Origin of the sequence: Micromonospora terminaliae, assembly GCF_009671205.1 — a bacterium.
In the GTDB taxonomy this organism is placed as follows: Bacteria; Actinomycetota; Actinomycetes; order Mycobacteriales; family Micromonosporaceae; genus Micromonospora; species Micromonospora terminaliae.
Genome location: NZ_CP045309.1, coordinates 4,479,679 through 4,590,977 on the forward strand (window position 1 = coordinate 4,479,679; position 111,299 = coordinate 4,590,977).

The following is a 111,299-nucleotide window of genomic DNA, read 5'->3' on the forward strand; positions in this document are numbered from 1 at the left end:
AGCAGCGCCGGCAGCACGTCGGCGGCGTAGCGGGCGTCCACCGGGAGGCGGGCCAGCAGCAGGAACCCGGCGACGGCGAGGGCCAGGCCGCCGACCAGGACGGTCCGGGCGCCGAACCGGGCCATCAGCCGCCCGGCCAGGCCCAGCGACACGGCCGCGATCGCCAGCGGGGTGGGCAGGAAGGCGAAGCCGGTGGTGGCCGGGTCGAGCCCGAGGACGAGTTGCAGGTGCAGGGCGAGCAGGAACTGGAAGCCGAAGTAGGCGGCCACCATGAGGAACTGGGTGGCGTTCGCGGCGACCAGGCCGGGCGCGCGCAGCACCCGTGCCGGCAGCAGCGGGGTGGCGGCGCGCCGCTGGCGGGCGGCGAAGCCGGCGAGCAGCGCCGCCGCGAGCGCGCCCGCGCCGAGGGTGCGCGGCGCGGCCCAGCCGTGCTCGCCGGCGCCCACGATGGCCAGCACGGCGGCCATCAGGCCGGCCGTGGCCAGCACCGCGCCGAGCAGGTCCAGGCCGGTCCGGAGCCCGGCGCCCCGGTCCGGGGCGATCAGGCGTACGGCGCCGGCCAGGATCGCCACGCCGATGGGCAGGTTGATCAGGAAGATCGACCGCCAGCCGGCCTGGTCGGTGAGGACTCCACCGACCAGCAGGCCCAGCGAGGCGCCGGCCGCGCCGGTGAAGCTGAACACGGCGATGGCGCGGGCCCGCTCGGCCGGCTCGGGGAAGATCCGGACGATCATGCCGAGGCTGACCGCGGTGGTGAGCGCGCCCCCGACGCCCTGCGCGAACCGGGCGGCGACCAGGGTGCCCGGCCCGGCGGCGACCGCGCAGAGCAGCGAGGCGAGGGTGAACAGGGCGACCCCGACCAGGAAGACCTGGCGCCGGCCGAGCAGGTCGCCGAGCCGCCCGGCCAGGAGCAGCAGCCCGCCGAAGGCCACCAGGTACGCGTTCACCACCCAGGCCAGTCCGGCGGCCGGGAAGCCGAGGTCGGCCTGGACGGCCGGCAGGGCCACGGCGACGATGCTGCCGTCCAGGATGATCATCAGGCTGCCGGCGCAGAGCACGAGCAGCGCGGGCCAGCGGTTGGTCCCCGTCATGTGGAACGCCTCCTTGGTGCACGGTTTGTTACTGAGGCCATCGTCTGTGACCATGAGGCGGAGCGGAAGGAGGCACTTTCATGTCCCAGGGGAACAGGTGTGTGTCCATCCAGGCCGAGCAGGCGCGGGCCTGCACCGTGCGGGAGGCGCTGGACCGGGTCGGCGGCAAGTGGAGCATCGGCATCCTCATCGCCGCCTCCCAGGGCCCGATCCGCTTCACCGAGCTGGAGCGCCAGGTCGAGGGGATCAGCCGCCGGATGCTCACGCTGACCCTGCGCAACCTGGAGCGGGACGGCCTGCTGCACCGGCACGTCCACCCGACCGTGCCGCCCCGGGTCGAGTACACGGCCACCCCGATGGCCCGGGAGCTCTACGAGTCGCTGGTGGCGCTCACCCGCTGGGCGGAACGGCACCGTGCGGGGATCAGCGCGGCGCGGGCGGCGTACGACCGGGAGCACGGGGCGCCGGTCGGCTGAGCGCCGCTGTGGCGAAGGCCACCCAATCCGTCTGACCGATCGGTCAGGCCCTGACCGATCGGTCAGGCATGCTGGAGGGCATGGCACGAGCGGTACCGGAGACCCACGGCGACATCCTCGCGGCGGCGGCGCGGCGCTTCGCCGTCACCGGCTACAAGGGCACCTCGCTCCAGGACATCGCCCGTGCGGTGGGCTGCTCGAAGGCGACCGTGCTCTACCACTTCGCCAACAAGGAAGCCCTGCTCAGTGAGCTGATGGCACCCGCCATCGCGGTGCTGGAGGCGCTCGACGCGCGCCTCGCCGGCACGACCGGCGCGGCCGCCCAGGAGATCGCCGGCGAGGGCTTCGTCGACCTGGCGGTGCGTTTCCGCCGGGAGATCGCGCTGCTCCGGGGCGAGTTCCCCGACCTGCTCCAGCAGCCCGCGTTCGCGCACATCCAGGAGATCTCCGAACGGCTCATCGCGGCGTTCGCCGGCCATTCCGACCGGCCCTCCGCGCGGATCGCCGCGCTCGTGGTGCTCGCCGGCATCGCCGAGACGTGCGGCGAGTTCATCGACATCCCCGACGACGAACTGCGGCCCGCCCTGCTGGCCGTGGTCCGGCGGGCCCTCGAACCCGTCACCTGATCCCCGTTCCGACCCCGAGGACAAGGAATCCCATGGCGACCCTGCTGTACCGGCTCGGCCGGGCATCGTTGCGCCGGCGGCGGCTCGTGGCCGTCGTGTGGCTCGTCGTACTCGTCGGCCTCGGCCTCGCCGCGGCCACCCTGAAGGGCCCGACGGCGAGCAACTTCACGATGCCGGGCACCGAGTCCCAGAAGGCCATCGACCTGCTCGCCGACCGGTTCCCGGCGGCGAGCGGCGCGACCGGCACCATCGCGGTCAAGGCGCCCCGGGCCGGCCAGCTCACCACGCCGGAGGGGCAAGCGATCGTCAAGCAGGTCACGCAGGAGGCGGCCACGCTGCCCGGGGTGGTCGGCGCGGTCGACCCGTACCAGGCGCAGGCGCTCACCCCGGACGGCCGCTACGCGCTGATCCAGGTGCAGTTCCAGGGCCGGGCCGACGACGTGACCGACGCCCAGCGCGACGCGTACGAGAAGGTCGGCGCGCGGGCCGAGGCCCAGGGCTGGCAGATCGCCCCCGGCGGTGAGGTGCTGAACGCCGAGCCGGAGGTCGGCTCCACCGAGGCGCTCGGCGTGCTGGTCGCGGCGATCGTCCTGATCGTCACCTTCGGCTCGCTGGTCGCGGCCGGCATGACCATGCTGAACGCGCTGATCGGCGTGGGCGTCGGCATGGCCGGCCTGTACGCGCTCAGCGGCGCGGTCGAGCTGACCAGCACGGCGCCGATCCTGGCCCTGATGCTCGGCCTCGCGGTCGGCATCGACTACTCGCTGTTCATCACCTCCCGGCACCGGCAGAACCTGCTCGACGGCCTCTCGCCCGAGGAGGCGGTCGGCCGCGCGGTCGGGACGGCCGGCTCCGCCGTGGTCTTCGCCGGCGCCACCGTGGTGGTCGCGCTCGCCGGCCTGGCCGTCGTGGGCATCCCGTTCCTCACCGTGATGGGCCTGGCCGCGGCCGGCACCGTCACGGTGGCCGTGCTGGTGGCCATCACGCTGGCCCCGGCCCTGCTCGGCTTCGCCGGGCGCAAGGTGCTCCCCCGCAAGCTGCGCGGACGGGACGCGGTGGCCTCCCCGGCCACCGGCTCCGAGGACCGGTCGGGCTTCGGGTTCCGGTGGGCGCACTGGGTGACCCGGCTGCGCATCCCGGTCATCCTGGTCGGCCTGCTCGGCCTCGGCCTGCTCGCCATCCCGGCGCAGGACATGCGGCTGGCCCTGCCGGACGCCGCCACCGCCGCCGAGGGCAGTCCGGCGCGGGTCAACAACGACCTGGTCCGGGAGGGCTTCGGTGAGGGCTTCACGGGTCGCCTCGCGGTCGTCGTCACCGCCGACTCGCCGCAGGCCACCCAGGCGGCGCTGCCGCAGGTCACCGCGCTCATCCAGAAGACCGACGGCGTGCTGGCGGTGGCCCCGCCGCAGGTCGACCAGACCGGCCGCACGGCGCTGCTCGGGGTGATCCCGAAGACCGGGCCGACCGACGCGGCCACCGAGACGCTGGTGCACGACATCCGCGCGCAGGTCGGCGGCATCCAGAACGCCGACGTGCTGCTGACCGGCGTCACCGCCATCGGCATCGACGTGTCCGAGAAGCTCTCCGACGCGCTCCCGGTCTACCTGCTGCTCGTGGTGGGACTGTCGGTGCTGCTGCTCATGCTGGTGTTCCGGTCGATCCTCGTGCCGGTCAAGGCGGCGCTGGGCTTCCTGCTCACCGTGGCGGCCACCTTCGGCATCACGGTCGCGGTCTTCCAGGAGGGCCACCTGGCCGACCTGGTCGGGCTGGACACCCCCGGCCCGCTGGTCAGCTTCCTGCCGATCCTGCTCATCGGCATCCTGTTCGGCCTGGCCATGGACTACGAGGTCTTCCTGGTCTCGCGGATGCGCGAGGACTTCGTGCACGGCGACACGGCCCGGCAGGCCACCATCAACGGCATGGGGCACGGCGCCCGGGTGGTCACCGCCGCCGCGCTGATCATGATCTCGGTGTTCGGTGGCTTCGTCTTCCTGGACGACCCGGTCATCAAGTCGATGGGCTTCGCGCTCGCGATCGGCGTCGCCATCGACGCGTTCGTGGTCCGGATGACCATCGTCCCGGCGGTGATGTCGCTGCTGAACAACGCCGCCTGGTGGCTCCCGCGCTGGCTTGGCAGGGTGCTGCCCAACGTGGACGTCGAGGGTGAGGGCCTGCGCGCCCACCTCGCCGAGCGCGAGCCCGCCCAGGTGTGACGCGGACCTGCCCGGCCGGTGTCAGACGCCGGCCGGGTAGGTCTCCATCTCGCCCGGAGCGGCCGGCGCCGGCAGCGGGTGCAGCGCGGTCGCCTCGTCGCACCAGATGAACGCGTCGTAGCGCTCGCCCAGCCGCGTCGGCACGTAGTTGCCCCAGGCCTCGAAGCTCGGGTCGTAGACCACCCCGATGGCCCGGTGGTCGGTCTCCCCGGTCACCCACTCCGGCTGGTCCCCGCCGCCGAAGACCAGCACCGCCCGCTCCGGCATCAGCTCGTGCAGCCGCCGCTCCACCGAGCCCTCCCGGGCCGGCGGCACGATCATCGCCTCGGACGGCGAGCCCCAGCGCGGCGCGGCCACCACCGTGCCCCGGTAGCTGCCGAAGCCGACCAGCGCCACCGCGTCCCGGCCGTGCCGTTCCCGGGCGAGCTGGCCGATGTTCACCAGCCCGTCCGCCGCCATGTCGGTGGCCCGGGCGTCGCCGACGTGGGTGTTGTGCGCCCAGACGATCCCGCGCGCCTGCGGGCCGTAGCGGTCGAGCAGCCGGTCCAGGGTGTCGGCCATGTGGATGTCGCGGATGTTCCAGGACTCCGGGCCGCCGCCCACCATGGCCCGGTAGTAGCGCTCCGCACCGGCCACGACCTCCGCGTTCTGCCAGGCCGCGAAGCGGTCCGCGCCGTCGGTGGCCGCCTGTTCCCGGGTACGCGCCAGCAGCCGGACCACCTCCTCCTCGCACCGGGCCGAGACGAACCGGCTGGCCGTGCCGTAGTCCTCGACCCGCTTGCCGTACGGCTCGAAGCACCGGTACGCCTCCTGCGCCGCCTCCAGCGAGGCGGGGTCCTCCTCGCCCAGGTAGTCGAAGATGGCCTGCATCGACTCCCAGAGGCTGTAGACGTCCAGCCCGTGGAAGCCGGCCCGCTCCCCCTCGGGGCGTTCCAGGTTCCACGCCCGCAGCCAGCGGCAGAACCGGGCGACCTCGGCGTTGGCCCACATCCAGGTCGGCCAGCGCTCGAAGCGTTCCAGCGCGGTCTGCGGATCGGCCAGCCCGCCCGGCGCGCCCGCCACCGAGCAGTTCACCCGGTCGCAGTCCGGCCAGTCCCCCTCCACCGCGACGAAGTCGAAGCCCTGTTCGGCGATGAGCCGCCGGGTCAGTTGCTCGCGCAGCCGGTAGTAGTCGTAGCTGCCGTGCGTCGCCTCGCCGATCATGACGATCCGCGCGTCCCGGACGCGTTCCAGCAGCGGGTCGAAGTCGCTCGGCGCGCCGAGCCGCTGTACCAGCATGCGAGCGGCTACCCGGGACCCGACCGGGCAAACGGTCAGGCCGGCGGGCATGGCACCCGCCGCAGCGGGTAGCCCGCCGGCATGACCGTCACCGGGGTGCAGTTGCAGGAGTTCCTGGCCGGGCTCGACTACCCGGTCTCCCGTGCGGACCTGATCCGCTGGGGCCAGGAGAACGGTGCCAGCACCGAGATGCTGCAGATGCTCAAGGCGCTGCCGGCGGAGGAGTTCGACACCCCCGCCGAGCTGGGCGAGGCCCTCAACACCCTGGTCTGAGCCCGGTCACCGCACGGCCCGCCCGGGATCCACGGCGTGCAGCAGCCGGAACAGCACGAGCCACTGCTCGGGCCAGACCAGCCCGACCGGGGTGTCCGGGGCCAGCCGGGCGGCCCGCAGCGCCCCGTCGACCCGCCGGCGCGGGTGGCCGGTGCGCAGCGAGGCGGCCAGCGAGCCGCCGACCCCGCCGAAACCGAGCTCCACCATCCGCCGGTACGCGGGCAGCGCCGCCGCCGGCAGCAGCGGTTCGGGGCGGCGGTCCAGCCGGAGGATCCCGCCGTCGACGGCCGGCACCGGCCGGAACGCGCCCCGGGGCACCCATCCGGCGAGCCGCCAGTGGTGCTCGGGCCAGGTGAGCACGGTGAGCCGGCTCCAGCGCCCGTGGTCGCCGGTGCGCTTGCGGGCGTAGTCGAGCTGGGTGAGCAGGGTGGCCGACCGCAGGCCGGGCGCCGCGAGGCACCAGCGGACCACGGCGGCGGTCAGCGACCAGGGGATGTTGCCGACCACCGCGAACGGCTCACGGGGCGGGACGGCGGTCAGGAAGTCGGCCGCCCGGACCGCGACGTGCGGCAGGTCCGCGCAGGCCGCGGTCAGCTCCGGCAGCACGGCGGGGTCCACCTCGTACGCGACCAGCCGGCCGCACCTGGCGGCGAGCGGCCGGGTCAGCTGGCCGCGTCCGGCGCCCACCTCCAGCAGCAGGTCGTCCGGGCCGGGGCGGGCCGCCCGGACGATCCGCGCGACGGCGGCCGGGTCGGCGAGGAAGTTCTGGGACAGTACGCGACGGAACCGGTCGCGCGCGGTGGGTCGGCGGGGCGCCACGAGATCGTCCTGTCTGTCGCCGGACGGCGACGGGAACGGACAGGCGCACGAGAAAGTCGGGGCCTGTCCGAGCGGATCGGGACTCGGACGGCCCTGGAGATTCGGCGGGGACGCGCCACACACCCCGGATCGGGGCGGGCGGCGGCGCACCGGGCAGCCGGCGGCGGCCGGCCCGGTCAGGGGCCGGCGGTGCGGACGGTCAGGTCAGGCGCGGTGGGCGTCCCGGCCGGCCAGGGCCGGGCGCCGGACCCGCGGGCGGGCGACCAGGAGGAGCCCCCACGCGGCCGGCGCGGCGGCCACGTCGATCAGGGCATGCGTGAACATGCCGGCCAGGCTAGCGGCGGGCCGGCCGGCGTGCGACGGAATTCCTCAGAGGTCGACGCTGCACCGCTGGCTGCGGGCGGTCTCGGCGGCCTCCAGCACAGCCACCACCTCGCGCCCGAACCGGACGTCGCAGCGGTGGTCCCGGGTGCCCGCCTCGACCTCCTCCAGCAGCTGGTCGATGGCCGTGCCGAACGCCTGGAGCACGCTGCCGTCGCCGGGCGGCACGGTCTCGATGCCGTTCTCGCCGAAGAAGACGAAGTCCCGGGTGACCGCCTCGGCCGGCGCGTCGAGGGTGAGCGAGAGCGAGCTGGTGGCGCCACCGTCGTGGGTGAGCAGCAGGTGCACGAGGCCGCTCGGGCCGTCCGTGGCGGTGACCCGGTTGACCCGGCCGAGCACCGGCAGGATCAGCGACAGCGCGTGCGGGCCGATGTCCCAGAGCGCGCCCCGGTCCCGCCGCCACTGCGAGTTCCCGTACGGGTTCCCCGGCTGGTAGATCGACGCGAACATGGTCCCCCGGGCGTGCTGCCAGCCGCCGGCCGCCGCCGTCGAGGCGAGGAAGCCGGTGACGTTCGGGTGGAACCGCTGGGTGAAGAAGACGATCGAGGCCACCCCGGACGCCTGCGCGGCGTCGACCACCCGGTCGGCGTCGGCGAGGCTCAGCGCGAGCGGCTTGTCCAGCAGGAGGTGCCGCCCGGCGGTGGCGGCCCGCACGGCGATCTCGGCCTGCACGTCCGGCGGCAGCGCCACGGCGATCGCGTCGCAGGCGTCGAGCAGCGCGTCCACGTCCTCGAAGACCGGTACGCCGTGCCGGGTGGCCAGCACGCCCGCCTTCACCGGGTCGCGCCCCCAGACTCCGGCCAGCTCGGCCCGCGGGTGCGCGTCGATGGCCGCGGCGTGCGTCTCCGCCGCCCAGTGACCCGTGCCGAACAAGCCGAACCGCACCCCGGACCCCCTGCTGTCGTCCCTGCGCCACGGCGTACGCCGGTGGCCGTGATCCACGCTAGTCGTCCGGCCGGGCCGACGCGCCGGGACCCCGCCGGTGAGCCGGGCGACGGTGGCTACTACGCGGGTTAGTAGGCTGTGCCGGTGACTTCGACTGCGCCGGGACGGCGTCGATGACCACCGCGGCGGCGGCCGGCTCACCGGTGGACGGGATCCTCGCGACGGCCTCGATCGTGCTGTCGCTCCTCGTCGCGGTCTGGGCCCTGGTGGCGGCCGTCCGCCACCGCGCGCCGGACCGGTACCAGTTCGTCGGCCTGGCCGTGCTGGAGGTGGCCCTGCTGGCGCTCACCGTGGTGGCGCTCGTGGCGCTCGGCGGCGGTGAGCGGCCGGGCGAGCCGGGGGCGTTCTTCGGCTACCTGGTGACGCTGGTCTGCCTGCCGCCGCTGGCCTGGGTGCTGGCCCGGATGGAGCCGACCCGGTGGGGCTCGGCGATCGTCTGCGCGGTCTGCCTGGTCACCCCGGTGGTGGTGGTCCGCCTACAGCAGACCTGGGAGGTCGTCGGTGGCTGAGCAGCGCGCGACGAACCGGGGGCCGGGCCGGCTGCTGATCGCGGTCTACATCCTCTTCGCGATCGCCGCGACCTCCCGGGCCGGGCTCCAGATCGCCACGAAGTTCGACGAGGCGCCGGTGGCGTACCTGCTCTCCGCGCTCGCCGCGCTCATCTACATCGTGGCGGCGGTCGGGCTGGCCCGGGCCGGGCACACCGGCCGCCGGGTCGCGCTGGCCTGCTGCTCGGTGGAGCTGGTCGGGGTCGTGGGCGTCGGCATCCTCAGCCTGGCCGACAAGGAGCTGTTCCCGGACGAGACGGTCTGGTCGGGCTTCGGCAGCGGCTACGGCTACATCCCGCTCGTGCTGCCGGTGCTCGGCCTGTTCTGGCTCTGGCGCACCCGGCGCGACCCCGCCTGAGGGGCCGCGCCGGGTGACGCGTGCCGGCCTCAGTCCTTGGGGCCGCCCGCGACGTAGATGACCTGGCCGGACACGAAGGACGCGCCCTCGCTGGCCAGGAACGAGATGGTGTGCGCGACGTCCTCCGGACGGCCGGTGCGGCGCACCGGGATCTCGGCGGCGGCGTGCTGCTGGAGCGCGGCGAAGTCGACCTTCATCCGGGCCGCGGTGGCGGCGGTCATGTCGGTGACGATGAAGCCCGGCGCGACGGCGTTGACGGTCACCCCGAACGGGCCCAGCTCGATGGCGAGGGTCTTGGTGAAGCCCTGGAGGCCCGCCTTGGCGGCCGAGTAGTTCGCCTGGCCCCGGTTGCCCAGCGCCGAGGTGCTGGAGAGGTTGACGATCCGGCCCCACTTCCGCTCGACCATGTGCTTCTGTGCGGCCTGGCTGAACAGGAACGCGCCGCGCAGGTGCACGCCCAGGACGGTGTCCCAGTCGGCGTCGCTCATCTTGAACAGCAGGTTGTCGCGCAGCACGCCGGCGTTGTTGACCAGCACGGTCGGCGCGCCCAGCTCGGCGGCGACGCGCTCCACGGCGGCCTCCACCTGGGCGCGCTCGGACACGTCGGCGCCCACGCCGAGGGCCCGCCCGCCGGCCGCGGCGATGGCGTCCACGGTCTCCTTGGTCGCCGACTCCTCGATGTCGACCACGGCGACGGCCATGCCGTCGGCGGCCAGCCGCCGGGCGGTGGCCGCGCCGATGCCGCGCGCGGCTCCGGTCACGATGGCGACACGGGGCTCCTCCGACATGATTACCTCCCGGTAACTTGGGCTCGATCGAAGGAGCTTAACGCCGGGGCCGCCGTCAGAGGCCGCTGCCCCGGCAGATGCGGATCCACCGGTAGCCGTAGCCGGCGAGCTTCAGCCGGTCCAGCTTGCCGACCTCCTCGTAGTTGCGGTCGGTGAGCACGTCGATCGGCTGGTCGGCCTCGGGGGCGAGGACGCTCAGGTCGACCTCGGCGTCCTCGGTGCCGAGGTTGTGCAGGAAGACCATCGTCCCGGTCGGCCCGTCGGCCCGGTGCGCCAGCACGCCGGGCGGCATCGGCACGTCGATGTGGCTGGTGCTCCCCGAGCCGATCTCCGGGGCCTCCCGGAGGGTACGGATCATGCGCTCGAACCAGCCCAGCAGCGACCTCGGGTCCTTGCGCTGGGCGGTCACGTTGACCTTCTGGTAGCCGTACTCGCCCTTGTCGATCACCGGGCGGACCAGCTTCTCCGGGTCGGCCGTGGAGAAGCCGCCGTTCTCCTTGTACGACCACTGCATCGGGGTGCGGATCGCCTCCCGGCCGGGCAGCGACAGGTCCTCGCCCATCCCGATCTCCTCGCCGTAGCGCAGCACCGGAGTGCCGCGCAGCGAGAACTGGAGCGCGTACGCCAGCTCGATCCGGCGGCGGTCGTTGCCGAGCATCGAGGCGAGCCGCCGGCGGATGCCCCGGCCGTAGAGGCGCATGTCGTCGTCCGGCCCGAACTGCTCGTACACCTGGTTGCGCTGTTCGGCGGTGAGCCGGGACAGGTCGATCTCGTCGTGGTTGCGCAGGAAGGTGGCCCACTGCCCGCCCTCGGGCAGGGCCGGGGTGTCGCGCAGCGCCTCGATCACCGGCTCCGGGTCCTGCCGCGCCAGGGCCAGCATCAGCCGCCCGTTCATCATGAAGTCGAAGAGCATGTGGATCCGGTTGGCGGAGCCGCCGCTGTCACCGAAGTAGACGGGCAACTGGTCGGGCTCGACGTTCGCCTCGGCCAGCAGGACCGCGTCGCCCCGCCGCCACTGCACGTGCTGGCGCAGCTCGGTGAGGAAGTCCAGGTCCTTGGGCGAGTTGGGGTTGCCCGCCTCGGTCAGCTCGATGATGAACGGCACCGCGTCCATCCGGAAACCGGATACGCCGAGCTGGAGCCAGAACGACATGATCTTCTTGATCTCGGCGCGGACCTCCGGGTTGGCGACGTTGAGGTCCGGCTGGAACTTGTAGAAGCGGTGGTAGTACCAGGCCTTCGCGGTGCGGTCGTAGCTCCAGGTCTCGTTCTGCTCGCCGGGGAAGACCATGCCCTGGTGCCGGTCCGGCGGCGCCTCATCGCTCCACACGTACCAGTTGCGGTAGGGCGAGTCGGGTGAGGACCGGGCGGACTGGAACCAGGGGTGCTCGTCCGAGGTGTGGTTGACCACCAGGTCGATGATCACCCGGATGCCCCGGTTCCGCGCCTGGTGCAGCAGCTCCGCGAAGTCGCCGAGGCTGCCCAGCTTCGGGCTCACGTTGTAGAAGTCGGTGGCGTCGTAGCCGTCGTCCCGGTTCGGCGAGGGATGGACGGGGTGCAGCCAGAGGCAGGTCACCCCGAGCCGGGCCAGGTAGTCGAGCCGGCCGATGAGGCCGCGGAAGTCACCCACCCCGTCGCCGTCGGAGTCGGCGAACGTGTCCACGTCGAGGCAGTAGACCACCGCCTCCTGATACCACCTGTCACCCATGCCCCGATTACTTCTCCGGTTGCCGACGGCGGCAAACCCCCGCCCGGCCCGGCCGGCCGGTACGGTGCCGGGATGAGCGCCGACACCGAAGCCCTCGACTGGTCCGCCGGCACCTGGCTCAACCCGCCGGAGCGGACCGAACCGGCCGGCGACGCGCTGCTGGTCGAGCCGCGTGGCGGCAGCGACTTCTGGCGGCGGACCAGCTACGGCTTCGTGCACGACGACGGGTCCGCGCTGCTCGCCCCGTTTCCGGTGGACAGTGCCGTGGAGGTCAGCTTCCGGCTCGACTACGCGGCCCAGTTCGACCAGGCCGGCGTGCTGGTCCGGGTGGACGAGCGGCGGTGGACCAAGGCCGGTGTGGAGGTCAGCGACGGGGAGCCGCAGGTCGGCGCGGTGGTCACCGACGAGCGGTCCGACTGGTCGGTGGCCCCGGTGCCGGAGTGGTCGGGGCGGGACGTGACGGTCCGGGTGAGCCGGGCCGGTGACGCGCTGACCGTCCGCGCGCGGGTGGACGCCGAGCCGTGGCGGCTCGTCCGGGTGGCCCCGCTGGACCCGGAGGCGGAGGCGGCGGCCGGGCCGTACTGCTGCTCGCCCAGCCGGGGCGGTCTGGTGGTCCGCTTCACCGGCTGGCGGCGCGGGCCGGCCGACGGCGCGCTGCACCCGGAGGGCTGACCCGGCGGGCCGTGGGGCCGATCACCGGCAGGTGTGACCGGCCCCGGTCGGGGTACCACTCCCGGATCCCCCGGCACCGTGCGGAAGGACGCCCATGGCACTCGCCCAGAACGTCGACCCGAACCAGTTCACCGGGCTGACCGGCTGGGTGGCGAGCGTGATCGACTCGTTCGGCGCGGTCGGGGTGGCCCTGCTGGTCGCCCTGGAGAGCATCATCCCGCCGATCCCGAGCGAGGTCGTGCTGGCCATGGCGGGCTACCTCGCCGCCGAGGGCCGGTTCAACCTGGTGCTGATCGTGCTGGCCGCGACGGCCGGCTCGCTGCTCGGCGCGCTGGTGCTCTACTGGCTCGGCGCCGCGCTCGGCGAGGAGCGGCTGAAGCGCTGGCTGGACCACATACCGCTGGTGGACCGGGAGGACCTGGAAAAGGCCGACCGCTGGTTCGAGCGGCACGGCCGGTGGGCCGTGCTCATCGGCCGGGTGGTGCCGGTGGTGCGCAGCCTGGTCTCCGTGCCGGCCGGCGCGAACCGCATGCCGCTGGGCGAGTTCATCCTGCTCACCACGCTGGGCAGCGGCGTGTGGAACGCGCTGATCGTCGGGGCCGGTTTCGCCCTCGGCTCGCGCTGGGAACGGGTCAACCAGTACAGCGACTGGTTCAACTACGCGATCTTCGCGGTCTTCGCCGTGATGATCGTCAGCTGGGTCGTCAAGAAGGTGCGCCGGCGGCGCGCCCGGCGGTCGGTGACCGCCGGGCGCTGACCGCGGTGCGGGCTCAGAATCCCGCGGTGATGCTGGTGAACTCCCAGGTGTTCTGGGCGATGCCGGAGCAGTTCGAGACCACCCCGCCGCCCGGGCAGGGCCGGTCCCGGTTGACCGACCAGAAGGTGAACCGGGCGAGGCCCCGGGCCTTGGCCCAGTCCCGGATCTGGGTCCAGGTGGCCGGCGAGGTCAGCTCCTGCTGGTCCGAGAGACCGTTCATGCCGGAGAGACCCATGTGGGCGTAGGCGGTGGCGTCGGACCAGCCGAAGGCCGTCTTCAGCGCGTTCTTGAGGCCCTCGGCGGCGTTGACGGTGCTCTGGTACATGTTGGCGCCGCCGCCGAAGTCGAACGGCATGATGGTGAAGACGTCGATGTTGGCGCCCCTCGCGGCGGCCTGGTTGATCAGCCGGGTGCCGTAGTAGTTCGGCCCGGTGGTCGAGGTGCCGAAGGTGACGATCGTCTTGATCCCCGGGTTGTTCTGCTTGACGATCTTCAAGGCGTCCAGGATCCGGTCCTGCACGACCTCGTTCTCGAACTCGTCGGTGTTCTCGATGTCGATGTCGATCGCCTTGAGGTTGTAGGCGTTGATGACCTGCTGGTAGGCGCCGGCCAGCGCGCTGGCCGAGGAGCAGTTCGGGCCGAGCTTGTTTCCCTGCCAGCCGCCGAACGACGGGATGACGTCGCCGCCGGCCGCCTTGATCGCGGCGATGGTGCTGGCGTGCGTGCCGCCGGTGAGCGGCCCGCTGCCGTCCCACGCCGGGGTGCAGCCGCCGCCGGAGAGCACGAACGCGATGGTGAACCACTTGATGCCGGTCGCGCCCATCACCGTGGACGGCGCCGGCGGGTCGCCCCAGCCCGGGTACAGGTAGGGCGCGGCGGCCATGACCCCGCCACCGCCGCCGGTGCAGCCGGTGGTGGTGGCCGACACCGCCGCCGACTTCGCCGACTCCCCGCTGGCGTTGTACGCGGCCACCGTGTAGCTGTGCCCGGTGCAGGCGCCCAGCCCGGAGACCGTGGCCGAGGTGCCGGTGACGGTGGCCTTCACGGTGGCGCCCTCGTAGACGCGGTAGCCGGTGACCGTGCCGGAGACGGCGTTCCAGGCCAGCGAGACCGAGGTGTTGGTGGTGCCGGTGACCCGGAGGCCGCCCGGGGTGGCCGGGGCGCCCGGGTTGCCACCGCCCCCGCCGGTGCACGAGCCGCCGTTGACCGTGCAGTTGGTCGGGTTGCCGGTGCCGTTCACGTTGAAGCCGAAGGTGGTGCTGGCGCCCGGGGCGAGGGTGCCGTTCCAGGACTGGTTCACCGCGGTCACGTGCTGGCCGGAGGTGGTCAGCCGGGCGTCCCAGAACGAGCCGAGGGTGCTGCCGGCGGGCAGGTCGAACTGGACGTTCCACGAGGAGATGCTGGCCGAGGTGTTGTTGGTGACGGTGAACTTGCCCTCGTACCCGGTGTCCCAGGTGGTGGTGCGGACGAAGGCGGCGGTGGCGGCGGAGGCCGGCGGCGCGGCCAGCACGGTGCCCGCGACCAGGGCGGCGGCGAGCGCGGTGGCGAACGTCGCCACGCGGGTGGAGCGGAGTCTCACGGCGTCCTCCAGGGACCGTTGTGGTGGAGGGTGGGCATTTACAACCGTCGACGTGCGCTCATTATTAAGACTGTTAACTGTTTCTGTCCAGAGGCAGACCGGGGGTCCCTCGCGGGGACCCCCGGCCCGGCCGCTCAGCGGCGGAAGGTGAACCAGTTGACGTTGACGAAGTCGGCCGGCTGGCCGCTGCTGAAGGTCAGGTAGACGGTGTGCCGGCCGGTGACCGCGGAGACGTTGCCCGGCACCGAGCGCCAGCTCTGCCAGCCGCCCGTGTTGGCCACCGCGAAGCTGCCGATCGGCGGGTTGGTCGGGCTGTCCACCCGGACCTCGACCAGCCCGCTCACCCCGCCCGGCGCGCCGGAGGCGACCCGGGCCACGAAGTCCCGCGGCGGCGTGGCGCCGAACTCCACGTTGTCGTAGCGGGCCCAGTCGCCGTTCGCCAGCCAGCCGATGTCCTGACCGCCCTCACTGCACGACTCCACCTGCACCCCGTTCTGGCCGTTGAACGCCTCGGCCTGGATGGTCGAGTAGGCGTCCACCACCCCGCCCGGCGGCGGCGTGGTCGGGGTCGGCGACGGGGTGCCGCCGCCACCACCCCGGGTGTACGCGGCCACGTAGTCGACCAGCATCGGCCGGCCGGAGACGGTCGACGCCGTGGGCGTGGCGGAGCCGGCCACCCCGTCCGGGAAGCCGCCACCCATGGCCACGTTCAGCAGCATGAAGTAGCCGCTGTGGCTGGTCATCTGACCCCAGTACGGCTCGCCGACCTGGTTCTGGCTCACGGTGTGGAAGAGCTGGCCGTCGACGTACCAGCGCAGCTGCTGCGGGCTGATCGAGGCGTCCCACTCGAAGCGGTAGGTGTGGAACGCCGACTGGCAGGTGCTGCCCGGGCAGGCGCGCGAGGCGCCGATGCCGTTGAACTCGTTGCACGGCCCGCCCGGCGCGACGCCGCAGTGCAGCACGCCCCAGACCGAGTTGATCCCGTTGACGTTCTCCATGATGTCGAACTCGCCGATGCCGGGCCAGTTCTGGTAGTTGCCCCGGTAGGGCGAGCCGAGCGCCCAGAAGGCCGGCCAGTAGCCGGCGGCCTGGGCGCCGGTCACGTTCGGCATCTGGATCCGCCCCTCCAGGGCGAGCACTCCCCCGGCGGGCGGCTTGAAGTTGGCGCGGACCGTTTCGATCCGGGCCGAGGTCCACCGCCCGGCGGCGTCCTTGAGCGGGGTGATCCGCAGGTTGCCGGCCCCGTCGTGGGCGAGGTTGGCGGTGCTGTTGGTGTAGGTCTGGATCTCGCCGGTGCCCCAGTTGCCCGGGCCGCCCGGGTAGCTGGTGCCGGTGTCGATGATCCAGTTGGCGGAGGAGGGCAGGGTGCCGGCCGCGCCGGTGAAGTCGTCGCTCCAGACCAGGCTCCAGCCGGAGGGCGGCGGGGGCACGGCGGCGTGGGCGGTCATCGTGACGGTGGCGAGGGCGGTGGTGGTGGCGAGCACGGCGGCCGCCAGGGAGAGCCGCCGGCGGGACCGGCGCACGGCGGAGGGGGCGGCCGTGGCCGCCGGGACAGGGTTCATCGGGGTGCCTCTCTGCGGGGACGGGCAGGAGAGAGCGCTCTCTTGAGTGCGATTTCTACGCGCCCGTCCCCGCACTTGTCAACGTGCGTCGATGCCTCCCGGCTGCGGCCGGCGCAGCACCGCCTGCTCGAGCGCGGTCCACGCCGTCGTGGTGACCAGGTAGAGCACCGCCGCGAGCGGCACCACGAGCGCCACCAGCACCGTGGTGAAGGGCAGCAGCGGCACCAGCCACCCCAGCACCGCGGCGCCCGGCCCCTCGGTGGGCGCGCCGGCGACCGTGCCGGTGGCCGCGGCCGCCCGGCGCGCCCGCCGGGCGGACCACCAGGCCAGCACGAGCAGCACCGCCAGCAGCACCCCGAAGACCGCCACCACCGGACCGGTGAGGCCGTCACCCAGATGCCACCCCAGGGGTACGCCGGCGAGCTTCTCGTCCAGCAGGTGCGAGTGCCCGTCGCCGGTGGCGAAGAGGCGGTACATGACCAGGAAGAACGGCGCCTGCAACAACGCCGGCAGGCAGCCCGCGACCGGGCTGGCCCCGGCCCGGCGGTAGAGCGCGAACAACTCGCTCTGCAGTCGGCCGGGATCGTCGGCGTACCGGCGCTGGAGGTCGCGGACCTCGGGGGCGAGCGCCGCGCGGCGCCGCTCCCCGCGGACCTGGGCCAGGGTGAGCGGCGAGATGAGCAGCCGGACCCCGACGGTGAACAGGACGATCGCGGCGGCCGTCGCGGCGCCGCCGGTCAGCGGGGCGAGCGTGTCGGCGAGCCAGGTGACGACGGTGGCGGCGGCGGAGGTCGCGGCGTGCAGTGGCGCGAAGGCGAGCATGGGGAAACCCCTCGGTCCGATTCCGGATGCCCCGACGGGACGACGCGTCCCGTGGGACGGATGACGACGGAACCGGCCGCGGCGGCGGCGCGCCGGAGAGGACCCGACGCGGGGCGGCTACGCGGCCGAGGGGCGCAGCCCGGGCGCACGGGGACGCGGCCGCCCCGGGGCGTCCGGGTCGACCTGCCGGGGCACCCGGCGGTGCCGGGCCCGGGCCCGCAGGGCCACGGCGCGCGGTCCGCCGCGCGGCGCGGGCAGCGCCCGCACCCGCAGCGCGAGCAGCGTGGCGAGCAGCAGCGCGGCGGCCACCGCCGCGCCCGCGAGCAGGCCGGCCGGGCGGTCCGCGAGCAGGGCGAGGGCGTACGCCCACGTCCCGGTCAACAGCATCCCTGCCACACGACCACCCTAGAACCCGTTGTCACGCCCAAGGACCCGATCGCGGCGAGTAGCGGGCGACACGCCGTCCGGAGCGTTTCCCCGCGTCGACACGGTGGGTAACAGGCCCTCGACCGGGCGGCACGGTGCCGCGGGCCGGTACGGAGCGGACGGTGGTCGCGATGAGCGGGTCAGTGGCGGAGCGGGAACGGGGCGCCGCACCGGGCGGCACGGACCTGCTGACGGTCGGCGTGGAGGAGGAGTTCCTGCTCGTCGACCCGCACACCGGTGCCGCCGTGCCCGCGGTCGACCTGGTCATGGAGCAGGTGCCGGCCGAGCTGCGCGGCCAGGTGGAACGGGAGTTCCAGACCAGCCAGATCGAGATCGGCAGCCCGCCCGGGCTGGAGCTCTCCTCGATCCGGCACTCACTGGGCATGCTCCGCGCCGAGTTGGCCGCCGCCGCCGAGCGGGCCGGCGTCCGGCTGCTGGCCATCGGCACCGGGCCGGTGGACGGGCCGGTGCCGCCGGTGGTGGACAAGCCCCGCTTCGACCGGATGATCGAGCGGTTCCGGCTGCTGGTGCCGGGGCCGGGCAACAACGGCATGCATGTGCACGTCGGCGTCCCGGACGCGGAGACCGGGGTGCAGGTGCTCAACCACGTCCGTCCCTGGCTGCCGATCCTGCACGCGGTCACCGCCAACTCCCCGTTCGCCAGGGGCGAGGACACCGGCTACGCGAGCTGGCGCTCGGTCGAGTGGGAGCGCTGGCCCTCGGTGGCGCCCACCCCCTGGCTGGAGTCGCACGAGCACTACGAGCGGCTGATCCGCCAGCTCATCGCCAGCGGCGTGATGCTCGACGAGGGGATGCTCTACTGGTACGCCCGGCTCTCCGCCAAGTACCCGACCGTGGAGATCCGGATCGGTGACGTGTGCCCGACCGTGGACGACGCGGTCCTGGTCGCCGCCCTGGTCCGGGCCCTCGTGGCCACCGCCAGGACCGAGCTCGCCGAGGGTCGGCCGGCCATCAACACCGACCACCACCTGCTCGTCGCCGCGCACTGGCGGGCGGCCCACGACGGGCTGGAGGGCGACGGCGTCGACCTGACCGACGGCGAGCTCCGGCCGGCCTGGGAACTGCTGGACCGGCTGGTCGAGCGGGTCCGCCCGGAACTGGAGCGGCACGGCGACCTCGACCGGGTGAACGACCTGCTGGGCGGGCTGCGCCGGCACGGCAGCGGCGCGGCGCGGCAGCGGGCGGTGTTCGGGCGTACCGGCAAGCTGGTCGACGTGGTCGCGGACGTGGCCCGGCAGACCCGGGGCTGAGCGCGCCCGCGGGCCGGGCACGCGTGACAGGATGGCGTCGTGGCGGAGCGCATGGTCGTCGTCGGCGGGGACGCCGCCGGGATGTCGGCGGCGTCCCAGGCCCGGCGCCTCCGCGGCCGCGACGACCTGGAGATCGTCGCCTTCGAGCGCGGCCACTTCACCTCCTACTCGGCCTGCGGCATCCCCTACTGGGTCAGCGGGCTGGTCCCGGGGCGGGACCAGCTCGTCGCCCGCGACCCGGCCACCTTCCGGGACCGGTTCGACATCGAGGTCCGGCTGCGGCACGAGGTCACCGGCATCGACCTCGACCGCCGGGAGGTGGTCGCCCGGGACCTGGAGGGCGGCGGCGAGGTCCGCGCCGGCTTCGACACCCTGGTGTACGCCACCGGCGCGACCCCGATCCAGCCCGGCTGGGCGCGCGGCGGGGTGGCCGGGGTGTTCGGCATGCAGACCCTCGACGACGGCACCGCCCTGCTGGACTGGCTGGACCGCGAGCCGAAGCCCCGCCGCGCCTTGGTGATCGGCGGCGGCTACATCGGGGTCGAGATGGCCGAGGCGCTGCTGCACCACGGGCTCTCGGTCGACCTGGTCGAGCAGGCCGACCAGCCGATGTCCACGGTGGACCCGGACATGGGCGAGCTGGTGGCCGAGGCGATGCGCGGCACCGGCATCGGCATCCGCACCGGCCGGACGGTCACCGGCCTCGACGAGCGGGACGGCCGGATCGCCGCGGTGGTCACCGACGAGGGGCCGATCCCCGCCGACGTCGTGGTGCTGGGTCTGGGCGTACGCCCGAACACGGCGCTCGGCGAAGCCGCCGGCCTGCCCGTCGGCCCGTCCGGGGCGATCCGCGTCGACCGGCGGATGCGGGTGCCCGGCACGCCCGGCGTCTACGCCGCCGGCGACTGCGTGGAGAGCCTGCACCGGGTCAGCGGCATGCCCATGCACATCCCGCTCGGCACCCACGCCAACAAGCAGGGCCGGGTCGCCGGGATCAACATCGGCGGCGGCTACGCGACCTTCCCCGGCGTGATCGGCACGGCGGTGACCAAGGTCTGCGAGCTGGAGGTCGGGCGGACGGGCCTGCGCGAGCGGGACGCCCACGCGGCCGGCTTCGAGTTCGTCACCGTGCTCGCCGAGTCGACCAACCGGGCCGGCTACTACCCGGGCGCCCGGCCCATGACGGTCAAGTTGATCGCCGAGCGGCCCAGTGGCCGCCTGCTGGGCGCGCAGATCGTCGGCTGGTCCGAGGCGGCCAAACGGATCGACGCGCTGGCCGTGGCGCTGTGGAACAACATGACGGTGGACGAGATGACCGCGCTCGACCTGGGCTACGCACCGCCGTACGCGCCGGTCTGGGACCCGGTGCTCATCGCCGCCCGCAAGGCCGTCGAAGCCCTCGCCCACTCCGGTCGGTAGTCGAGCGCCCGATCCTGTCGGGGGGCCGGTTTACCTTGTGCGGGCTGTTGCCGGGTCCGGCACTTCCCCTCGGAGGCTTTCATGTCGCAGGAGACGACCTACCTCGAACTGTCCGAAGTGGACGGAGGAGCGCACAAGTTCTACGAGGTCGTGGTCGACGGCACCACGATGAGCGTGCGCTACGGCCGGATCGGCGACCAGGGCCAGGTGAAGTGCAGCAGCTTCCCGGACAACGCCCGCGCCCGGGCCGCCGCCGCCAAGAAGATCGGCGAGAAGGTCCGCAAGGGATACGCGCCGGCCGTCCCCGGCGTACGCCAGAAGCGGGCGGTCTCCCGTCGGCAGATCGTCAGCACCCGCTCCACCGCCCGCACCGCCCCGGTCCTCTGGCGCTACGCCTCCGGCGCGCCCGCGTTCGGCATCTTCATCGACGGGCAGAGCTGCATGGTGGGCAACGAGCACGGGGTGATCACCACGCTCGACCACGACGCCCGGGTGCTCAACCAGGTCCGGCTCCCCGACGGGGTCAAGTGCATCGTCGCCGACGACGCGTGGATCTACGCGGGCTGCGACGACGGCAACGTCTACGACCTGTCCGGCAAGGTGCCCCGGGTGGCCTACGCGATCGCCCCCGACATCGACATCTACTGGCTGGACATCCACGACGGCGTGCTGGGCGTCTCCGACCGCGAGGGCGGCATCGCCGCGATCGACCACGAGGACGAGTTCCTCTGGCGCCGGCCGGGCCGGGGCCGCTCCGCGTGGATGGTGCGCTGCGACACCGACGCCCTCTACCACGGCCACTCGCAGGGCGTCACCGGCTACGACTGGCGCACGGGGCGGGAGCTGTGGCACACCCGCACCGGGGCGGTCCTCTTCGGCTGGCAGGAGCGCGACGCCGTGTTCGCGGGCACGGGCACCCGCGAGGTGGTGCGGCTGCGCAAGGACGGGCGGGCCGAGCGCACCTACCGGTGCGACTCCGCGGTCTTCTCCTGCGCCACGGCCGAGGGCGGCCGGTACGTCTTCGCCGGCGACAGCGCCTCCTCGATCTACTGCTTCGACGAGGCCGGCAACCGGCTGTGGAAGCTCGGCACCGGCTGCGGCTCGGCCTACTCCATGCAGTACCACGACGAGCGGCTCTACGTGGTGACCACCGGCGGCTACCTGGCCTGCATCGACGCCAGCGAGCCGGCGATCCGCGCGGCCGAGGCGGGCAGCGTGCCCGAGGTGGTCGACGTGAAGGCACCGGCCCGGCTGCCCGAGCCGGCCGCCTGGACCAGCGTCGAGGTGACCACCGACGACCGGGCCGGCGTGGTGGTGCAGTGCGTGGAGCAGGGCGGCCGGCTGCGCATCCGCGTGCTCTCGGACGGCTTCCGGCGCGACTGGCCGGTGCAGTTCCCGAAGGGCATCCGGGAGCCCGGGGCGCGTTACCTGGTCACCGAGGTCCGCGAGGCCGGCCGGGGCGGCTTCTACCGGGCGTACGGCGACATCCGCCGGCTGCGCTGAGCGGCTCCGGTCCGGGGGCGGTGCGGGACCGCCCCCGGACCGGTCACCGGCAGGTCCAGCGCACCGGCCGGACGTCCTGGTCGTCGCGCTCGAGCTTCCCGCCGAGCACCCGGGCGTCGTCGCTGAAACTGTTCACGCTCCCCTGCCGACCGCCGCGCCAGCCGTCCGGCACGGGCAGTTTCACCGACCTCGTATCGGTGATCACGCCGGGGACGTCATCGCCGACCCAGCCGGCCAGCCAGCCCTGACCGTTGCCGATCCCGGCCCAGAGGACGCCCTTGAGCACCTCCGCCTGCCCGGTCCGCAGGTCGATCCGCACCGGATAGCTGGGAATGCCGTTCCGGGGAACCACCTTGGTGTCCCGTTCGGCGGTGCCGGTCACCCAGCCGCCCGCCAACGACAGGGGCAGGAACCGGTCCGCCTTCCCGCCGGGCACCCGCGGCAACGGCAGCACCTCCGGCCGGACGGCGCCCGGACGCCACACCACCGCGCGCGGGGGCTTGTCCGGGTGCCCGTCGGACATCACGGCCAGGATGGTGCCGTCCTCGTCGATGTCGATGGCCGCGCCCTCCCACTGCGGGCCGGGCAGTGGCAGATCGACCGGCTGGCTCCGGTACGAGTCCCAGACCACCGGCCGTTGGTTCCAGGGTTTCCCGGGAACCAGATTGCGGTAGCCGACGATCCGGCCGGCGTCGTTGACGGCCGTCGCGCCACCGGACGTCACGACGGGCAGGCCGATGACCTCACCGTCGCGCACCGCCCACGCCCGCCGCTCGTTGGGGGACGCCGACGACGAACCCACCGCCAGGCCTGCCCGGTTCACATCCTTCAACTCCTGCATCGAGCCCGGCAGCTCGACCTCCCGGACCCCGTCCCCCTTCCAGATCAGCAGACCGAAATCCATGCGACCCTGCCCCTGCGGTGCCCGACGGCCGACCAGCCACCGGCCGTCCGGGTCACCGCCGGTGACCGCGGCCCGTGGATCGCCCGGCACGGGCAGCAGCCCGGCCTCGCACACCCCCTGCCACGGGCCGGTCGGTCGCGGTTCCGGCACCGACGGGCTGGGGCTCGAAGCCGGCGCGGGGGCCGCCCGTCCGTCCCCGCCCAGCGCCGCCGGCAGCGCGGCCACCGCCAGCACGCCCAGCGCGGCCAGTCCGGCCGCCGCCACCCGGCGGTTACGTCGGCGGCGGCGCGCCTCCCGCATCGCCCTCGGCAGGTCGATCCGGGGCGGGCCGGCCGGCTCGTCGTCCAGCCACCGCAGCCGGTCGGCGACCTGTTCGTCATCGGTCCTCATGCTCACCGCTCCTCTCCGGTCCGACCGGCCAGCTCGCGGTCCCCGAGCAGCCGCCGCATCGCCGCCAGGCCGTGCGAGGTCTGGCTCTTCACCGTGCCCGCCGAGCAGCCCAGCGTCCGGGCCACCTCCTCCACCGGCAGGTCGTGCAGGAAACGCAGCACCAGCACCGCGCGTTGCCGGGGCGGCACCTTCGCCAGGGCGTCGCGCAGCACGGTCCGCTCCTCCACGCCCCGGTCCACCGTGGACCGCACGTCGGGCGGCCCGCCGAACAGGTGCACCCGCCACCAGCCCCGCCGCCGGGTGTCCAGGAAGTGCCGCACCAGCACCGTGCGGACGTACGCGTCGAGCTGCTCGACCTCGCCGATCCGGGTCCAGCGCAGGTAGAGCCGGGTGACCGTCTCCTGCACCAGGTCGTCGGCCTCGTCGGCGTCACCGCACAGTCCGTACGCGAGCCGGCGCAGCGCCGGCAGGCGCGCGGTGACGTACTCGACGTATTCCTGGTCCGATGCGTCCGGCATCCGGCCACCTCCCTGGGGTTCCCTGTTCCAGACGGCAGCGCGCCGGAAACGGTTGTACGCGAGCGCCGGCGGAAACCAGGATGGTCGGATGCGTGTGGAGATCCCCGAGAGGCTGCGCTGGACCGAGCGGCTTCCGGCCGGCCAGGCCTGGCTCGCCACCCTGCCGGACCGGCTGGCCGAGTGCGTCGTCCGCTGGGACCTGCGGATCGGCCCACCCTTCGCGTACGCGTTCGCCTCGCTGGCCGTGCCGGCGGACCTGCCCGACGGCACCCGGGCGGTGCTGAAGCTCCAGTACCCGGACGACGACAGTGTCCACGAGGCCACCGCGCTGGCGCACTGGGCCGGCCGGGGCGCCATCCGGCTGCTGGCCCACGACGCCGAGCGCCGCGCGCTGCTGGTCGAGCGCTGCGTCCCCGGCACCCCGCTGCACGGGCTGCCCCCGGACGCGGCGCTCGACGTGGCGGTCGGTCTGCTGCCCCGGCTCGGGGTGCCGGCCGGCCCGCCGTTCACCCCGCTCGCCGAGGAGGCCGCCGGCTGGGCCGAGCGGATGCCGGCCAAGTGGGAGCGGCTGAACCGGCCGTTCGAGCGGCGGCTGCTGGACACGGCGCTCGGGCTGCTCGCCGATCTGGTGCCCAGCCAGGGCGAGCAGGTGCTGGTCAACCAGGATCTGCACGCCGGCAACGTGCTGGCGGCCACCCGCGAGCCGTGGCTGGTTATCGACCCGAAGCCCCTGGTCGGCGAGCGGGAGTTCGCGGCCGTGCCGCTGGTGCGCGGCCCCGAGCTGGGCCACTCCCCGGCCGCGGTTCGGCACCGGCTCGACCGGCTCAGCGCCGGGCTGGGCCTGGACCGGGAGCGGGTGCGCGGCTGGGCGGTCGTGCACACGCTCGCCTGGAGCATGGGCGAGGACGAGGTCTTCCCGCACCAGGTCGAGACGGTCCGCTGGCTGCTCGACCGGGCGTGACCGGTCTGTCGTCTGCTCGTCCCGTGGCGTGACCGGTCCGGGGACCGGTCACGCCACGGGACGCGGCGGTCAGGCGGGGTACGGGACCGCCTCGCGGGCCGTCCGCAGGGCCCCGGCCCACCAGGCGAGCTGGTCCAGCAGGGTCTTGGCGTACCCGGACGCCGCCGCGTCGAGCGGCTGGCCGTCCTGCCAGCCCAGGTAGTAGTTCGGGAAGGCCAGCCCGTCGCGGATGGTCACGGCGTGCAGCTCGGTGAGCACGTTCTCCAGGTGCAGGACGGCGTGCCGGCCGCCCGCCGCGCCGCCGTAGCTCACGAACGCGACCGGCTTGGCCGTCCACTGGGTGAAGTGCCAGTCGATGGCCGCCTTCAGCGCGGCCGGGTAGCTGTGGTTGTACTCCGGGGTGACCAGGATGAACGCGTCCGCGTCCCCCAGCGCGGCGGTCAGCGGCGCCATGGCCTCCGGCCGCGGGTACGCGTCGCCCGCGAACTTCGGTGACTCCACCGGCAACGCGAGCGGGATCTCGACCCCGGCCAGGTCGACGACGTCGACGTCGAACCCGCCGTGCTCGCGCGCCCGCTCGGCGACCCAGGACGCGACGACCGGCCCGAACCGGCCCTCGCGGACACTTCCGATGACGATGACCAACTTGTGCTTCTCGTTCATGGGCTCCACGGTCCGCCGCCGCGGCGGCGGCAACCAGACCGGGCGAAGGCTGGCCCCCGCAGGGCCACGCTACGCCGGCCGGGGCAGCCGGAATCCCGCCTAGACTCTCCACCCATGGGTACGCCACTGGGCGACTTCGTCCGTGCCAAGCGCGACACCATCCAGCCGGAGTCCTTCGGCCTGCCCGACCGGGGCCGGCGCCGCTCCCCCGGCCTGACCCGGGCGGAGGTGGCCACCCGGTCGGGGATCAGCGTGGAGTACCTGACCCGCATCGAGCAGGGCCGGGACCGCAACCCCTCGCACGCGGTGTTGCACGCGCTCGCGGACGGTCTGAGCCTGGATGCCGGGGAGCGGCACCACCTGCGCTACCTCGCCAAGATCACCGGCGGGGGCTGCCCGGGGCACCGGCCGCCGGCGCCGCCCAACCGCGAGGTTCGGCCCACCGTGCGGGAGACCCTCCGGCTGCTCGAGCCCGGGGTCGCGTTCGTGACCAACCGGCTGGGCGACGTGCTCGCCCACACGGAAGGATTCGCGCTGGTCATGGGCGCGACCGGGCTGCTGGACGCCGAGCGGCCGAACCTGACCCGCTACGTCTTCACCGACCCCCGCGCCAGGAGCGTCTTCCCGGACTGGGACCAGGTGGCCGACGAGCAGGCCTTCGACCTGTGGCTCGGGCCCTCCGCGGAAAGCTCCGAGTGGTTCAGGGTCCAGCTCGCCCCCGTCGCCGGGCCGGAGTTCACCCGGCGGCTCCAACGGCACCTGCCGCCGCCCCAGGTCCCGCTCCGGCTCGACCATCCCGCCGTAGGCGAGCTGCGCTGGCACCGGGAGAAGCTGGAGCTGGCGAGCACCGACGCCCAGGAGCTGGTCGTCCTCCTGCCCGGCGACGAGGCGACCGCGCAGGCCGTCGAGGGGCTCCGGCACCGCCGGCACGGCACCCTTCGCGCCGTCGGCTGACCGGCCGCTCGGGGGCCCATCCGCCGCTGGTCAGCGGGCCTGGCAGGTGGCGCACCAGTAGAGGTTGCGGCCGGCGAGCGCGCCGCGGCTGACCTCGGTGCCGCAGACGTGGCAGGGCGCGCCGGGGCGGCGGTAGACGTAGACCTCGCCGCCGTGCCGGTCGACCCGGGGCGCCCGCCCCATCGCCTCCGGCAGGTGCACGTCGCGCACGGTGTCGATCCGGCCCCGCTCGACGCCGACGGTCATGAGCGCGACCAGGTCGGCCCAGAGCTCCGCCCAGCCGGCCGGGGTCAGCTCCCGCCCCGGCAGCAGCGGGGGCAGCCCGGCCCGGAACAGCGCCTCGACCACGAAGATCAGGCCGGTGCCGGCCACCACCGACTGGTCCAGCAGCAGCGCGGCAAGCGGGGTGGCGCTGCGCCGGATCCGCGCGTACGCCCGCTCGGGGTCGGCGTCGGCGCGCAACGGGTCGGGGCCGAGCCGGTCGCGCAGCGCGGCCACCTCGGGTGGGGTGAGCAGCTCGCAGGCGGTCGGCCCGCGCAGGTCCAGCCAGTGCCGGTCGGAGGTGAGTCGCAGCGGTGAGTCGCAGCCGGATCTGCCCGACCGGGGGCGGCGGCTCACCCGGCCCGTCGGTGACCTTGCCGTAGAGCCCGAGGTGGACGTGCAGGGTCAGCTCGCCGGCGTAGTGGTGCAGGAGGTGCTTGCCGTACGCCTCGGTGCCGGAGAGGACGGTGCCGCTGAGCCGGGCCGCGCCCTCGGCGAAGCGGCCCTGCGGGCTGACGGCGTGCACCTTGTCGCCGGCGAACAGCTCGGCGTGGCGGGCCGCCAGGCGGTGGATGGTGTGTCCCTCTGGCACGTCGGCAACGGTAGCCCTCCGGTCCGGACGTCGCCGGTCAGGAGCGGCACGGCGTCGACGGGTGTCGACGCGTCCGCCACGGGGTACCTCACGAGCAGCAACGCGCGGTTTCCGCGCCGGAGTTCAGGAGGTGTCGAAGTGAAGATTCTGTCCCGCCGGAACGGCCCGGCGCGAACTGACGACGTGAACAACGACGGGGTGGTCGACGAGCGCGACCGGGTCGCCGACCGGGAGGACGGCCGGCCCGTCGTCACCGACCGGGACGCGGAGCGGACCACGTACCGCAGCGCGGCCACGGCGACGGACGGCGAGCGCGCCACCGACTCGGAGCGGCACGCGGCGGACCGGGCCGCGGCGGCCCGCGCGGCCACCGGCCGCCGGCCGGACCTGGACGCGCGGCCCGTGGGGCCGGTGACCGACCCGGAGCCGGCCACGGAGCGCACGGTCGACCTCAACCGCGACGGCCGGCCGGACCGGCCGGTGGACCGGGACCCGGCGACGGAGCGGGTGGAGCCGGTCGTCACGAAGCGGCCCCGGGCCAGCCTGCTCGCCACCCTCGGCCTGATCGTCTCGGTGGTCGGCGCGCTCTTCGTGCTCTCCGGCACCCTGGCCGGTTACGGCATCGGCCTGGGCGCCGTCGGCGCCGTGCTCGCGGTGCTCGGCCTGGCCGCCACCCGGCGCCGGCACGTGGCCGGCAAGACCGACGCGCTGATCGGCATCGCCGTCGGCCTCGCCGCCGTGGTGCTCGGCATCGTGGCGATGACGGGCCAGTTCGACTGGCCGACCACCGACGGCGAGTGGGTCGGCCGGTTCCGCGAGTGGCTCGACTCACAGTTTGCGGGTCTCTTCTGACGGGCACTGTCCCGGTCGCCGGCGCAGCGCCGGCACGCCCGATCAGCTCTGGTGGTTCACCAGCCGGGCACACCTCTTTCGGGGGCGGCGATTCGCCGCCCCCGAAGTGCGTCCGGGGTCAGTCGGCGGCCGTGCCCACGCCCTCGCGGGCGTCGAGCAACTCCTCCCAGTGCTCCCGGGCCCAGGCGCAGGCGACCTCCATGGGGCCGAGCAGGCTGCGTCCCAGTGGGGTGAGGGCGTACTCGACCCGCCCGGCGAGGACGGTCCGCCGGACCAGCCCGTCGGCTTCGAGCCGGCGCAGCGACCGGGTCAGCACCTTGGCGGTGACGCCGCGCAGCGGCACCCGCAGCTCGGAGAAGCGGCGGGGGCCGTCCTCCAGGCAGCGGACCACCATGCCGGCCCACTTGTCCCCGAACCGGATCGGCGACAGGTCCGAGGGGCAGAGCTCGTCGAACATCTCCGGGTCCAGCGGCGCGGCCATCCGCCCACCGTAGTCGGTATCCGGGTGGAAACCGGGCCGCCGGATAGCGTCCGCGCGGACGGCCGGCGACCCCCGCCGGCCCGGACGACGAGGAGAGGTACGTCGATGGGCAGGATCATCGTCTTCGGGGCCGGCGGCCGGGCCGGCCGGGCAACGGTGGAGGCGGCGCGCCACCGGGGCCACGAGGTGACCGCCGTGGTCCGCGACCCGGCCCGCCACCCGGACCTGACGGCCGACACCGGGGTACGGGTGACCGCAGGCGACGTCTCCGACGCCGACCGGGTCGCCGGCCTGATGGCCGGACACGACGCGGCGGTGCACGCCGCCGTCGACCTGGCCGCGCCGCCGGGCGTCTTCTTCCCGGCGGCGGCCCGGGCCACGCTCACCGGGTCGCGTCGGGCCGGAGTCGGCCGGCTGGTGGTGGTCGGGCTGGCCTCGGTGCTCACGACGGCGGACGGCGTGCCGCTCATGGACACGCCGGACTACCCGCAGGAGTACCGGGCCTTCTACCTGGGCCACGCGGCCGGAACCGAGGTGCTGCGCCGGGAGGGGGCGGACGTCGACTGGCTGGTGCTCAGCCCGGCGGGTGACTTCGACCACGGCGGGACGCCCGCGGGCCGGTACCGCTTCGCCCCGGCCCGGGCCGCGAGTCGGATCACGTACGCCGACCTGGCGCTGGCCCTGCTCGACGAGATCGAGCGGCCGGGGCGCCGGCGGGTGCACCTGGGGGTCGAGCGCGGCTGAGTGCGTGAACGCAACGATCCGCCGGGAGAGCTGGACCAGACGCAACGATACGTCGCTGCACGCAACTTCTCGCGGTGGATGTCGCCGGCCCGCGCCGCATACCGTTGGACCACGGCGCCAGCCCGTGGGCCGACGGTGGCCGGGCGCGCCCGACCCCTGGGAGCACGACATGACGATGGACGCGACCCGCCAGCGCTTCCTGATGTGCCGGCCGACGTACTTCGCCGTCGACTACGCGATCAACCCGTGGATGGACCCCACCGCCCCGGTCGACGCCGACCTGGCGATCCGGCAGTGGGAGCAGCTCCGCCAGACGTACGTCGACCTGGGCCACGAGGTCGAGCTGATCGACCCGGTCGCCGGCCTGCCGGACATGGTCTTCGCGGCCAACGGCGGCACGGTGATCGACGGCAAGGCCATGGCGGTGCAGTTCCGCGACCCGCAGCGCGCCGACGAGGCGCCCGCCTACCGGGCCTGGTTCGAGGCCGCCGGCTTCGAGATGTACGACCCGAAGCACGTCAACGAGGGTGAGGGCGACGTCCTGCTGGTCGGCGACCACCTGCTCGCCGGCACCGGCTTCCGCACCGCGCACGCCTCGCACGCGCAGCTCCAGGAGGTCTTCGGCTACCCGGTGATCACCATGCAGCTCGTGGACGCGCGCTTCTACCACCTGGACACCGCGCTCACCGTGCTCGACGAGCGGACCGTGGCGTACCTGCCGGAGGCGTTCTCCCCGGGCAGCCGGGCGGTGCTGCGCCGGCTCTTCCCGGACGCGATCCACGCCACCATGGCCGACGCCGAGGTGCTGGGGCTGAACGCGGTCAGCGACGGTCAGCACGTGGTGCTGCCGGCGCAGGCCACCGACCTGGCCGCGAAGCTGCGCGACCGGGGTTACGAGACCATCGGTATCGACCTGTCCGAGCTGCGCAAGGCCGGCGGCGGACCGAAGTGCTGCACGTTGCGACTCCGTCAGGGAAAGGCAGTCAAGTGATCATCGACGACATGCTGCGGACGCCCTCCGCGGTACGGGACGCGGAGCGGCACACGGCGCACAACTACCACCCGCTGCCCGTGGTGATCTCGTCGGCCGAGGGCGCCTGGCTGACCGACGTGGACGGCCGACGCTATCTGGACTGCCTGGCCGGCTACTCGGCCCTGAACTTCGGCCACCGGCACCCGAAGCTGATCGAGGCCGCGCACGCGCAGCTCGACCGGCTCACGCTGACCAGCCGCGCGTTCATCCACGACCAGTTCGCGGACTTCTGCCGTGAGCTGGCCGCGCTGTGCGGCAAGGACCTCGTGCTGCCCATGAACACCGGCGCCGAGGCGGTGGAGACCGGCATCAAGGTCGCCCGCAAGTGGGGCTACCAGGTCAAGGGCGTGACCCCGGGCCAGGCCAACATCGTGGTCGCCGAGGGCAACTTCCACGGCCGGACCACCACCATCGTCAGCTTCTCGACCGACGAGGACGCCCGCGCCGACTTCGGGCCGTACACGCCGGGCTTCACCGTGGTCCCCTACGGCGACCTGGCCGCGCTGACCGCCGCGATCGACGAGAACACGGTGGCCGTGCTGCTGGAGCCGATCCAGGGCGAGCAGGGCGTCGTGGTGCCGCCGGAGGGCTACCTGCCCGGCGTCCGCGAGGTCTGCACCGAGCGGAACGTGCTCTTCATCGCCGACGAGATCCAGTCGGGCCTGGGCCGCACCGGCGCCACCTTCGCCTGCGAGCAGGAGGGCGTCGTCCCGGACATGTACCTGCTGGGCAAGGCGCTCGGCGGCGGCATCGTGCCGGTCTCGGCGGTGGCCGCGAACGCCGACGTGCTCGGGGTGCTCAAGCCGGGCCAGCACGGCTCGACCTTCGGCGGCAACCCGCTGGCCTGCGCGGTCGCCACCGAGGTGGTCCGGCTGCTGGCCACGGGCGAGTTCCAGCGCCGCTCGGCCGAGCTGGGCGAGCGGCTGCACGCCGGTCTGCGCGGTCTGGTCGGCAAGGGCCTGGTCGCCGTCCGGGGCCGGGGCCTCTGGGCCGGGCTGGACATCGACCCGGCGCTGATGACCGGCCGGGAGGCCTGCGAGCGGCTGATGGAGCGGGGCGTCCTGGCCAAGGACACCCACGGCTCGACCATCCGGCTCGCCCCGCCGCTGGTGATCACCGAGGAGGAGATCGACCACGCCGTGGCGCAGCTCGCCGCCGTGCTGGCCGGCTGATCTCCGTACGCGAGAGAAGGGCGCCGGGACCACGACGGTCCCGGCGCCCTTTCGCGTCGCGTCAGGGGCGCGGCAGCCGCATGGCCATGGTCGGCGCCTCGGCCATCACCGAGGTCGGGCTGAACTTCGCGTCGCTGCTCACCTCGTCGGCGCGGCCGATCTGCACGCCGGGATAGAGCTCGATGAGGTCGCCCTCGCCCAGCACCCGGGACTGCTGCGGAGCCAGCGGGACCCGGTCCGGCTCGGCCATCGAGCCGCCCGGGCGCACGCCCGAGCCGTTGGTGCTGGTGTCCGTCACGATCACCTCGCCCACCCGCAGCTCGAAACGGACGTGGGTGCGGCTGATCCAGCGCCGCGCCTCGTCGTTGAGCCACTGCCCGAGCACGATCCCGCCGGTGCCCTCGGGCGCCCGCCCGACCGGCACCGGCTGGTTCTCGGTGAGCGCGAACCGCTGCCGGACCATCCCGCCGATGCGCACCGCCAGCACGGCCGTACGCGGCCGCGGGCCGGCGTCGCCCAGCCGGGCGCCGTGCCGGGGGCAGGTCGGCACGCCGTTGCGCAGCGTGGGTGGCGGCTGCCCGGCCGGGGCGCGGTCGACCCGGGCCAGGTCGGCGAAGGCGCCGCCGCCTCCACCGCCGCCGAACAGCGCGCAGCCCGGCTCGGGGCAGCGCCACTGCCGGGCCAGCAGCTTCGCGCCGACCGGTGAGCGGCTGCCGGTGACCGGGGTGTGCCCGCCGCCGACGTGCGCGATGAAGACCGGGCCGCCGGCGCCCGGCACCGGGGCGAGCACCCGGCCGGCCTGGCCGAGCCAGGGCCAGCGCCCGCCCAGCCCGTCGAACCGGGCCCGGCTGAGCACCGGCAGGCCGAGCAGGTCGGCCACCTCGAGCATCCGGTCACCGGGATGGTCGAGCACCTCGACCAGGCCGTCGTCGGCCCAGCGCCGGACCACCATCCGCTCGTTGGAGGTCAGGTCCGCGTCGGAGAGCAGCGCCCGGTGCACGATCGCGTAGACCGGGACGCTGTCCTCCTCGATCTGCCGGGAGAGCGCGTCGATCACCATGCCGAGCCGCAGCAGGCTGGCCGGCCGACCGCCGTCCAGGTCCTGCCAGCGGATCACCTCGGCCAGGTCGACCACGGCCCGGGCCAGCGAAGGATCGGTGCAGACCCGACCCTCGATGGCGTCCAGCACCTTGCTGATCTCGAATCTCATGCCGCGCTCCGGACGGTGTCGTCGCTCCGCCGGGTCGGGGCCGGCCGCCCCGCCTCGGCCCGCACCGCCGTCGCGGTGAGCAGGTCTGCCATGCGACGACCCTACCGGCAGCGCCGACCGGCGCCGCGCGACGCACGCCGGGAATCGACGCTCGCCACTCAGCCCCGCCGCAACGGGCGCCCCACCTCGTGCAGGTGCGCGAGCCCCTGCCGGTACGACTCGACCAGCCCCGTCTCCACGTACGGGATGCCCTGCTCGGCGCAGTAGGCGCGGACGATCGGCCGGGCCCGTCGCAGGTTGGCCCGGGGCATGTTCGGGAAGAGGTGGTGCTCGATCTGGTAGTTGAGCGCACCGAGCGCCACGTCGACGAACCGCCCGCCGCGAACGTTGCGCGAGGTGAGCACCTGCTTGCGCAGGAAGTCGAGGTCGTCCTCGGCCGTGGGCATCGGCATGCCCTTGTGGTTCGGGGCGAACGCGCAGCCCATGTAGAGCCCCCACAGCCCCTGGTGCACGGCCGCGAAGAGCAGCGCCCGGCCGGGCGACATCACCGCGAACAGCAGGCCGAGGTAGCCGGCGGCGTGCGCCACGAGCAGCAGCCCCTCCACGACGCGGTGCCGGACCGGGGTGCGCCACCGGCCGTCCGGCTCCCGGCCGACCAGCGCCCGCACGCTGGCCACGTGCAGCGCCAGGCCCTCCAGCAGCAGCAGCGGGAAGAACAGCCAGGCCTGCCGTCGCGCCATCCACCGGCTCAGGCCCCGGGTCGCCGTCGCCTGCTCGTACGTCCAGACCAGCGCGCCCGCCCCGACGTCCGGATCCTCGTCGGCGTGGTTGGGGTTGGCGTGGTGCCGGTTGTGCTTGTCGACCCACCAGCCGTAGCTCAGCCCGACCGCCAGGTTCCCGGCGACCAGGCCGGCGACCTCGCTCGGGCCGCGCCGGCGGAACATCTGCCGGTGGCCCGCGTCGTGGCCGAGGAACGCCACCTGGGTGGTGGCCACGGCCATGAGCGCCGCCATGGGCAACTGCCACCAGGAGTCGCCGACCGCCACCACACCGGCCCAGCCGGCCACGAAGGCGCCCAGGGTCAGCACGATCCGGGCCGCGTACCGGCCGGGCCGGCGGTCGAACAGGCCCGCGGCGGCGACCCGGCGGGACAGCCGGGCGTAGTCGCTGCCCCGCCGTGCCGCCGGTGCCGTCAACGTCGATGAGGTCATCCGCTCCCCCGCTCCTCGGTTGGGGCGCCACGCCGACGGCGCAACGCTGCGTAACCAATTCTGCGGAGATCGACTGCGCTGGGTAATCCTGGAAACCCCCCAGCACGGGGTGGTGCTAGCCCTACCTCATCCCGCCCACCGCGGCCCGGAGCCGGGCCACGTCCCGCCGCCGCCGCTCGTAGGTGGCGGCGAGGGCGATCAGCGCCAGCCCACCGAGGCCCAGGAAGATCCAGCGGGGCAGCAGGTCCCAGCCCCGGGCCAGCTCGTGCAGGGCCAGCGGGACCAGGGTCGCCGCGCCCAGCAGGACCGGCGCCTGCCAGCGCCGGACCGCGCCGCCGAGCACCGCGCCGAGCGCCACCAGGCCGAGGGCCAGCCGGCGGGCCGGCTGCGCGTCCGGGGCGGCCAGCACCGACACGAGGCTGGGCAGCAGCGCCGCGCCGAGCCCCGGGCCGAGCGCCAGCCAGCTGTTCAGGCCCGGCCGGGTCCGCAGCGCCAGCAGGCCCGCACCGAGGGCGAGCGCCGCCGCCGGCAGGGTGTACGCCTCCAGCACCGCCACCCCGCCGGCCGCCAGCAGCAGCCAGCCGCCGAGCAGCTCGCTGCCCCCGGCGACCGCCGCGAGGCCCCAGCGCCGGGCCGGCGGCTCGCCCCGGCGCAGCACCCGGACGGCCACGGCCAGCCCCCACAGCACGCAGACCGCTGCCGCGTGCCGCAGCGCCCCGCCGGTGAGCAACAGCGCCAGCAGGGCGACCGCCTGCGCCGCCGCCTCCAGCGCCACGGCCCCGGCCGCACCGCCGGTGCGGGAGCGCAGCGCGGGCACCGCGTGCAGGGTCACCGCCGCGACGGCCAGCACGGCGAACCCGGCGGTACGCAGCGGCAGCCCGCCGGCCAGCGCCGCGGTCACCGCGAAGCCCGTGGCCGCCGCCACGGCGCCCAGCCAACCGGCGAGCCGGGCCTCGGCGGGCCGACCGGCCGCCCCCGCCACCGCCCCGGCGACGACCAGCACCCCCAGCGCGGCCAGGGTCCCGGTCCGGGTGGCGACCAGGCCGCCGAGCCCCGGTGCGGTGAGGGCGAACCCGAGCGGCAGCAGGACCAGCGGCGCCGCCGGGCGCGGGCCGGCGAGCGTGGCCAGCACCAGCGCGGCCACCCCGGTGCCGAAGACCAGCGCGGGCACCACCGGCCAGGGCGCGCCGGCCGCCGCCAGCAGCACCGGCAGGGCCACCGCGCCGAACGGCAGCGCGGCCAGCGCGGGCAGCCGGCGGCGGCCGTCCCCGCCCGGCGCGGCGCGGTGTGCGTGGGCGGTCACGATCCGGGCGTAAGCCGCCGCGACCGCACCGAGCAGCAGCAGCACCAGCCCGGCGCGGGCCGCCGCCGGCACGGGCTCGACGGCGGGCACCCCGGACCAGGGCCGGACGGGCAGGTCCAGCAGCACCGCCAGTGCGATCGGGGCGGCGGCCAGCAGCGCGAGGCCGGCCAGCCCGGCGCCGACCGCTTGCGGGGCGGAACCAGGCCGGGCGCCACCCCCGGCGGCCAGCGCCAGCAGCGCCCCGACGGCGGCGTAGAGCGCCACGGGCTCCCCGCCCGGCACGACCAGCGGCGCGAGGCCGGCCGCCGCGAGCGCCACGGCGAGGCCGGTCGACGCATACCCGTGCAGGTCGGTCCAGTGGCGGCGGACCGCGAGCACGGCGAGCACCGGCACCGCGACGGCGGTGGCCGCGCCGCGGAGCTGCCACCAGGGCGGCGCGCCGAGCCCGAAGAGCGCGACGGCCACCCCCGCCGGTACGGCGGGCAGCGCCACGGCCAGCGCCACCCCGGCGACGGCCGGCTGTGCGCCCCGGCCCCGCCGGCCCCGCGCCGCGACGATCGGACCGAGCACGGCGAGGACGGCGAGCACGGCGCCCGCGCCCGCCGGCGCCGCGCAGCCCACCAGCAGGGCGTGACCCAGCAGGACGGCCGCCGCGAGCGCGGTCACCACCACGGTGCGGTATCCCCGCCGTGGCCGGGCCACCAGCACGATCAGCAGCGCGGTGGCCGCCGCCAGGTCGGCGACCAGCACCAGCGGCCACGGGGTGACCGCCACGGCCGGTGCGGCCAGCACGGCCAGCGTCCCACCGACCACCCCGACCAGCGGCCGGGCGGCCCGGGGCACCAGCAGCGCCACAGCACCGGCGGTGCACAGCAGGGCCACCGGGAGCTGCCAGCCCCAGGACGGGAGCGCGGCGGACCGCCCACCCTGCCAGGCCGGGAAGGCGGCGGCCGCGGTGGCCGCGGCGACCAGTCCGGTGAGGACGATCGCGACCTGGCCCAGGCCGGCGGCCACCACGAGGGCGCCCAGCCGCGGGCCGGTCCGCGGGCCGGCCGGCAGGGTCCGGACCGCGCCGGCTAGCGCGACCACCACCAGCCCCGCCGCCAGCAGGAGCAGTCCGGGACGCAGCGCGGCGACCGGCCGGAGCAGCGCGGCGGCCAGCACCGGCACCAGGAGCCCCGCGGTGACCACCCGGTAGGTCCGGCCACCCGCCGCCAGCGCACCGGCGACCAGGGCGAGCGCCACCACGAGCAGCGGACCGCCGGCCAGCAGCGGGGTGCCGGCCGCCCGCCCGAGGGCCAGCGGCACCAGCGCACAGCCGGCCGCCAGGGCCAGCGCCACACCGTGCCCGACCCAGCCGAGCACCCACCCGGCGAGCGGCGCGGACGGCGCACCGGGCCGGCCCGGGGCGGGGGGTGGCGCGACGGCCGGCCGGAGCCGGTCGCGCAGGGCGACCACCACCACGAGGTCGCCCAGCGCCAGCGCGGTCAGGACCAGCGCCCAGCCGGCGGCCGACGGCTCGGCGGCCGCCGCCGCCAGGGGCAGCACCGGTTGCGCGGTCAGCAGCGCCGCGAACCAGGGCACGGTCAGCCGGCTCAGGCGCGCGTACCCGGCCGCGACCGCCGCGCCGATCCCCCCGACCAGCGCGGCGTAGCGGGTGCCCGGCCAGCCGGCCACCCCGAACAGGTCGACCGACCAGGCGGCGTACCCGTCGAGGAGCACCAGGAGCAGGCCCACGGCGGCGAAGGTCTCCGCGGTGCCGCGCAGCCCACGCGCCCGGGCCACCAGCGGCGCCGCGAGGGCGAGCGCGGTGAAGGCGAGCAGGATCAGTGCCCGCCCGGCCACCCCGAACGCGGCCCAGGCGACCGCCGTGAAGACCACCGCCGCGGTGCCGAGCAGCAGTCCACCGAGGACGAAGAGCAGGCTCTGCACGGCCCGGGTCGACGTCTCGGCCCCGCCGGGACGGGCCGGAACGGCGACGGAGGGCACGCCCGGTGGCGGCGCGGGTGCCACCGGACGCGGCGGCGGGATCTCCAGGCGGATCCGGGCCGCGAGCTCGGACCGCCGCTGCCGGGCCGTGGACAGCCGGCCGGCCAGTTCCTGGTACGCGGCCCGGGCCGCCTCGACCCGCGGGACCAGCCCGGCGATCTCCTGGTCCAGCCGGACCACCTCGGCGCCCGGTGGGTACGGCGGGCGGCCGCACCCGGAACAGCCGGAGGCGAGGTCGGCGGGTGCACCGCAGCCGGGACAGGGGTAGCCGGTGTTCTCCACCCCGCCAGCATCGGGGCCGGCGGGGCGGGCGGACAGAGTAGGCGTACCTAGGGCCGGGTGTGGTCGTGCACCCAGGCCGCGTAGTCCGGGTTGCCGCTCTCCATTCGGGTGACCAGGATCTCCGGCACCTCGTAGGGGTGGCTGGCGCGGACCTGGTCGACCAGCGCGTCCACCCGGTCCGGTGCGGTCTTGAACTGGACCGACCACTCGGCGGTGGTCTGGATCGCCGACTGCCACCAGTAGGTGCTGTCCACCTGCCCGCCGACCTGGGCGCACGCCGCCAGCCGGCCGGCGACGGCCGCGGCCGCCAGCACGTCCGCGACGGCGCGGGCGTCCACCACCGTCGTCACCACGCAGATCTGCTCCACCAGCGCACCCTACGTGGCGTTCCTGGCGGTCCGCTGGACGCGCACCGAACCGGTCTCAGCCGGCGGCCACCCCGTCGCGGTTCGCGGCGACCCACCGGTCGATCCGGGCCCACCAGTCGAACAGCCAGTCGATGCGCTCCTGCCGGCCGACCGGCACCTCCTCGGGCGGCACCGACCAGAACCGCATCACGATCCGCTTGTCCATCGGCAGCTCGCGCCACACGTCGGCGACGGTGAGCATCTGGTCGAGCCCGGTGTGCGCCACGAAGATGACCCCGGCGTCCGGGGCGGCGTCGAGGGCGGCGAGCAGCCCGCCCGGCTGCGGGGCGAGCACGTGCTGCATCCGCTCGGCGCGCCGCGCCATCCGCTCCAGGCCCAGGGCGCGCAGCCGGGCGATGGCCCGCAGCCGGCGCTTCGGCGTGAAGTTGCCGCCCTCCGGAAAGATCACGAACGCGTCGTCGTCGTCCAGGCCGGTGGCGAGGTGGCCGATCTGCCGGATCGCCGACTCCCGCCCGTCCGGGCCCGGCGCGATGAACCGGTTGGGGAGCCGGTTGAGCAGGACGTCGATCGCCGGATCCCACTGGAGGGTCTCCTTGAGGACGATCCGGGGCTCCCGGTGGAACCAGTTGACCAGGGCGTGGATCAGGATGAACGAGTCGCCGGGCCCGGCGTGCCGGCAGAGCACCAGCTCGGGGCGGCCGGGCAGGGCGGTGTCCGGGTCGGTGCCGACCACGTCGATGCGCAGCCGCAGGGTCCAGCGGGCCTGCCAGAACAGCACCCGCAGGAAGTGACCCGCGAGCACGTAGTGGGCCCGCTGGAAGGCCGGCGACCGCTTGCGCGCGCCGAAGCCCGAGGCCAGCCAGAGCACGAAGAGCGCGAGCAGCGCGGCCGCGTCCCAGACCAGGTAGACCGTGCCGATCCAGAGCAGCCGCAGCGGGCGCAGCCGCCCCGGCACCAGCGGCGACGCGGCCAGGGCCAGCAGCGCCCAGACCGGCAGCGTGGTCACCACGGTGACGGCGAGCAGCACCACGCCGGGCGCGAGCAGCAGCCGGCGTAACCACCGGGGTGGCAGCGGCATCAGCGTTCCAGCGCGGTGTCCAGGTAGCGGCGGGAGGCCGTGTACGCCCGGCTGATCCGCCGCCCCACCGCCGCGATGTCCCGGTAGGCCCAGGGGCTGTCGTCGCGCGGCTCCAGGCCGCCGGTGGGCAGCACGTGCACCTCCACCCCCTCCGGCAGCGCCGCCATCTCCCGGGCGAACCGGTGCCGGCGCGCGATCTCGAACGCCACCTGGGCGATCTCCCAGGGCCGGCGGGGCGGGCTCAACTCGCGCTCGATCCGGCCCACCTGGAGCACGAAGATCCGCGTCGCGCCGGCCGCGACGGCCTCGCCGACGGGGATCGAGTTGACCACCCCGCCGTCGATGTAGTGCTGGCCGTCGATCTGGGTCGGCGGCAGCAGCCCGGGCACCGAGGCGGAGGCGAGCACCGCGGGCACCACCGGTCCGCTGTGGAACCAGTGCTCGGCGGCGCGTTCGATGTTTGCGGCGCAGCACCGGAACGGCACCTTCAGGTCCGCGAAGGTGGTGTCCTCGCCCAGCTCGCTCTCCAGCAGCCGGCGCAGCGGCCGGGGCGAGTGGAGGTGGGTACGCGCCGCGAAGCGGCGCAACTGCCGGGCGACCGAGTCCCCGTACACCTCGCTCGCCTCCGGCGAGGCCCAGAGCCGGACCAGCCGGTCGGTGACCGCCTCGCTGGGGTCCGCGGCGACCAGGGCGCCGTTGACCGCGCCGATCGAGGTGCCGAGCACCATGTCGGGGCGGATCCGGGCGCGGAACAGGGCACGGAGCATGCCCACCTCGACGGCGCCCAGCACTCCCCCGCCGCCCAGCACGAACGCCACCGGACCACCTGCCATGCCGTTCATCCTGGCACGCGCCGCACAGTCCGCCCCGTTCAGCCGGTCCCGGCCGGCCACCCCGTCACCGGCTGCGACGGCCGCGACGCGGGACGCGACCGGAGAACGGACAGCCGTTGACACGCCGGACACATTCCCGCAACCTGATAGCGCTCCCAAGCCCAGGCAGGTGGATGTGAAGGCGACGCTGCACGCCGGCCGGCTGCTGGCCCGCAGGTACCGGCTCGTCGACCAGATCGGGGCCGGCGGCATGTCGGTGATCTGGCGCGCCCGCGACGAGGTGCTCGACCGGGTGGTGGCGGTGAAGGTGCTGGCACCCTCGCTCGCCGCCGACGCCCGGTTCCGCGACATGGTGCGCGAGGAGGCCCGCTCCGCCGCCCAGCTCGTCCACCCGCACGTCACCGCCGTGCACGACTACGGCGAGACGGTCGCGCCGGACGGCTCGATCACGTCGTTCGTGGTGATGGAGCTGCTCAGCGGCGAGGAGCTGGAACACCGGCTCACCGAGGGGCCGCTGCCCTGGCCACAGGCCGTGGAGACGGGCGCGCAGGTGGCCGAGGCGCTGGCCGCCGCGCACCGGCTGGGCATCGTGCACCGGGACATCACGCCGTCGAACGTGATGATGACCCGGGTCGGCGCGAAGGTGCTCGACTTCGGCATCGCGACCCGGGTCGGCGCGCCGGACGAGGACGAGGACGGCGGCACGTTCGGCACCCCCGCGTACGTGGCGCCGGAGCGCCTCGACGGGGCCCCGGCGCAGCCGGCCACCGACGTCTACTCGCTGGGCGTGCTGCTGTTCGAGACGCTGACCGGGCAGCCCCCGTACCCGGCGGACACCTGGGAGGAACTCAGCGCCGCGCTGGCCGGGGACGCCGCGCCCACGCTGGACGGCGTACCCGGGCTGCCCGCGCCGGTCGCGGAGATCTGCCTGCGCTGCCTGGCCCGCGACCCGCGGCGGCGGCCCACCGCGCACCAGGTGGCGGCCGTGCTCCGCGACCAGTTGCTGCCCGCTGACCCGCAGGCCGCCACCATGCCGGCCGCCACCGTGCCCCTGCCGGCGGTGCCCGCCCCGGCGCGACCGGCGGCCGAGCCCGCGGCTCCCGCCCCGGCCGGCGCGCCCCCGCGCCCCCGGGCGCTGCCCCTGGTGGCGGCCGGCCTGGTGGTCGTCACCGGCGCCGCGGTGCTGGTGCCCGCCCTGATGCGGGACGACACGGCGCCGCCGCGGGTGTCGCCGACCGCCGGGCCCGTGGTGGTCCCGTCCACCGTGCCCCCGGGCGCCGGCACCCCGGCCACCACGCCCGGCCCGACCCGGCGGCCGCCGGAGACCGGCACCCCGACTCCACCCGTCGGCAGCGACCCGGTCGAGGCGGCCCAGCGGGTGGACGGGCTCATCGAGGCGGGGCTGGCGGCCGGTCAGATCCGCACCGACGTCGGCGTGGACCTGCGCAACCTGTTGCGCAACGCCACGGCCGCGACCGGCGACGGCGCGCAGACCGCCGCCGTGGACCGGCTCCGCGGGAAGATCGCCGACCGGCGGCGGGAGGGCAGCATCAGTCCCGGGTACGCCCGCCAGCTCGACGCCGCCGCCGCGGAACTGGCGGCGGTCCGTACCTGAGGGTCACCTGGCGGCGACCGGCGCCGCCTCGCGCCGCCCGGCGGCCGCGGCCCGGTCGGCCAGGAAGCTCCGGTAGACCGCCTCGTAGCCGCCGGCCATCCGCTCGACCGAGAAGTGCTGCGCGACGTGCATGATGCAGTCCGCGGGGTCGAGGCGCGACACGTCGCGCAGCGCGGCGGGCAGCTCCTCCGCGCGGTCGCGGATGAGCCCGGTCACCCCGTCCCGGACCAGCTCCGGCACGGCGCCCCGGCGCAGCGCCACCACCGGCGTGCCGGTCGCCATCGCCTCCACCATCACCATGCCGAACGGCTCCGCCCACTGGATGGGCATCACGAGGCAGCGGGCGTCGTACAGCAGCCGCTGGGTGGCCTCCCGGTCGGCGTTGAGCACCACGGTGACGTCCTCGCCCAGCAGCGGCTCGACCACCTGCTCGAAGTAGCGCCGCTCGGCCGGCTCGTTGCACTTGCCGGCCAGAGTCAGCGGCAGGCCGGCCTCCCGGCAGGCGCGGATCGCCACGTCGGGTCCCTTGTCCGGGCTGAACCGGGCCAGCCAGAGCACCGGCCCGCGGCCCGGTCCGCGCTTGCGCGGCACCTCCCGCAGCGCCATGGCGTTGTGCACCGTGCCCACCCACGGCAGGTCCGGGTTGGCCCGGCGCTGGGCGTGCGAGATCGCCACCAGGCCCACGCCCTCGTCGGTGTTGCTGAGCACCGTGCCGTACTCGCCCACCGGGTTGCCGTGCACCGTGGCCACGGTGGGCACCCGGCGCCGGCCGGCGAGCAGCGGGCCGATGGTGCTGTGGTCGTGCACCAGGTCGAAGTCGGCCGGGTCGACCAGCCGGTTGACGTGGGCCAGGTGGGCCAGTTCCGGCAGCGACTCGCCGAGCCGCTCGTACTGGAGGTCGGCGCAGGTGGAAACGAAGTCCCCGGCGGTGCCGTTCTCCCGGCCCGCCCCGAACAGGGTCACCGCGTTCCCGCGGTCGACCAGGGCGTCGATCAGCCCGGCCACCAGGTGCTCCAGGCCGCCGTAGCCGGCCGGCGGCACGGACAGCCAGGGTGGCACCACCATGGCGATCCGCAGGTGCCCGGCCGGCGCGTGGTCCGGTGGCGGCTGGTTCACGGCCACGAGTCCTTTCCGATGGGTGCCCCGGCGTACGTGACCGGCGGCGGTTTCCCGACCGTCCGAGCGGTAAACGGCGCTCAGCCGGCCACCACGATCCGATCGTGCACCTCCCGGACGCCGGGTGTCGCCCACGCCGCCCGTTCCGCCTCCTCCCGCTGCCACCACGAGCGGACCACCCCGTCGAGCACCACCGTGTCCCCGCTGACGCCCACCTCGATGCGTTCGGTGCCGGTACGCCGGAACAGCACGCGCTGCAGGTCACGGCGGTTCTGCTCGTCGCTGGGCGGGTTGGGCGGGCGCACCTCGACGAGGTTGGTCACCCCGCGTACGCCCCGCAGCCGGCGCAGCTCCCGCTCGGCGGTGCGGCTCTGGAAGCCGTACTCCACCTCGCCGCGGAGCATGACCCAGCCGTCGGCGACCGTCACGTCCAGCCGCTCGGCGGGCACGAAGCTGTCCCACTCCAGGGCCCGGCTGGCCGCGATCGCGATGTCGGCGTCGGTACGTTCCTCGGCGGCCGGCAGCTGCACCTCCAGGTCGCTGGCGACCGCGCGGACGCCCCGGACCCGGTGCGCACAGCGCTCGGCGGCCCAGCGCCGCGCGTAGCTGTCCACCTGGCCGGTCAGGGTGACCACGCCGTCGGCGACGGTCACCCCGATCTCGGTGGGCCGGGTCTGCGCGTCCCAGTCCAGCTCGGCGAGCACGTCCCGCTGGATGTCCTGGTCGGTACGGACGGCGGAGGTGGTCGTCATGCCCCGAGGGTGCCGCCGGTCGGGGTGAGCCGGGCTCACCCGGACGGGGTGAGAACGGAAAAGGGGCGGCGGGTGACGGAACCAACCCCCTTGGCTCCGTCACCCGCCGCCCGTGGAGGAGGCAGGTCTGGTGTTAGGACGTCTCGGCGAGCGTCACGGTTGCCGACTCGGTCGAACCGTTCCGCTTGAACTGGACCTCGACCCGGTCGCCAACCTTGCCGGACTGCACGGCGCCGACCAGGTCGTTGGAGTCGTTGATCGCCTTGTCGCCGAACTTGGTGATGACGTCGCCGCGCTGGAGCCCGGCCTTGTCGGCGGCGCTGCCGGCGACCACGTCGGAGACCAGCGCGCCGCCGTCCTCCGCGCCGGTCACGCTGACGCCGAGCGACGGGTGGCTGACCTTCTCGCCGCGCTGGAGCTTCTCGGCGACGTCCTTGGCCTTGTTGCTCGGGATGGCGAAGCCGACCCCGATGTTGCCGTTGCTGCCCTGCCCCGCGGTGGCGATGGCGGTGTTGATTCCGATCACCTCGCCCCGGGTGTTGACCAGCGCGCCACCGGAGTTGCCCGGGTTGATCGGGGCGTCGGTCTGGAGCAGGCCGGAGATCGAGCTGGCGCCCTGCTGCGGGCTCTGCTGCTGCTGGCCGCCCTCGCCGGCCTGGATGGTGCGGTCGCGGGCGCTCAGGATGCCGGCCGTGACGGAGCCCTGGAGGCCGAGTGGGCTGCCCAGGGCCAGCACCTGGTCGCCGACCTGCATGGCGTCGCTGTCGCCGAACTTGGCCGCCTTGAGGCCGCTCACCCCGCTGGCCTTGACCACGCCCAGGTCGGTCTTCGGGTCGGTGCCGACGATCTTGGCCTGGGCGGTCTTGCCGTCGGCGAAGACGACCTTCACCGTGTCGCCGCTGGCGGAGGCGACGACGTGATTGTTGGTCAGCACGTACCCGTCGGCGCTGAGGATCACCCCGGAGCCCTCACCGCTGTCCGTCATGATCGTGACGATGCTGTCCTGGACGGCGGCCGCGATCTTCGGCAGGTCGGCACTGTTGAGCACGGGGGCGGCCGTGTAGGTGCGGGTCACCGTCCCGTCGCCGTCGAGGGCGAGGGCGAGGGCGCCGCCGGCCACGCCGGAGCCGAGCATGAGCGCCAGCGCGAGCGCCCCGGCCCCGATGAACTTGCCGGCCCGGCTGGGCCGCGCCGGCTGCTGCGGGCCCCACGGCGGGAGCGGCTGCCCGGCCTGGTGCTGCGGGTACGGCTGCTGCCCGGCCTGGTGCTGCGGGTACGGCTGGTGCGCCTGGTACGGCGGGACGGTGGCCTGCGGCGCGTAGCCGGTGCCGCCCTGGTGCGCCCAACCGCCCTGCTGCTGCTGTCCCCCGTACCAGGGGTGCGGCTGCTGCGGCTGCCCGGAGACCGGGTGCGGCGCGTACGGGTTGGTGGGCGCGCCCGTCTCGGCGTGCGCGGCCGGGGCGGTGGTTCCGGCGGCCGGGGAGTCGGCCGGAACCGGCGCGGCGGCCGCGGTGACGGTGGGCTCCGACTGCCCGCTCTCGGCGCGGGGCAGCTCGGCGGTCGGGTGCGACGGCTCGGCGTCGGCGGGAGCCGGCGACCGCTGCGGATCAGTCTCGTGGTCGGTCATGACTACACCTTCTCCCCTGGCACTGCGACCAGCCTGGAACCCGCCTGAATGTTTTCTGAAAGTCACTCGCCCGGCTCGGGCGCCTCGGGCAGCAGCGGCAGTTTCACCCGGAAGGTCGCCCCGCCACCGGGCGTCTCGGCGACTTCGACGGTGCCGTGGTGCGCGGCCACCAGCGCGGCGACGATCGCCAGCCCGAGCCCGGTGCTGGTCGGTCCGCCCGCCCGCCGGGTACGTGCCGCGTCCACCCGGTAGAACCGCTCGAACACCCGCTCGGCCTGCTCCGGGGTGAGGCCGGGACCGGTGTCCGCCACCTCCACCACGGCCAGGTTGCCCGGCTCCGCGCGCAGCCGCAGGGTCACCGCGGCGTCGGCCGGGGTGTGGGTGAGCGCGTTGGTCATGAGGTTGCCGATCACCTGGCGCAGCCGGGCGTCGTCGCCGAGGACCACGAGCGGGCCGGCGCCCGGCTCGATCTCCAGCGTGATGGCGCGCTCCGGCTCCACGGCACGGGCCGCCTGGACCGCGTCCGAGGCGAGCACCGGCAGCTCGACCGGGGCCAGCGCGATCGGGCGCTCCCGGTCCATCCGGGCGAGCAGCAGCAGATCCTCGACGAGCAGCCCCATCCGGGAGGCCTCGTCCTCGATCCGGCGCAGCAGACCGGCGGTCTGGTCCGGTTCCCGGGCCGCGCCCTGCCGGTACAGCTCGGCGAAGCCCCGGATGGTGGTCAGCGGGGTACGCAGCTCGTGCGAGGCGTCCGCGATGAACTGCCGCATCCGCTCCTCGGAGCGGCGGGCCCGCGCCTCGGACGCCTGCGCCGCGGCGGCGGCGTCCCGGGCGCTCACCTCGGCGCTGCGCGCCGCCGCCTCGGAGGCGGCCCGCGCGGTGAACGCCGCCTCGATCTGGGCGAGCATGGCGTTCAGCGCCCGGGACAGCCGGCCCAGCTCGGAGGTCGGGCAGGCCCGGCCGTCCTCGGGGTCGGGCACCCGCCGGGTGAGGTCACCGCCGGCGATGGCCGCCGCCGTCCGCTCGATCTCCACGAGCGGCTTGAGACTGGTACGCACGATGCCCGCGCCGACCGACGCCAGGATGATCAGCACCGCCCCGCCCACCAGTAGGTCTATCCAGACGAGCTGACCGACGGACTGGTCGACGGCGGTGAGGTGCTGCCCGAAGGCGATGACCCGGCCGTCGGGCAGGTCGGCGTAGAGCATCCGCCACCGGGTCCGGCCGTCCACCGAGCGGACCGTGAACGGATCACCCACCTGCTCCTCGTAACCGGCGAAGTCGGCGGGGAAGGGCGGCAGCTCCTCGTCGCGGAGGCCGGCGTAGCGGGTGGGCGGGTCCACCGCCTGGCCCGGCGCCGCCTGGGCGGCCACGTAGTCCGAGGGAATGTTGATCTTGACGGGATTTCCCCCGGCCTGGTCCAGCGACCGGGCCACGTTGGTCGCGCCACCGCGGAGCTGATCGTCCACCTGACCGATCAGGTAGTCGCGGAGCAGGAACGCGGTCAGCCCGCTGATCACCACCAGGGCCACCGCGACCAGGGCGAGGACCGAGGCGACCAGCTTCACCCGCAGCGGGACGCTGCGCAGCCAGCCCTTCGCGTCGTGGACGGCGTTCACGCCGCCGGCTTGCGCAGCACGTACCCGACCCCGCGCAGGGTGTGGATGAGCCGGGGCTGAGTGTTGTCGACCTTGCGCCGCAGGTAGGAGATGTAGGACTCGACGATGTTGTCGTCGCCGCGGAAGTCGTAGTTCCAGACGTGGTCGAGGATCTGCGCCTTGGAGAGCACCCGGTTCGCGTTGAGCATGAGGTAGCGCAGCAGCTTGAACTCGGTCGGCGAGAGCTGCACCCGCTGGCCGGCGCGGTGCACCTCGTGGGTCTCCTCGTCCAGCTCCAGGTCGGCGAAGGTGAGCCGGGAGGGCGCGTGCTCGCCGGTGGCGGTGCGCCGCAGCACGGCCCGGATCCGGGCGGTCAGCTCCTCCAGGCTGAACGGCTTGGTGACGTAGTCGTCGCCGCCCAGCGTGAGCCCGCGAATCTTGTCGTCGGTGGCGTCCCGGGCGGTCAGGAAGACCACGGGGGTCCGCGTGCCGCCCTCGCGGAGCATCCGGATGACCTCGAAGCCGTCCAGGTCGGGCAGCATGACGTCGAGCACGACCAGGTCGGGCCGGTGGTCCTTGGCGGCGTTGAGCGCCGCGCTGCCGCTGGTCGCGGTGGCGACGTCGAAGCCGGCGAAGCGCAGGCTCGCGGAGAGCAGTTCGAGGATGTTGGGGTCGTCCTCGACGACGAGCAGTCGGGCCTCGGTCTGGGTAGCCACCATGGCACCCATCATCCGCGTTCCGGCTGCGGGCGCGCTGGGTGGACCCTGGAAACAACCTGTGAGCCGCCGTGGTGTCTCCCCCGTCGGAGACACCCACGGCGCCGGGCCTAGCGGAGCAGCCGGCGCAGCCCGTCCAGGGCCCCGTCGAGCAGGCGGATGGCCGTGCGGAGCTGGGCGTCGGTGAGCCGGCCGGCCCGTACCAGCGCGCCGACCTCGACGGTGAACGCGGCCAGCCGCTGGTCGAACTCGGCGAGCAGGGGCGACTCGGCGGTGGGGCGCGGGCCGCCGTTGGCCGGCGGGCGGGTGGTCGGCGGCGGGGGCGCCCACCGGGCCTGCCGGGTCTGCCGGGCCGCCTCGCGCAGCTCCCGCTTGAGGTCGCGCACCGAGCCGCGTACCTCGGTGCGGATCTCGCCGGCCAGCGCGGAGAGATCCTCCACGGAGGCCGTGATGTCCGATTCCAGGGTGGCCAGCTCGTCGGCGCGCTGCCGCAGCTCGGCCCGGCCCGCGTCGGTGATCTCGTAGACCTTGCGGCCGCCGGCGGCGGTGTGGCTGACCAGCCCCTCGACCTCGAGCCGCTGCAGCCGGGGGTAGATGGTGCCGGCGCTGGGCGCGTAGAGGCCGAGGAAGCGGTCCTCCAGCAGGCGGATCAGCTCGTAGCCGTGCTTCGGGCCGTCGTCGAGCAGCTTGAGCAGGTAGAGCCGGAGCCGCCCGTGACTGAACACGGCGGTCACGGCCTCTCCTCCACGTCGTCGGCGTCCTCGACGGGACGGGCGAGCAGCGCGATGCTGCCGGATGTCGCGGACGCCCAGAGCTTACCGGCGCCCCCGCCGAGCACCCCGTGGCTGTCCTTCACCGCGCCGAACCCGTGCTGGCCGCCGCAGACCTGCGGGAAGCCGCTGGTGATCCGGCCGGAGGTGGTGTGCAGGTGGACGGTGAGGTCGCTGTCCTCGCGGACCCGGACGGTGATGCTGCCGGAGATGGCGCTGAGCCGGATCTCGCTGCCGCGCGGGTTGTCCAGGTCGCAGGTGATCGACCCGGAGACGGCGTGGGCGCGCACCCGCTCGGGCGCGCTGTCGGCGAGGATCAGCTCGCCGGAGACGGTCTCCAGGTTGAGGTCGCCGCCGACCCCGAGCGCCTCGACCGGGCCCGAGGTGACCTTCGCGGAGGTGTGGCCGCGCAGCCCCATGAGGGTGACCTGGCCGGAGGTGACGTCGACCCGAGTGTCCCGGCGCAGGCCGGAGGCGACCAGCGAGCCGTCCACCAGGTGCAGGTCGGCCAGCACGTGGGCGGGGACGGCGATGGAGACCTCGGCCCGGAACCGGCGGCCGAGCTGGCCGAGCCACCAGAGGACCCCGGGCCAGCGGGGCATCCGCTCGTGGGCGACGGTCAGCCGGCCGTCGCGCAGCTCGACGAGGACGGGCCGGCGGCTGATCCGGGTGACGTCCACCCGGGTCGGGCCGTCGGTGGCGACCACGTTGAGGCGGCCACTGATGAGGCGGACGTCCAGCCGGGTGACCGGCTCGTCCAGGGTGAGCCGTTGCGGGCTGTCGACCGTCCAGCTGGTCATGGCGTCCTCCCCTCGTTGACGCGTCGGTCGGCGGCGCGTCGAGTGATGGGAGGAGCATAACGCGATACATCGCGACTGAACAAGACTGTCGCGACTGTGTCGCGATCGCGTCAGGCCGCCAGGTCCAGCCCCACCTCCGCCCGGGCGGGGACCGGCGCCACGGGCCGGACGAGCCGCATGCCGGTCGCGGTACGGCGCACGGGCGCGCGGACCGGGGCCGGATGGATGGCCGACTCGGCCGCCCGGGCCAGCATCCGCCGGTCCGCGCCGGCCGCCGGGTGCAGCGCGGCGGCCACCGTCACCGCCACGGTCAGGTCCCGGGCCCCCAGCACCCGGCGGACCGACTCCCAGAGCGTCTCGTCGCCCAGGAAGGCGGGCAGGGTGCTCGCGTCGCCGGCGTACCGGTAGCCGAGCCGCAGGGGGACGACCGGCGCGCCGGCGTCCACCGCGGCCTGGAACACCGCCGGCCGGAAGCCCCGGCCGGGCCGGCAGCCGGACGCCGCGCCGCACCAGGTCGTGCCCTCGGGAAACACCGCCACGGAGTGTCCGGCGCGCAGCGCGCCGGCGACCCTGCCGACCGTCGCCGGCAGGTCGCGCGGCCGGGACCGGTCGACGAAGACCGTGCCGGCCGCGGCGGCCAGCGGGCCGAGCACCGCCCAGTCGCGGACCTCCCGTTTGGCCACCATCCGGGCCGGGGACACCGCGAGCACCGCGAGGATGTCCAGCCACGACACGTGGTTGGCGACCAGCAGCGCCCGCGAGCGGGGCAGCCGCCCCCGGACCACGAGCCGCACGCCGAGGGCCCGCAGCGTTCCCCGCGCCCAGCCACGCAGCACGGCCCGCCGGTCGCCGGCCGGCAGCAGCGGCAGCAGCGCGGCCAGGCCGGCCCCGGCCAGCAGCATCCCGGCCACGCCGAGCAGGCGCCCCACCCGGCGTGGCAGCGACGCGTCCGGCGCGGCGGCCGCCGGCAGGCAGACCGGCCCGCAGCCCGAGGCGGGGCGCCAGAGCCCGTCCCCGGTCACGACGCCTCGCCCAGGAAGTGCCGCAGGTAGCGAGGGTTCATCCGGTCCAGGGAGAACAGCACGTAGAAGTCGGCGCAGGCGAAGTCCGGGTCGTACGCCGGCTCCCCGCAGACCCATGCGCCGAGCCGCAGGTAGCCGCGGAGCAGCGGCGGGACCAGCGCGCGCCGCTCGGCGGCGGACAACTCCGGCTCGTCGGCGGCCGGCGCCTCGGCGAACCAGGGGCGGCGGGGCGTCACGCGCAGCGGTGGCGGGGCCAGGTGCCGGGCGGTGACCTGGGCCCAGACCTCGGCGGCCGCGGTCCCGCCGTCGGCCACCGGCACCGAGGCGCAGCCGCCCAGCCACCGCGAGCCGCGCAGGTGCAGGTAGCGGGTGATCCCGGCCCACATCAGGTTGATCACGGCGCCGGAGCGGTGGTCCGGGTGCACGCAGGACCGGCCCGCCTCGACCAGGCCGTCGCGGAGCGGGGCGAGCGCGGTCAGGTCGAACTCGCCGTCGGCGTACCGGCGGTCGGTGCGTCCGGGCGGCAGCAGCCGGTAGGTGCCGACCACCTCGTCGGTGCCCTCGCGCAGCACGACCAGGTGGTCGCAGTGTGCGTCGAACTCGTCGGTGTCGAGCCCGGCGGCCCCCGGGTGCAGGGTGGCGCCGAGCTCACTGGCGAACACCTCGTGACGCAGGCGTTGCGCGGCCGCGACCAGGGTCGGGTCGTCGGCGATCAGCAGGGTGTATCCGCTGGTCGTGAGGGGTGCGCCAGCGGCGTGCAGAACGGCCATGGGTATCTGTGTAGGGTGCCCGGGTGCCGGCTCCGGGGATGAGGGGTGTCGATCCGGTGAACGCCGGTCGGCGCTCCGGCACACCCCCTCACCTGCGGGGAACGCCGTCGTGCGAGGCTGCCCGGGCAGGACCCGGCGACGAGGCCGGTGTCGGACCCCGGAGGTGCCAGGTGATCATCGAGTCCCGCTTCCACGGACCGGACGGCTCGGGCAACGGCGGCTGGAGCGCCGGGATCTTCGCCGCCGCGGTGGACGACCGAGGGCCGGTCGAGGTCACCCTGCGCAAGCCGCCTCCGCTGGAGACCCCGCTGACCGTGGCCGACGGCGAGGTCCGCGACCCGGACGGCCAGGTGATCGCCCAGGTACGCCGGGTCGAGCCGGTCGACGCCGTGGTCCCGCCGGTGGACCGGCCGACGGCCGAGGCCGCCGCGAAGGCGTACCCCGGTTTCGTGGACCACCCCTTCCCCGGCTGCTACGTCTGCGGCCCGGCGAACCCGGCCGGGCTGCGGATCTTCCCGGGCCGGCTGCCGGACGGGCGGACCGCCGCGCCGTTCCGGGCCCCGGCCGGCGTGGTGCCGGCGACCGTCTGGGCGGCGCTGGACTGCCCCGGCGGCTGGGCGGTGATCGCGCCCGGCCGGCCGTACGTCCTGGGCCGGATCGCCGCGCAGGTCACCGCGCTGCCGCGCCCCGGCGACGAGTGCGTGGTGACCGGTGCCATGGTCGGCGGCTCGGGACGCAAGGCCGAGGTGCACTCCAGCCTCTACGGCCCGGACGGCGCGCTGCTGGGGCAGGCACGCGCCACCTGGATCGCGCTGCCGCCGGCCTGACCTCTCCTCCCTGCGGATGATCCGCTCCTGCCCCCGGGGGAGGAGGGCGTACGCATCCCGCCTGATTGACCCCCTTGCGCCGGGTTGGAAGGCTGTGCTCGGCGCCCCGCAACGGCGTCCCAGCGGCGTGCCCTGAAGCCCGCCGCGGCAGGAGAGGAGAACGATGTCCGACGGGCAGCCAAGCCCCAGTGCCGGGACCGGCCAGATCGTGGTGTCCGGGCTGACGAAGCAATACAAGAGCGTCCGGGCGGTGGACAACCTGTCCTTCACCGTCCAGCCGGGCCGGGTCACCGGCTTCCTCGGCCCGAACGGCGCCGGTAAGACGACCACGCTGCGCATGCTGCTCAACCTGGTCACGCCGACCGCGGGCGAGGCCACCATCGGCGGCCACCGGTACGCCGACCTGGCCGACCCGCTGCGCACGGTGGGTGCGGTGCTGGAGGCGTCCAGCGCGCACAAGGGCCGTACCGGCATCAACCACCTGCGGGTGATCTGCGCGGCGGCGGGCCTCCCCCGCGGGCGCGCCGACGAGGCGCTCGCCCTGGTCGGGCTGACCCCGGCCGCGAAGCGCAAGTTCAAGGGCTACTCGCTCGGCATGAAGCAGCGTCTCGGCATCGCCGCCGCCATGCTCGGCGACCCGCGGGTGCTGATCCTCGACGAGCCGGCCAACGGCCTGGACCCGGAGGGGATCCGCTGGATGCGCGGCTTCCTCAAGGGGCTGGCCGCCGAGGGGCGCACGGTGCTGGTCTCCAGCCACCTGCTCTCCGAGATGCAGCTGCTCGCCGACGACGTGGTGATCATCGCAGCCGGCAAGCTGGTCCGGCAGGGGCCGGTCGACCAGGTCATCGGCTCGATGACGCACGGCGCCCGGGTGCGGGTACGCACCCCGCAGGCCGATGAGCTGACCGCGGCGCTGCGCGAGCAGGCGGCCACGGTGGACGCCGACGCGCACGGCGCGCTGCTGGTGACCGGGGTCGACGCGCCGACGGTCGGCCGGGTGGCACTGGCCGCCAAGGTGGAGCTGCACGAGCTGACCACCGAACGCCCCGACCTGGAAGGTGTCTTCCTGGAGCTGACGGCCGGAAAGGCGGAGATCCGATGAACCTGGTCCGATCCGAGCTGCTCAAGATCCGTTCCACCAACACCTGGTGGGTCTTCGCGCTGATCACGGTGCCGCTCTGGGCCCTCGCCATGGCCTTCAACTGGCTCCAGACCGAGGCCCTGACCAGCGGCAACATCGGCGACGTGCCGGCCGACCAGGCCGACCAGGTGCAGGCCGTCTCCAGCGCCGACAGCCTGGCCGCCAACCTCTACACCAACGGCCAGTTCTTCGGCCTGCTCATCGTCATGCTGCTCGGCATCGTGGTGGTGACCAGCGAGTTCTTCCACCAGACGGTGACCACCACGTTCCTCACGGCCCCGCACCGCACCGCCGTGATGGTGGCCAAGCTGGTCGCCGCGGGCGTGCTGGCGGTGCTCTTCTGGCTGGGCACCACGGTGTTGAACCTGATCTTCGCACCGCTGATCCTGAACGCCACGGACGTCGGCGCCCAGTTCGGCAGCGGCGCGGTCTGGCGGGCGGTGGCCCTCAACGGGCTGGCCTACCTGCTCTGGTCGGTGCTCGGCGTCGGGCTCGGCGTGCTGATCCGCAGCCAGATCGGCGCCACGGTGACCGGCATTCTGCTCTACCTGGGCGGCGCCATCGGCGCGGCCATCGCCATCGGGCTGCTGGCCGCCAAGTTCGGTGACTGGATCAACCAGCTCCAGCTGCTGGTGCCGTCGCTGGCGTCGTCGCTCATGGTGAGCGGCGCCGACATCCCCGGCAACCCGCCGCGGTGGGCCGGTGCCGCCGTACTCATCGGCTACGCCGCCGTGGCCGGGGTGATCGGCGTGCTGACCATCCGGCGCCGCGACATCTCCTGAGTCGGCTACCCGACACGGCCCCGGCCGGTGACGCTGCGTCACCGGCCGGGGCCGTCCGCATCTAGCAGGAGTGGCCGGGACACGCAGCGTTTGCCGAACTTCTGGCATCTTCTGTGAAACGGACCACCAGCCGGAGGCGAGAATGCCTGCGTCGATCGCACGGCGTAGCCTGGGACCCGTCTCTCGTGCCTCCCGAAACGGGCACGGGAGCGCCCGCGTGACATTCACAACCGCGTGAAAGAGGCGATTAGCGGCCGTGTCGACCCAGCAGACTTCGCAGGAGAACCCACTGGCGGGTTTCGGCCCGAACGAGTGGATCGTCGAGGAGATGTACCAGCGCTATCTCGCCGACCCCTCGAGCGTCGACTCGGCCTGGCACGATTTCTTCGCCGACTACCGGCCGGCGCCCGGCGCCGCCACCCCGCGCCCCGAGGCCGCCAAGGCCGCACCGGCCGCCCGTCCGGAGCCGGCCGAGCAGCAGGAGGCCGTCGCCACGGTCACCGAGAAGCCGGCCGCCAAGCCCGCGCCCGCCCCGGCCAAGCCGGCCGCCAAGCCGGCGGCGAAGGCCCCGGAGCCGGCCCCCGCGAAGCCGGAGCCGGCCCCCGCGAAGAAGGCCGCGCCGGCCAAGCCGGCCGCCAAGGCTCCGACCGCGAGCGCCGCCGGCACCACCCCGCTGCGCGGGGTCGCCGCCAAGATCGTGCAGAACATGGACGCCTCGCTCGCCGTGCCGACCGCGACCAGCGTCCGCGCCGTGCCGGCCAAGCTGCTGGTGGACAACCGCATCGTCATCAACAACCACCTGGCCCGCGGCCGCGGCGGCAAGGTGAGCTTCACCCACCTGATCGGCTACGCGATGGTCCGGGCGCTCGTCGAGCACCCGGAGATGAACAACTCCTTCGCCGAGGTCGACGGCAAGCCGGCGATGGTCCGCCCCGAGCACGTCAACCTGGGCATCGCCATCGACCTGGTCAAGCCCGACGGCTCCCGCAACCTCGTGGTGCCCTCCATCAAGGGCTGCGAGCAGATGGACTTCCGGCAGTTCTGGCAGGCGTACGAGGACGTGGTCCGGCGCGCCCGCCGCAACGAGCTGACCATGGAGGACTACGCCGGCACCACGATCTCGCTGACCAACCCGGGCGGCATCGGCACGGTCCACTCGATCCCCCGGCTCATGCAGGGCCAGAGTGCCATCATCGGCGTCGGCGCCATGGAATACCCGGCGCCCTACCAGGGCATGAGCGAGGCGACCCTGGCCGACCTCGCGGTCAGCAAGATCATCACGCTGACCAGCACGTACGACCACCGGATCATCCAGGGCGCGCAGTCCGGCGAGTTCCTCAAGGTGATGCACGAGCTGCTGCTCGGCGAGCGCGGCTTCTACGACCAGATCTTCACCTCGCTGCGGCTGCCCTACGAGCCGGTGCGCTGGGTGCAGGACGTGGCCGTCGACTCCGAGGGCCAGATCAACAAGACCGCGCGGGTGCACGAGCTGATCCACGCGTACCGGGTCCGCGGCCACCTCATGGCCGACACCGACCCGCTCGAGTTCAAGATCCGCAAGCACCCGGACCTGGACGTCCTCCAGCACGGGCTGACCCTGTGGGACCTGGACCGCACCTTCCCGGTCAACGGCTTCGCCGGCAAGCAGCGGATGAAGCTGCGCTCGATCCTCGGCGTGCTGCGCGACTCCTACTGCCGCCGGGTCGGCATCGAGTACATGCACATCCAGGACCCGGAGGAGCGGCGCTGGATCCAGGAGCGGGTCGAGCGCAAGTACGAGAAGCCCAGCACGGACGAGCAGAAGCACGTGCTCAACCGGCTCAACGCCGCCGAGGCGTTCGAGACCTTCCTCCAGACCAAGTACGTCGGCCAGAAGCGCTTCTCGCTGGAGGGCGGCGAGTCCCTGATCCCGCTGCTCGGCGAGATCCTGGAGTGCTCCGCCGAGGGCGGCCTCGACGAGGTCGTGATCGGCATGGCGCACCGCGGCCGGCTCAACGTGCTGGCCAACATCGTCGGCAAGCCGTACGAGAAGATCTTCTCCGAGTTCGAGGGGCACCTCGACCCGCGCTCCACGCAGGGCTCGGGCGACGTGAAGTACCACCTCGGCCAGAACGGCAAGTTCACCACCCCGGACGGCGAGCACGCCGTCAAGGTGTCGGTGGTGGCGAACCCGTCGCACCTGGAGGCCGTGGACCCGGTGCTCGAGGGCATCGTCCGGGCCAAGCAGGACCGGATCGACCTCAAGCTGGAGGGCTACACCGTGCTGCCGCTGGCGGTGCACGGTGACGCCGCCTTCGCCGGCCAGGGCGTGGTCGCCGAGACCCTCAACCTGTCCCAGCTGCGCGGCTACCGCACCGGCGGCACCGTGCACGTGGTGGTCAACAACCAGGTCGGCTTCACCACGGCCCCGGAATACAGCCGGTCCAGCCTCTACAGCACCGACGTCGCCCGGATGATCCAGGCGCCGATCTTCCACGTCAACGGCGACGACCCCGAGGCCGTCGTCCGGGTGGCCCGGCTCGCCTTCGAGTACCGGCAGGCGTTCAACAAGGACGTCGTGATCGACATGGTCTGCTACCGCCGGCGCGGGCACAACGAGGGCGACGACCCGTCGATGTCCAACCCGCAGATGTACCAGATCATCGACTCGAAGCGGTCGGTCCGGAAGCTCTACACCGAGGAGCTCATCGGCCGGGGTGACATCACCGTGGAGGACGCGGAGGAGCTGCTGCGCGACTACCAGTCGCAGCTGGAGCGGGTCTTCAAGGCCACCCGCGACGCCGCCACCACGCCGCGCCAGCTCAGCCGGCCGCGCCGGGAGGACGAGCCGGAGCCGCAGGTCGACACCGCCACCGACGCCGCCGTGGTCAAGGCGATCGGCGAGGCGCACGTCAACCTGCCGGAGGGTTTCACCCCGCACAAGCGGATCCAGCAGCTGCTGGAGCGGCGCCGCAAGATGTCCGTCGAGGGCGGCATCGACTGGGGCTTCGGCGAGATCATCGCGTTCGGCGCGCTGCTGCACGACGGGGTCACCGTCCGGCTCGCCGGGCAGGACTCGCGCCGCGGCACCTTCGTCCAGCGGCACGCGTCGGTGGTCGACGCGAAGACCGGCGACGACTACCTGCCGCTGAAGTCGCTCACCGCCGACGGCGAGCGGTCCCGCTTCTTCGTGCACGACTCGCTGCTCTCCGAATACGCGGCCATGGGCTTCGAGTACGGCTACTCGGTGGAGAACATCAACGCGCTGGTCGCCTGGGAGGCCCAGTTCGGCGACTTCGTCAACGGCGCCCAGTCGGTCATCGACGAGTTCATCTCGTCGGGCGAGGTGAAGTGGGGCCAGCGCTCCGCGGTCACCCTGCTGCTGCCGCACGGCCACGAGGGCCAGGGTCCGGACCACACCTCCGGCCGCCCGGAGCGGTTCCTCCAGCTCTGCGCCGAGGACAACATGCGAGTGGCCATCCCGACCACCCCGGCGAACTACTTCCACCTGCTCCGCCGCCAGGCCCTGTCGCCCAAGCGCAAGCCGCTGGTGGTGTTCACGCCGAAGTCGCTGCTGCGGCACAAGCTCTGCATCTCGCAGGTGGAGGACTTCACCACCGGCACCTTCCAGCCGGTGCTGGCGGACACCGCCGCCCCGGCCCCGGAGCAGGTGAAGCGGGTGCTGCTCTGCTCGGGCAAGGTCTACTACGACCTGTTCCAGGCCCGGCAGGAGCGGGGCGTCACCGACACGGTCATCCTGCGGATGGAGCAGCTCTACCCGCTGCCCGTCGAGGAGGTCCGGGCCGCCCTGGCGCAGTACCCGAACGCCGAGGACTTCGCCTGGGTGCAGGAGGAGCCGGCCAACCAGGGCGCCTGGTCGTTCGTGGCGCTCAACCTGCTGGAGCACCTGCCCGAGGTCCGGCTGCGCCGCATCTCGCGCCCGGCCGCCGCCGCCCCGTCGGTCGGCTCGGCGAAGATGCACGAGGTCGAGCAGACCGCGCTGATCGAGGCGGCTCTCCCCCGCCCGTGACCTGAGCGCACCGCCGGCGACGAGGGGCAGCGACCGCACGACGGCCGCTGCCCCTCGTCGGTGTGGCGGCCCCCTTCTCCCGCGAGAGGACGCACATGTACTTCACCGACCGTGGCATCGAGGAACTGGTCGAACGCCGGGGCGACGAGCAGGTCAGCCTGGAGTGGCTGGGCGAGCGGCTACGTGACTTCGTAGACCTGAACCCGGAGTTCGAGACCCCGATCGAGCGGTTCGCCACCTGGCTGGCCCGGCTGGACGACGAGGACGACGAGTGACCGCCTGACCTTCTCCCGCCCGGTGGACGAGGATCGCTCAGCTCGTCGCGCCCGGGCCGGGCCCGGGGGCGACCCGCTCGGCCATGGCGTGTGTCCACACGGCGTCGAGGTCCGCACCGGGCGGAAACCGGCCGGCCAGTTCCAGGTCGACCAGCCCGTGGGCCAGGCCCCAGAGCGCGCGTGCCGCGGTCAGGTCACCCCCGGTCACCCGGAGCAACGGCGCCGCGGCGGCCGCCTCCACGCCGGGTGCCAGGCGGTCGCGCGCCAGCGGCAGCCGGGTGGCGATCTCGTACAGCCGGGGGTGCCCGAGCGCCCAGTGTCGGTAGGCGGCGGCGAGGGACGGCAGGTCCGGCGCCGCCTCCAGGGCCGCGGCGAGCCGCTGGAGCGCCCGCTGCTGCAGGGCCGCCTCGATCTCGGGCTTCCCCGCGACGTGCTTGTACAACGACGGGGCCTGGATGCCCAGTTCGTCGGCGAGCCGGCGCATCGTCACGGCCTCCGGCCCGCCGCGCTCCAGCAGGCGTTCGGCCACGTCGACGATCTCCTCGCGGCGGGTCACCGACGCGGCTCCGCCACCCAGCCGCGGCAGAGCACGAGCGCCAGGACGAGCAGCACCGACAGGGCGCCGTCAACGATCAGGACGGTGCCGGTCCCCTCGATCGCGGCGTTCCGCGTGTAGACCAGAGCGGTCACCGTCATGGCCAGCTTGTGGAAGATGACCAGCGGCCACACCCCCCGGTAACCCCGCGGCCGGACGGCCAGCAGGGCGAAGAGCCCGGCGAAGACCAGGAATCCGTACGCCCGCCACGTCTCGACCACCTTGACGGCCGGCTCGGCGTCGGCGACCGTGCCGTACGCCCCCAGGGCCGCCGCCAGCGCGCCGACCGCCGCCAGCCAGAGCAGCACCCGGCCGATCCGGTCCCGCACGCCCCCGCCGTCGGTCGTCGCGGGTCGGGTCTCCACGGTCGTCGCTCCGGTCATCACGGCACACCCCTCATCTGGCTAACGCTGTTAGCCAAGACGTTAGCTAACAGCGTTAGCCAGGTCAAGGGCGAGGCCGGTTCAGCGGGCTTCAGCCCCGAGCAGGCGCAGGTGGCGCTCGACGACCGCGGTCGTCCGTTCGACGTCGCCGGTGGCCAGCAGGTCGAGCAGGGCGCCGCGCAGCAGCGCCAGGCCGAGCGCTGGATCCGTGCCGCCGCCGTCGTCCCCGCCGTGGACGTCGGCCAGCAGCCCGAGCCAGTCCTCCACGGTCTGCCGGGCGAATCCCGCCCACGGTCCGTCCGGTTCGCTCAGCGAGCGGGCGTACGCCTGGAGCCAGAGGACCAGCATCGGGCGGTGGGCCGGATCCACGAGCCAGCCCCAGGTCGTCCGCACGGCGGCGGCGAAGTCGTCGGCGCCGCCCGCCTCCCGCGCCCGCCGCAGCGCGGCCAGCTCGTCGGCCCGGGCCCGCCTGAGCAGGGCACGGATCAGCTCGTCCTTGGAGCCGAAGAGGAAGAGCAGGACCCGCGGGCTGGATCCGATGGCGGCGGCGAGCGGGCGCAGCGACAGCTCAGCCAGCCCGTGCGCCAGGGCGTACTCGTACGCCCGCTCCAGGAGTTCGTCGCGGCGGGCGCTCCGGGGTCGCTCATGCTGGCTCACAGCGCTACTCTGCCACTGAAACGACTGTTTCAGTAGTGGAGGGGTGTCGATGAGCGCGGAGATCCTCATTCGCCCGCTGGGCCGTCCCGGTGACCTGGGCTGGGTGGTGCTGGCCCACGGCGAGACGTACGCCGCCGAGTTCGGGTGGGACACCAGCTTCGAGGCGCTCGTGGCACGGATCGTCGCCGACTACGCGGCCGGCCACGATCCGGCGCGGGAGGCCGCCTGGATCGCCGAGGTCGACGGGAAGCGGGCCGGGTGCGTCTTCTGCGTCGCGGCCGACGAGCGGACCGCCCAGCTCCGGATCCTGCTGGTCGACCCGGCGGCCCGCGGGCAGCGGCTCGGCGAGCGCCTGGTCGACGAGTGCCTGTCCTTCGCCCGGCGGGCGGGTTACGCCCGCATCCGCCTGTGGACCAACCACCCGCTGGTCGCCGCCCGCCGGATCTACCTCTCTCGCGGCTTCCGGCTGGTCGAGGAGGAGACCCACCACAGCTTCGGCACGGAGCTGACGGGGCAGGTGTACGAACGGGAACTGGCGCCGGCCGGCGCGTGAGCCGACGGTTGACGCGGACGGCACCGGTCGCGTCCACTGGAGAGGGAGGCGCACATGGATCCCGAACCCCGCAGGCCGCCGCAGGACGCGGTTACGGTCCGTCACCTGCGCCTCGGCATCGGCTCCGTCGGCATCGCGCTGCCGGTGGCGCTGGTGGTCGGTCACCTGATCGCCGCCCGCCGGCTCACCCTGCTCGACTCGCTCAGCGGCTACTACCACACCGAGATGCGCGACGTCTTCGTCGGCGCGCTGTGCGCCGTCGGGGTCTTCCTGATCGCGTACCGGTACCGCTGGCCGGACGACGCGCTGGGCACCCTCGCCGGGCTGCTGGCGATCGCGGTGGCCCTCTTCCCCACCACGGTGGGCGCGGCGCCCGGCACGACCAGCCCGAGCGACCGGTGGGTCGGCGTGGTGCACCAGGTGGCCGCCGCGGCGCTCTTCGTGCTGCTCGCGGTCTTCTGCCTCGTCCTGTTCACCCGCCCGGACCGGGCCGGGGTGGCACCGTCCCGATCCGCCGTCCGGTTCTACCGCGCCTGCGGCGGCGTCATCCTGGTGGCCATCGCGGTCGCCCTGGCGAGCACGCAACTCCCCGCGGAGGTGCGGCACACCCTCAAGCCGGTGCTGTGGTGCGAGACGGTGGCGGTGTTCGCCTTCGGCGCGGCCTGGGTGGCGAAGAGCGACGCGCTCTTCCGGGCCGCCGGCGAGGGGTCCAAGGACCCGGGCGAGGCGTCCCGCGATCTTGTAGCGTGAGGTCGTGGCGCGCAGCGTGTACCTGACCAGCGTGGGGTCGGGCGGGGGCAAGTCGACGGTCGCGCTCGGGCTGGCCGAGCTGCTGTCCCGGCAGGTCGAGCGGATCGGGGCCTTCCGGCCGCTGGTCGCCGGTCAGCACCCGGATCCGATCCTCGCCCTGCTCACCGAGCGCTACCGGGTGCGACTGCCGGTCGACGAGCTGCACGGCACGACCTACGCCGAGGCCGCCGCCCTGGTCGCGGACGGCCGGCGGGAGGAGCTGATCTCCCGCATCGTGGCCCGTTACCGGGCGGTCGAGCGGCACTGCCCCGCGGTGGTCGTGGTGGGCAGCGACTTCACGGACGGGGACGGCGCCGGCGCCCGCGAGCTCGCGTTCAACGCCCGGCTGGCCACCGAGTTCAGCAGCGTGGTGGTGCCCGTGGTCGACGGGTTCGGGCAGCCGCCCGAGGCCATCACGGCGGCCCTGCGCGGGGCGTACCACGATCTGGAGGACCTGGGCGCGACGGTGGTGGCGGTGGTCGCCAACCGGGTGCCCGGGCCCATGACGCTGCCCGAGCTGCCCGTCCCCGCGTACGCCATCCCGGAGGTGCCGACCGTGTCGGCGCCGACGGTGGCGGAGGTGGCGGCGGCGCTCGGCGCCACCCTGCTCGCCGGCGACCAGGCCGCGCTGGACCGGGACGTGCTCGACTACGTGGTCGGCGCGGCGCACGTGCCCACCCTGCTGGACCACTTCACCGACGGGGCCCTGGTGATCACCCCGGGCGACCGGGACGACCTGCTCGTGGCGGCCGGCGCCGCGCACGTCGCCGGGCAGGCCTCCCTGGCCGGCCTCGTGCTCACCCTCGGCGAACAGCCCGACCCGCGGGCCATGCGGCTGTTCGAGGCGCTGAACACCGGGCTGGCCGTGCTCTCCGTGCGCAGCGACAGCTACGACACCGTGGCGGCGTCCAGCCGGATCGAGGGCCGGCCCAGCGTCGCGAACCCGCGCAAGGTCGAGGCCGCCCTGGGTGCCTTCGAGCGCTGCGTGGACACCGACGACCTGGCCCGCCGGCTGCGGGTCAGCCGGACCGAGCGGGTCACCCCGCTGATGTTCGAGAACGACCTCATCGACCGGGCCCGGGCACGCCGCCGGCGGCTCGTGCTGCCCGAGGGCAGCGAGGAGCGCATCCTGCGCGCCGCCGAGGTGCTGCTGCGCCGGGGCGTCGCGGACCTGACGCTGCTGGGACGCCCCGGCGACGTGGCCCGGCGCACCCGCGAGCTGGGCATCGACATCGGTGACGCGCAGGTCGTCGACCCGGTCACCAGCGAGTGGCGGGACGGGTTCGCCGCCGAGTACGCGAAGCTGCGCGCGCACCGGGGCGTCACCGTCGAGCTGGCGCACGACATCGTGGCCCAGCCCAACTACTTCGGCACCATGATGGTGCAGACCGGCCACGCCGACGGCATGGTGTCCGGTGCCACCCACACCACGGCGGCCACCATCCGGCCCGCCTTCGAGATCATCCGGACCGTGCCGGGCGTCTCCGTCGCCTCCAGCGTGTTCTTCATGCTGCTCGCCGACCGGGTGCTCGTCTACGGCGACTGCGCGGTGAACCCCGACCCGGACGCCGCCCAGCTCGCCGACATCGCCATCTCCTCGGCCGACACGGCCGCCCGGTTCGGCATCGAGCCGCGGGTCGCCATGCTGTCCTACTCGACCGGTGACTCCGGCTTCGGCGCCGACGTGGAGAAGGTCGCGGCCGCCACCAAGCTCGTCCGGGAGCGCCGGCCGGAGCTGCTCGTGGAGGGGCCGATCCAGTACGACGCGGCGATCGACCCGCAGGTCGCGGCCACCAAGCTGCCGGACAGCCCCGTCGCAGGGCGGGCCACGGTCTTCATCTTCCCGGACCTGAACACCGGCAACAACACGTACAAGGCGGTGCAGCGCTCGGCCGGCGCGGTGGCGGTCGGCCCGGTCATGCAGGGCCTGCGCCGGCCCGTCAACGACCTGTCCCGGGGCGCCACCGTGCCGGACATCGTCAACACGGTGGCGATCACCGCCATCCAGGCCGCCACCGGGGAGTCGGAATGAGCCGGATCCTGGTCCTGAACTGCGGGTCCTCGTCGGTCAAGTACCGCCTCTACGACGGCGACGAGGTGCGGGCCAAGGGCACCGTCGAGCGGGTCGGCGAGCCCGGCGGCGGGCCGGCCGACCACGAGACCGCGGTGCGGCAGATCATCGAGGGGCTCGACCTGGCGGGGCTGGCCGGCGTGGGGCACCGGGTGGTGCACGGTGGGCGGAAGTTCAGCGCGCCGGTGCGGATCGACGACCGGGTCGTCGCCGCCATCGAGGACCTCGTCCCGCTCGCCCCGCTGCACAACCCGGCCAACCTGGCCGGCATCCGGGTGGCCCGGGAGGCGCTGCCGGACACCCCGCAGGTCGCGGTCTTCGACACCGCGTTCCACCACACGCTGCCCGAGGCCGCCGCCACCTACGCCATCGACCGGGAGCTCGCCGAGCGGTACGGCGTGCGGCGGTACGGCTTCCACGGCACCTCGCACGGGTACGTCTCGCGGCGCACGGCGGAACTGCTCGGCCGCCCGTACGGCGAGTTGAACACCATCACGCTGCACCTGGGCAACGGGGCGAGCGCCTGCGCGGTCCAGGGTGGCCGGAGCGTCGCCACCTCGATGGGCATGTCGCCGCTGGAGGGCCTCGTCATGGGCACCCGCAGCGGCGACCTCGACCCGACGATCATCTTCCACCTGCGCCGCGAGGCCGGCATGGGCGTGGACGACATCGACGACCTGCTCAACCACCGCAGCGGCCTGCTCGGGCTGACCGGGGCCAACGACATGCGCGAGGTGCTGGCCCGCCGGGACGCCGGCGACCCGGCCGCCGCGCTCGCCTTCGAGGTCTACCGCCGCCGGATCACCGGGTACGTGGGCGCGTACTACGCCCTGCTCGGGCGGGTCGACGCGATCACCTTCACGGCCGGGGTCGGCGAGCACGCCGCCCCGGTGCGGGCGGCGGCGCTGGCCGGCCTGGACCGGCTCGGCATCGCCGTGGACCCGGCGCGCAACGCCGGCAGCGGCGACCGGGTCATCTCCCCCGACGGCACCGAGGTCACGGTGTGCGTGATCGCCACCGACGAGGAGCGCGAGATAGCCCAGGAGACCCGGGCGGCGCTGAACGCCTGACCGGCCCTGCCCGGCGCCCGCCCACCCGGCCCGGCTTCTCCCGGCGATCATGAGGTTGGCGGCAACGAATCGGGGCAATTCGCACCGCGAACCTCATGATCAACCCACGCGGCGGGCGCGGGCGGCAGGATGCCGCCGGTCAGCTCAGGGTCAGCCAGGCGATCAGGGCGACCACCACGACGGCGGCCACGCCGATGCCGGCGAACAGCGGCAGGCGGGAGGGTGTCTCCGCGGCCGTCGCCGCGCTGTCGGGCGAGTCCACGAAGGCGCGGAACTGCGCGGTGTTGCCACTGGGGTCGGTGTAGTTCTCAGCCATGCGCGTGACCCTAGCGAAGCCGGTCGACGCCGATGATCCCGCCGGGCCGGTGGCCGCCCACCCCGGTCCGGGCGGTGGAGGCGCGTCGGTCCGGTCGGCGGGGCCGGACGGGCCGGCCGGCCGCCTACCGTGAGGTGGTGAGGGTGCAGCGGCTGGTCGCCGCGCTGCTGGTGGCGCTGGTGGCCGGTTGCGGCCCGGCGGTCGCCGCCACCGACGACCGGGTCCCGCCCTTCGGCCCGGCGCCGCTGCGGCCGTACGCCGTGGGCGTGCGCCAGTTCGTCCTCGACCCCGACGGCCCCCGGCCGCTGCCGGTCACCGTCTGGTACCCGGCCGAGCCCACCGCCGCGTCCCCCGCCCCCGCCGCCCAAACGACGCCCGGCCCGAGCGGCGGCACGGCGCCCGGCCCGACCGGCAGCTCGGCGGGCTTTCCGCGGCGGGACGCCCCGGTGGCCGCCGGACGGTTCCCGGTGGTCGTCCACAGCCACGGACTGCGCAGCCTCCCCGAGCTGCACGCCCCGCTGACGACCCGCTGGGCGGTGGCCGGGTTCGTGGTGGCCGCCCCGACCTACCCCCGGACCAACCTGCGGGCACGCGACTTCACCCGCGCCGACGTGCGGAACCAGCCCGCCGACGGCTGGCGGCTGATCCGCCACCTGGTGCGCCTCGACGCCCGGCCCGGTGACCCGCTCGCCGGGCACCTCGCGGTGGACCGGTTCGCCGCCGCCGGGCACTCCGCGGGCGGCTTCACCACGGCCGGCATGTTCGCCCCGGGCCACTCGCCCCGGCTGCGCGCCGGCATCGTCATCGCGGGCGGCGGGCTGGCCGGCAGCTTCGCCGGCCCGGTGGCGCCCGTGCTCTTCGTGCACGGCGGCGCGGACCCCGTCGTACCGGAGTCGGTGGGCCGGGCCGCCTACGCCCGCAGTCTCGGGCCGGCGGCCTTCCTGGGCCTCCCGGGTCAGGGCCACGGCGAGTACCTGACCCCGGGCCGGCCCGGGTTCGCGCAGGTCCTCGCCGCCACCACCGACTTCCTCCGGTGGACCCTCTACGACGACCGGGCTGCCCTTCGCCGCCTCCCCGCCGACGCACGCGTCCCCGGCGTCACGACCCTCACCACGCGCGCCCTGCCCGCATGAGCCCGGCGGGCCCCGCATGATCGACTCCACCTCGGCGACCTGGCGGTATCCGCCGGCCCGACCCCACCACCTCGGCGAACCGGAGCCGATCAACCACCCCACCACCGCGGACCCGCGTCGGCCGGGCAAGGTCGACGGAGGACCAGCCGCGCGGGGCGGCATGGCCGACCGGCGGGCGGTAGCGTCCAACCGGTGGACGGGCTGGCCGAGCGGCAACTCGCCGCGATCCGCGAGGTCGTCGAGCTGACCGCCGGGGCCGGGATCGCGGTGTGGCTGCGCGGTGGCTGGGCCATGGACTTCCACCTCGGCGCGGTGAGCCGGCCGCACGTGGATGTCGACTGGTACTGCTGGCGGCGCGACGCCGGCCGGCTGGCCGCCCGGCTCGGCGGGCAGGGCTGGCGCCCCGATCCGCGGATGCCGGTCGAGAAGCAGCTCGACCTTCTGCGCGGCGACGTCGAGCTGAGCTTCGCGTACCTGGACCAGGACCCGGCGGGCCGGGTGGTGGTCGGGGCCGGGCCGTGGGCCGGCACCCCGCTGCCGGAGGGGATGCTGGACGCGCCGCCGGGCCGGATCGGCCCGCACACCGCCCCGGTGATCAGCGTGGCGGCCCAGATCGAGTTCAAGGAGATGTACCCGGTCTGGATGCCCGACCGGCCCCGCCGCCCCAAGGACGCCGCGGACCTGGCCCGGCTGCGCGCCGGCCGGCCAACCGGCTGAGCCGATCAGCCGGCCGGTCGACCGGCTGAGCCGACCACGCCACGCCGCCGAAGAAGCCGACCAGCCCCGACCAGCTGAAGCGATCGCGTCACGCTGAGGCGCGATGCCGGCCGGCCACCCCGGAACCCGAGGCACAATCGAGTTCATGCGCCGTCGCCCCGCCGCCATGATCGCCGCCGCCGCCCTGCTCAGCACGGGTCTGGCCGGCTGCTCGGGCGGGACCGCCCCGGCCGGGCGTCCCGCCCCCGACGCGCCACCCAAGGCCACCACACCCGCGCCGCGGGTGCCTCCCGGGCACGCACCCAAGGAGAGCTTCGCGGTGGGCGTACGCCAGTTGAAGCTGAACCGCGACGGCGACCGCCCGCTGCCGGTGACCCTCTGGTACCCGGCGCGGGGTGAGGCCGGTGGCACGGCGGAGCGGTCCGCCCCGGCGGCGGCCGGGCGGTTCCCGGTGGTGCTGTTCAGCCACGGGCTGGGCGGCCGGCCGGAGGACTACCGGGTGCTGCTGACCCGCTGGGCGGCGGCCGGGTTCGTGGTGGCCGCGCCGAAGTTCCCGCACACCGGCGCCGGTGGTGACGGCAACCCGCTGGACGTGCTCAACCAGCCGGCCGACGTGTCGTACGTGCTGACCCAGGTGCTCGCCCTCGACACCCGGGCGGGTGACCCGCTGCGCGGCCGGCTGGACCCGGAGCGGGTGGCGGCGACCGGCCACAGCGCGGGCGGCGTGACCACGATCGGGCTGTTCACAGCGGGCCGGGACGAACGCCTGGACGCCGGCATCGTCTTCGCCGGCACGTCGCTCGGCGTCGGCACCGCGTTCGCCGGGGCGGCGGCCCCGCAGCTCTTCGTGCACGGCGAGGCCGACGAGGTGGTGGACTACGCCGCGGGCAAGGCGGTCTACGACGCGGTGCCCTGGCCCAAGGCGATGCTCAGCCTGCCGAAGGGCGACCACGGGCGGGCCCTGCTCAGCGACGGCACGGCGCTGCGGGTGGTCGCCGACACCACGGTCGAGTTCCTGCGCTGGACGCTCTACGGCGACGAGGCGGCGAAGAAGCGGCTCCCGGCCGACGCGACCCGCGGCGGCCTGGCCACCCTGGACGACCATCTCTGACCGGTCGCCCAGGGCGGCGACGCCGGTCAGGCGGTGTGGTCGACGACGACCTTGCCGAAGACGTCGCCGGAGTGCAGGCGGCCGAAGGCGTCCTCGATCCGGCTGAACGGCACCACGGTGTCCACCACCGGGCGCACCTCGTGCTCGGCGCAGAACGCCAGGAGCTGGGTCAGCTCGTCGGGGGTGCCCATCGAGGTGCCGAGGATCTCCAACTGCATGGCGAAGACCCGGCGCAGGTTGACCTTGGGCTCGTGGCCGGCGGTGGCGCCGGAGACCACGATCCGGGCCATCGGCGCGGCGGACTTCAGCGAGTGGTCGAACGTGGCCGCGCCGACCGTCTCGATCACCACGTCGACCCGCTCGGGCAGCCGGGCGCCGGGTTCCAGGGCGGTCGCGCCCAGCTCGGTGATGCGCTCGCGCTTGGCGGCGTCACGGCTCGTCGCGTACACCCGCTTGCCCAGCGCGACGCCGAGCGCGACGGCCGCGGTGGCCACGCCGCCGCCGGCACCCTGGACCAGCACCGACTCGCCGTCGCCGACCCGGCCCCTGGTGGTGAGCATCCGCCACGCGGTGAGCCAGGCCGTGGGCAGGCAGGCCGCGTCCGTCGCCGACAGGCCGTCGGGCAGCGGCAGGAGGTTCATCCGGGGTACGGCCACCCGCTCGGCGAAGGTGCCGGGGAAGTGCTCCGACAGGATGGACACTCCGCGGGGGTCGCCCCGGGTGGGCACCACGGGGTAGACGACCACCTCGTTGCCGTCCGGGTCGACGCCGACCGCGTCGCAGCCGAGGATCATGGGGAGCTGGTCGGTGGTGAGGCCCACCCCGCGCAGCGACCAGAGGTCGTGGTGGTTGAGCGAGCTGGCCCGGACCTGCACGGTGACCCAGTCGTCCTGCGGGTGGGTCGGCTCGGGCCGGTCGCCGACGGTGAGCGCGGCGAGCGGGTTGTCGGCGTCGAAGGCCGAGGCGAAGGCGGCACGCATGATCGGCACCGTAACAAGCTGAGCGCTCGTTCAGAAGGGGACCTTCCCCACAAAAGCCGTGGAGTTGGTCCCCCTCCGTACGGTCAGCGGCGGGCGACCCCGTCGCGGCGGGCCGCCTCGGCGACCGCCTCGGCGACGGCGGGGGCGACCCGCGGGTCAAGCGGGGAGGGCACGATCGCCTCCGGCGTCAGCGACTCGGCCACCACGTTGGCGATGGCGTCGGCCGCGGCCACCTTCATCCCGTCGGTGATCCGGGTAGCGCGGGCGTCCAGCGCGCCGCGGAACACGCCGGGGAAGGCGAGCACGTTGTTGATCTGGTTCGGGTAGTCGCTGCGCCCGGTGGCGACCACGGCCACGTGCCGGGCGGCCACCTCGGGGTGCACCTCCGGGGTGGGGTTGGCCAGCGCGAAGACGATGCCTCCGGGGGCCATGCCGGCCACCGCCGCCTCCGGGATCTGCCCGCCGGAGACGCCGACCAGGACGTCCGCGCCGCGCAGCGCCTCGGTGATGTCGCCCTGCCGTCCGTCGGCGTTGGTGGTCTCGGCCAGCTCGGCTTTGGTCCCGGTCAGCTCGCGGTGCCGGCCGATGATGCCCCGGGAGTCGCAGACCACCACCTGGTCCGGGTTGACGCCCCCGGCCACCAGCATCTTCGTCACCGCCACGCCGGCCGCGCCGGCGCCGCTGACGGCCACCCGCAGGTCGCCCAGCTTGCGGTTGAGCAGGGTGGCGGCGTTGCGCAGGGCGGCCAGCACCACGATGGCGGTGCCGTGCTGGTCGTCGTGGAAGACCGGGATGGGGAGCGCCTCGTCGAGCCGGCGCTCCACCTCGAAGCAGCGCGGGGCGCTGATGTCCTCCAGGTTGATCCCGCCGAACGAGGGTGCAAGCGCGCGCACCGTCGCCACGATCTCGTCCACGTCCTGGGTGTCCAGGCAGATCGGCACCGCGTCCACGCCCGCGAACTGCTTGAACAGCACCGCCTTGCCCTCCATGACCGGCAGCGCGGCGCGCGGGCCGATGTTGCCCAGGCCGAGTACGGCCGACCCGTCGGTGACCACCGCGACGGTGTGCGACACCCAGGTGTAGTCGTCGGCGAGGTCGGGGTCGGCGGCGATCGCCTCGCAGACCCGGGCCACACCCGGGGTGTACGCGAGGGAGAGGTCCTCCCGGCTGGTGAGCGGCACGGTCGAGGCGACGGCCATCTTGCCGCCGAGGTGCAGCCGGAAAACGGGATCAGCGGGGTCCGGGGTGGACGTAGGCATCGGTGACTCCAGGATCTGTCGAGCAGACGGACCGGCCGGCTCGGCACGCGCGGTCAGCGGCCAGCGGGGCGGCGGTGCGGGGGTCACCCGGGCACTTTCCGAGCATAGTCACGCATGCCGCACCGGGGTGTGATCGGGGTCATATCCGACGGGGCCCACCGGTGACCCGGCCGGGACGCGGCCAGTACCGGAGGACCACCCGGCCGCACACGTCCGCCACCCCGTACGCCCGGGAGTCGTCGGTGACCAGGCCGTTGTCGCCGCGCAGCCACCAGCCCCCGTCCTGCGGGCGGACCGCCCGCTTGACGACCAGCAGGTCGGGGCGGCTGCGGAAGACGGCCGCCACCACGTCGCCGGGGCGCACCGGGCGCCCCCCGGTACGCACCAGCACGGCGTCGCCGTGGCGCAGGGTCGGCGCCATGGACGGGCCGGTGACCAGGATCGGCACCAGGGGCCCGCGCAGTCGGTGATCCACCGCACCCACGGGGTTTCACCTCCCGCCCGCCGGGGAGCATCTCCAGGAGTAGTGTCGTCTTGGATCATCGCAAACATCCCATGGAGGACCCTGATGCGCCTTCCCCGCATCCTTACGCCCCGTGTGACCGCCAGCGCCCACTGCGACCTGCCGTGCGGCGTCTACGACCCGGCGCAGGCCCGGATCGAGGCCGAGTCGGTCAAAATGATCTGTGAGAAGTACCAGGCCAACACGGACCCGGAGTACCGCACGCGGGCCATCCTGATCAAGGAGCAGCGGGCCGAGCTGGTCAAGCACCACCTGTGGGTGCTCTGGACCGACTACTTCAAGCCGCAGCACTTCGAGAAGTACCCGCACCTGCACCAGCTCTTCAACGAGACCACCAAGCTCGCCGGCTCGGCCGGCGCCAAGGGCAGCATGGACCCGGCCGTCGCCGACCAGCTGCTGCAGAAGATCGACGAGATCGCCAAGATCTTCTGGGAGACCAAGCAGGCGTGAGCCTGCCCGCCCAGGCACCGACGATCCGGCCGGCGCGTCCCGAGGACGTGCCGGCCGTCGTCGCGATGGTGCACGAACTCGCCGACTACGAACGCGCCCCCGAGCAGTGCCACCTCACCGAGGAGCAGCTCACCGCCGCGCTCTTCGCCCCGGCGCCGGCGCTGTTCGGGCACGTCGCGGTCGACCCCGCCGACCGGCCGATCGGTTTCGCCCTCTGGTTCCTCAACTTCTCCACCTGGGAGGGCGTGCACGGCATCTACCTGGAGGACCTGTACGTCCGGCCGGCCGCCCGCGGCACCGGCGCGGGCCGGCTGCTGCTCGCCACCCTCGCCGCGATCTGCGTCGAGCGCGGCTACCGGCGGCTCGACTGGTGGATGCTCAACTGGAACCCGGCCGCCCGCTTCTACGCCGCCATCGGCGCCGCCCCGATGGACGAGTGGGTGCCGTACCGGCTGGCCGGGGCGGCGCTGCAGGGCCTCGCGGCGCAGGCGACGGCGGCCCCCACGCGGGCCGACGGCTGAGCGGGTAGAGTCCCGCACCGGGGGGATGAGGCGTGACTCAACTGACCGGCCAGCCGATGACGGACGACGACATCGTGCACCTCACGGTGCCCGCCGACGGCGGCTACCTGGGCGTGCTGCGCACCGCCACCGCCGGTCTCGCGGCCCGGCTCCAGTTCGCCCTCGACGAGATCGAGGACCTGCGCATCGCCGTCGACGAGGCGTGCGCCATGCTGCTCGCCATCGCCACCCGCGACGCCGAGCTGGAGTGCCGTTTCGCGGTCACCGAGGACGCGCTCACCGTCGAGGTGACCGTGCCGACCGTGCGGGGCGCCACGCTCCCCTCGGAGTCGTCCTTCGCCTGGAAGGTGCTCACCGCACTGACCACCGCGGCGAGCGCCCGGGCCGCCGACGGCCGGGCCACCATCGCCCTGCTCACCCGCCGCGCCTCCGGCTACTGACCGGCCCGGCGTCAGTCGAAGCCGAGCGCCCGGTTGGTCGGCGTGCTCACCAGCAGGCCGGCGACGCCGAGGCCGAGCACCATGAGCGGCACACCCAGCCAGCCGAGCCCGCCCTGGATCATGTAGTACCCGATCGGCAGCAGCATGAGCTGCAGCACGATGGCGGGCGCCCGGGCTCCGGACCGGCGACGGCCCAGCGCGGCCCCGAGCGCCCAGAGCGCGGCGGCACCGCCGATCGCGAACGCGGTCACCAGCAGCGCCGAGGTCAGGTGGGTGGTGCGCGCCGTCAGGTCGGACCAGATCAGCCAGACCGCGACCAGGCCGAGCGCCACCGCCTCGGCGCGCAGCAGGAGCACCGCCCAGCGGAGCGTGCCGGGAACCGGGCCGGAGTCGATCGTCACGCGCGACACGATACCCGTGGGTAGGCGCGGTACAGTGCCGCCCATGCGCGCCGTCCTGGTGGTCAACCCGAAGGCCACCACCACCAGCGAGCGCAGCCGGGACGTGCTGGTCCGGGCGCTGCGCAGCGAAGTCGACCTCTCGGTGCGGTACACGCGCCGGCGCGGCCACGCCATGGACCTGGCGCGGGAGGCCGCCCAGGAGGGCGTCGACCTGGTGGTGACGCTCGGTGGCGACGGCACGGTCAACGAGGTGGTGAACGGCCTCATGGCCGCCGAGCCGCCGACCTTCCGCACCGGGCAGACCCCGGCGGAGCGGCTGCCGGCGCTGGCCACCGTCCCCGGCGGTTCGACGAACGTCTTCGCCCGGGCGCTCGGCCTGCCGCGGGAGTGGCCGGACGGGACCAGCATGATCCTGGAGGGGCTGCGGCTGGGCCGGTCCCGCACCATCGGGCTGGGCCGTGCGGACGACCGCTACTTCACCTTCTGCGCCGGGTTCGGCATCGACGCGGCCGTCATCCAACGGGTCGAGCGGGCGCGGAAGCGGGGCCGCGTGTCCACGCCGGCGCTCTACTTCCGCTCGACGGTGAGCCAGTACTTCCTCGCCTCCGACCGGCGGCACCCGTCGATCAGCCTGGAGCGGCCGGGCGAGGTCGCCGAGACCGACCTGGGCACGGTCATCATCCAGAACACCGCGCCGTGGACGTACCTGGGCGACCGGGAGATCAACCCGAACCCGGAGGCGTCCTTCGACCTCGGGCTGGACGTGCTCGCCATGCGGCGGCTCAAGGTGGCCAGCACGGCACGGACGGTGACCCAGTTCTTCGCCCGCGAGCCCGATCCGCACGGCCGGCAGGTGCTCCGGCTGCACGACGTGGCGGAGTTCACCCTGCTCTCGGCGCGTCCGCTGGCCTTCCAGCTGGACGGCGACTACCTCGGCGAGCGGGAAAAAGTCAGATTCGCATCCGTCCCTGCCGCACTGAGAGTAATCTGCTAGGTCTCGGGTACTGCCGTCGGTTGACGCGGACCCCCGCATCGGAACGAGCGGAGGTCGCCACGCCGAACGGAAGGTGCCGGAAATGTCAGCAACGTCACGCAGACCGTACTATATTGATCCTCGACTGTGGCACGCCGGGTAACCAGAGCGCTCTGAAACCCGGACAAAAGGGTGGTGAGCCCGCTCACTGTTCGGAGTTTTTCCGAGCGGCACCCTTGACATCGCGGCCGTTCGTGAAAGTATTCACAAGCGAAGTCGTGTTACCGGGACATTGCCTGGATATGCTCGGCAGGTTGAGCTGTTCCAGCAGGTCCGCGGGTCGCAAGCCTGCTCACGCAGCGCCGAATTGATGGATGCTGACCGTCACCGATCGGCAATGCGGACGCATATAGGAATAGCAACGAAGCGTAATCTGGCCACCCATTTGAGAATGAGGAGTGTTGCCGCCATGGACTGGCGCCACGATGCCGTCTGCCGCGACGAGGACCCGGAGCTGTTCTTCCCCATCGGGACGTCCGGCCCGGCCCTCCTGCAGGTGGAGCAGGCCAAGGCCGTCTGCCGGCGCTGCCCGGTGACCGACCAGTGCCTCCAGTGGGCGCTGGAGTCCGGTCAGGACGCCGGCGTCTGGGGCGGGATGAGCGAGGAGGAGCGCCGCGCGGTGAAGCGCCGCGGCGGGCTCCGGGTGCTGCGCGCTCACTCCGCCTGATTCGCACACACACGCTGCACGCCCCGGCCGGGTTTCCGGCCGGGGCGTTCTGCTGTCCGGGTTCACACCCCGACCGGCACGGCGTCAACCCGGCGCAACACCAGGTCGGCGAGTTCCGGCAGGTCGGTCAGCGGGTCGGCGACCGCCACGGCACCGGCCCGCTCCGCCGAGGCGCGGACCGCGTCGTGGAACAGGCCCGGGGCCAGGAAGTAGGCGGCCACCGCCACCCGGCGGGCGCCCGCCGCGCGCAGCCGGGACACCGCGACGCCCGCCCCCGGGGGTGCCGCCGAGGCGTACGACACCTGGCAGGGCACGCCCAGCTCGGCGCCGAGCGCCGCGGCGACCCGCCCCACCGAACCCCGCGCCCGCGGATCCCGGGTGCCGGCCGCCGCCAGCACCACGCCGTCGAAGCCGCCCGGACCCGCCTCGGCCAGCCGCCGGCGCAGCCCCGCCAGCAGCCGGGCGTCCACCACCCCGTCCGCCGGCCCCAGCACGTCGGTCACCCGTACCTCGAGGTCCGCGCCGCCCGCGCGGGCCGCCGCCACCGCCGCCGGGACGTCGACCTTCCGGTGGTACGCGGCGGTCAGCAGCAGCGGCACCAGCACGGCCCGGGTGTGCCCGGCGCCGGCCAGGTCCCGCAGCACCGCGGCGGGACCGGGGTCGGTGTGGTCCAGCCAGCTCGGCAGCACCGGGACGCCGGGCCGGGCGGCCGCCACGGCCCGGGCCAGCGCCCGCGTCGCCTCGGCCGCCCGCGGATCCCGGCTGCCGTGCGCGACCAGCACCACCGGCGGCTCGGCCGTCAGGTGTGCAGGCCGCACTCGGTCTTCTCGAACATCGCCCAGCGGCCCGCCCGCGGGTCCTCCCCCGCGCGGGTGCGGCGGGTGCAGGGCCAGCAGCCGATCGAGCCGTAGCCCCGGGCGAACAACTCGTTGACGGGGATGTCGTAGCGGGCGATGTAGGCGTCCACGTCCCGCTGGGTCCACGCCGCGATCGGGTTGACCTTGACCTTGCCGCGCCGCGCGTCGAAGGCCACCACCGGCGTGTTGGCCCGGGTCGGCGACTCGTCCCGGCGCAGCCCGGCGGCCCAGGCGTCGTACCCGGTCAGCGCCCGCTCCAGCGGCTCCACCTTGCGCAGCTGGCAGCAGTCGTCCGGGGACTTGCTGAACAGCCGGGGCCCGTACTGGCCGTCCTGCTGCCCCACGGTCATCCGGGGCCGGATCGAGCGCACGGTCACCGGGAGCCGCCGGGCCACCTCGTCGCGGACCTTGAGCGTCTCCGGGAAGTGCAGGCCGGTGTCCAGGAAGACCACGTCGACCCCGGGGGCGACCCGGGAGACCAGGTGGGCCAGCACGCCGTCGGCCATCGAGCTCGTCACGCAGAACCGGTCGCCGAAGGTCTCGGCGGCCCAGCGGGCGATCTCCAGCGCGGGCGCGCCCTCCAGCTCCCGGCCGGCCCGCTCGGCCAGCGCGCGCAGCTCCTCCGGGTCGCGCCGGGCCGGGTCGGCCGGGGGCGGCCCGCCGATCCCCACCAGGCCCAGGCCGGTGGCGGACCGCAGGGCGCTCACCGGGTCACCGCCCGGCTCAGCAGCCCGGTGAACTTCACGGTGAAGACCCGGGCGCAGGCGTGGCACTCCCAGGCGCCGTGCCCGGCCTCGTGCGGCCGGAGGTCCTCCTCACCGCAGTAGGGGCAGTAGAGAGGCGCAGATCGGGCATCGCTCATCGCAATTCCTCCTCGTCGACCCTGATCACCCAGTTGGCGAAGCTCTCGCCCTCGCTCCGGCCGGCCAGGTAGCGGCGGGCCAGCCGTTCCACGTACTCCGGAAGTTCGTCGGCGGTGGTCTTCAGGCCGCGCAGCTTGCGGCCGAAGCCGGCGGTCTGCCCCGCGGCCATGCCCAGGCCGCCGCCGAGATGCACCTGGAAACCCTCCACCTGCCGGCCGTCCGGGCCCACGACGAGCTGGCCCTTCAGGCCGATGTCGGCCACCTGCGTGCGGGCGCAGGCGTTCGGGCAGCCGTTGAGGTGGATGGAGATGTCGGCGTCGAAGTCGCGCAGCCGCTCCTCCAGCCGGGCCACCAGTTCCTCGCCGCGCCGCTTCGTCTCGACGATGGCCAGCTTGCAGAACTCGATGCCGGTGCAGGCCATGGTGCCGCGCCGCCAGGCCGACGGCCGGGCCTCCAGGCCGATCCCGCGCAGCTCCGCCACCAGCGAGTCGGTGCGCTCCGGCGCCACGTCCAGCACCAGCAGCTTCTGGTACGGGGTGAGCCGCACCCGGCCGCTGCCGTGCGCCTCGGCCACGTCGGCGAGGCGGGCGAGCTGGGTGCCGGAGACGCGGCCCACCACCGGCGCGGCGCCGACGTAGTTGGCGCCGTCGCGCTGCCGGTGCACACCGATGTGGTCGACCGGCTTCGCGGGCAGCGTCGCGGCCGGGCCGTCGAGCAGCGCCCGGCCCAGGTATTCCTTTTCCAGCACCTCGCGGAACTTCGCCACGCCCCAGTCGGCTACCAGGAACTTCAGCCGCGCGCGGTTGCGCAGACGGCGGTAGCCGTAGTCGCGGAAGATGCCGACGACCCCGGCCCAGACGTCCGGCACCTCGGCCAGCGGCACCCAGACGCCGAGGCGCTTGGCCAGCATGGGGTTGGTGGACAGGCCGCCGCCCACCCAGACGTCGAAGCCGGGACCGTGGTCGGGGTGCTCGACACCGAGGAAGGCGATGTCGTTCGCCTCGTACGGGGTGTCGACCAGCCAGGAGATCGAGGTCTTGAACTTGCGGGGCAGGTTCGAGTACGCCTTGTCGCCGACGTACCGGCGGACGATCTCGTCGACCGCCGGGGTCGGGTCGAGCACCTCGTCCCGCGCCACCCCGGCGACCGGGCTGCCCAGCACGACCCGGGGGCAGTCGCCGCACGCCTCGGTGGTCTGCAGGCCGACCGCCTCGAGCCGGCGCCAGATCTCCGGCATGTCCTCGACCCGGATCCAGTGGTACTGGATGTTCTGCCGGTCGGTGATGTCGGCGGTGTCCCGGGCGAACTCCCGCGAGATGTCGGCGACGACCCGGAGCTGGGCCAGGCTCAGCTCACCGCCGTCCACCCGCACCCGGAGCATGAAGAACTCGTCCTCGAGCTCGTGCGGCTCCAGCACGGCCGTGCGCCCGCCGTCGATGCCGGCCCGGCGCTGCGTGTAGAGGCCCCACCAGCGGAACCGGCCACGCAGATCCTGCGGGTCGATCGAGGCGAAGCCCCGGTGCGCGTAGATGTTCTCGATCCGGGCCCGCACGTTCAGCGGGTCGTCGTCCTTCTTGATCCGCTCGTTGGGGTTGAGCGGCTCGCGGTGCCCGAGCGCCCACTGCCCCTCACCACGGGGCCGGCGGGGAGCCCGGGCGGCCGGCGCCGGGGCGTCGGGCCGGGTCGTGGTGGTGCTGCTGACCGCCATCGCGGCGTCCTCCGTTGTCTGCTGTGCCTGGAAGCGCGGACGCGGCGGCCGGCCCTGGTGAGGGCCGAGGACGGCGGTGTCGGTGACGGCCGGCGCGGAACGCGCCCGAGACGGATGGGTCGGGCGTCGTCAGTCGGCCGGACAGATCGCGCTGCGGACGCGGCCGTAATCGACGTGGCGACGGGCCACGAAGCGGCGGATGACAGCGGCGGTCATAGGCCTCATGCTCCCACAGCCGGTGAGGACCGGCCAATGACTGCGTGTGTGATCCCACATCACGGGCAGCCGCCGCACTGTGCCGGCTGGTACGCTCCCCCGCCCCTCATCATCCTCGTCGCCGTGCTGATCGGCCTCCTCGTGGTCGCTGCCGGCGTGCTGGTTCACCGCCTGGCCGGCACGACCGACGACGACCCGGGACCTGAGGAGCAGCGGAGTGCTGGCGGTCACCGTCACGGCGTAGTCGCGGGCCCGTCCGGGCACGGGCCACCTCGCGACCGCCTGTCGAGCTGACGTCGCAAACGACTCAGCGGTGGCACCACACCCCGCGGGACATCACCACCGACTCAGCTCGATAGGCGCCCGACAGCAACCTGCGAGGCGGCAGAACGCCGGCACGGCGAAGACTGTCCGGGATCCGGCGGCGCGGCGACAGCGGCCGGGTGGAGGCAAATCGGCGGACCGGCCCGGGCGGGTGCCGCCGCCGTGTGACGCTGCGGGATGTGACCGCGCCCGCCGAGTCCGCACGGTCCCGCGACCGTCGGGACTGGCTCATTTGGGCGGTCCCCGGCCTGGTCACCCTCGTGGTCACGCTCGCCGGGATCGGGCACGCGCAGCCGTGGCGGGACGAGCTGGCGACGTGGAGCGCCGCCACCCGATCGGTGCCCGACCTGGGCCGGCTGGCCGGCACCATCGACGCCGCGACCGGCCCGTACTACCTGCTCATGCACGGCTGGACCGCACTGTTCGGCACCTCCCCGACGGCGCTGCGGCTGCCGTCCGCGCTGGCCATGGCGGGTGCCGCCGCCCTCACGGCCCGGCTCGGCGCGCGCCTGGTCGGTCCCCGGGCCGGGCTGCTCGCCGGGCTGCTCCTCGCCGTGCTGCCGAGCACCTCCCGGTACGGCCAGGAGGCGCGACCCTACGCGCTGGCGGCCCTGCTCGCCGTGCTGGCCACGCTGCTGCTCGTCGGGGCGCTGGGCCGGCCGACGTGGCGGCGCTGGGCCGGGTACGCGCTCGCCGTCGCCGCCCTGGGACTGCTCCACCTCATCGCCCTCACCCTGCTCGCGGCGCACGCCCTCGCGGTGCTGCTGGTCGTTGCGCGCGGCCCCGGCCCGGCCGGCATCGACTCCCATGCGGCAGGTGCCGGCCGACGTGGCCTGCTCTGGCGGTGGCTGGTGGCGGTGCTGCCGGCGGTCGTGCTGGTCGCGCCGCTGGTGCTCCAGGCCCGGGGCCAGCGCGGGCGCCAGCTCGACTGGGTACGTCTGGTCCGCATCGACGACCTGGCCGCGCTGCCCGGCGGACTGGCACAGAGCGGGGTGGCCGGTGGCCTGCTCGTCGGCCTCGCCGCGCTGGGGGCGGCCCGGCTCGGCCGGCGGGCGCTGCTCCCGGGCGCGGCCGTCCTGCTGCCGGTGCTGCTGCTCTTCGCCGCCGGCACGGCGGTGCCGCTCTGGGTGACCCGGTACCTCTTCTTCACGGTGCCGTTCGCCTGCCTGCTGGCCGGTGCGGCGCTGGCCGGCGTACGGCTGGCGCCGGCGCTGGCCGTGGTCACCCTGGCCGGCCTGCTCGGGCTGCCCGACCAGGCGGCGCTCCGGCGCACCCACGAGTGGCCGCGGACCGCTCCCGTGGACTACGCGGGCGTGGCGCGGATCGTCGCCGAGCACGAGCAGCCGGGCGACGCGATCGTCTACTCGCCCCGGCAGAGCTGGCTCTTCCCGGACCTCGGGCTGGCGTACCATCTGGGGTCGCGCCGGCCGCGCGACGTGCTGGTGGTGCACGACCAGCGGCAGCGCGCGGACCTCTGGGCCGCCGAGTGCGACCGGCCGGCGGAGTGCCTGGCCGGTGTGGACCGGGTGTGGCTGGTGGTGACCGGCCGGCGCGCCGACCCGCTGGCGGCGGTGCCCGGCGCCAAGGGCGACGCCCTGCGTGACGGCTTCACGGTCCGCCAGGTGTGGCCCCGCCCCGGCCTCACGGTCGCCCTCCTCAGCCGATGACCGGTCCGAAGCCGGTGACCGCGGCGGAGGACGGGATCAGCCGGCGAGGCGGTCGGCGGTGCCGCGGGCCAGCGGGACCACCAGCACGGCCTCGGTGCCGCCCTCGGCGCCGTTGCGCAGCTCGATGGTGCCGCGCAGCTCGCCGGTGACCAGGGCCCGGACGATCTGCAGGCCGAGGTTGCCGCCCTTCTCGGCGTCGAACTGGGCGGGCAGCCCCCGGCCGTTGTCGGCGACCGAGACGTGCAGCTGCTTGCGGAACCGGTGCGCGGTGACCACCACGGCCGGCTCCGGTGCGCCCTCCGGTGCGGGCGCGCCCTCCTCACCGGCCGGCGGGAAGCCGTGCTCGACGGCGTTGAGCAGCAGCTCGTTGAGGACCATCACCAGCGAGGTGGCGATCTCGGCCGGCAGCACGCCGAAGCTCCCCTGGCGGCGCATGCCGACGGTCACCTCGGTGGCCGCCACCTCGGTGGCCGCGCTGGCCACCCGGTCGACGATGCCGTCGAACTCGACCGCCTCGTCGCTGGACATGGAGAGCGTCTCGTGGACCAGGGCGATGGAGGCGACCCGGCGTACCGACTCCTCCAGGGCGACCCGGGCCTCGGGCATGGCCACCCGGCGGGCCTGGAGGCGGAGCAGCGCGGCCACGGTCTGGAGGTTGTTCTTCACCCGGTGGTGGATCTCCCGGATGGTGGCGTCCTTGGTGATCAGGGCGCGGTCGCGACGGCGTACCTCGGTGATGTCGCGGACCAGCACCAGCGCGCCGATCGGCACGCCCGCGGGCATGAGCGGCAGCGCCCGGGTGAGCATGGTGGCGCCCCGGGCGTCGATCTCCCGCCGGGGCGGGGCGTCGCCGCGCAGCGCGGCGAGCACGGCGTTCGCCGCGTCGGTGCCTTCGAGCGGGTCGCCGGCGAGCCGGCTGTGCAGCTTGGCCAGGTCCTCCCCCACGAGGTGGGAGGCGTAGCCCAGGCGGCGGTACGCGGACTGCGCGTTGGGGCTGGCGTAGGTCACCTTGCCGTTGGCGTCGAGCCGGACCAGGCCGTCCCCGACGCGGGGCGCCGAGGTGGTCTCGCCCGGGTGCCGGGGCGGCGGGAAGGTGCCGTCGGCGATCATCTGCGCGAGGTCGTCGGCGGTGGTCAGGTAGTTCAGTTCGAGCTGGCTGGGCGTGCGCGCGGTGGAGAGGTTGGTGTCCCGGCCGACCACGGCAACGACCTCGCCGGACTCCCCGTCGGCGGTGCGCAGCCGCACCGGGATGGCCTCGTGCCGGGCGGGCACGTCGCCGTACCAGACCGGGTCGCCCTCGCGCCAGATGCGGCCCTGCCGGTGGGCGACCTCCAGGTGCGCCACCTCGGGCCCGCCGACGATCCGGCCGACCTGGTCGTCCAGGTACGCGGTCGGCGCGGTCGTCGGGCGGACCTGGGCCACGCAGAGGAACGTGCCGTCGCCGTCGACCGGCACCCAGAGCAGCAGGTCGGCGAAGGACAGGTCGGAGAGGAGCTGCCAGTCGCCGGCGATCCGGTGCAGGTGGTCGATGTCGGCCGGCCGGAGCGCGGTGTGCTCCTCGGCGAGGTCACGGAGGGTGGACACGCTGACCAGCGTGCCACGCCGGGCCTCACATCGTCGCCGTGACCTTCTTCAACCCGCGCGGGGCGTCCGGGTCCTCGCCCCGGGTCAGGGCCAGGGCCAGGGCGAGCCGCTGCAACGGCAGGATGTCGAGCAGCGGCGCATACCGCTCGTCGACCTCGGGCACGGCCATCCGGGCGGTCGCCTCGACGTCGGCGGACCCGACCACCACCACGTCGGCGCGGCGCTCGCCGAGCCGGGGCAGCACCTCCCGCATCGACTGCCCGCCGGGCCCGGAGCCCACCACGGCGAGCACCGGCACGTCCGGGTCGGTCATGGCGAGCGGGCCGTGCAGCAGGTCGGCGCCGGAGAAGGCGAGCGCCGGCAGGTAGGAGGTCTCCATGAGCTTCAGCGCCGCCTCGCGCGCCGTCGGGTAGGCGTAGCCCCGGCCGGTGGTGACCAGCTGGGCGGCGAACCGGTAGCGCGGGGCGAGCTGGGCCGGGGTGGCGTCGGACAGGGTGCGCTCGGCCAGCTCGGGCAGGCGGGCCAGGCAGGCCTGCTCCTCGGCGGGGAGGACGCCGTCGCCGGCGCGTACCCCCTCGATGAGCATGAGCAGCGCGAGCAGTTCGGCGGTGTAGGTCTTGGTGGCGGCGACGGCCCGCTCGTGCCCGGCGGCGATGTCGATGCTCAGCTCGGCGGTTTCCACCAGCCGCGACTCGGGGTTGTTGGTCACGGCCAGGGTGAGCGCGCCGGATTCCCGGGCCACCCGCAGCACCTCGGCCAGGTCGGGCGAGCCGCCGCTCTGGCTGACCCCCACCACCAGGGCGTCGGAGAGGTCCGGCCGGGCGCCGAAGACGGTGACGGCGCTCGGCGAGGCGAGCCCGGCGGGCAGGTTGAGCCGGATCTCCGTGAGGTAGGCCGCGTAGAGCGCCGCGTGGTCGGAGGTGCCGCGGGCCGTGAAGACCACGTGGCGGGGCCGGCGCTCGGCGATCACCGCCGCTACCCGGGCGATCGCCCCGGCGTGCTCGGCGGAGAGCAGGCGGTCGTAGCCGGCCGGCTGCTCGTCGATGTCGGCGGCCATCCCGGCCCCTGGACGCGTCACGGAAGACCCCCTCCTGCGCGATTGCCGCGCGTTCGGTGCTCAGTCTTGCACCTTTCGGCGGCAGCAAGCAACGGAACGAACAGGAGTGCGCAGTGGATCACCATGGGCTCGCATGATCCCCTAGGCTTGCCCGGCTGGCGGACCGACCACCCGAGAGGACGACGTGCCCGAGGACGACCCCGCTCTCTCGGCGGAGGAGGAGCTCGCGCTGGCCCGGCTGGCGCTGGCCGAGGGGGACCTCCGGCACGCCGCCGGCCACGTGGCCGCCGCCCTCGTCCAGGCCCCCACGCTGCCCGAGGTGCACGAGACGCTCGCCCGGATCGCCGCGGCCAGCGGCGGCGATCTCGACCTCTTCCCGCTCGGCCACCACGCCTTCGTGGGCGCCGTGGTGGCCCGCGCCCACCTGCTCGCCGCCGCCGGCCGGCCCGCCGAGGGGCTCGACCTGCTGGCCGCGGCCACCGGTTACGCCCCCGGCGCCCAGTGGGCCGCCGTGCCGTGGGTGACCGCACCCGACCTGCCCGAACGGCTCGACCCCGAGCGCACCGCCCGCATCCTCATGCAGGTCTGCGCGGCCGCGCCCGACCCGGTCCCGCGCCGGTTGCGCGAACCGCTGCGCCCGTACCTCGCCCTGGCCCGCAACGCGGTCACCGTGCACCCGGCCCACCCGCTGCTGCTGGGCGCGGCGTCCGCGCTGGCCCGGCGCCTCGGCGAGGTCGCCCTCGCCGTCACCTGGGCCTCCCGCGGGGTACGCGCACAGCGCACCAAACTCGGCGAGGTGTGGCTCGGGTACGCGTACCGGAGCGCCGGCCGGACCCGGGACGCGCTCGCCGCGCTGGAACGGGCGGTCGCCCTCGACCCCGACGACCTGGCGGTCTACGCCGACATCGCCGGTACCCTCGCTGACAACGGCCGGCTCGACGAGGCGCTGGGCTGGATCGACCGCGCCCTGGCCAAGGACCCGACCTTCGACTGCGCCGTGCACACCGCCCACCGGCTGCGCTTCCAGCGCGACGGGGACGTGGCGCACCTCGTGGCCCTCGCCGACTTCGTCCGGGACCACCCCGACGACACCCACGAGCACGGCGACCTGGCCGAGTGCTGCCGCGGCCGCCCCTGGCTCGGCCAGGTGACCCCGGCCGGCGGGCCGGTGCTGGACGCGCTGCGGCAGGCGCTCGCCGCCGACGCCCCCGTCGCCGTACGCCTCGACGGGCTCGAACCGCCGAGCGCCATGCGCACGGTGGCGGCCGCCGCGCCGGGGCTGGCCGTCGAGGTGACCGCGGTGGCCGACCCGGACCCGCGCGAACCCCGCCGGGCCACCACCCGCCAGCTCTGGCGGTACGACGGCACGGTGGCCGCCCCCACGCTGCCGACCCCCTCGCCCGAGGCGGCGGACCGGATCCGGCAGCTCGCCCAGCCGGCCTGGCCGCACCCGCCGGCCGCGTACGACGCCGCGGTCGGACTGGCCACCCTGGACCTCGCCGACCTGCTCGGCCTGCTCGTGCACCCGCCGGCCGCGCCGGCCACCGCCCTCGGGCGGGTGCTCGCCGGCCAGGACCCGTCGCTCTGGGTGCGCTGCGTGCAGGTCTGGGCCTGCCTCGGCCTGCTGCACCACCGCACCGACGAGCCGTGGGCGGAGTCGACCCGGCGGCGGGTGCTGCTGGAACTGCTCTGGGGCGTGGAGGACTGGATCACCGAGGCGGCGCTGTTCGCCCTGGTCACCGCCGCCTGGGTGGACCCGGCCGTACGCCCCGACGTGGCCCGGGTGGTGGCCGAGCGGCTCGCCGACGTGGTGGCCGTGGCCCGCGAGCGCCGGATGCCGATCGCGGTGTCCCTGGCCCACCTGGCGCTGGCCACCCCGGACCTCGACCCGGCCACCCGCGCCCTGGCCGGCACCCTGGCCGGCGGCCCGGCCCCGGCCACCCGGCCCGGGCCCCTCCGCCGCCTCTGGCACCGGCTCACCACGCTCCTCCGGCGCGGCTGACCGCCCCGAAGCGCGGCGCGGCCACGCCGTACCCGGGGAGGGCTCGGCGTGGCCGCGGCGCGGACGGGTCAGGCGACGGGTGACCTGCCGAGAGCGGCCTCGGCCTGGTCCTCCGGGGTGGCGTCCGCCGGCGGGGCGTCGTTCGACGACCGCAGCGGGACCTCCTTGATGAACCAGGCGAGCACCGGGACCGCCACGGTGAAGAAGACCGCCCAGAAGAAGACGTGCGAGATGGCGTCGGAGAGCGCGCCGAGCACGATCTCCCGCGCCGGACCGGTGAGCTGCTTGAGCTTCTCCAGGTCCATGCCGCCGCCCTCGCCACCGCCACCGCCACCGGCCAGGGCCGGACCGGCCGCGGAGTCGGCGAGCCGGTTGGCGAAGATCGCGCCAAAGAGCGAGACGCCGAAGGAGCCGCCGATCGACCGGAAGAAGGTGGCCGCGCCGCTCGCCGCGCCCAGGTCCTTCTGCTCCACGCTGTTCTGCGCGATGAGCATCGAGGTCTGCATGAGGAAGCCCATGCCGACGCCGAGCACGATCATGTAGGCCGAGGACTCGATCTTGCTGGTCCCCAGGTCCAGGCGGCTGAGCAGGTACATGCCGAGGGTCATCGCCACGCCGCCGACGATCGGGAAGGCCCGGTAGCGCCCGGTCTTGGTGATGGCCCGGCCGACCACCAGCGAGACCACCAGCATGCCGAACATCAGCGGGAGCAGGAGCAGGCCGCTGTTGGTGGCCGAGGCGCCCTGCACGGTCTGCTGGTAGAGCGGCAGGAAGTTCATGGCGCCGAACATCGCGAAGCCGAGCAGGAAGCCGATCACCGAGATGAGGGCGAAGTTCCGGTTGGCGAACAGGCCCAGCGGCAGGATCGGCTCGGGGGCGCGCCGCTCGACGAGACCGAAGGCCACCAGGGCGACCAGGGCGAGCGCCGCGAGGCCGAGGATCTGCGGGGAGGCCCAGTCGTACTCGTTGCCGCCCCACGTGGTGACCAGCACGATCGCGGTGATGCCGACGGAGAGCAGCGCGGCGCCCAGCCAGTCGATCTTGTGCTCGGTGCGGTACTTCGGCAGGTGCATGGTGGTGGCGAGGACCAGCAGGGCCACGCCGCCGAGCGGCAGGTTGACGTAGAACGCCCAGCGCCAGGAGAGGTTGTCGGTGATGAAGCCGCCGACCAGCGGGCCGGCCACCATGGCGATGGCCATGATGCCGGCGATCATGCCCTGGTAGCGGCCCCGCTCGCGGGGCGGCACCAGGTCGCCGATGATCGCCATGACGCCGACCATGAGGCCGCCGGCGCCGAGGCCCTGGACGGCCCGGAACGCGATCAGCTCGATCATGCCGGTGTCGACCCCGCCGAAGAGGCCGGACCCGGACATGCCGCAGAGGGCGGAGCCGATCAGGAAGACGACCACCGCGGTCAGGAAGACCGTCTTGCGGCCGTAGAGGTCACCGAGCTTGCCCCAGATCGGGGTGGAGACCGTGGTGCCCAGCACGTACGCGGTGACCACCCAGGTGAAGTGGTCGGCCCCGCCGAACTCGAAGACGATCCGCGGCAGCGCGGTGCTGACGATCATGTTGTCGAGCATCGCGAGCATCATCGCGATCATCAGGCCGAAGAGGACGACCCGGACGTTGGGCCTTGTCGCCACCTGGGCTGGTTGACTCATGGGTAAGCTCCCCCGAAGATCTGTGACCAACTTACTTGCCGTCCGGCTAGCTACCTTACTAGCCGGACGGTAAGTTGGACACCAGAAACCGTCAAGCGAATTGGGGAACACGGGTGAGGGAGAGCACAGGCGGCACGCGGGAGCGGATTCAGGCCGTCGCGCTGGAGCTCTTCACCGAGCAGGGCTACGAGAAGACCTCGCTCCGGGAGATCGCCGAGCGGCTCGGCGTGACCAAGGCCGCCCTCTACTACCACTTCAAGAGCAAGGACGAGATCGTCAGCAGCTTCGTCGACGACCGGCTGCGCCGGATGGACGAGCTGATCGAGTGGGCCGGCACGCAGCCGGCCACGCTGGCGACCCGGCGCGCGCTGATCGGCCGCTACGCCGACGCGATGTTCGCCGGCGAGCTGCCGACGGTCATGCGGTTCTTCGAGCAGAACCAGACGGTGCTCAAGAGCCTGGCCGCCGGGCAGCAGATGCGCGACCGGATGATGCGGCTGGGGCACGAGCTGAGCCGGGGCGACGACTCCCCCGCCGCCCAGCTGCGCGCCGTGCTGACCCTGTTCGCCGTGCACAGCAGCTGGTTCGCGGTCCGCACGCCGGGCATCACCGACGACGAGCGCAAGAAGATCGCCCTCGAGGTGGCCGACGAGCTGCTCGCCCGGATCGCCGACGAGTCCTGACCGGCTCGGCGGGCGGCGGGACCGCCCGCGGTCAGGCGGGGCGGGTCAGGTCCAGGCGCAGGCCGAGCAGCTCCACGCCGGGCACCGGGGTCCAGTCCTTCTCCGGCGCCCGCACGAAGCCGAACCGCCCGTAGAGCCGCTGCGCCACCGCGGCCATCCCGCTGCGTACGCAGATCACGACGGCCGAGCAGCCCAGCTCGGCGGCGCGCGCCACGCACGCCCCCACCAGGGCCGCGCCCGCGCCCCGGCCCTGCGCGGCCGGGTCGACCGCGAGCATCCGGAACTCGGCCTCGCCCGGGCCGGCGAGTTCGGCGTACGGGGTGCCGGGCAGCACGAACGTCACGGCGCCCGCCACCTCGCCGGTGACCTCGTCGACGGCCACCAGCACCTCACCGCTCTCCGCGCGGGTGGCCACGTCGGCGAGCACCGGCGCGTAACCGGTCTCGCCCTTGAGCTGCCCGTCGGCCTCGTACGCGGCGACCGTCAGGCGCGCCACCGCCGGGAAGTCGGCCGGCTCCGCCCGGCGGACGCGCAGCCCGGTCAACCGATCACCGCGATCAGGTCGCCGTCCTGCACGACGTCACCCTCGTTGACCGCGATCTGCTGCACCACGCCGTCGGACTCGGCGACCACCGGGATCTCCATCTTCATCGACTCCAGGATCACCAGCGTGTCCCCTTCGGACACGGTGTCCCCGGCCGACGCGACGACCTTCCAGACGTTCGCCACCATCTCGGCGCGGATCTCCTCGGCCATCTCCGGGCCCTCCCTCTCGACCGGTCTTCCTGCGAACGGTATCCAATCATGAGCCCGCTCACGCCCCGGCACAGCGCGCCCGGCACGCCGGTTCCGCCCCCACCGGTCCCCCGGCACCGGCGTCGGCACTAGCATCAGCCCGGTCGGCTCCCGGCGCCCGGGAACCGCACGCGACCTCCGCCGCGCTCGCCCGCGGCCGGACCGTGACCAGCACAAGGAGGCAGAGCATGGCGAAGAAGGCCCGCAAGAAGAAGGCCCGGAAGAAGAGCGGCGCCAACCACGGCAAGCGCCCCAACTCCTGATCCCCGGATCGGAGCGGCGCCGGCCCCCGGGGCCGGACACACCGGTGGCCCGGGTCCACACGGACCCGGGCCACCGGTGTCTTCAGCTCGTGCCCGCAGCCGTCAGTCGGCCAGCTCGCGGGACTCGGTGGTCTCGAAGACCACCAGCTCGCTCAGGCGGACCCGCAGCCGCTCGCGCAGCTGCTCCGGCGCGGTCTCGTTGCCGCAGCAGCGGGCGACCAGCGCCTTCACCTCCTGCTCGATGCCGTACTCGTGCAGGCAGGGCCCGCACTCCTCCAGGTGCTCCCGGATGAGGACGCGGCGCTCCTCACCACACTCCAGATCCAGGTAGAGGTAGACCTCCGCGAGCACCTCGCGGCAATCCGTCTCGTGCGGCTTCCCACAGCTCACGGTCACACCTCCCGGCCGGCGGCGGCGGTCGAGCCCTTCGACGGCGCGGCGGTGAAGCCCCGCTCCGCCGCGTACTGCTCGAGCAGCTTGCGCAGATTACGACGGCCGCGGTGCAGCCGCGACATCACGGTGCCGATCGGCGTGCCCATCACGTCGGCGACCTCCTTGTAGGAGAAGCCCTCGACGTCGGTCAGGTAGACCGCCAGGCGGAACTCCTCCGGCAACTGCTGGAGGGCCTCCTTGACGTCGCTGTCCGGCAGCCGGTCCAGTGCCTCGGTCTCCGCCGAGCGCAGCCCGCTGGACGTGTGCGACTCGGCCTCGGCGAGCTGCCAGTCGGTGATCTCGTCCGTGGGCGCCTGGACGGGCTGGCGCTGCCGCTTCCGGTAGGAGTTGATGTAGGTGTTGGTCAGGATCCGGTACAGCCAGGCCTTCAGGTTGGTGCCCTGCTCGAACTGGTGGAAGGCCGCGTACGCCTTCAGGTAGGTCTCCTGGACCAGATCCTCGGCATCGGCCGGGTTGCGGGTCATCCGCAGCCCGGCAGCGTAGAGCTGGTCGACGAAGGGCATCGCGTCCCGCTCGAAGCGGGCCCTGCGCTCGTCCGTCTTCTCGGTCGTCAACCGCACGTCCCCTCGCGTCGGATGCTTTCCCGCCGAGGATACGCGTACCCACCTGTCGGCAGATTCACTTCCGGACTGTGTGCTGGTGCTCACGGCCGACGCCGTCGCGGGCCAGTCCGGCGCGTCGAGCAGCCCCTTGAGCCGCCGCGCGTCCCGTTCGTCCCGCTCCCGGCTCCGTGTCTCGGTCGGCACCGGTCACCCCCCTCGGCTGGAAATGTCATCCGGGGGTAGTAACGCCCGCTGCCGGGCCGGACATTCCGTCGCCGCCCACCCGTTCCTGGTCCCCGCCTCGGCCGCGACCGCTGCTGGGACCAGGAAGGGCCTGGGAGGGTGGCCCCGGACGCCCGAACCGGTGCGCCCGACACCACCCGTAGCAACGACCCGCCGCCACGGACGGTCACGCCGGCCCCGCGCGGCCACCGCGTGTCGCCCGGCGCGGGTCGCCCGGCGCGGGTCGCCCGGCGCGGGTCAGGCCGGGAGCCAGCCGCGGGCCCGGAGCCAGTCGCGGACGGCCCCCGCCGTGGCCGCCGGGTCGCCGCGCAGGTCGTGCCGCTCGCCGGGACGGGTCACGACCTCGACGCCGGGGCTCGGCTCGGGCACCCCGAACGGGTCCCGGTCGCCGTTGACGACCAGCGTGGGCAGGCCGGTGCGCAGTTCGTCGGCCCGCGAGCGCTCCGGCCGCCCCGGCGGGTGCAGCGGGAACGCCAGCGCCACGATGCCGGTCGCGCCGACCGCCCGCGCCGTGCGGCAGGCGACCCGGGCTCCGCTGGACCGGCCGCCGACCACCCAGCGGGCCGCCTCCGGATGGTGGGTGCGCAGGTCGGCCAGCACCGCCGTCCACGCCTCGTCGAGGTGTCCGGCGGGGGCGGGAGCGCGCCGGCCGGCGACCCGGTAGGGCTGGGTCACCCGGATCACGCCCGCGCCCGCGGCGACCAGCGCGTCCCGGACCGCCACGAGGTCCGGAGCGTCCACGTCGCCGCCGGCCCCGTGACCGAGCACGAGCACGGTGGCGCCGCCGGCCGCCGGCAGGTCGGTGTGGACCCGGGCCGGCCCGCGGGGTGTCCCGATCTCGTCGCTGTGCCGCACCGGCCCATTCTGCGCGCGGGGCCGCTCACGGCGGCCGTCAGGTGGGAAAACGCGATCACCCGCGTTTCCTTCGAGGGAAACGCGGGCGACGGCGGAACGGCTGTCAGCGCGCCGGCACCAGCGTGAGCAGGCGGTCACGAACCGGCGGGCCGGCCTCGTCGAGCGCGTCCGGATCCGGCTGCACCTCGCCACGCCAGGCGACCAGCATGGCCCGCCGCTCGCGCGGTGTGGTGCCGCCCCAGACGCCGTGGCAGTCGCCCACCTCCAGGGCCCAGGCGAGGCAGGACCCCTGGACGTCGCAACTGCGGCAGAGCGCCACGGCCGCGTCGGCCGGCTCGTTGGGCGCCGGAAAGAACGTCTCCGGATCCACGCTCTGGCAGGTTCCTCTGGTCCGCCACGCCTCGTCGTGACGCCGCTCGCGCAGAGCCCGCAGCAGTCGCGGATCTCGCCGCGCGGCGGCCACCTCGTGCGGGCGGGGCATGCGTGCCCGTGTCAATACACCCACCTCCCCCGTGGGACCGGCAATGATCATGAAGGATCGATGGGTGTCATCCGCCCCGTGCGAACAGACGCCCAACACCGGCGCTGTGTTCTATCGCACTTGCGGAGGCGGGGACAAGGGCCTCCGGTAAACATGGCTAAACGGCCGGGCGACGTTTCAGGCGCAACCCCGGCAAATCAGCACACGACAATGTGCTGAGTGTGATCAGAACAGCGTCATTTCCGTGTCGGCCTCCGCACGTGCCAGCGGGATCCGGGCGGTCAGCTCCGGGCCGTCGTTGCGGACGTCGCCGACCGCCGGCGAGACCGGGCGGATCTCCAGCCCGGCGAGCCACGCCGGGGCGGGCGGCGCGAGCAGCGCGTCGGGCTCGGTCGCGGGGCCGAGCCAGGACGCCCAGCGCTCCCGGGGCAGCAGCAGCGGCATGCGGTCGTGCACCTCGGCCAGCTCGCCGACCGCCGCGGTGGTCAGCACGCTGAAGGTGAGCCGGGCCTCGCCGGCCGGTTCCCAGAGCGACCAGATGCCGGCGAAGGCCAGCACCGAGCCGTCGCGCGGGGTCATGAAGTAGGGCTGCCGCCGGCCGTCGGCCTGCCGCACCCACTCGTACCAGCCGTCGGCCGGAACCAGGCAGCGCCGGCGGGCGAACGACGGCGCGTACGCCCGGCTGGTGGCGACGGTCTCCACCCGCGCGTTGATCATCCGCGCGGCGGCCCCGGCGGTGCGGGACCAGTGCGGCACCAGCCCCCAGCGGCCGACGGAGAGCAGCCGGTGCCCCTCCGGAGCCAGCCGCACCAGCGGCACGGGATCGGTCGGGGCCACGTTGAAGTCGGGGCCGACGCCGCCGGTCTCGTCGGACGACTCGAACAGCGCGCTCAGGTCACCCGCGCTCCGCGCCGTCGCGTACCTCCCGCACATGGCGCCAACGCTAACCCGCCGTCCGCGTTCCGGCTGTCCCGCCAACCGGGAGCAGGCACGACGGCCGGTTCCCCCGGCCTGCGGAGTTGGCAGAATGTAAGCGTGGGGAATCTGACCGCGACGCGTCCGCCGCAGCCGTGGACCGCGCCGACCGCGAGCGACCCGGTCGCCGCGACGCTGCGCCTGCCCGGCTCCAAGTCGATGACCGCCCGGGCCCTGGTGCTCGGCGCGCTGGCCAGCGGCCCGTCGACGCTCGACCGGCCGCTGCGCGCCCGCGACACCGAGCTGATGGCCGGCGGCCTGCGTGAGCTGGGCGCGCACATGTCGATCTCCGACGACGACCGCTGGCTGGTCCGGCCGCACCCGCTGGTCGGCCCGGCACACGTCGACGTCGGCCTGGCCGGCACCGTCATGCGGTTCCTGCCGCCGGTGGCCGGGCTGGCCGAGGGCCGGGTGACCTTCGACGGCGACCCGCACGCCCGGACCCGGCCGCTCGGCCCGCTGATCGGCGCGCTGCGCTCCCTCGGCGTCCGCGTCGACGCCCCGCCCACCGGCAGCCTGCCGCTGGCCGTCCTCGGCGCCGGCCGGGTCGCCGGCGGCGAGGTCGTCATCGACGCCTCCGCCTCGAGCCAGCTCGTCTCCGGGCTGCTGCTGGCCGCGCCCCGCTTCGACCGCGGCGTGGTGGTCCGGCACGAGGGGCCGCCGGTGCCGTCCGCGCCGCACCTGCGGATGACCGTGCAGATGCTGCGTGCCGCTGGCGCGGCGGTCGACGACACCACGCCCGACGTCTGGGCGGTCGAGCCCGGGCCGCTGACCGGGCGCGGCTGGGAGATCGAGCCGGACCTGTCCGGAGCGGCGCCGTTCTTCGCCGCCGCCCTGGTCACCGGCGGCGAGGTGACCCTCCAGGGCTGGCCGCGCAGCAGCCTCCAGCCGGTCGAGCAGCTGCGCGAGCTGCTGCACCGGATGGGCGGCGACGTGACGCTGGGCACCGCCGGGCTGACCGTCCGGGGCACCGGCACGGTCCGCGGGCTGGACGCCGACCTGTCCGACGTCGGCGAGCTGACCCCGGTGCTGACCGCGCTGGCCATGCTCGCCGACTCCCCGTCCCGGCTCACCGGCGTGGGGCACATCCGGGGGCACGAGACCGACCGGGTCGCCGCCCTGGCCAAGGAGTTCACGGCGCTGGGCGCCGACCTCACCGAGACCACCGACGGGCTGGAGATCCGGCCCCGACCGCTGCGCGGCGGGATCTTCCGCACCTACGACGACCACCGGATGGCGCACGCCGCGGCGGTGGCCGGGCTGGCCGTCCCCGGCATCGAGGTCGACGATGTCTCGTGCACCTCGAAGACCATGCCGGAGTTCCCGGCACTATGGTCGGGGATGGTGACCGGCAAGAGCTGACGGGGGGACGTCCTGGCGACGAAGCGGCGCGAGTACGACGAGGACGACGTCCGGGTACGACCCGGCAAGTCGTCACGCCCGCGCACGCGCACCCGGCCCCGGCACGAGGACGCCGTGGACGGGTTCGTGATCGCCGTCGACCGGGGGCGCTACACCTGCGTGCTCCCCGACGCCGGGCCGGCCGATGCGACGGTCACCGCCATGCGGGCCCGCGAGCTGGGCCGCAAGTCGGTGGTGGTGGGCGACCGGGTGAGCCTGGTCGGCGACACGTCGGGCGCCCCCGGCGCGCTGGCCCGGATCGTCCGGATCGCCGAGCGCCGCTCGGTGCTGCGGCGCACCGCCGAGGACGACGCCACCACCGCCGAGGGGCGCCTCGAGCGGGTGGTCGTGGCGAACGCCGACCAGCTCGTGATCGTCAGCGCGCTCGCCGACCCGCCGCCGCGCACCGGGTTCATCGACCGCTGCCTGGTGGCCGCGTACGACGCCGACATCGAGCCGCTGCTCTGCCTCACCAAGGCCGACCTGGCCGGCCCGGAGGCGGTGCTCGGCTACTACACCGAGCTGGAGCTGCCGTACGTGCTGATCCGGCCGGACTCGGACCTGGCCGCCCTGCGCGCGCTGCTCGCCGGCCGGGTCTCGGTCCTGGTGGGGCACTCCGGCGTGGGCAAGTCGACGCTCGTCAACCGCCTCGTCCCGGAGGCCGACCGGGCGGTCGGCACGGTCAGCGCGATCGGCCGGGGCCGCCACACCTCGACCAGCGCCGTGGCGCTCCGGCTGCCCCCGCCGGCCGACAGCGACGGGGATCCGGGCTGGATCATCGACACCCCGGGGGTCCGCAGCTTCGGGCTGGCGCACGTCTCCGCGGAGAGCCTGCTGCACGGCTTCCCGGACCTGGTGGAGGCGACGGTCGACTGCCCGGCCAACTGCCAGCACACCGCCGACGAGGCGGACTGCGCGCTGGACGCCTGGGTGGCCGGCGGCAAGGCCGACCCGCGGCGGCTGGCCTCGTACCGCCGGCTGCTGGCCTCCCGCAGCGGCGAGGGCGACCCGCGCGAGCCGGAGCGGAACCCGGGCGACCCCCTCGCCGGTTCCTGACCGGCGGAACCCGGGCCACCCGCCGGTCGGGCCGGCGCGGGCGTCGCTAGCGTGTCCGGCATGACCGGGTACGCCGACGACCTCGCCCTCGCCCACCGGCTCGCCGACGCCGCCGACGCCGTCGCCACGGCCCGGTTCCGCGCCCTCGACCTGCGGGTCGAGTCGAAGCCCGACCTGACCCCGGTCTCCGACGCGGACACCGCCGTGGAACGGGAGATCCGCGCCCTGCTGGCCGCCCACCGCCCCGGCGACGGCCTGCTCGGCGAGGAGTACGGCGAGCAGCCCGCCACCGGCCCCGACGGGCGGCGCTGGATCGTCGACCCGATCGACGGCACCAAGAACTTCGTCCGGGGCGTACCCGTGTGGGCCACCCTCATCGCGTTGCTGGAGGGTGACCGGCCGGTGCTCGGCCTGGTGTCCGCCCCGGCGCTTGGCCGGCGCTGGTGGGCGGCCCGCGGCGCGGGCGCCTTCGCGGGGCCCGACGCGGCCTCCGGCACGCCGATCCGGGTCTCCGGGGTGACCACCCTGGCCGACGCCAGCTTCTGCTACTCGTCGCTGACCGGCTGGGAGGAGGCCGGCCGGCTGGACGCCGTGCTCCAGATCATGCGGGACGCCTGGCGCAGCCGGGCCTACGGCGACTTCTACGGCTACATGCTGCTGGCCGAGGGCGCACTGGACGTGATGGTCGAGCCGGAGCTGTCGCTCTGGGACATCGCCGCGCTGGTCCCGATCGTCACCGAAGCCGGCGGCACGGTCACCGACCTGGCCGGGCGGCCGGCCCTGGCCGGGGCCGGTGCGGGCGACCTCAGCGCCGTCGCCAGCAACGGCGCGCTGCACGACGACATCCTGGCCCGGCTCGGGCGGCCAGCCGAGCGCTGACCCACCGGTAACCTCTATCCTCGCCAGGTGGTGTCCTCCGGTTGGTGCTTCCTGGCGGCGATGATCGTCGCGTACGGCTTCGCCAATCTCCTCCAGTCGGTGGCCGCGGCGCGGACCACCGTCCACCACACCTTCGATCCCGGGCTGCTGCTCCGGCTGGCCGGTCACCGCACCTACCTGGTCGGGCTCTCCTGCCAGGTCGTCGGCTTCGTGCTGGCCTTCCTGGCCCGCCGGGACCTGCCGCTGTTCCTGGTCCAGGCCAGCGTGGCCGCCGGGCTGGGCGTGACCGCCGTGCTCGGCGTGCTGGTGCTCAAGTGGCGCCTACCGGCCGCCGAGGTGGCGCTGCTGGTGCTCCTGTTCGGCGGGATCATCGCGCTGGTGCTGTCCGCCGAGCCGGCGCCGTCCCGGCAGCTCGGCACCGCCGGCCTGGTCGGCCTGGCGGTGGCGCTCGGGGTGATCGCCGTGCTCGGCTTCTTCGCCGCCCGGCTGCACGGCGCGCCCGGGTCGGTCGCGCTGGGCTCGCTGGCCGGGATGGCGTTCTCCGCCGCCGCGGTGGCCGCCCGGCCGCTCGCCTCGGCCGACTCGGCGGAGGCGTTCGTCCGCGACCCGCTGCTCTACCTGCTGATCGCCCACTCGGTGGTCGGCCAGCTCCTGCTCGGCCTGGCCATGCAGCGCGGCTCCACGACCGCCGCCGTGGCCGCCATGGACGCCGCCGGGGCGGTGCCCGCGGCCGTCATCGGCCTCCTGCTGCTCAACGACAAGATCTGGCCGGGGCGGGAGTGGCTGGCCGGGGTCGGCTTCCTGGCCACGCTGATCGCGGTGGTCGGCCTGACCCGGTACGCCGAGCCGCAGCACCACCACGCGGTGGCCCGCAACCGGGAGCCGGCCATGATCGGCGCCGGCTCGGCCGTCCGGGCCCGGCGCTGAGTCAGGCCGCCTCGACGGGGCCGCGCTGCTCGGCGGCCACCTCGACGGGGCGCGTGACCTCGACGGCCGGCTCGGCCGGCTTCCGCCGCCCGATGACCCGCTCGTAGAGCCGCTCCAGCGCGCCCGCCGTGCGTTCCCAGGTGTAGCTGCACCGCACCCGGTCCACGGCGGCGTGCCCGTACGCGAACCGCCCCGCGTTGTCGGCCAGGATCCGGCGCAGGGTGACCCCGAGGGTGCGGACGTCCCCGGGCGGCACCAGCTTGCCCGTCACCTCGTCGACCACCGCGTCGGCGATGCCGCCCATGGCGTAGCCGACCACCGGGACGCCGCAGGCCATCGCCTCCAGCGACACCCGGCCGGCGGACGAGTAGTGCGGGGTGCAGGCGACCACGTCGGCGGAGCGGTACCAGGTGGCCATCTGGTCGTGCGGGACCGCGCCGACCAGCTTCACCTGCTCGCCCACCCCGGTCCGCTCGGCCAGCTCACGGAGCCGGCGCGCCTCGGCGTGGTCGGCCAGCTGCTCGGCCGGCGGCCCACCGGCGATCACCAGCTCGGCGTCGCCGACCAGCCGCATGGCCCGGATGAGGTCCTCCTGACCGTGCCCGGCCGCGAGCCCGCCGACGGAGAGGATGCGGGCCCGCTGGTCGCGGGGGGCCGCCTCGCCGTCGGGGTGGAACTGCGTGGTGTCCACCCCGGTCGGCACCATGGCCACCGAGGTGCGCTGGAGTCCCATCCGGGTCAGCTCGTCGACCTCGTCGTTGCACTGGGCGACCGCGATGTCCACGGCCCGGGTCAGCGCCCGCTCCAGCGGGATCCGCTCCCCCGGCCCGTCGTACCGCCGGCCGAGGTGACGCAGCTGCTCGACGCCGAGGGAGTGGAAGGTCTGCACGACCGGGATGTCGGTCTCGCGGACGGCGTGGGCGGCCGCGAGCCCGCCGACCCAGTAGTGCCCGTGCACCACCTCGGGGGCCCAGTCACCCGACCACTGCTGCGCCAGCCAGCGGCCGAACTCGGTGACGAACGGCACCAGCTCGGCGGTGGGCAGCGGGGCGGGCGGGCCGACGGGCACCCGCTCCAGGTGGTAGCCGTCCACGTCGACGGACTCCTGGCCCCGCGCGTCGCGGCGCTCGTACACCCGGACATCGTGGCCCCGTGCGGCGAGCTCGGCCGCCACCCGCGCGATGTGCTGGTGCGTGCCGACGGTGGGACCGTCGACGGACGGGCCGGCGTGCGCACACACAAGGCCGACGCGCATGGTGCACCTCCATGCGTTCTCGCGAGCGGTGGGTCCTCCGGTCAGAGGGTCCCATTAACCAGACCCCGGTGCGCCGAAACCTGGCAGATCGGGAGCCGACCCGGCGGACCGTCGCACGAATGGGACAACGCGGCCCGGTCGGGTTGGTGTCACTCTGCCCCGGCCGGGCGCCCGGCAACCGTGATCCGGGCGACTCAGTCGGCATGACCCGGCCGGACCGGGGGTACCGGCGGAGAATGCCTCTCACCCGCAGCCTCGACGACGCCACGATCGTGATCACCGGCGCCTCCAGCGGGATCGGCGCGGCAACCGCGTACGCGCTGGCCCGGCGGGGTGCCGACGTCGTGCTGGCCGCCCGGACCGAGGAGGCGCTGCGCCGGGTCGCCGACCGCTGCCGGGAGCTGGGCGGGCGGGCCCTCGTGGTGCCGACCGACGTGACCGACCCGGAGGCGGTGGAGCGGCTCGCGGCACGGGCGGCGGCCGAGTTCGGCCGGATCGACGGGTGGGTCAACAACGCCGCGGTGGGCACCGTCGGTCTCTTCGACGAGATCCCGGTGTCCGAGTTCCGCCGGGTGGTCGAGGTGAACCTGCTCGGCACCGTCTACGGCAGCAAGGCCGCGCTGCCCTGGCTCGACGCGGCCGGCGGCGGGGTGCTGGTCAACAACGCCTCGGTGCTGGCCGAGGTCGCCATGCCGTACCAGTCGGCGTACAACGCCACGAAGCACGCCATCCGGGGGCTGGCCGACACGGTCCGGCAGGAGCTGCGGGTCACCGGCCGGGGCCACATCTCGCTCTGCACGGTGCTGCCCGCCAGCATCGACACGCCGTTCTTCCGGCACGCCGCCAACCACACGGGCCGGGAGCTGACCCCACCACCACCGGTCTACCCGCCGGACCTGGTGGCCGAGACGATCGTCCGGCTGCTGCGCCGCCCGCGCCGCGAGGCGTACGCCGGGGGCGCGGCCCGGCTCCTGGGGCTCCAGTGGCGGCTCGCCCCGGCGCTGGCCGAGCGGGCGCTGGGCTGGTACACGGCGCGCACCCAGTTCGGCCCGGGCGTACGCCTGGATGCCGCCGGCAACGTCTTCCACGCCGACGCGGCGGCCGAGCGGACCGACGGCTGGCAGGGCCGGCGCGGGCAGTTGCTCCGCCTGACGGCGGCGTTCGGGCTCGCGGCGGCCGGCACCGCCGTCGGCACGATGGCGGCGATGAGCCGGCGTTCCCGGACGGACCGCTGATGAGTCCCGCCGACCGGACTGATGCGCGCTGGGGTGCGGGCATGCACAATGGGACGATCATGCCGACGGACGTGCACTGCCTCGTGGAGACGGACGAGTCCTCCGCGGTCATCCGGCTGACCGGTGTGCTGGACCGGGCCGGCTTCGACGCCGTCCGGGGCGCGCTGCTCGCCCGGCTCTGGCAGCGGCCCGGCGCGGCGATCGTGGACCTGTCCCGGGTGCGGATCGACGACCCGGCGGCCCAGGACGTCCTCGACGAGGTGCACCGGGTGGCGCTGGACTGGCCGGCCGCCGGCCTGCTGGTGTTCGACCCGGCCGGCCCGCCGAACTTGGGTACACCCGTGCACCGGTCCCTCGACGCGGCGCACGCCGCCCTGCGTGACGCGCCGCTCGCCGCGGTGCTCACGGCCGACCTGCCCCCGGTGGTGGCGGCGGCCCGGGAGGCCCGGGCGCTGGTCGCCGACGGCTGCGCCCGGTGGGGCGTGCCGGAGTTGGCCGAGCCGGCCTCCATCGCGGTCACCGAGATGGTCAACAACGTGGTCGCGCACGCCGGAACGCCCATGACGGTCCGGGTGGCGCCCCGGGACAGCACCCTGCACCTGGCCGTCCGCGACCACTCCGGCCGGCGGCCGGCGTACGCGGGGCTGGCCCCGGTCACCTCCACGGGCGGGCGCGGCCTCCTGCTCATCGACACGGTGGCCCGGCGCTGGGGCAGCACGCCGCTGCCGGACGGCAAGGTGGTCTGGTGCGTGCTGCACGCCGAGGACGAGACCCTGCTCCGGAACTGAGGCCCTTTTCGCCCCGTTCCTCCCGATCCACCCCGCCCGCTGCGGTTAATCGGGCGAGCGCAGTGGGTAGTTCCCGGTCATGCGCGACAACGAGTACCCCACCCCCGTGTCCGACCCCGAGGCGGAGGGCCTGCCGGACACCGCCGACGACGACTCCAGCGCCAACGACGACGTGCTGACCGGACGCGAGGCGGACGGGCCGGAGCCGGCCCCGCTGCCCGCCGACCGCACCCCGGTGGCCGTGGACCGCTTCGGCACCACCGCCGAGGAGCAGCTCGACGGTGAGTCACTCGACTACAAGCTCCAGCGCGAGCAGTACGAGCGGCCCGCCGACGACCCGCTGGCCGGTCCGGTGGACCCGGACATCGCCGCCGAGGCGGACAGCGAGGAGGCCGCCGCGCAGGCCCAGCTCGACGCCGACGTGATCGACCCGGGCCCGACCTCCGACCCGCACTCCCCGGTCTCCGTCTACGACCACGGCCAGCTCGGCACGGTCGCCGACCACCAGGTGGGGCGGCTGGTCGAACCGGACGAGGGCGCGCACACCGACCAGGAGACCGACAACGTCGCCTACGACGCCGGCGCGGCCGGGGGCGGGGCCACCGCGGAGGAGCTGGCCATCCACGAGACCCAGCCGCCCGCGGCGAGCTGACCCTCAGCCGTCCAGGCCCCGCTCGATCGCGTACCGGGTCAGCTCGACCCGGTTGTGCAGCTGGAGCTTGCCGAGCGTGTTCTGCACGTGGTTCTGCACCGTCCGGTGCGACAGCCCGAGCCGCTCGGCGATCTGCTTGTACGACAGGCCCTTCGCCACCAGACGCAGCACCTCGGTCTCCCGCTCGGTGAGCCGGGGTGCCTCGTCGTGCGGGGCGGCCGGTGCGGCGGCCAGCCGCCGGAACTCGCCCAGCACCAGCCCGGCCAGCCCCGGGGTGAAGACCGGCTCGCCGGCCGCCGTGCGGCGCACCGCGTCCAGGAACTCGGCGGGCCCGGCCGACTTCAACAGGTAGCCGGTGGCGCCGGCCTTGACCGCGTCCAGCACGCTCTGCGGCTCGCCGCTGGCCGAGAGCATCAGCACCCGCACCTCGGGCAGCGCGGCGCGCAGCCCCTGGATCACCTCGACGCCGGAGACGTCCGGCAGTTGCAGGTCGAGCACGACCACGTCGGGGCGGGCCGCCGCGGCCACCCGGACCGCCTGGCGCCCCTCCCCGCTGGTCGCCACCACGAGGTGGCCCGCCTCGGTGAGGTCGCGGGCCACGCCCTCGCGCCACATCGGGTGGTCGTCGACCACCATCACCCGGATGCTCACCGGCCACCCCGCGGCACGGTCAGCTCGATCTCGGTGCCGGCGCCCGGCACGGAGACGATCCGCACCTCGCCGCCCAGGTCGGCCACCCGGCCCCGGATCGACTGCGCCACGCCGAGCCGGCCCTGCGCGGCGGCCTCGGCCAGCCGCCCGTCCGGGATCCCCGGCCCCTCGTCACGTACCGAGACGGTCACCGTCTCCCCCTCGTCCTCGATCAGCACCCAGGCCCGCCCGCCGGCGTGCCGGGCCACGTTGTCCAGGGCCGCACCGGCCGCGGCGGCCAGCTCGGCGGCCACCCGGGCGGGCAGCGGCACCGGGGTGGCCGGCGCGGCCACCTGCACGGCCGCCGAGGCGTACCGGTCGAGCAGGTCGCGCAGGTCCCGCTCGCCGCCCGTGCCGTCCGGCGCGTCACCCGCCCGGCCGATCAGCGCGCGCAACGCGGCCTCCTGCTCGCCGGCCAGCCGGGCCAGCTCGGCGGCCTCGCCGTCCAGGTCCGCCCCGCGCCGCCGCACCAGGGCCAGCACCTGGAGAACCGAGTCGTGGATGTCCCGGGCCAGCCGCTCCCGCTCCCGGGTCGCCGCCTCCAGCTCCACCGCCCGCTGCAACCGCGCCTCGGCCTCGACGGCGAGCCGGGCCACGTGCCCCACCACCACACCGGCCAGCAGCATGAGGATCACCCCGGTGAGCGACGACTGGCTGATCCGCTCCCGGGTCGCCAGGTCGGCGCCGCCGAGCACCAGCGCCGCCACCGCGCCGCGCCGCCGCCCGCCGGAGACCGCCCAGGCCAGCACCGGCCCGGCCAGCCAGGCGACGGCCAGGGTGGGCACGCCGGCGGCCAGCGCCGCGCGGCCGACCACCCACGGCGTGGCCAGCAGGATCGCCAGCACCACGCCGAGGTCGGCCAGGAGCAGGGGCCAGCGCCGGCCGGAAGGCCGGGCGTAGCCCGCCGTGGCCGCCCCCGACCAGGCCAGCATCCCCAGGAGTACGCCGCCCGCGGCGACCGGGTGCGCGTAGCGGTGGGCGTCCCGGAACACCAGCACGGCCACGTACGCCAGCGAGGCGAAGCGGAACACCGCGATCGACCGCCAGAGCGGGACCTCCAGGCCACCCGGGGACGACGGCATGCCGGACACCCTGCCACAGCCGCGCACCGGCGGGCCGTGAGGTGCGGCGCGGGAAACCCTGACGTACGGTGGAAATGCCGCGAAAATCACCGAGCTCCAAAGCCGGGACGGGTCCATGACGAACGCAGAACCCCCCTCACCGCGTACGGTTGTGCCCATCGAACCTTCCCTCCTCATCGCCGCGGCCTTCACCCAGGCCCAGGTGACCGAGCTACGGCACTCGGTCACCTCGTGCGCGCACGCGGCGGGGTTGATCGGGCAACGGCTGGACGACTTCGTGCTGGCGGTCAACGAGCTGATCACCAACGCCGTCCGGCACGGCGGCGGTCAGGGGCGGTTGCGGCTGTGGCGCGGCCCCGGCGACCTGGTCTGCGAGGTCGCCGACCACGGTCACGGGATCAGCGTGCAGCGGCTCAACGACCAGGCCCGGCCCGCACCCGACACCGCCGGCGGCTGGGGCCTCTGGCTGGCCCGGGAACTGAGCGACACCATGGCGGTGGAGACCGGCGAGGCCGGCACGATCGTCCGGATCACCACGGCCCTGGCCACCCGGACCGGCGCCGACGACTGACCGGCGGGCCGTGCCCCCACCTCAGCCGAAGAGGGCGCTCACCGACTCGCCGTTGTGGATCCGCCGCATCGCCTCGGCCAGGGCCGGCGCCACCGAGAGCACCTCCAGCTTCGGCACCCGCTTCTCCTCCGGGATCGGCACCGTGTTGGTGCAGACGATCTCCAGCACCCCGTCCTGCTCGCTGAGCCGCTTCAGCGCACCGCTGGAGAACAGGCCGTGGGTGCAGGCCAGGCGGATCGAGCGGACCTGCCGCTCGCGCAGGTGGCTCATCAGCTCGATGACCGTGCTGCCCTTGGCGATCTCGTCGTCCAGCACGATGACGTCCCGGTCGGCGACGTCGCCGATGATCGTGCTGATCTGCACCCGGTCGTCGCTGTACCGCTGCTTCGCGCCGGCCGCCACCGGGGTGCCGAGCATCCGGGCGAACGCCGCCGCCTCCTTGGCGTTGCCCAGGTCGGGCGAGACCACGACGGTGTTGCTCAGGTCCCGGCCCTTGAAGTGGGCGGCCAGCTCACGCAGGGCGTGCAGGTGGTCCACGGGCACGCTGAAGAAGCCGTGCACCTGCGGCGAGTGCAGGGTCATGGCCAGCACCCGGTGGGCGCCGGCCGAGGTGAGCAGGTCGGCCACCAGCCGGCCACCGATGGAGATGCGCGGCGCGTCCTTCTTGTCCGACCGCGCGTACGCGTAGTGCGGCAGGACCACCGTGATCCGGCCGGCGGACGCGCCGCGGGCGGCGTCGATCATGAGCAGCAGCTCGACCAGGTGCTCCTGCACCGGCGGCACCAGCGGCTGGATGAGGAAGACGTCGCGCTCCCGGCAGTTCGCCTGCAACTGCACCTCGAGGCAGTCGTTGGCGAACCGGGACACCCGCACGGGGTGCAGCGGAACATCGAGGTGGGCACAGATCTCGGCGGCGAGGTCAGGGTGGGCGGTCCCGCTGAACACGGCAATGTCACGCACGTCTGCCGATCGTACGGGTGGACCGGCGCGCGGCGGTGGACGCTCCCGCGTGCCTCAGCCCCAGCGGTTGCCGGTCAGCTTCTCGTAGACCTCGACGTAGCGGGCCCGGGTCGCCTCGACCACCTCGGCGGGCACCTCGGGGGCCGGCGGCTGCCGGTCCCAGCCGCTGCCGGTGGCCCAGTCCCGCACGTACTGCTTGTCGAAGGAGAACTGGGCGCGACCCGGCTGGTAGGACTCGGCCGGCCAGAACCGGGACGAGTCGGAGGTGAGCAGCTCGTCGGCGAGGACCAGGGTGCCGTCCGGCGCCCAGCCCAGCTCGATCTTGGTGTCGGCGATCAGGATGCCCCGGTCGGCGGCGATCTCGGCACCCCGCCGGTAGACGTCGAGGGTGATCTGCCGCAGCCGCTCCGCGGTCTCCGCGCCCACCTTGTCGACCACCTCGGCGTACGTGATCGGCTCGTCGTGCTCGCCCTTGGGCGCCTTGGTCGACGGGGTGAAGATCGGCTGGGGCAGGATCGACGCCTCCACGAGGCCCCGGGGCAGCTCGACGCCGGAGACGGCGCCGGTGCGCCGGTACTCGGCGAAGCCACCACCGGTGAGGTAGCCCCGGGCGACGCACTCGACCGGGACCATGTCCAGCCGCCGGCAGCGGATCGCCCGGCCGGCGAACTCCGCCGGCACGTCGGTGGCCGAGATGACGTGGTTCGGCACCAGGTCGGCCAGCTGCTCGAACCACCACAGCGACAGCGCGGTGAGCAGGCGGCCCTTGTCCGGGATCGGGGTCGGCAGCGGCACGTCGTAGATGGAGACGCGATCGGAGGCGACCAGGATCAGGTCGTCACCGTCGGCGTAGACGTCCCTGACCTTGCCCGAGTGCAGAAGTTCCACGGCGCCTAGTACACCATGGGCCGCCGGGCCGCCCGGTGCGGCCACCGGCCCTCCCGCCGGCGGCGTTGACACCCCCGCCCGGCGCCTGTGTAAATGGTCCGTCCGCAGCAGCCGCCCGCACCCCGGGAGAAAATCCGTGCGCGCACCGCAGTCCGTACCCGCCCCCGGCGTCGACCGGCGGCGGCTGCTCGGCGCGCTGGCCGGGCTGCCGCTGCTCGCCGGCGGGCTGGCCGGCTGCGGCCCGGAGGAGGAGACCCCGGTCGAGGACGGCCCCATCGAGCTGTCCGTGTTCTGGTTCGGCGGGGCCCGCCGGGCCGAGGCCACCGAGAAGGCGTTGCGGCTCTACTCCCAGCAGAACCCCCAGGTGAGCTTCCGGGTCACCTGGCAGGGCCTGGCCGGTTACTACGACCGGCTGGCCACCCAGGCCACCGGGGGCAACGTGCCGGACCTCTTCCAGATCGACGACACCGTGCTCACCGAGTACGCCCACCGGCAGATCGTCCTCGACCTCACCGCCGACGTCGCGGACAACCGGCTCGACCTGCGCGGCCTGCCCGAGCACCTGGCCCGGTACGGCCGGGTGGACGAGCGGACCGTGGCCGTGCCCGCCGCGCAGACCAGCGCCGCGCTGGTCTACAACCGCGACCTGCTGCGCCGGCTGCGGCAGCCCGAGCCGCACACGGGCATGTCGTGGCGGGAGTACGCCCGGTGGGCCGGCCGGGTCACCCGCGCCTCCGGCAACCGGGTGGCCGGCACCATGGACCCGTCGGGCGACTACCGGGCGCTGTGGTTGTGGCTGCGCGGCCAGGGCAGCGAGCTGTACCAGGGGCGGCAGCTCGGCTTCAGCTCCGGCGAACTCCTCGACTGGTTCGAGTTCTGGGAGGTCGCCCGGTCGGACCGGGCCACCCCCGGCGCCGCGCTCGTGGAGCAGGCGGACAGCGGCGAGCTGGCCCGCCAGCTCGTGGTCACCGGGCACACGGCCGCGTCGTTCGCCTGGTCGCACCAGCTGCCGGAGCTGCAACGGCTCATCGACGACGAGCTGGGCCTGACCGCCTTCCCGGGCACCCCGGCGGCGCAGTGGCCGCGGGCCTCGATGTACTGGGCCGCCTTCCGCGGCAGCCGCCACCCGGGCGTGGTGGTCGACGTGATCAACTTCCTGACCACCAACGTGGCGGCGGGCCGGCTCCTCGGCATCGAGCGCGGTGTGAACGCGGCCGTGCCGGTCCGCACGTTCGTGGTCGACGGCGTCACCGACCGCGCCGAGAAGCGGGTGGTGGCACTCGGCGCCGAGCTGGCCGAGCTGGCCGGGCCGGCGCCCGCGCCGCCGCCGAAGGGGCACGCCAGGGTGCGTACCCTGCTCATCGAGGCGGCCGAGAGCATCCGCGGCAAGCGCGTGGGCGCCCGGACGGCGACCTCGCGGTTCATGGCGCAGGCGACCGCCGCACTGGCCGAATGAGGGCCGCCCGCCGCGCCCCGGAGAGCACGGCGGGCGGACCGGTTCCCGTCAGCGCGGCGGACCGCCACGCCGGCGCCGCATGAGGCGCAGCACCAGCAGCACGATCACGACGACCACCACCAGGCAGCAGAGCAGCCCGAGGAAGCCACCGCCGCCCCGGGACCGCCGCCGGGCGGCCTCCACCACGACCTCACCCGTGCCCGTGGAGGCCCAGGCCGCGACCGGCACGAACACCGAGAGCACGACCGCACCGAGGACCGCGCTGAGGCGGCCCCACCATCTGTTCCAACCAGACATGCCCCTCATCCTTGCCGAGAAGCGCAAGCGGGGCACGACGGACGGGCCGGTTCACCTGGCCCGGAGACGGCGAAAGGCCCCGGAGTTTCCTCCGGGGCCTTTCGCGACAGTAGCGGGGACAGGATTTGAACCTGCGACCTCTGGGTTATGAGCCCAGCGAGCTACCGAGCTGCTCCACCCCGCGTCGGCTCGTACAGCCTATCGCATGTCCGCCGTGGAGATCAGCCGGGTTCCCCGATCCCGGCGGGCCGGGTCCGCGGCGGGCATGACGAAGGGCCCCGGAGTTTCCTCCGGGGCCCTTCGTGGCAGTAGCGGGGACAGGATTTGAACCTGCGACCTCTGGGTTATGAGCCCAGCGAGCTACCGAGCTGCTCCACCCCGCGTCGGCTCACCAACCGTAGCGTACGGGGCCCCGGACCCGCAAAACGGGCCCGGGACCGCACTCACCGCAACCAGTCGCGGACCGCCTGCACGGCGCGCCGGCTGTCGCTGTCGAGCTGGGACCGCGGCGTCGACGTCCCCTCCCAGCCCAGTTCCCAGAGCACCGTCACCACGTTCCCGATCCGCACCGCGCGGACCAGCCGGACGACCTCCTTCACGGTCGGGGCACCCTCGTAGTCGGTGGCCGGCCGGCGCACCTCGAACAGCACCGACTCGTCGCCGTATCCGGCGTCCGGGAGCAGCCGCTGGGTCGACGTCAGTTCCTCGCCGGCGTCCGAGCCGGTCCGGGTCGGGCAGTCCCGGACGGCCCGCCGCAGCTCGGCCAGCGCGTCGTCGGCCCGCCCCGGCCGGTAGACGGTGATGGTGTGCCGGTAGCTCCCGTCCGGGACGTACCCCTCCGGGGTGGCGGCCAGCTTGAACGCCAGGCTGCGGGCGCGGCGGGTGACGATCCCCGACTCGCCGGGCGTGGCGCCGCAGAGCGGCGGCAGCACCCGTCCCGAGTCGAACGTGCTGCCGGTGCCGGCGTCGTTGGCGGCGGCCAGGGTGAAGAAAGCCCGGTCCGGGATGGTCCGCGGGCCGGCATCCGGCGGCCGGGCGCTCGTCTTCGCCGGCGCCTCCGGGGTACGCCCGGAGGGCGCCGGAGGGGTGCGGCTCGGCGGCGGCGCGGGCGTCGTCGGCGACGGCGACGGGCCGTCGGTGGTGGTGGCCGGGGCCGGTGCCGTGTCCGGCCCGGCGGCGAGCACCAGGCGCGTGCCGGCCGCGGTGCCGGCGACCAGGACGGCGACGGTCAACGCCCCGAGCGCGGCCCGTCGCCGGGCCCGGCGGTCGGCGCGCCGGCGCACGTGGTCCGGGGCCGGGAGCACCCGCTCGTCGGTGTCCCGGGCGAGCGCCCGGTAGAGGCGGTCCACCTCACGCGACATCGTTCACCTCCAGCTCCTCGTCGGCCACACCGGGCAGCAGCTCGGCCAGCCGGGCCCGGCCGCGGGACAGCCAGGACTTCACGGTGCCGGTGGGGACCGCGGCCTCCCGGGCGATCTCCTCCACCGACAGGTCGAACAGGTAGTGCAGGGCGAGCGCCTGCCGCTGCCGGGCCGGCAGCTGCCGCAACGCCCCGACCAGCAGCACGGTGTCCTCGCCCGGCGGCCCGACGTCCGCGGGCGGGCCCGTGCGGCTGGCCGCGAGCCGCCAGCCGCGCAGCCGTCGCCAGCGGTCCGTGGCCAGCCGGCTGACGACGAGCCGCAGCCAGGCCTCCGGGGCCGGATGGGCGGCCAGCCTCCCCCACTGCCGCCAGGCCCGGGCGTACGCCTCCTGGACGAGATCCTGGGCCTCGGCGGGGTCGCCGGCCACCGCGTAGCCGTAGCGGAGCAACCGCCCCGACGTGCTGCGGTAGAAGTCGTCGAAGCTGTTCACGTCGCGCATCTGGACACCCGCCTCCCTCACGCCACCTGCTCTCATGACGGTGGACGCGGACAGCGGGTTGCGGGTGTTCCGTCGGCAATGCGACAGGAGCCCGTGGCCCGCGACCACAAGGGGTCACGGACCACGGGCTCCCGTGGTCGGCTCGGCGTCAGCCGTTCGGTGTCGGCGAGGCTGAGGGTGAGGCCGGCGGCGACGCCGGAGGGCTGCCGCTGGGGGCCGGGCCGGGCGCCGGGTTGGCCGCCGCCTGCGCCTGCTGGAACGCGGTCATGGCGTCGTCGAGCGCCTTCAGCGCCCGCCCGTACCGCTCGAAGTCGCCGGACGCCTGCGCGGCCTTGACCTCACCGATCGCGCTCTGCACCTTGTCGGCCGCCTCGGCCAGCTCGCCGGTGAGCACCGGCGGTGCGGTGCCGCCGGTCGTCGGCGGGTTCTCGCCGGTGCTCGGCGGCGGGCTGCCGCCAGGTGCCCGTTTGCCCTGCTCGACGAGCTGTTTGATGCCGTCGCTCAGGTTGTTCGCCAGCACCACGTACGAGCCGCCGTCGCCGTACGACAGCAGCACCCTCTGCAACTGCGGGAAGGCGTTCTGGGAGTTGCTCTTCACGTAGACGGGTTCGACGTAGAGCATCCCGTCGCCGAACGGCAGCGAGAGCAGGTTGCCGTACTGCACCTGGGACTGCCCGGAGGAGAGCAGGTTGAGCTGCTGCCGGATGTCACCGTTGTTGGTCATCTGCTGGTGCACCTGGACCGGCCCGGAGATCCGCGTCTGGTCCGGCAACTCCAGCACCTCCAGATGGGGCCGCCCGTCCACGTACGAGCCGGAGATCAGCGCCGCCAGGTTCTCCCGGCGGTTCGGGGTGACCGCAGAGGTGAGCTGGAAGCGCGGCCCGTCCTGCCCGGGGAACTGGGTGAAGAGGTAGTAGGGCGGCTGCTTCGACCCGCCGTCCGGGGCGTCCGGCACGTTCGGGACCTGCCAGAAGTCCTGACCGGAGTAGAAGTCGCCGGGGTCGGTGACGTGGAACCGGGCGAGCAGGTTGCGCTGCACCTTGAACAGGTCGGCCGGGTAGCGGAAGTGCTCGGCCAGCTCCGGCGGGATGTCGCCCTTGGGCAGCACCAGGTCACCGCCGAAGGCCTTGTTCCACGCCTTGAGCACCGGATCGGCGTCGTCGAACGCGTAGAGCTTGACCGTGCCGTCGTACGCGTCGACGGTCGCCTTCACCGAGTTGCGGATGTAGTTGACGTTCTCCCGGGCCAGCTGGAAGGTGCCCCGCCCGGTCAGCTCGTCGGCCGTCTCGGCCTGGAGGTTCACCCGCTCCGCGTACGGGTAGGTCGCCGCCGTGGTGTAGCCGTCGATGATCCAGATGACCCGGCCGTTCACCACCGCCGGGTACGGGTCGCCGTCCAGGGTGAGGAACGGCGCCACCTTCTCCACGCGGTCCCGCGGGTTACGCACGTAGAGCAGCTTGGAGTTGTCGTTGACCGCCTCGGAGAGCAGGAAGTTCGACTCCTGCTCCTTGATCGCGTACAGCAGGCGGCGGGGGAACGAGCCGATCTCGACGCCACCCTCGCCGGTGTACGTGTAGTACTGCTCGCCACCGGTGGAGGTCGGCTTGTCGAACTCGACGTCGCGGTCCCCGGTCTGCCCGACGATCGCGTAGTCGTCGGCCTCCATCCGCTCGCCGTAGTAGATCCGCGGCTGCTGGGCCGGAATCTGCTCGGTCGGCGAGGTGCACCCCTGCACCTCCTCCTTGGTGGCGCCACCGAGGAAGCCGGAGACGAAGTACGGCGTGCCGTTGCCGCAGATCCGGTTGGCCGGGGCGGCGACCAGGCCGTACCCGTGGGTGTAGACGGTGTGCCGGTTGATCCAGTTGCTCTGCTGGTCGGTCAGCTCGCCGTAGTTGATCTCACGGACGCCGACCACGTAGTCGGAGGTCTTGCCGCTCACCGCGTACCGGTCGATGTCGAGCTTCGGGCCGAAGTCGTAGAAGCCGCGGACCTGCTGGAGCTGCGTGTACGTCTCCGACACCAGCTGCGGGTCGAGCAGCCGGACGTTCTGCACCACCGAGGTGTCGGTGGCCAGGCTGGCCGGCGGGACGAGGTTGTTCGCCGCGTACCCGGTGCTCTTGGTGTCGGTCAGCCCGAACGCGGCCCTCGTCGCCTTGATGCTGCGCTCGATGTACGGCGCCTCCTTGTCGCGGGCGCTCGGCTTGACCTCGAAGGTCTGCACGGCCCACGGGTAGATGCCGCCGATCGCCACGGCCGACACGCCGAGCAGGGCGAGCGCGATGCCGGGCCAGACCAGGTTCCGCATCCACGCGTTGGAGAACACGATGATCGCGACGGCCACCACCACGGCGATCCAGGCGAGGATCTCCTTCGCCGGGAGCAGCGCGTTGATGTCGGCGTAGCCGGCGCCGTAGAGCTTGGCGCCCTCGTTGTACTCCAGCAGCATGGCCCGCTGGTCCAGCACGTACGCGATTGCCTTGAGCAGCACGAACACCGCGACCAGCGAGCTCAGGTGGGCCCGGGCCGCGTTGGTCATCCGGTCCCCGACGCCCTGCAGCCGCACCCCGCCGTAGATGTAGTGCACGGCCAGCGCCCCGAGCAGGGCGAGCACCACGGCGGTGAAGCCGACGCCGAGCAGGTAGCGCCAGAACGGCAGCTGGAAGACGTAGAAGCCGATGTCGACGCCGAACTCCGGGTCCTTCACACCGAAGCTGCCGCCGTTGCGGAACAGCAGCCACTGGCTCCACCGGCCCTGTGCGGAGAGACCGGCGAAGAGCCCGATGACCGCGGAGGCCAGGGCGATCCACGCGCCGAGCCGGGGGCTCAGCAGCATCCGGTAGCGCTCCAGGGTGGCCTGTTCGGCGGAATGCGGGCGCAGCTGCGGCCGCAGCCGGTAGGCCAGCCAGAGGTTGCCGGCGAGGATCACCCCCATGCCGAGCCCGATGACCAGGAACAGCAGCAGCCGGGTGGCGAGCACACCGGTGAAGACCTGCGTGTAGCGGACCTCGTCGAACCAGAGCCAGTCGGTCCACGCGTTGACACCCCACCCGAGCAGGGTGAAGAGCACGAACACCCCGATCAGGACCCCGATGGTGACGCGTCCGCGCCGGCTCATCCTCGGCAGGGGGCTGCTACGCATGACCACTGTTGGCTCCGCACGCTCGATGTGATCGGCTCCGACCAGGCACCCAGAGTACGGGGTGTTCCTGAACGCGTCGGGTCAAGGTCACGTCACGATCGTCCGGTGGCCCGGCAGGTCGGGCCCGGCGGCGGTCCGGCGGCGGGCCGGCCGGGGGTCAGCAGCGGGTCGGCTGCCCTCCCGCGCGGATCTTCTCCAGCGCCGTCAGCGCGTCGTCCAGCGACGCCACCTTGAGCAGCGGCAGGTCGGGCTGCGGGTTGCGGACCGCCTCGGCGCAGTTGTCGGCGGGCACCAGGAACACCTTCGCCCCGGCCTGCTTGGCGCCGACCAGCTTCTGGGCGATGCCGCCGATCGGGCCGACCCGGCCCTCGTCGTCGATGGTGCCGGTGCCGGCGATGACCTTCCCGCCGGTCAGGTCGGCCGGCTCCAGCTTGTCGACGATGCCCAGGGCGAACATGAGTCCGGCGCTGGGGCCGCCGATGTCGCCGAGGTCGATCTTCAGGGTGAACGGGTGCGGCTGCTGCTGGTCGATCTCGATGCCGATGCGGGGACGGCCGTCCTGCTCGCGACTGGTCACCGTGGCGGTGGCCGCCGCACCGGCCCGGGTGTAGCCGATCTTCAACTCGGTGCCGGCCGGCTTCGCCCGGATCAGCTCGGTGAGCCGGGCCGCGCTCGTCACCGGCTGGCCGTCGACCGAGGTGATCACGTCGTTGGGCTTGAGCACGTCGACCGACGGCCCGCCCGCGGTGACCGCCTTGACCAGCACCCGGATCGGGTAGCCCAGCTCGCGCAGGGCCGCCGTCTCGGCGCTGGTCTGCGAGTTCTGGAAGTCCTCGGCGTTGCGCTTCTCGACCTCCTCCTGCGACTCCCCCGGCGGGTAGACCAGCTCCCGTGGCACCACCGCCTCGTCCGAGGAGAACCAGCCGGCCAGGGCCGAGCGCAGCCGGACGGTGGGCTGCACACCCACCGTGGTCAGCCGGAGCTGCCCGGCCGAGGTGGACGTCGCCCGGCCGGTGACCTGGATGATCTCCTTGCCGTCCTCGCTGCCCAGCGTGTTGACCGTCGGGCCGGGACCGAGCACCACGTACGGGATCGGCACGCTCAGCACGCCGACGCTGAGCAGGGCGGTGAGCAGTGCACCGAGGAGTACGGTCACGCCGCGACGTCTCATGGGCCAGAGCGTACCGATCCGGCCCGGAACGTCCGGCGCGGTGACCACCGGACTTCGCCCTCAGCGCAACGCCGACGCGCGCGACCTGCGGCGCGGCGCGCGTACCGTAGAGGTCGTGCCTGATATTCCGTTCGGCTTCGCGCTCCCGGGTGGGCAACCACCAGACCCCAACGATCCCGCGCAGATGCAGCAGTTCATGTCGCAGTTGCAGCACCTGCTCTCGGCGCCGGGCAGCGGACCGGTCAACTGGGACCTCGCCCGGCAGGTCGCCGCGAGCCAGCTCGCCGCCGCCGGCGACCCGGCGGTCTCGCCGTTCGAACGCAACGCGGTGGAGGAGGCGCTGCGCATCGCCGACCTCTGGCTGGAGCCGGCCACCTCGTGGCCCACCGGCATCCGCACCTCGGTGGCCTGGAACCGCAACGAGTGGATCTTCAAGACCCTCGACGTGTGGCGCAAGCTCTGCGACCCGGTCGCCAGCCGGATGGTCGGCGCCATGGGCGACCTGGTGCCGCCGGAGGCCCGCGCCCAGCTCGGCCCGATGCAGTCGATGGTCGCCACGCTGGGCGGCGCCCTCTTCGGCGGCCAGCTCGGCCAGGCGCTCGGCTCACTCGCCGCCGAGGTGCTCTCCGCCGGCGACATCGGCCTGCCGCTCGGCCCCGCCGGCACCGCCGCGCTCGTCCCCGCGAACATCCGGGCGTACGGCGAGGGCCTCGAACTGCCCGAGGACGAGGTCCGCCTCTACGTGGCCCTGCGCGAGGCCGCCCACCAGCGGCTCTTTCAGCACGTCCCGTGGCTGCGCGGGCACGTGCTCACCGCGGTCGAGAACTACGCCGCGGGCATCCGGGTCAACCGGGAGGCGATCGAGGAGGCGATGGGCCGGGTCGACCCGACCGACCCGGAGTCGATGCAGGCGATCGCCCTGGAGGGCATCTTCACCCCCGAGGACACCCCGGCGCA

General features: G+C 74.4%; 110 protein-coding genes, 2 tRNA genes and 3 pseudogenes (2 of these 115 only partly in view). 49 read left to right on the plus strand and 66 right to left on the minus strand.

Annotated features, from left to right (window positions below; all coding sequences use genetic code 11):
- Positions 1-1,091 carry the 5' portion of an MFS transporter gene (locus tag GCE86_RS20445; RefSeq protein ID WP_204342420.1) on the minus strand. Its footprint begins 355 nt before the window's first position, so 1,091 of the gene's 1,446 nt are visible here — the first part of the coding sequence; the start codon lies at positions 1,089-1,091; the stop codon falls past the left edge of the window.
- An 80-nt stretch (positions 1,092-1,171) separates the two neighbouring features.
- On the opposite strand from GCE86_RS20445, the gene GCE86_RS20450 reads away from it, so the two are divergent.
- The 3 genes from GCE86_RS20450 to GCE86_RS20460 all read left to right on the plus strand — a co-directional run bounded on the left by GCE86_RS20450 (position 1,172) and on the right by GCE86_RS20460 (position 4,406).
- Entirely contained in the window at positions 1,172-1,567 is a 396-nt protein-coding gene (locus tag GCE86_RS20450; protein ID WP_154228448.1) for a winged helix-turn-helix transcriptional regulator, read from the plus strand.
- Between the two features lie 80 nt (positions 1,568-1,647).
- A complete protein-coding gene (locus tag GCE86_RS20455; protein ID WP_154228449.1) occupies positions 1,648-2,193 on the plus strand; it encodes a TetR/AcrR family transcriptional regulator in 546 nt (181 codons plus the stop codon).
- A 32-nt stretch (positions 2,194-2,225) separates the two neighbouring features.
- Positions 2,226-4,406 carry an MMPL family transporter gene (locus tag GCE86_RS20460; RefSeq protein WP_154228450.1) on the plus strand — a complete coding sequence of 727 codons (2,181 nt, stop codon included), beginning with the start codon at positions 2,226-2,228 and terminating at the stop codon, positions 4,404-4,406.
- Between the two features lie 21 nt (positions 4,407-4,427).
- Here the strand turns inward: GCE86_RS20460 and GCE86_RS20465 are convergent, their stop codons facing one another.
- Positions 4,428-5,684 carry an erythromycin esterase family protein gene (locus tag GCE86_RS20465; RefSeq protein WP_154228451.1) on the minus strand — a complete coding sequence of 419 codons (1,257 nt, stop codon included), beginning with the start codon at positions 5,682-5,684 and terminating at the stop codon, positions 4,428-4,430.
- A gap of 81 nt (positions 5,685-5,765) precedes the next feature.
- On the opposite strand from GCE86_RS20465, the gene GCE86_RS20470 reads away from it, so the two are divergent.
- Positions 5,766-5,957, plus strand: coding sequence for a DUF2795 domain-containing protein (locus GCE86_RS20470; RefSeq protein WP_091262242.1), 192 nt, complete (start codon positions 5,766-5,768; stop codon positions 5,955-5,957).
- Between the two features lie 6 nt (positions 5,958-5,963).
- On the opposite strand, the gene erm is transcribed toward GCE86_RS20470, so the two are convergent.
- Positions 5,964-6,776, minus strand: a complete 813-nt coding sequence (erm, locus tag GCE86_RS20475; protein WP_154228452.1) for an ErmE/ErmH/ErmO/ErmR family 23S rRNA (adenine(2058)-N(6))-methyltransferase — start codon at positions 6,774-6,776, stop codon at positions 5,964-5,966.
- 369 nt (positions 6,777-7,145) lie between these two features.
- Complete coding sequence (locus GCE86_RS20480; RefSeq protein WP_154228453.1) at positions 7,146-8,042, minus strand: Gfo/Idh/MocA family protein; 897 nt, start codon at positions 8,040-8,042, stop codon at positions 7,146-7,148.
- Between the two features lie 173 nt (positions 8,043-8,215).
- Here GCE86_RS20480 and GCE86_RS20485 point away from each other — a divergent pair, with 173 nt between their 5' ends.
- Positions 8,216-8,611, plus strand: coding sequence for a hypothetical protein (locus GCE86_RS20485; protein WP_154228454.1), 396 nt, complete (start codon positions 8,216-8,218; stop codon positions 8,609-8,611).
- The gene (locus tag GCE86_RS20490; protein WP_154228455.1) at positions 8,604-9,008 is read left to right on the plus strand and encodes a hypothetical protein; all 405 of its coding nucleotides are present in this window, start codon (positions 8,604-8,606) and stop codon (positions 9,006-9,008) included. Before GCE86_RS20485 ends, GCE86_RS20490 begins: the two co-directional genes overlap by 8 nt.
- Before the next feature lie 29 nt (positions 9,009-9,037).
- Here GCE86_RS20490 and fabG read toward each other — a convergent pair whose 3' ends face one another.
- The gene (fabG, locus tag GCE86_RS20495) at positions 9,038-9,796 is read right to left on the minus strand and encodes a 3-oxoacyl-ACP reductase FabG (protein WP_154228456.1); all 759 of its coding nucleotides are present in this window, start codon (positions 9,794-9,796) and stop codon (positions 9,038-9,040) included.
- A gap of 55 nt (positions 9,797-9,851) precedes the next feature.
- Positions 9,852-11,504: an alpha-amylase family protein gene (locus GCE86_RS20500; protein ID WP_154228457.1), complete on the minus strand. Its 1,653-nt coding sequence runs from the start codon at positions 11,502-11,504 to the stop codon at positions 9,852-9,854.
- 72 nt (positions 11,505-11,576) lie between these two features.
- On the opposite strand from GCE86_RS20500, the gene GCE86_RS20505 reads away from it, so the two are divergent.
- Entirely contained in the window at positions 11,577-12,176 is a 600-nt protein-coding gene (locus GCE86_RS20505) for a DUF1349 domain-containing protein (RefSeq protein ID WP_154228458.1), read from the plus strand.
- Between the two features lie 94 nt (positions 12,177-12,270).
- Positions 12,271-12,933 (plus strand): DedA family protein, encoded by a 663-nt coding sequence (locus GCE86_RS20510; protein ID WP_154228459.1) that lies wholly within the window; start codon positions 12,271-12,273, stop codon positions 12,931-12,933.
- 13 nt (positions 12,934-12,946) lie between these two features.
- Here GCE86_RS20510 and GCE86_RS20515 read toward each other — a convergent pair whose 3' ends face one another.
- The 4 genes from GCE86_RS20515 to GCE86_RS20530 form a co-directional block, all read right to left on the minus strand.
- Positions 12,947-14,512, minus strand: coding sequence for a cellulose binding domain-containing protein (locus GCE86_RS20515; RefSeq protein ID WP_154228460.1), 1,566 nt, complete (start codon positions 14,510-14,512; stop codon positions 12,947-12,949).
- 134 nt (positions 14,513-14,646) lie between these two features.
- A complete protein-coding gene (locus tag GCE86_RS20520; protein ID WP_154228461.1) occupies positions 14,647-16,074 on the minus strand; it encodes a carbohydrate-binding protein in 1,428 nt (475 codons plus the stop codon).
- A 78-nt stretch (positions 16,075-16,152) separates the two neighbouring features.
- Complete coding sequence (locus GCE86_RS20525; RefSeq protein WP_154228462.1) at positions 16,153-16,896, minus strand: YidC/Oxa1 family membrane protein insertase; 744 nt, start codon at positions 16,894-16,896, stop codon at positions 16,153-16,155.
- Positions 16,897-17,013: 117 nt separating this feature from the next.
- Entirely contained in the window at positions 17,014-17,283 is a 270-nt protein-coding gene (locus GCE86_RS20530; protein WP_154230603.1) for a DUF6412 domain-containing protein, read from the minus strand.
- Between the two features lie 161 nt (positions 17,284-17,444).
- On the opposite strand from GCE86_RS20530, the gene GCE86_RS20535 reads away from it, so the two are divergent.
- The 3 genes from GCE86_RS20535 to GCE86_RS20545 all read left to right on the plus strand — a co-directional run bounded on the left by GCE86_RS20535 (position 17,445) and on the right by GCE86_RS20545 (position 21,515).
- A complete protein-coding gene (locus GCE86_RS20535; RefSeq protein WP_154228463.1) occupies positions 17,445-18,593 on the plus strand; it encodes a carboxylate-amine ligase in 1,149 nt (382 codons plus the stop codon).
- A gap of 39 nt (positions 18,594-18,632) precedes the next feature.
- Positions 18,633-20,012 (plus strand): FAD-dependent oxidoreductase, encoded by a 1,380-nt coding sequence (locus GCE86_RS20540; RefSeq protein ID WP_154228464.1) that lies wholly within the window; start codon positions 18,633-18,635, stop codon positions 20,010-20,012.
- Positions 20,013-20,093: 81 nt separating this feature from the next.
- A complete protein-coding gene (locus tag GCE86_RS20545) occupies positions 20,094-21,515 on the plus strand; it encodes a WGR domain-containing protein (protein ID WP_154228465.1) in 1,422 nt (473 codons plus the stop codon).
- 43 nt (positions 21,516-21,558) lie between these two features.
- Here GCE86_RS20545 and GCE86_RS20550 read toward each other — a convergent pair whose 3' ends face one another.
- Both GCE86_RS20550 and GCE86_RS20555 read right to left on the minus strand, forming a co-directional pair.
- Complete coding sequence (locus tag GCE86_RS20550) at positions 21,559-22,809, minus strand: hypothetical protein (protein WP_154228466.1); 1,251 nt, start codon at positions 22,807-22,809, stop codon at positions 21,559-21,561.
- A gap of 2 nt (positions 22,810-22,811) precedes the next feature.
- Positions 22,812-23,327 carry a SigE family RNA polymerase sigma factor gene (locus tag GCE86_RS20555; RefSeq protein ID WP_154228467.1) on the minus strand — a complete coding sequence of 172 codons (516 nt, stop codon included), beginning with the start codon at positions 23,325-23,327 and terminating at the stop codon, positions 22,812-22,814.
- A gap of 88 nt (positions 23,328-23,415) precedes the next feature.
- On the opposite strand from GCE86_RS20555, the gene GCE86_RS20560 reads away from it, so the two are divergent.
- On the plus strand, positions 23,416-24,288 hold the full coding sequence (locus GCE86_RS20560; RefSeq protein ID WP_154228468.1) for an aminoglycoside phosphotransferase family protein: 873 nt from the start codon (positions 23,416-23,418) through the stop codon (positions 24,286-24,288).
- 69 nt (positions 24,289-24,357) lie between these two features.
- Here the strand turns inward: GCE86_RS20560 and GCE86_RS20565 are convergent, their stop codons facing one another.
- Positions 24,358-24,951, minus strand: coding sequence for an NADPH-dependent FMN reductase (locus GCE86_RS20565; RefSeq protein WP_154228469.1), 594 nt, complete (start codon positions 24,949-24,951; stop codon positions 24,358-24,360).
- A 114-nt stretch (positions 24,952-25,065) separates the two neighbouring features.
- Here GCE86_RS20565 and GCE86_RS20570 point away from each other — a divergent pair, with 114 nt between their 5' ends.
- Positions 25,066-25,905 (plus strand): helix-turn-helix domain-containing protein, encoded by an 840-nt coding sequence (locus tag GCE86_RS20570; protein WP_154228470.1) that lies wholly within the window; start codon positions 25,066-25,068, stop codon positions 25,903-25,905.
- A 30-nt stretch (positions 25,906-25,935) separates the two neighbouring features.
- Here GCE86_RS20570 and GCE86_RS20575 read toward each other — a convergent pair whose 3' ends face one another.
- Both GCE86_RS20575 and GCE86_RS32615 read right to left on the minus strand, forming a co-directional pair.
- A complete protein-coding gene (locus tag GCE86_RS20575) occupies positions 25,936-26,523 on the minus strand; it encodes an Fpg/Nei family DNA glycosylase (RefSeq protein ID WP_420846471.1) in 588 nt (195 codons plus the stop codon).
- Positions 26,522-26,758: pseudogene (locus GCE86_RS32615) on the minus strand (DNA-formamidopyrimidine glycosylase family protein); the annotation flags it as partial. The gene GCE86_RS20575 and the pseudogene GCE86_RS32615, both read right to left, overlap by 2 nt.
- Positions 26,759-26,896: 138 nt before the next feature.
- On the opposite strand from GCE86_RS32615, the gene GCE86_RS20580 reads away from it, so the two are divergent.
- Complete coding sequence (locus GCE86_RS20580; RefSeq protein WP_154228471.1) at positions 26,897-27,610, plus strand: DUF4190 domain-containing protein; 714 nt, start codon at positions 26,897-26,899, stop codon at positions 27,608-27,610.
- A gap of 118 nt (positions 27,611-27,728) precedes the next feature.
- On the opposite strand, the gene GCE86_RS20585 is transcribed toward GCE86_RS20580, so the two are convergent.
- On the minus strand, positions 27,729-28,091 hold the full coding sequence (locus tag GCE86_RS20585) for a winged helix-turn-helix transcriptional regulator (protein WP_154228472.1): 363 nt from the start codon (positions 28,089-28,091) through the stop codon (positions 27,729-27,731).
- 105 nt (positions 28,092-28,196) lie between these two features.
- Between GCE86_RS20585 and GCE86_RS20590 the strand changes: the two genes are divergently transcribed.
- The 3 genes from GCE86_RS20590 (at position 28,197) to rocD (ending at position 31,040) form a co-directional block, all read left to right on the plus strand.
- The gene (locus GCE86_RS20590) at positions 28,197-28,835 is read left to right on the plus strand and encodes an NAD(P)-dependent oxidoreductase (RefSeq protein ID WP_154228473.1); all 639 of its coding nucleotides are present in this window, start codon (positions 28,197-28,199) and stop codon (positions 28,833-28,835) included.
- Positions 28,836-29,010: 175 nt separating this feature from the next.
- Positions 29,011-29,826 (plus strand): dimethylargininase, encoded by an 816-nt coding sequence (gene ddaH / locus GCE86_RS20595; protein WP_204342463.1) that lies wholly within the window; start codon positions 29,011-29,013, stop codon positions 29,824-29,826.
- Positions 29,826-31,040 carry an ornithine--oxo-acid transaminase gene (rocD, locus tag GCE86_RS20600; protein ID WP_208818136.1) on the plus strand — a complete coding sequence of 405 codons (1,215 nt, stop codon included), beginning with the start codon at positions 29,826-29,828 and terminating at the stop codon, positions 31,038-31,040. Before ddaH ends, rocD begins: the two co-directional genes overlap by 1 nt.
- Positions 31,041-31,101: 61 nt before the next feature.
- Here rocD and GCE86_RS20605 read toward each other — a convergent pair whose 3' ends face one another.
- The 6 genes from GCE86_RS20605 to GCE86_RS20630 form a co-directional block, all read right to left on the minus strand.
- On the minus strand, positions 31,102-32,250 hold the full coding sequence (locus tag GCE86_RS20605) for an FHA domain-containing protein (protein WP_154228475.1): 1,149 nt from the start codon (positions 32,248-32,250) through the stop codon (positions 31,102-31,104).
- 158 nt (positions 32,251-32,408) lie between these two features.
- Positions 32,409-33,461, minus strand: coding sequence for a fatty acid desaturase family protein (locus tag GCE86_RS20610; protein WP_154228476.1), 1,053 nt, complete (start codon positions 33,459-33,461; stop codon positions 32,409-32,411).
- Positions 33,462-33,582: 121 nt separating this feature from the next.
- Positions 33,583-37,035 carry an SCO7613 C-terminal domain-containing membrane protein gene (locus GCE86_RS20615; RefSeq protein WP_154228477.1) on the minus strand — a complete coding sequence of 1,151 codons (3,453 nt, stop codon included), beginning with the start codon at positions 37,033-37,035 and terminating at the stop codon, positions 33,583-33,585.
- Positions 37,036-37,082: 47 nt separating this feature from the next.
- Complete coding sequence (cutA, locus tag GCE86_RS20620) at positions 37,083-37,403, minus strand: divalent-cation tolerance protein CutA (RefSeq protein WP_154228478.1); 321 nt, start codon at positions 37,401-37,403, stop codon at positions 37,083-37,085.
- A gap of 55 nt (positions 37,404-37,458) precedes the next feature.
- On the minus strand, positions 37,459-38,481 hold the full coding sequence (locus GCE86_RS20625; RefSeq protein WP_154228479.1) for a 1-acyl-sn-glycerol-3-phosphate acyltransferase: 1,023 nt from the start codon (positions 38,479-38,481) through the stop codon (positions 37,459-37,461).
- Positions 38,481-39,314 (minus strand): patatin-like phospholipase family protein, encoded by an 834-nt coding sequence (locus tag GCE86_RS20630; protein WP_154228480.1) that lies wholly within the window; start codon positions 39,312-39,314, stop codon positions 38,481-38,483. Before GCE86_RS20630 ends, GCE86_RS20625 begins: the two co-directional genes overlap by 1 nt.
- Before the next feature lie 175 nt (positions 39,315-39,489).
- Between GCE86_RS20630 and GCE86_RS20635 the strand changes: the two genes are divergently transcribed.
- On the plus strand, positions 39,490-40,929 hold the full coding sequence (locus GCE86_RS20635) for a serine/threonine-protein kinase (protein WP_154228481.1): 1,440 nt from the start codon (positions 39,490-39,492) through the stop codon (positions 40,927-40,929).
- A gap of 3 nt (positions 40,930-40,932) precedes the next feature.
- On the opposite strand, the gene GCE86_RS20640 is transcribed toward GCE86_RS20635, so the two are convergent.
- The 9 genes from GCE86_RS20640 to GCE86_RS20680 all read right to left on the minus strand — a co-directional run bounded on the left by GCE86_RS20640 (position 40,933) and on the right by GCE86_RS20680 (position 50,100).
- Positions 40,933-42,051, minus strand: coding sequence for a glycosyltransferase family 4 protein (locus GCE86_RS20640; RefSeq protein ID WP_154228482.1), 1,119 nt, complete (start codon positions 42,049-42,051; stop codon positions 40,933-40,935).
- Between the two features lie 74 nt (positions 42,052-42,125).
- A complete protein-coding gene (locus tag GCE86_RS20645) occupies positions 42,126-42,797 on the minus strand; it encodes a BON domain-containing protein (protein WP_154228483.1) in 672 nt (223 codons plus the stop codon).
- Between the two features lie 133 nt (positions 42,798-42,930).
- Complete coding sequence (locus GCE86_RS20650; RefSeq protein ID WP_154228484.1) at positions 42,931-44,424, minus strand: S1C family serine protease; 1,494 nt, start codon at positions 44,422-44,424, stop codon at positions 42,931-42,933.
- Between the two features lie 62 nt (positions 44,425-44,486).
- A complete protein-coding gene (locus GCE86_RS20655) occupies positions 44,487-46,043 on the minus strand; it encodes a HAMP domain-containing sensor histidine kinase (RefSeq protein WP_154228485.1) in 1,557 nt (518 codons plus the stop codon).
- Positions 46,040-46,741: a response regulator transcription factor gene (locus GCE86_RS20660; RefSeq protein ID WP_046571468.1), complete on the minus strand. Its 702-nt coding sequence runs from the start codon at positions 46,739-46,741 to the stop codon at positions 46,040-46,042. Before GCE86_RS20660 ends, GCE86_RS20655 begins: the two co-directional genes overlap by 4 nt.
- Before the next feature lie 107 nt (positions 46,742-46,848).
- Positions 46,849-47,472: a PadR family transcriptional regulator gene (locus GCE86_RS20665; RefSeq protein ID WP_154228486.1), complete on the minus strand. Its 624-nt coding sequence runs from the start codon at positions 47,470-47,472 to the stop codon at positions 46,849-46,851.
- Positions 47,469-48,308: a DUF4097 family beta strand repeat-containing protein gene (locus tag GCE86_RS20670; RefSeq protein WP_154228487.1), complete on the minus strand. Its 840-nt coding sequence runs from the start codon at positions 48,306-48,308 to the stop codon at positions 47,469-47,471. The genes GCE86_RS20665 and GCE86_RS20670 overlap by 4 nt, the downstream gene beginning before the upstream one ends.
- Before the next feature lie 110 nt (positions 48,309-48,418).
- The gene (locus GCE86_RS20675; protein ID WP_167537014.1) at positions 48,419-49,330 is read right to left on the minus strand and encodes a lysophospholipid acyltransferase family protein; all 912 of its coding nucleotides are present in this window, start codon (positions 49,328-49,330) and stop codon (positions 48,419-48,421) included.
- The gene (locus GCE86_RS20680) at positions 49,327-50,100 is read right to left on the minus strand and encodes a GNAT family N-acetyltransferase (RefSeq protein ID WP_154228489.1); all 774 of its coding nucleotides are present in this window, start codon (positions 50,098-50,100) and stop codon (positions 49,327-49,329) included. The genes GCE86_RS20675 and GCE86_RS20680 overlap by 4 nt, the downstream gene beginning before the upstream one ends.
- 170 nt (positions 50,101-50,270) lie before the next feature.
- On the opposite strand from GCE86_RS20680, the gene GCE86_RS20685 reads away from it, so the two are divergent.
- From GCE86_RS20685 to GCE86_RS20705, 5 genes are all read left to right on the plus strand, one after another.
- Entirely contained in the window at positions 50,271-50,927 is a 657-nt protein-coding gene (locus tag GCE86_RS20685; RefSeq protein WP_154228490.1) for a hypothetical protein, read from the plus strand.
- Positions 50,928-51,090: 163 nt separating this feature from the next.
- Complete coding sequence (locus GCE86_RS20690) at positions 51,091-52,029, plus strand: ABC transporter ATP-binding protein (protein WP_154228491.1); 939 nt, start codon at positions 51,091-51,093, stop codon at positions 52,027-52,029.
- On the plus strand, positions 52,026-52,850 hold the full coding sequence (locus GCE86_RS20695; protein WP_154228492.1) for an ABC transporter permease: 825 nt from the start codon (positions 52,026-52,028) through the stop codon (positions 52,848-52,850). The genes GCE86_RS20690 and GCE86_RS20695 overlap by 4 nt, the downstream gene beginning before the upstream one ends.
- A 256-nt stretch (positions 52,851-53,106) precedes the next feature.
- Positions 53,107-56,859, plus strand: a complete 3,753-nt coding sequence (locus tag GCE86_RS20700; protein ID WP_154228493.1) for a multifunctional oxoglutarate decarboxylase/oxoglutarate dehydrogenase thiamine pyrophosphate-binding subunit/dihydrolipoyllysine-residue succinyltransferase subunit — start codon at positions 53,107-53,109, stop codon at positions 56,857-56,859.
- A gap of 95 nt (positions 56,860-56,954) precedes the next feature.
- Positions 56,955-57,134 carry a DUF6104 family protein gene (locus tag GCE86_RS20705; protein WP_089009804.1) on the plus strand — a complete coding sequence of 60 codons (180 nt, stop codon included), beginning with the start codon at positions 56,955-56,957 and terminating at the stop codon, positions 57,132-57,134.
- A gap of 37 nt (positions 57,135-57,171) precedes the next feature.
- Here the strand turns inward: GCE86_RS20705 and GCE86_RS20710 are convergent, their stop codons facing one another.
- From GCE86_RS20710 to GCE86_RS20720, 3 genes are all read right to left on the minus strand, one after another.
- Positions 57,172-57,690, minus strand: coding sequence for a TetR/AcrR family transcriptional regulator (locus tag GCE86_RS20710; RefSeq protein WP_154228494.1), 519 nt, complete (start codon positions 57,688-57,690; stop codon positions 57,172-57,174).
- The gene (locus GCE86_RS20715) at positions 57,687-58,112 is read right to left on the minus strand and encodes a hypothetical protein (RefSeq protein WP_154228495.1); all 426 of its coding nucleotides are present in this window, start codon (positions 58,110-58,112) and stop codon (positions 57,687-57,689) included. Before GCE86_RS20715 ends, GCE86_RS20710 begins: the two co-directional genes overlap by 4 nt.
- 81 nt (positions 58,113-58,193) lie before the next feature.
- A complete protein-coding gene (locus GCE86_RS20720; RefSeq protein ID WP_244317035.1) occupies positions 58,194-58,769 on the minus strand; it encodes a TetR/AcrR family transcriptional regulator in 576 nt (191 codons plus the stop codon).
- A 49-nt stretch (positions 58,770-58,818) separates the two neighbouring features.
- On the opposite strand from GCE86_RS20720, the gene GCE86_RS20725 reads away from it, so the two are divergent.
- Genes GCE86_RS20725 through GCE86_RS20740 form a run of 4 tightly spaced genes read left to right on the plus strand, consistent with a single transcriptional unit; the run spans position 58,819 to position 63,252 of the window.
- The gene (locus GCE86_RS20725; protein ID WP_154228497.1) at positions 58,819-59,322 is read left to right on the plus strand and encodes a GNAT family N-acetyltransferase; all 504 of its coding nucleotides are present in this window, start codon (positions 58,819-58,821) and stop codon (positions 59,320-59,322) included.
- A gap of 54 nt (positions 59,323-59,376) precedes the next feature.
- Positions 59,377-60,072 carry a DUF998 domain-containing protein gene (locus tag GCE86_RS20730; RefSeq protein WP_154228498.1) on the plus strand — a complete coding sequence of 232 codons (696 nt, stop codon included), beginning with the start codon at positions 59,377-59,379 and terminating at the stop codon, positions 60,070-60,072.
- 4 nt (positions 60,073-60,076) lie between these two features.
- Complete coding sequence (gene pta, locus GCE86_RS20735) at positions 60,077-62,143, plus strand: phosphate acetyltransferase (RefSeq protein WP_154228499.1); 2,067 nt, start codon at positions 60,077-60,079, stop codon at positions 62,141-62,143.
- Positions 62,140-63,252, plus strand: a complete 1,113-nt coding sequence (locus tag GCE86_RS20740; protein WP_154228500.1) for an acetate/propionate family kinase — start codon at positions 62,140-62,142, stop codon at positions 63,250-63,252. Before pta ends, GCE86_RS20740 begins: the two co-directional genes overlap by 4 nt.
- Positions 63,253-63,391: 139 nt before the next feature.
- On the opposite strand, the gene GCE86_RS31685 is transcribed toward GCE86_RS20740, so the two are convergent.
- Positions 63,392-63,568 (minus strand): hypothetical protein, encoded by a 177-nt coding sequence (locus GCE86_RS31685; protein ID WP_167537058.1) that lies wholly within the window; start codon positions 63,566-63,568, stop codon positions 63,392-63,394.
- Between the two features lie 137 nt (positions 63,569-63,705).
- Here GCE86_RS31685 and GCE86_RS20745 point away from each other — a divergent pair, with 137 nt between their 5' ends.
- From GCE86_RS20745 to GCE86_RS20755, 3 genes are all read left to right on the plus strand, one after another.
- Positions 63,706-64,701, plus strand: a complete 996-nt coding sequence (locus GCE86_RS20745) for an alpha/beta hydrolase family protein (RefSeq protein WP_154228501.1) — start codon at positions 63,706-63,708, stop codon at positions 64,699-64,701.
- Between the two features lie 192 nt (positions 64,702-64,893).
- Positions 64,894-65,418, plus strand: a complete 525-nt coding sequence (locus tag GCE86_RS20750; RefSeq protein ID WP_154228502.1) for a nucleotidyltransferase domain-containing protein — start codon at positions 64,894-64,896, stop codon at positions 65,416-65,418.
- A 145-nt stretch (positions 65,419-65,563) separates the two neighbouring features.
- Positions 65,564-66,529 carry an alpha/beta hydrolase family protein gene (locus GCE86_RS20755; protein ID WP_154228503.1) on the plus strand — a complete coding sequence of 322 codons (966 nt, stop codon included), beginning with the start codon at positions 65,564-65,566 and terminating at the stop codon, positions 66,527-66,529.
- Between the two features lie 26 nt (positions 66,530-66,555).
- Here GCE86_RS20755 and GCE86_RS20760 read toward each other — a convergent pair whose 3' ends face one another.
- From GCE86_RS20760 to GCE86_RS20770, 3 genes are all read right to left on the minus strand, one after another.
- Positions 66,556-67,518, minus strand: a complete 963-nt coding sequence (locus GCE86_RS20760; protein WP_167537059.1) for a zinc-binding dehydrogenase — start codon at positions 67,516-67,518, stop codon at positions 66,556-66,558.
- A gap of 74 nt (positions 67,519-67,592) precedes the next feature.
- Entirely contained in the window at positions 67,593-68,768 is a 1,176-nt protein-coding gene (locus tag GCE86_RS20765) for an NAD(P)-dependent malic enzyme (RefSeq protein ID WP_091262329.1), read from the minus strand.
- A gap of 139 nt (positions 68,769-68,907) precedes the next feature.
- On the minus strand, positions 68,908-69,189 hold the full coding sequence (locus GCE86_RS20770) for a S24/S26 family peptidase (RefSeq protein ID WP_239542860.1): 282 nt from the start codon (positions 69,187-69,189) through the stop codon (positions 68,908-68,910).
- 147 nt (positions 69,190-69,336) lie between these two features.
- On the opposite strand from GCE86_RS20770, the gene sodN reads away from it, so the two are divergent.
- The 3 genes from sodN (at position 69,337) to GCE86_RS20785 (ending at position 70,702) form a co-directional block, all read left to right on the plus strand.
- Positions 69,337-69,741 (plus strand): superoxide dismutase, Ni, encoded by a 405-nt coding sequence (gene sodN, locus GCE86_RS20775; RefSeq protein ID WP_091262331.1) that lies wholly within the window; start codon positions 69,337-69,339, stop codon positions 69,739-69,741.
- Positions 69,742-69,806: 65 nt separating this feature from the next.
- Positions 69,807-70,262, plus strand: coding sequence for a GNAT family N-acetyltransferase (locus GCE86_RS20780; protein WP_154230605.1), 456 nt, complete (start codon positions 69,807-69,809; stop codon positions 70,260-70,262).
- A gap of 32 nt (positions 70,263-70,294) precedes the next feature.
- Complete coding sequence (locus GCE86_RS20785; protein ID WP_154228506.1) at positions 70,295-70,702, plus strand: ATP-binding protein; 408 nt, start codon at positions 70,295-70,297, stop codon at positions 70,700-70,702.
- Between the two features lie 11 nt (positions 70,703-70,713).
- Here GCE86_RS20785 and GCE86_RS20790 read toward each other — a convergent pair whose 3' ends face one another.
- Positions 70,714-71,103, minus strand: a complete 390-nt coding sequence (locus GCE86_RS20790) for a hypothetical protein (RefSeq protein ID WP_154228507.1) — start codon at positions 71,101-71,103, stop codon at positions 70,714-70,716.
- 43 nt (positions 71,104-71,146) lie between these two features.
- Between GCE86_RS20790 and GCE86_RS20795 the strand changes: the two genes are divergently transcribed.
- The gene (locus GCE86_RS20795) at positions 71,147-72,097 is read left to right on the plus strand and encodes a diacylglycerol/lipid kinase family protein (protein WP_154228508.1); all 951 of its coding nucleotides are present in this window, start codon (positions 71,147-71,149) and stop codon (positions 72,095-72,097) included.
- A gap of 448 nt (positions 72,098-72,545) precedes the next feature.
- The gene (locus GCE86_RS20800) at positions 72,546-72,803 is read left to right on the plus strand and encodes a WhiB family transcriptional regulator (RefSeq protein ID WP_073834718.1); all 258 of its coding nucleotides are present in this window, start codon (positions 72,546-72,548) and stop codon (positions 72,801-72,803) included.
- Between the two features lie 62 nt (positions 72,804-72,865).
- Here the strand turns inward: GCE86_RS20800 and GCE86_RS20805 are convergent, their stop codons facing one another.
- The 5 genes from GCE86_RS20805 to GCE86_RS20820 form a co-directional block, all read right to left on the minus strand.
- Positions 72,866-73,621: a sirohydrochlorin chelatase gene (locus GCE86_RS20805; protein WP_244317036.1), complete on the minus strand. Its 756-nt coding sequence runs from the start codon at positions 73,619-73,621 to the stop codon at positions 72,866-72,868.
- Positions 73,603-74,367: a phosphoadenylyl-sulfate reductase gene (locus GCE86_RS20810; protein WP_154228509.1), complete on the minus strand. Its 765-nt coding sequence runs from the start codon at positions 74,365-74,367 to the stop codon at positions 73,603-73,605. Before GCE86_RS20810 ends, GCE86_RS20805 begins: the two co-directional genes overlap by 19 nt.
- Positions 74,364-74,522: an IS1 family transposase gene (locus GCE86_RS31690; protein WP_139131928.1), complete on the minus strand. Its 159-nt coding sequence runs from the start codon at positions 74,520-74,522 to the stop codon at positions 74,364-74,366. The genes GCE86_RS20810 and GCE86_RS31690 overlap by 4 nt, the downstream gene beginning before the upstream one ends.
- Positions 74,519-76,231 carry a nitrite/sulfite reductase gene (locus GCE86_RS20815; RefSeq protein ID WP_154228510.1) on the minus strand — a complete coding sequence of 571 codons (1,713 nt, stop codon included), beginning with the start codon at positions 76,229-76,231 and terminating at the stop codon, positions 74,519-74,521. The genes GCE86_RS31690 and GCE86_RS20815 overlap by 4 nt, the downstream gene beginning before the upstream one ends.
- 129 nt (positions 76,232-76,360) lie before the next feature.
- A complete protein-coding gene (locus GCE86_RS20820) occupies positions 76,361-76,678 on the minus strand; it encodes a hypothetical protein (protein ID WP_154228511.1) in 318 nt (105 codons plus the stop codon).
- Positions 76,679-76,941: 263 nt separating this feature from the next.
- Here GCE86_RS20820 and GCE86_RS20825 point away from each other — a divergent pair, with 263 nt between their 5' ends.
- The gene (locus GCE86_RS20825) at positions 76,942-78,438 is read left to right on the plus strand and encodes a glycosyltransferase family 39 protein (RefSeq protein ID WP_239542859.1); all 1,497 of its coding nucleotides are present in this window, start codon (positions 76,942-76,944) and stop codon (positions 78,436-78,438) included.
- A gap of 36 nt (positions 78,439-78,474) precedes the next feature.
- On the opposite strand, the gene GCE86_RS20830 is transcribed toward GCE86_RS20825, so the two are convergent.
- Together GCE86_RS20830 and GCE86_RS20835 are read right to left on the minus strand one after the other, a co-directional pair.
- Positions 78,475-80,022: a PAS domain-containing sensor histidine kinase gene (locus GCE86_RS20830; protein ID WP_154228512.1), complete on the minus strand. Its 1,548-nt coding sequence runs from the start codon at positions 80,020-80,022 to the stop codon at positions 78,475-78,477.
- Positions 80,023-80,047: 25 nt separating this feature from the next.
- Positions 80,048-81,079 (minus strand): SIS domain-containing protein, encoded by a 1,032-nt coding sequence (locus GCE86_RS20835; protein WP_154230608.1) that lies wholly within the window; start codon positions 81,077-81,079, stop codon positions 80,048-80,050.
- 184 nt (positions 81,080-81,263) lie between these two features.
- Here GCE86_RS20835 and GCE86_RS20840 point away from each other — a divergent pair, with 184 nt between their 5' ends.
- Entirely contained in the window at positions 81,264-83,081 is a 1,818-nt protein-coding gene (locus tag GCE86_RS20840; protein ID WP_154228513.1) for a tetratricopeptide repeat protein, read from the plus strand.
- Between the two features lie 68 nt (positions 83,082-83,149).
- Here the strand turns inward: GCE86_RS20840 and GCE86_RS20845 are convergent, their stop codons facing one another.
- Positions 83,150-84,745, minus strand: coding sequence for an MDR family MFS transporter (locus GCE86_RS20845; RefSeq protein WP_154228514.1), 1,596 nt, complete (start codon positions 84,743-84,745; stop codon positions 83,150-83,152).
- Between the two features lie 113 nt (positions 84,746-84,858).
- Between GCE86_RS20845 and GCE86_RS20850 the strand changes: the two are divergent.
- Positions 84,859-85,494 (plus strand): annotated as a pseudogene (locus GCE86_RS20850) (TetR/AcrR family transcriptional regulator); the annotation flags it as partial.
- Here GCE86_RS20850 and GCE86_RS20855 read toward each other — a convergent pair.
- Positions 85,460-85,972 (minus strand): GNAT family N-acetyltransferase, encoded by a 513-nt coding sequence (locus GCE86_RS20855; protein WP_154228516.1) that lies wholly within the window; start codon positions 85,970-85,972, stop codon positions 85,460-85,462. The pseudogene GCE86_RS20850 and the gene GCE86_RS20855 sit on opposite strands and share 35 nt — an antisense overlap.
- A complete protein-coding gene (locus GCE86_RS20860; protein WP_073834949.1) occupies positions 85,969-86,184 on the minus strand; it encodes a biotin/lipoyl-binding carrier protein in 216 nt (71 codons plus the stop codon). The genes GCE86_RS20855 and GCE86_RS20860 overlap by 4 nt, the downstream gene beginning before the upstream one ends.
- A 227-nt stretch (positions 86,185-86,411) precedes the next feature.
- Between GCE86_RS20860 and GCE86_RS32620 the strand changes: the two genes are divergently transcribed.
- Complete coding sequence (locus tag GCE86_RS32620) at positions 86,412-86,486, plus strand: 50S ribosomal protein bL37 (RefSeq protein WP_369700219.1); 75 nt, start codon at positions 86,412-86,414, stop codon at positions 86,484-86,486.
- A 102-nt stretch (positions 86,487-86,588) separates the two neighbouring features.
- Here the strand turns inward: GCE86_RS32620 and rsrA are convergent, their stop codons facing one another.
- The 5 genes from rsrA to GCE86_RS20885 form a co-directional block, all read right to left on the minus strand.
- Entirely contained in the window at positions 86,589-86,876 is a 288-nt protein-coding gene (rsrA, locus tag GCE86_RS20865) for a mycothiol system anti-sigma-R factor (protein WP_154228517.1), read from the minus strand.
- 2 nt (positions 86,877-86,878) lie between these two features.
- Positions 86,879-87,685 (minus strand): sigma-70 family RNA polymerase sigma factor, encoded by an 807-nt coding sequence (locus GCE86_RS20870; RefSeq protein ID WP_154228518.1) that lies wholly within the window; start codon positions 87,683-87,685, stop codon positions 86,879-86,881.
- Positions 87,686-87,961: 276 nt separating this feature from the next.
- Positions 87,962-88,579 (minus strand): alpha/beta hydrolase family protein, encoded by a 618-nt coding sequence (locus GCE86_RS20875; protein WP_154228519.1) that lies wholly within the window; start codon positions 88,577-88,579, stop codon positions 87,962-87,964.
- Between the two features lie 103 nt (positions 88,580-88,682).
- Positions 88,683-89,075 carry a WhiB family transcriptional regulator gene (locus GCE86_RS20880; protein ID WP_091262363.1) on the minus strand — a complete coding sequence of 131 codons (393 nt, stop codon included), beginning with the start codon at positions 89,073-89,075 and terminating at the stop codon, positions 88,683-88,685.
- 210 nt (positions 89,076-89,285) lie between these two features.
- Entirely contained in the window at positions 89,286-89,993 is a 708-nt protein-coding gene (locus tag GCE86_RS20885; RefSeq protein WP_154228520.1) for an SOS response-associated peptidase, read from the minus strand.
- 102 nt (positions 89,994-90,095) lie between these two features.
- Between GCE86_RS20885 and aroA the strand changes: the two genes are divergently transcribed.
- The 4 genes and pseudogenes from aroA (at position 90,096) to GCE86_RS20905 (ending at position 94,405) form a co-directional block, all read left to right on the plus strand.
- Positions 90,096-91,397 carry a 3-phosphoshikimate 1-carboxyvinyltransferase gene (gene aroA, locus GCE86_RS20890; RefSeq protein WP_154228521.1) on the plus strand — a complete coding sequence of 434 codons (1,302 nt, stop codon included), beginning with the start codon at positions 90,096-90,098 and terminating at the stop codon, positions 91,395-91,397.
- Positions 91,398-91,556: 159 nt separating this feature from the next.
- Complete coding sequence (gene rsgA / locus GCE86_RS20895; RefSeq protein ID WP_154230609.1) at positions 91,557-92,492, plus strand: ribosome small subunit-dependent GTPase A; 936 nt, start codon at positions 91,557-91,559, stop codon at positions 92,490-92,492.
- Positions 92,493-92,552: 60 nt separating this feature from the next.
- On the plus strand, positions 92,553-93,371 hold the full coding sequence (gene hisN / locus GCE86_RS20900) for a histidinol-phosphatase (RefSeq protein WP_154228522.1): 819 nt from the start codon (positions 92,553-92,555) through the stop codon (positions 93,369-93,371).
- A 60-nt stretch (positions 93,372-93,431) separates the two neighbouring features.
- Positions 93,432-94,405 (plus strand): annotated as a pseudogene (locus GCE86_RS20905) (hypothetical protein).
- Here the strand turns inward: GCE86_RS20905 and GCE86_RS20910 are convergent.
- The gene (locus tag GCE86_RS20910; RefSeq protein ID WP_154228523.1) at positions 94,300-95,553 is read right to left on the minus strand and encodes a glycosyltransferase; all 1,254 of its coding nucleotides are present in this window, start codon (positions 95,551-95,553) and stop codon (positions 94,300-94,302) included. The pseudogene GCE86_RS20905 and the gene GCE86_RS20910 overlap by 106 nt on opposite strands.
- A gap of 236 nt (positions 95,554-95,789) precedes the next feature.
- On the opposite strand from GCE86_RS20910, the gene GCE86_RS20915 reads away from it, so the two are divergent.
- The 3 genes from GCE86_RS20915 to GCE86_RS20925 all read left to right on the plus strand — a co-directional run bounded on the left by GCE86_RS20915 (position 95,790) and on the right by GCE86_RS20925 (position 98,228).
- On the plus strand, positions 95,790-96,788 hold the full coding sequence (locus GCE86_RS20915) for an SDR family oxidoreductase (protein WP_154228524.1): 999 nt from the start codon (positions 95,790-95,792) through the stop codon (positions 96,786-96,788).
- Positions 96,789-96,847: 59 nt separating this feature from the next.
- On the plus strand, positions 96,848-97,576 hold the full coding sequence (locus tag GCE86_RS20920) for an ATP-binding protein (protein ID WP_239542853.1): 729 nt from the start codon (positions 96,848-96,850) through the stop codon (positions 97,574-97,576).
- A gap of 79 nt (positions 97,577-97,655) precedes the next feature.
- Positions 97,656-98,228, plus strand: coding sequence for a DUF5709 domain-containing protein (locus GCE86_RS20925; protein WP_154228526.1), 573 nt, complete (start codon positions 97,656-97,658; stop codon positions 98,226-98,228).
- A 3-nt stretch (positions 98,229-98,231) separates the two neighbouring features.
- Here the strand turns inward: GCE86_RS20925 and GCE86_RS20930 are convergent, their stop codons facing one another.
- Both GCE86_RS20930 and macS read right to left on the minus strand, forming a co-directional pair.
- Positions 98,232-98,864, minus strand: coding sequence for a response regulator (locus tag GCE86_RS20930; protein ID WP_204342442.1), 633 nt, complete (start codon positions 98,862-98,864; stop codon positions 98,232-98,234).
- Positions 98,865-98,875: 11 nt separating this feature from the next.
- On the minus strand, positions 98,876-100,000 hold the full coding sequence (gene macS / locus GCE86_RS20935; RefSeq protein ID WP_154228528.1) for a MacS family sensor histidine kinase: 1,125 nt from the start codon (positions 99,998-100,000) through the stop codon (positions 98,876-98,878).
- A 115-nt stretch (positions 100,001-100,115) separates the two neighbouring features.
- On the opposite strand from macS, the gene GCE86_RS20940 reads away from it, so the two are divergent.
- Positions 100,116-100,571: an ATP-binding protein gene (locus tag GCE86_RS20940; protein ID WP_154228529.1), complete on the plus strand. Its 456-nt coding sequence runs from the start codon at positions 100,116-100,118 to the stop codon at positions 100,569-100,571.
- 21 nt (positions 100,572-100,592) lie between these two features.
- Here the strand turns inward: GCE86_RS20940 and GCE86_RS20945 are convergent, their stop codons facing one another.
- Together GCE86_RS20945 and GCE86_RS20950 are read right to left on the minus strand one after the other, a co-directional pair.
- Positions 100,593-101,531, minus strand: a complete 939-nt coding sequence (locus GCE86_RS20945) for a ribose-phosphate diphosphokinase (protein ID WP_154228530.1) — start codon at positions 101,529-101,531, stop codon at positions 100,593-100,595.
- A gap of 54 nt (positions 101,532-101,585) precedes the next feature.
- On the minus strand, positions 101,586-102,419 hold the full coding sequence (locus GCE86_RS20950; RefSeq protein WP_154228531.1) for a phosphoribosylaminoimidazolesuccinocarboxamide synthase: 834 nt from the start codon (positions 102,417-102,419) through the stop codon (positions 101,586-101,588).
- Between the two features lie 136 nt (positions 102,420-102,555).
- Here GCE86_RS20950 and GCE86_RS20955 point away from each other — a divergent pair, with 136 nt between their 5' ends.
- On the plus strand, positions 102,556-103,875 hold the full coding sequence (locus GCE86_RS20955) for an ABC transporter substrate-binding protein (RefSeq protein ID WP_154228532.1): 1,320 nt from the start codon (positions 102,556-102,558) through the stop codon (positions 103,873-103,875).
- A gap of 48 nt (positions 103,876-103,923) precedes the next feature.
- Here GCE86_RS20955 and GCE86_RS20960 read toward each other — a convergent pair whose 3' ends face one another.
- From GCE86_RS20960 to GCE86_RS20990, 7 genes are all read right to left on the minus strand, one after another.
- Positions 103,924-104,172: a hypothetical protein gene (locus GCE86_RS20960; RefSeq protein ID WP_154228533.1), complete on the minus strand. Its 249-nt coding sequence runs from the start codon at positions 104,170-104,172 to the stop codon at positions 103,924-103,926.
- Positions 104,173-104,282: 110 nt separating this feature from the next.
- A tRNA-Met gene (locus GCE86_RS20965) sits at positions 104,283-104,356 on the minus strand.
- A gap of 125 nt (positions 104,357-104,481) precedes the next feature.
- Positions 104,482-104,555: transfer RNA gene (locus tag GCE86_RS20970), tRNA-Met, on the minus strand.
- 60 nt (positions 104,556-104,615) lie between these two features.
- A complete protein-coding gene (locus GCE86_RS20975; RefSeq protein ID WP_154228534.1) occupies positions 104,616-105,533 on the minus strand; it encodes a hypothetical protein in 918 nt (305 codons plus the stop codon).
- Positions 105,523-106,032, minus strand: coding sequence for a SigE family RNA polymerase sigma factor (locus GCE86_RS20980; protein ID WP_154230610.1), 510 nt, complete (start codon positions 106,030-106,032; stop codon positions 105,523-105,525). Before GCE86_RS20980 ends, GCE86_RS20975 begins: the two co-directional genes overlap by 11 nt.
- Before the next feature lie 148 nt (positions 106,033-106,180).
- Complete coding sequence (locus GCE86_RS20985; RefSeq protein ID WP_208818031.1) at positions 106,181-109,177, minus strand: UPF0182 family membrane protein; 2,997 nt, start codon at positions 109,175-109,177, stop codon at positions 106,181-106,183.
- Between the two features lie 151 nt (positions 109,178-109,328).
- Positions 109,329-110,342, minus strand: a complete 1,014-nt coding sequence (locus GCE86_RS20990) for a YlbL family protein (protein WP_167537060.1) — start codon at positions 110,340-110,342, stop codon at positions 109,329-109,331.
- 184 nt (positions 110,343-110,526) lie between these two features.
- On the opposite strand from GCE86_RS20990, the gene GCE86_RS20995 reads away from it, so the two are divergent.
- Positions 110,527-111,299 carry the 5' portion of a zinc-dependent metalloprotease gene (locus GCE86_RS20995; RefSeq protein WP_167537106.1) on the plus strand. Its footprint extends 430 nt past the window's final position, so the window shows 773 of its 1,203 coding nt (coding positions 1-773); its start codon is at positions 110,527-110,529; its stop codon lies off the right edge, out of view.

Coding starts and splice junctions, on each gene's coding strand:
- GCE86_RS20450 (WP_154228448.1), top strand. CDS start 1,172: ATGTCCCAGGGGAACAGGTGTGTGTCCATCCAGGCCGAGCAGGCGCGG.
- GCE86_RS20455 (WP_154228449.1), top strand. CDS start 1,648: ATGGCACGAGCGGTACCGGAGACCCACGGCGACATCCTCGCGGCGGCG.
- GCE86_RS20460 (WP_154228450.1), top strand. CDS start 2,226: ATGGCGACCCTGCTGTACCGGCTCGGCCGGGCATCGTTGCGCCGGCGG.
- GCE86_RS20465 (WP_154228451.1), bottom strand. CDS start 5,684: ATGCTGGTACAGCGGCTCGGCGCGCCGAGCGACTTCGACCCGCTGCTG.
- GCE86_RS20470 (WP_091262242.1), top strand. CDS start 5,766: ATGACCGTCACCGGGGTGCAGTTGCAGGAGTTCCTGGCCGGGCTCGAC.
- GCE86_RS20485 (WP_154228454.1), top strand. CDS start 8,216: ATGACCACCGCGGCGGCGGCCGGCTCACCGGTGGACGGGATCCTCGCG.
- fabG (WP_154228456.1), bottom strand. CDS start 9,796: ATGTCGGAGGAGCCCCGTGTCGCCATCGTGACCGGAGCCGCGCGCGGC.
- GCE86_RS20500 (WP_154228457.1), bottom strand. CDS start 11,504: ATGGGTGACAGGTGGTATCAGGAGGCGGTGGTCTACTGCCTCGACGTG.
- GCE86_RS20505 (WP_154228458.1), top strand. CDS start 11,577: ATGAGCGCCGACACCGAAGCCCTCGACTGGTCCGCCGGCACCTGGCTC.
- GCE86_RS20510 (WP_154228459.1), top strand. CDS start 12,271: ATGGCACTCGCCCAGAACGTCGACCCGAACCAGTTCACCGGGCTGACC.
- GCE86_RS20520 (WP_154228461.1), bottom strand. CDS start 16,074: ATGAACCCTGTCCCGGCGGCCACGGCCGCCCCCTCCGCCGTGCGCCGG.
- GCE86_RS20525 (WP_154228462.1), bottom strand. CDS start 16,896: ATGCTCGCCTTCGCGCCACTGCACGCCGCGACCTCCGCCGCCGCCACC.
- GCE86_RS20530 (WP_154230603.1), bottom strand. CDS start 17,283: ATGCTGTTGACCGGGACGTGGGCGTACGCCCTCGCCCTGCTCGCGGAC.
- GCE86_RS20545 (WP_154228465.1), top strand. CDS start 20,094: ATGTCGCAGGAGACGACCTACCTCGAACTGTCCGAAGTGGACGGAGGA.
- GCE86_RS20550 (WP_154228466.1), bottom strand. CDS start 22,809: ATGAGGACCGATGACGAACAGGTCGCCGACCGGCTGCGGTGGCTGGAC.
- GCE86_RS20555 (WP_154228467.1), bottom strand. CDS start 23,327: ATGCCGGACGCATCGGACCAGGAATACGTCGAGTACGTCACCGCGCGC.
- GCE86_RS20560 (WP_154228468.1), top strand. CDS start 23,416: ATGCGTGTGGAGATCCCCGAGAGGCTGCGCTGGACCGAGCGGCTTCCG.
- GCE86_RS20565 (WP_154228469.1), bottom strand. CDS start 24,951: ATGAACGAGAAGCACAAGTTGGTCATCGTCATCGGAAGTGTCCGCGAG.
- GCE86_RS20570 (WP_154228470.1), top strand. CDS start 25,066: ATGGGTACGCCACTGGGCGACTTCGTCCGTGCCAAGCGCGACACCATC.
- GCE86_RS20585 (WP_154228472.1), bottom strand. CDS start 28,091: ATGGCCGCGCCGCTGGACCCGGAGATGTTCGACGAGCTCTGCCCCTCG.
- GCE86_RS20590 (WP_154228473.1), top strand. CDS start 28,197: ATGGGCAGGATCATCGTCTTCGGGGCCGGCGGCCGGGCCGGCCGGGCA.
- ddaH (WP_204342463.1), top strand. CDS start 29,011: ATGGACGCGACCCGCCAGCGCTTCCTGATGTGCCGGCCGACGTACTTC.
- GCE86_RS20605 (WP_154228475.1), bottom strand. CDS start 32,250: ATGAGATTCGAGATCAGCAAGGTGCTGGACGCCATCGAGGGTCGGGTC.
- GCE86_RS20610 (WP_154228476.1), bottom strand. CDS start 33,461: ATGACCTCATCGACGTTGACGGCACCGGCGGCACGGCGGGGCAGCGAC.
- GCE86_RS20625 (WP_154228479.1), bottom strand. CDS start 38,481: ATGCCGCTGCCACCCCGGTGGTTACGCCGGCTGCTGCTCGCGCCCGGC.
- GCE86_RS20630 (WP_154228480.1), bottom strand. CDS start 39,314: ATGGCAGGTGGTCCGGTGGCGTTCGTGCTGGGCGGCGGGGGAGTGCTG.
- GCE86_RS20645 (WP_154228483.1), bottom strand. CDS start 42,797: ATGACGACCACCTCCGCCGTCCGTACCGACCAGGACATCCAGCGGGAC.
- GCE86_RS20650 (WP_154228484.1), bottom strand. CDS start 44,424: ATGACCGACCACGAGACTGATCCGCAGCGGTCGCCGGCTCCCGCCGAC.
- GCE86_RS20660 (WP_046571468.1), bottom strand. CDS start 46,741: ATGGTGGCTACCCAGACCGAGGCCCGACTGCTCGTCGTCGAGGACGAC.
- GCE86_RS20670 (WP_154228487.1), bottom strand. CDS start 48,308: ATGACCAGCTGGACGGTCGACAGCCCGCAACGGCTCACCCTGGACGAG.
- GCE86_RS20680 (WP_154228489.1), bottom strand. CDS start 50,100: ATGGCCGTTCTGCACGCCGCTGGCGCACCCCTCACGACCAGCGGATAC.
- GCE86_RS20690 (WP_154228491.1), top strand. CDS start 51,091: ATGTCCGACGGGCAGCCAAGCCCCAGTGCCGGGACCGGCCAGATCGTG.
- GCE86_RS20695 (WP_154228492.1), top strand. CDS start 52,026: ATGAACCTGGTCCGATCCGAGCTGCTCAAGATCCGTTCCACCAACACC.
- GCE86_RS20705 (WP_089009804.1), top strand. CDS start 56,955: ATGTACTTCACCGACCGTGGCATCGAGGAACTGGTCGAACGCCGGGGC.
- GCE86_RS20715 (WP_154228495.1), bottom strand. CDS start 58,112: ATGACCGGAGCGACGACCGTGGAGACCCGACCCGCGACGACCGACGGC.
- GCE86_RS20725 (WP_154228497.1), top strand. CDS start 58,819: ATGAGCGCGGAGATCCTCATTCGCCCGCTGGGCCGTCCCGGTGACCTG.
- GCE86_RS20730 (WP_154228498.1), top strand. CDS start 59,377: ATGGATCCCGAACCCCGCAGGCCGCCGCAGGACGCGGTTACGGTCCGT.
- GCE86_RS20740 (WP_154228500.1), top strand. CDS start 62,140: ATGAGCCGGATCCTGGTCCTGAACTGCGGGTCCTCGTCGGTCAAGTAC.
- GCE86_RS31685 (WP_167537058.1), bottom strand. CDS start 63,568: ATGGCTGAGAACTACACCGACCCCAGTGGCAACACCGCGCAGTTCCGC.
- GCE86_RS20755 (WP_154228503.1), top strand. CDS start 65,564: ATGCGCCGTCGCCCCGCCGCCATGATCGCCGCCGCCGCCCTGCTCAGC.
- GCE86_RS20765 (WP_091262329.1), bottom strand. CDS start 68,768: ATGCCTACGTCCACCCCGGACCCCGCTGATCCCGTTTTCCGGCTGCAC.
- GCE86_RS20770 (WP_239542860.1), bottom strand. CDS start 69,189: ATGGCGCCGACCCTGCGCCACGGCGACGCCGTGCTGGTGCGTACCGGG.
- sodN (WP_091262331.1), top strand. CDS start 69,337: ATGCGCCTTCCCCGCATCCTTACGCCCCGTGTGACCGCCAGCGCCCAC.
- GCE86_RS20780 (WP_154230605.1), top strand. CDS start 69,807: ATGGTGCACGAACTCGCCGACTACGAACGCGCCCCCGAGCAGTGCCAC.
- GCE86_RS20795 (WP_154228508.1), top strand. CDS start 71,147: ATGCGCGCCGTCCTGGTGGTCAACCCGAAGGCCACCACCACCAGCGAG.
- GCE86_RS20800 (WP_073834718.1), top strand. CDS start 72,546: ATGGACTGGCGCCACGATGCCGTCTGCCGCGACGAGGACCCGGAGCTG.
- GCE86_RS31690 (WP_139131928.1), bottom strand. CDS start 74,522: ATGAGCGATGCCCGATCTGCGCCTCTCTACTGCCCCTACTGCGGTGAG.
- GCE86_RS20815 (WP_154228510.1), bottom strand. CDS start 76,231: ATGGCGGTCAGCAGCACCACCACGACCCGGCCCGACGCCCCGGCGCCG.
- GCE86_RS20835 (WP_154230608.1), bottom strand. CDS start 81,079: ATGGCCGCCGACATCGACGAGCAGCCGGCCGGCTACGACCGCCTGCTC.
- GCE86_RS20845 (WP_154228514.1), bottom strand. CDS start 84,745: ATGAGTCAACCAGCCCAGGTGGCGACAAGGCCCAACGTCCGGGTCGTC.
- GCE86_RS20860 (WP_073834949.1), bottom strand. CDS start 86,184: ATGGCCGAGGAGATCCGCGCCGAGATGGTGGCGAACGTCTGGAAGGTC.
- GCE86_RS20885 (WP_154228520.1), bottom strand. CDS start 89,993: ATGTGCGGGAGGTACGCGACGGCGCGGAGCGCGGGTGACCTGAGCGCG.
- hisN (WP_154228522.1), top strand. CDS start 92,553: ATGACCGGGTACGCCGACGACCTCGCCCTCGCCCACCGGCTCGCCGAC.
- GCE86_RS20910 (WP_154228523.1), bottom strand. CDS start 95,553: ATGCGCGTCGGCCTTGTGTGTGCGCACGCCGGCCCGTCCGTCGACGGT.
- GCE86_RS20915 (WP_154228524.1), top strand. CDS start 95,790: ATGCCTCTCACCCGCAGCCTCGACGACGCCACGATCGTGATCACCGGC.
- GCE86_RS20920 (WP_239542853.1), top strand. CDS start 96,848: ATGCCGACGGACGTGCACTGCCTCGTGGAGACGGACGAGTCCTCCGCG.
- GCE86_RS20925 (WP_154228526.1), top strand. CDS start 97,656: ATGCGCGACAACGAGTACCCCACCCCCGTGTCCGACCCCGAGGCGGAG.
- GCE86_RS20930 (WP_204342442.1), bottom strand. CDS start 98,864: ATGGTGGTCGACGACCACCCGATGTGGCGCGAGGGCGTGGCCCGCGAC.
- macS (WP_154228528.1), bottom strand. CDS start 100,000: ATGCCGTCGTCCCCGGGTGGCCTGGAGGTCCCGCTCTGGCGGTCGATC.
- GCE86_RS20940 (WP_154228529.1), top strand. CDS start 100,116: ATGACGAACGCAGAACCCCCCTCACCGCGTACGGTTGTGCCCATCGAA.
- GCE86_RS20960 (WP_154228533.1), bottom strand. CDS start 104,172: ATGTCTGGTTGGAACAGATGGTGGGGCCGCCTCAGCGCGGTCCTCGGT.
- GCE86_RS20975 (WP_154228534.1), bottom strand. CDS start 105,533: ATGTCGCGTGAGGTGGACCGCCTCTACCGGGCGCTCGCCCGGGACACC.
- GCE86_RS20980 (WP_154230610.1), bottom strand. CDS start 106,032: ATGCGCGACGTGAACAGCTTCGACGACTTCTACCGCAGCACGTCGGGG.
- GCE86_RS20990 (WP_167537060.1), bottom strand. CDS start 110,342: ATGAGACGTCGCGGCGTGACCGTACTCCTCGGTGCACTGCTCACCGCC.